This window comes from Flagellimonas sp., assembly GCF_965215805.1.
Taxonomy (GTDB): Bacteria; Bacteroidota; Bacteroidia; order Flavobacteriales; family Flavobacteriaceae; genus Flagellimonas.
This window is the reverse complement of the sequence record NZ_OZ244124.1, coordinates 2,141,219-2,256,561: the sequence shown is the minus strand read 5'-3', so window position 1 is coordinate 2,256,561 and position 115,343 is coordinate 2,141,219. Positions and strand designations below refer to the sequence as shown.

The following is a 115,343-nucleotide window of genomic DNA, read 5'->3' as shown; positions in this document are numbered from 1 at the left end:
CATCTGGGTTACTTATATATTGTGGGTACTCTGCTTTGATAACGCGTTCCAATTCCTCTGCAATACCTGTACTGCTTGAAATTCCAAGGTTACAGGTATCTGTTCCCGGGCAGGCGGTAATGTCCAAGGCCTTGTTGTACCCTGCTTCTACAAATCCCAATTTTTGCAATTCGGTGTAAAAGAATGGCACCAATGCTTCCTTCACATAGGGAATCAATATATTTTGTCGCAGTGAAAGACGAATTTCCCCTGCCGCATAATCTTGGACCAATCGAGCCAGTTTTCTAGCTTTATCCGTATAGAAATCTCCCAATAGTACTTTGATCCCAATGGCTACATAGCCCTTTTGCTTTTGGGGAACCAAGTTGGTGGACTTCCAATTATTGAAAGCTTCCGTATCCTCAATTTGCACCTGAAGCGCCTCCACATTGGCCACTACAGGCCTTGGATAACTTTCAAAGTCAATGGGATAGGTTTTATGTGGAATGGCCAATTGCTCCTCTTCCAAAAGCGCCTTAAATCCATCAAGTCCAATGTCTTTGAGCAAGAACTTCAATCGAGCTTTGGCCCTACTCTTTCTTTCCCCATGGCGGTCAAAGATGCGGATAACCCCTTCCATCAGAGGAATGATTTTATCCGTAGGTAAGAAGCTATACAATTCATCTGCATGACGCGGTTGCGAGCCCAAACCACCAGCAAGCATCACTTTGAATCCTCTTTCCCCATTTTTAATCTTGGCGATAAAGCCCAAGTCGTGCATATACGAAAGCCCGGTATCTGCATCACTGGCAGAGAAGGAGACCTTGAACTTACGTCCCATTTCCTGACCAATGGGGTTTCTCAAAAAATATTGGAATACCGCATGGGCATACGGAGAAACATCAAAGGGCTCATCGACATCTATTCCAGCTGTTTCACTGGCAGTCACGTTTCGAACTGTATTGCCACAAGCTTCACGAAGGGTAACGTCATCCCGCTCCAATTCTGCCCACAGTTCCGGGGTTCGCTCCAAGTCCACATAATGGATTTGGATATCCTGCCTCGTGGTAATGTGCAATCTCCCTCTGGAATATTCATCAGAAACATCACAAATACGAAGTAGTTGTTTGGAGGACACCTTGCCATAAGGCAGCTTGATCCTCACCATTTGAACACCTTGCTGACGCTGGCCATAGACTCCCCGGGCCAGACGTAGGCTTCTGAACTTTTCCTCGTCCACCTCGCCGCCCTTGAACTGTCGGATCTTGCGTTCCAGTTCAATGATGTCCTTTTCTACTACAGGATTTTCTATTTCTGTTCTAAAGCTTTGCATAATCGAATTATTGTAAATGAATTCCGCACTCCCTTGTTTCCAAGGCTTTTACAGGGTCAAAATAGGTGCTGTTCTTTGGTAAATTGTAGGCTTCCAAATAGCTGTCGAGGTCATCATCGGTCCAATAGTAAAAAGGACTCACTTTTAAAACACCATCTTTTGAATAGCTCAAAATGTCTTTCTCACTTCTGAGTGCGGTCTGACGAATCCGAATATTGGTGAACCAAATGTCAGGTTGGTGTTCTTCCAACGCTCTTCGAAAAGGTTCAAGTTTTACGATTTCCGAAAACTCCAAATGCTCAGGTTGGTCAGATGTAGGAAAACCCAAACGATGTTCGATAAATGCGCGAGTTTCCCTCGGCACATATGTATTCAAATTGAGCTTAAAACGCTCGGTCAGCAAACTAGCATGTTCATACGTTTCGGGTAGATTGTATCCGGTATCACACCAAACCACATCGATTTTCGGATCGATTCGTTGAAAAGTACTCAACAAAACTGCAGAGTACTTACCAAAACTTGTGGTTACAATGCGCTTATTGGACAACCGCATAGCCCATTCAATGATTTCTTCAGGCGGTATGCCCCTGAACTGTTTGTTGTAATATTCGGTATCGATATTTAATTTCATATTATCCTATGGATTTAATAGGAATATCAAAGATAGCCCTTCAAACGTAACAAATGGTTAAAAACTTTATAAATTTAGATTTACCCTATCGTTTTTATAGATTTTAATAAAATTGATGCTAAATTTTGAGGATTTCCTACCCACTCCTTATGTAAACCTCATATTTTTTGGCCTTAAGCAAATAGGCGAAGGTGGTATTTCAATTGGGTTGAACAGCGCTTTCCCTAACGCAATGCTTTTGCTTGTGCATGCAAAGCTTGTTAAACAGAGACTAGGTATGTAATCCGCATTCGCGGTTTTCCAACACCTTGGTTGGGTCAAAGTACTTATGCTCGTTGGGAAGTTTGTATTCTGCCAAATAGAAATCCAACTGGGTATCGCTCCAGTAGTAAAACGGGCTTACTTTTAGCACACCGTCATTACTTAGACTTAACACGTCCAACGAATCCCTATGGGCAGTTTGTCCCTTTCTCAGGTTAGTAAACCAAATGTCCGGTTTATGCTCTTTCATGGCCCTTCTAAATGGTTCAAGTTTTACTTGTTCAGTAAAAATTGCATGCATGGGGTCATCAATCTGTGGGATTCCCATGACGGCATCCCTATGGGCCGAGGTTTGCAATGGCACATAATGCTTAACGTTCAATCCCAAACGTGAAATCAGTTCTTCAGCATGCTTGTAGGTTTGGGGCGTATTGTAGCCCGTATCACACCAAATAACAGGTATATCGGCATCCACATCGGAAACCGCATGCAAAATAGCTACCTCATAAGGCCTAAAATTGGTAGTAACCACTGGATTTTTTCCATTATTGATGGCCCAAGAAATTATTTCATGAGGAGGTATTCCCCTAAACTGCTTGTTTAAACTTTCAATATCTTCTGCTGTAAATGCCATAATCAAATATTTTATTTGCCCCAGGAAATCGTGTTCCAAATTCTCTCATGAAAAAAGTATAACACCATTTTAGTGACCAACTCTACTAAACCAATTGAAAAAGCAAGGGTCAAGGTGCCCGTGATAATCCAAGAAATGATAATGGTATCAAGAGTTCCCACAATCCTCCAACTAATGGATTTAACGATGCTGCGCTTAGGGCTTTCAGAATTTTTATCTTTAGAGAAGGAAGCTTTTTGACCTTCTTTGTTTAGTACTAACTGATCTGCTAACATTTGTGCTTCTAATTTCCTATAGATTTAATAGGTTAATCAAAAGTAGTATTATTTTATAATTATAATCGTTAATTCCAACACAAAATTGCCATTACCCCATAGTTTTTATAGATTTTAACAAAACTGAAGCTGGATTTTAAGGAATTTCCACTTGCATCCAATGCAAGCGGCATAACTTTCGCCTTTAAGAAATTAAATCGGCCAAGGTAGTATTTCGGTACACTTCCAATGCACTATCCCTTACTTGAAGCATTAACTTGTGGACTGAACATTTAGTTTCATCGGGACAATCATCGCACTTTTCATAGAAATTGAGACTCACACAAGGAACCATGGCAATAGGACCTTCCAATACCCGAATAACTGAGGTCATTAAAATTTCATGGGGCTCCCTAATGAGATAGTACCCCCCTCCCTTTCCTTTTTTTGAGCCCAAAAATCCATTGCGGCGAAGTGTAAGAAGTATACTTTCCAGAAATTTTTGGGAAATGTTCTCATGCTTTGCAATTTCAGCTATTTGCATGGGTTCCTTTCTATCTATGGAAGCTAAATAAGTAAGTGCTTTTAAGCCGTATTTTGTCTTCTTGGAGAGCATCTCACGAATATAGCCAAAAAAGACTTTCCCCGCCCACTAATTTAAGTGAACTGTGCAGCTCCTAGCCAAGTGCCTGTTCTATATCCTGGACAATATCGTCAATATGCTCCAATCCCACCGAAACACGCACCATTCCATCTGAAATTCCAACCGCCCTTCGCTCCTCCGTAGTCAGTTTACTATGCGTGGTGGATGCCGGATGGGTAACAATACTTCTGGAATCTCCAAGGTTGGCAGATAAGGATAGCATTTTTATCGAATCAAAGAATTTTCTGCCCGCATCCAAACCTCCTTTTACCTCAAAAGCCACAACGCACCCCCCTGCTTTCATTTGTTTTTTGGCAATTTCATATTTGGGATGAGATTTAAGAAAGGGATACTTTACCCATTCCACTTTGGGATGATCTTCCAAAAAGGTGGCCAAGGCCAAAGCATTGGAACAATGTCGGTCTACCCGAAGTGCCAGTGTTTCCAGACTTTTGGACAGCACCCATGCGTTGAAAGGGGATAGCGCAGGGCCTGTGATTCGAGCAAAACGGTAAATTTTGTCCATCAGCTCACGACTCCCAACGGTGATACCTGCCAGTACCCTACCCTGACCATCCATTAACTTGGTTCCGGAATGAATGATTAAATCTGCTCCAAACTTTATGGGTTGTTGCAAGTAAGGCGAGGCAAAGCAGTTATCAATAATAAAGATTAACCCATGCTTTTTGGCTATGTTTCCAAGGATTTCCAAATCCAGGACATCAACACCGGGATTGGTAGGTGTTTCCGCATAAATAATCTTGGTCTTGGAGGTAATGAGACCCTCCACAGCATCCAGGTCATTCACATCAAAATAGCTGGTGGAAATGTCCCACTTTGGAAAAAACTGGGTAAACAAGGTATGTGTGGATCCAAAGACGCTCTTACAGGACACAATATGATCTCCGCATTCAAGTAAGGCAACAAAGGTGGAATACACCGCAGCCATCCCTGATGCAAATGCAAAACCGGCTTCCGCCCCTTCCATTTTACAAACCTTGTCGATGAACTCTGTGGAAGTGGGATTGGAATACCGAGAATAGATATTCCTGTCCTTTTCTTCCGCAAAAGAAGCCCTCATGTCCTCAGCATCCTCAAACACAAAGCTAGATGTGAGGTACATTGGTGTGGAATGCTCCAAAAATTGTGATCGCTCTGTTTGCGTTCTAACCGCTTCCGTTTCAAATCTTCTCGTCTTTCCCATTATATCTTTTCTGCTATTCTAAGTATATCGCCAAATACGCCTCTGGCCGTTACCGCTGAACCAGCCCCAGCACCTTGAATCACCAAAGGATTCTCACCATAAGACTCCGTATAAATCTCTATAATTGAATCTGAACCACTCACCTGTCCCAATGCACTTCCTTTGGGAACGGAAACCAGTTTTACGTCCAAAACCCCCTTGTCCTTTTGCAGGTCACCATGCAAATCTCCAATATATCTGAGCACATGCCCATCTTCCTGTTGTCCCTTAATGGCCTCATAGATATCATCCATTTTTTCAATTTGGGAAATGAAGGTGTCAAAATCCAATGATCGTAATTCCTCTGGAATAAGATTTTCAACCGAGATATCCGAAAATTCATTTTGAAGATCCAACTCCCGAGCCAGAATCAACAATTTTCTACCCACATCATTCCCTGATAAGTCCTCCCTGGGGTCAGGTTCCGTAAATCCCTGTGCCATGGCCTCTTTCACTATGGATGAAAATGGAGCCTTCTTTTCGGAAAATGTATTGAAGATATAGCTCAACGAGCCAGAAAAAACACCCTTGATTCTAGTGATATTCTCCCCGGAAAGATGGAGCAATTTAATGGTATCTATCAAGGGAAGTCCCGCTCCAACATTGGTCTCGTAGAGGTACTGCTTTTGGTTCCTTTCCAAGTTCCTTCTTACAGATTTATAGTAATCAAAACCTAGGGTGTTGGCTATTTTGTTGGAGGATACCAAATCAAAACCACCCTCTATCAACAAATCATAATTGACAACAAAAGCCTCGCTAGCCGTATTGTCCACAGCTATCAGGTTTTCCAAATGGTGTTCCTTGGCATAATCTATAACGTCTTGCACCTTATAAGACTTACCCTTGGAATCCAATTCATCCCTCCATTTTGTTGAAATACCTCTGTTGTTCAACAAAACTTTCTTGGAATTGGAGACGGAAAAAATCCTTAAATCCAATCCCTTTCGGTTTTCTATGCTCTTTTGGGAATCCAAAATCTGGTCAATCAAGGTTGCTCCCACATTACCGTGTCCAAAAATGGCAAGATTTACCTTTTTGGCTATACCAAAAATCTGCCCGTGAACTACATTGATGGCCTTATGCAAATCGGATTTATTGACTACTAAACTCACATTTTTACCTGTGACAGTATTGTTAAAAAGCAAAGGCACCACTTGGTTCTTAACCAAGGCATTAAAAGGTTTGTGGAAGGTACTTAAGTCCATTCCAACAATCGAGATAACCGAGACATCGCGCACTACGGTAATCTGGTTCACATCCTGTGCCGAATAGTCGGTTTCAAATTCTTGGTCCAACACTTTTTTGGCCTTTTGCGCTTTTTTGGCATCAACCACCAGTCCTATTCCCCTTTCTGACGACCCCTGCGAAATAATTCCAACATTAATATTGTTTTGCCCTAGTGTCTTAAAAATCCTGGCGTCTATACCCACTTTTCCCAACAGCCCCCGCCCTGACAAATTTACCAGAGCCACGTCTTCCAAAACCGACAGGGATTTAATCCCACCATTGTCCGTTTTTGGACCAATCAAGGTTCCATCACTTTCTGCATTGAAGGTGTTTTTTATGCGAAGCGGAATATTCTTCTCTATTAGGGGAATTATGGTCTTTGCATGCAGGATATTGGCCCCAAAATTGGCCAATTCATTGGCTTCTGCGTATGAAATGGAGTCAATCAGCTTGGCTTCTGCAACCAAATCTGGGTTAGCGGTGAAAATTCCGTCAACATGGGTATAATTTACCAGAACTTGGGCATCCAAAAAGTTGGCCAAAAGCGCAGCGGAATAGTTACTCCCATTCCGTCCCAAGGTAGTCGTCTCCCCATCATGGGTGGACGCAATGAATCCAGTAGTAATGGCAACTGCTCCAGCCTCCAACTCCCGAAAACATCGTATTACATTTTCTTTGGAAATAGCTTCATCCACCTCAGCATTATTAAAGGTGTGGTCCGTTTTGATTAGGGATCGCGAATCGACAAATTTTGCATTCACGCCCCGTTCCAGCAACAAAGCGGTAACAACCTTCGCCGATATCAGTTCGCCATAAGCCAGTAGTTCATCCTTGGTTTTTAGACTATAATCACCTGTTAGGGAAACCCCTTTCAACAATTTTTCAATGGTGTGGAGTTCCTCCGCTAAATCCACTTTTGGCAAGGCCGCTTTCTGGTAGGTGGAAAACTCCTTAAACGAAGTTGAAAAATCCTCTCCTCCAGCTGCCTTTTTGAGCAGAGCCTCCAGTTGGTCTGTTGCCTTACCACGGGCAGACAATACTACTCCAAAATGCTCATTTTCTTGGGCTCGCTTGGTAATTATGGACAGTACATTTTCAAGCCCATCCCCATTGGCCAGCGATTTACCTCCAAACTTTAGGATTTTAATTCGCTCCTTAACGGTTTGTTCATGGAAAATTGGTTTTAACAGGTTTTCCAGTTGTTGGAACTCAATTAAAAAGGCATCATGGCCATGGAGCGATTGCACTTCACCATAGGTGACATTGGCATTGGCCTGGGCCAAATGCCTAAAGGTTTCCTTGTTTTCTTCAGCCGTAAAAAACAAATCCGAATTAACCCCGATAATATGAATCCTGGTTTCACTAATCTGTAATTCTTGAAAGGCTTTATCGCCATTTCTGGTAATATCAATGGTTTTTAGGAGCTGGTTCATCAATTTGTATGCTGAGAGCTGAAAACGCTCTTGAAGCTTCTTGCCATGGTGCATAAGCCAGCTTTCCACATTGAACACCTGAAGTTCTTCGTTTGTACTTCTCTTGAACCTTTCCTTAAAGGATTCCGGGGTTCTGTAACAGAGCATCGCGTGCATACGTGCATCATGCACTGGTTGCTTGGAATTGACCAAAAATTGCTCTTGGATCTGGCAATTGGCAATCAACCAATCCGTGGACTTCCAATCCGAAGCAACGGGAATAAGATGCTTGGTGATTTTTGGATTCAATGCTGCCATTTCCCAGGCAACCCCTCCTCCCAAGGATCCACCTATGATAGCAAAAAGTTGTTCTACCTTAAGCTTCTTCAGACCTTGCAAAAAGATTCTAGCAATGTCACCGGCCACAAAATCCTTATAGTTGTCAATCACAAAACCATCATATCCGTTTCCAGGAACATTAAAAGCCAGGATGGTGTAGGTTTCCGTATCGATGCACTTGTCCTTCCCAATGATGTCTGACCACCAACCATTTTTACCCGTAACATTGGAGTTGCCAGTTAACGCATGATTGACCAAAACAATGGGAGCGGTGTGCAATTTCTGACCAAAAACCTGATAGGACAATTGCAAGTCCTGGGAAATTCCATTTAGGGTCTTGTATTCCTTTATGTCAATTTTATGGAGCATTCCAAGAAAATCAGTTGAGAATTATAAAGTTGAGAAAGCGCTTTCCAAATCGGCCTTCAAATCATCAAGATTCTCCAAGCCCACGGACAATCGGATTAAATCCTTGGTCACCCCTGTGGATTCCTGTGCGGCTTCATCCAATTGTTGGTGCGTGGTACTAGCTGGGTGAATGATCAAGGATTTGGTGTCCCCAATATTCGCCAGTAGCGAGAAAATCTTCGTTTCATCGGCGATTTTTTTGGAGGATTCAAATCCACCTTTAACCCCGAAGGTTAAAATACTGCTCTGTCCTTTTGGCAAATACTCATCCGATAGCTTTTTGTATTTGCTGGATTCCAAGCCAGGATAATTTACCCAAGTAACTTCTTCTTTGGATTCCAACCATTTGGCCAGCGCCAAAGCATTTTCGCTATGTTTTTTCATTCGCACTTCCAAGGTTTCTAGTCCTTGAATTATTTGGAATGCATTGAACGGACTCAAACATGCCCCGTGGTCCCGAAGGCCTTCTATCCTAACCTTCGCAATAAACGCAGCTGGCCCCAAGGCATCATGGTATACCAATCCATGGTAGCCCGGGGAAGGTTCTGTAAACTCAGGGAATTTCCCGTTGGCCCAATCAAAGGTTCCTGCATCGATTATGGCTCCACCCAATGCGGTACCATTTCCGTTAATGTATTTGGTCAAGGAATGGATTACAATATTTGCTCCGTGCTCTATTGGATTTAATAGTGCGGGGGATGCCACAGTATTGTCCACAATAAATGGAACTTTCGCTGCTTTGGCTTCTTTTGAAATAGCTTTTAAATCCAATACGTCGAGTTTCGGATTCCCTAAGGACTCCACAAAAAAGGCTCGAGTGTTCTCCTGTACTGCCTTTCCAAAATTGGCAGGGTCGGATGGATCCACAAAGGTTGTGGTGATTCCCAACCTAGGAAGGGTAACACTAAAAAGATTATAGGTTCCTCCATACAAACTGTTGGATGCCACAATGTGATCTCCTGCCTTTAACAACACCAAAAGAGCAGTATTGATGGCTCCCGTTCCGGAAGAGCAAACCACGGACGCAATTCCACCTTCCAAGGCCGCCAAACGTTGCTCCAAAATATCGTTGGTAGGGTTGTTTATACGCGTATAAATATTTCCGAATTCCGCTAGGGAAAATAGATTGGCCGCATGATCCGAATTGTTGAACACATAGGCGGTACTTTGGTAAATGGGCACAGCCCTCGTTCCGCCGTTGGTGGTAACATCGTGCCCAGCATGTAGGGCGTTGGTTGCAAAGTTTTGATCACTCATGATTTCCAGTTTTTTAAATTTTCGTTCAAATAATTAATTTAAAAAGCCAAACCCCTATAGGAAATACACAGCCTACGGGTAAAATCAAAAAGTTATAAGAAAGAGAAATCGAAGATTTTCGATTGTTGTTATCTATTCCTGTCTCAATTATGGTTTTATCCAGTTTGAGGTCCTGAAACGAGTCCAGGACGAGGATAGAATTTAGCACCTTCTTGGACTAGGGCCAAGGGTTGCTAAGGCTTCATAGGGTCTATTCCCTCCACCTTTCTTGATAACTATTCAATACGTGTTTGAACTTACAGGACAAAGATAAGGGTAGATTATTTTAATATCCTAATCTTTTTTAAAATTTCAGAATTCAATACGGATTAAAATTCCCTAAAAGCGCTTATGAGACCATATTGAAGTTAAAAATCAGGTATTTCCTTTCATTTTCTTTGCTTGTCCAAAGAAAACGAAACAAAAGAAACGACACTTTCTTCGCAAGAATTTTCAGTTGTTTCCAACAGAAACCGATTTTGAAACCTCGCCATCCAGCTTAAGCCGGATGTGTACCATCGAGGATTTCCAAATCTATTCTCGAAGAAAGAATGTTACCTCAAAACAGAAAACTCAATTTGTGAGTCTGTGAAAACGGTATGTGTTTGGGTTTTGAAATCGCTTTCTTCTGCCTTAAAGATATTGTCCACATAGGTTTGTGGATTTAAATCGATGAGCGGAAACCAGGTGCTTTGTACCTGAACTTGAAGCTTATGTCCTTTTTTGATGGTATGGAATACATCCTGCAATTTGATGTTCACCTCCGTTTTTTGATTGGGCACAAAGGGCTCTGGCTTGGAGAAACTGTTTCTGAACCTGCCCCGTAAAACCTCACTCCTTACCATTAAATGGTAGTTGGTCAATTTTAAATGGTCCTGCATTTCTTCATTGGTCTCCACATTGGTGGGATGCACATCAATGATCTTGACTATCCAATCCGCAGCGGTTCCTGTTGTGGCCACTTTCAATTTGGCCATGATATCCCCAGCTAAGGTGAGGTCTTCTTCCAAAACTTCGGTTTCAAACACTAGCACATCTGACCTCCTTGCGGCAAAGCGTTGGTCATCTGTCATATATTTTCTAGGCGTAAAAACCGATTTGATGTCTTCGGAATAGGGAACCGGCTTCTTGACATCACTAATAAATTTAAGCGGGACGGTACTTTCAGCCACTTGGGTCAATTCTTGGTCTTCCGAAAGAAAAAATGTCTGTTTTTCAGCTTGTTTTGGAGGCCAGGCATCCAAAGTACTCCACTCTTTTTTCCCAGAATCGAACACATAGGCTTCAGGAAGGCCGCTATTTTGGTCACCCTCTCCTTTTAAGAAATGATTGAAAAACTTGGTTTCAATATTCTTCTGATAAAACAGGGAAATGGAATCGCCGAAATAGTAGTTCCCAACTGCATTTCTGGCTTTTTTTCTAGCCCATCCCCCATGGTCCCATGGTCCAAATACCATGGTATTGTAGTTTCCAGTATTATGTTTTTCAATGTTTTTATAGGTTTCCAATGGCCCATAAAGGTCTTCTGCATCAAACCATCCACCCACAATCATGGTGGCCACATGGGATTTTACATTTTTCAAATGTTGGATAATACCCCTACTTTGCCAGAGTTCGTCATAGTTGGGATGTTCCTTCAGCTCATTCCAGAAGTAATCATCTGTCACTCCATCGGGTCTTAAGGTTGGGGTATCCACCGTTTCATACTCAAAAAAGGAATTTAGGTTTTTAAGGGGGCCATTGTCCAAAAAGAACTGGTACTGGTCTTCCGTCTGAATATCTGGTAAAACATACCAAGCGGTGTCAATGGGTTGATCATTATTGGGTCTTGGCGTACCAAAAAGAGAAGTTGCCCTGAAATAGCTCAATAAATAGGCCCCGTTATGGTGAAAATCGTCAAAAAAGAAATCCCCAATACAGGCTTGTGGTGAGGCCGCCTTTAATGCTGGATGGGCATCTACCGTGGCATAAGTTGCGTAAAATCCTGGGTAGGAAATCCCCCAAACACCAACTTTTCCATTGTTATGTTCCAGATTGTTCACCAGCCATTCAATGGTGTCATAGGTATCCGAACTTTCGTCCACTTGTTCATTGGAAGTCTTGTTGGGTATATAGGCCCGCATATTTTCATAATGCCCTTCGCTCAACCATCTCCCGCGGACATCTTGGTAGACTATGATGTTACCCTCTTTCATCAAATGTTCGTTGGGGCCAATTTGAGACCGATAGTTCCCTGCTCCATACGGTCTGGAACTATAGGGCGTGCGTTGCATCAAAATGGGATATTCTTTTGATCTGTCCTTTGGTGTATAGATTGTGGTGTGCAATTTTACCCCATCCCGCATTTCAATATCCACCTCTTGCTTGGTATAATTCTCTTGAACAAAATTGACCTCCGCCGCTGTTTCAGTTTTGGCTGCTTTTTTACAGCTTGAAATGGTTAAGAATAGACCAATAATTGCTACCAAAGTTCGGATGGGAAATCTCATGTGGAAAATTTTAGTTGCTAAAGCTACTAAAGTTCAAAGGAGTATGCCAATAAAAAAGGGAACCAAAAGGTTCCCTTTTCCTGTCTATGATGAACACGGGGGATTTTAAATTCCAAATTCTCTTTTTACATCATCCAGCATGTTCAATTTCTCCCAAGTAAAAAGTTCCACTTCTTTTTCTACACGACCATTGTATGGCGACTCAAACACCTTGGTCAAAGTCTGGGGTTGTTTGCCCATATGGCCATAGGCTGCTGTTTCCAAATAAATGGGGTTTCGCAATTTAAGTCGGTCTTCAATGGCCGAAGGTCGCATATCGAACAATTCTGCTGTCTTTTCCGCTATTTCCCCATCTGAAAAATCAACGTTGGAAGTGCCGTAGGTATCCACAAAAATGGAGGTAGGCTCCACCACACCAATGGCATAGCTCACCTGTACCAAAATCTCATCGGCCACTCCTGCAGCCACCAAATTTTTCGCAGCATGTCTGGCCGCGTAGGCGGCACTGCGATCAACCTTGCTTGGATCCTTACCGCTAAAGGCTCCACCACCATGGGCTCCCTTGCCCCCATAGGTATCTACAATAATTTTTCGTCCAGTTAGTCCCGCATCCCCATGTGGGCCTCCAATCACAAATTTTCCTGTTGGGTTGATATGGTATTTGATATCATCGTTGAACAAGGCTTGGATATTACTCGGCAATAACTCCTTCACCTTGGGAATCAAAATAGCTATGATGTCCTCTTTAATCTTGTCCAACATCTTTTGATCTGAGTCAAACTCATCATGCTGGGTAGAGACCACAATGGTATCAATCCGTTGCGGAACGTTCTCATCCGAATATTCTATAGTTACCTGAGCCTTGGCATCTGGGCGCAAATACCCAATTTGGGATCCCTCTCGTCTTAACTCTGCCAAAACCTGAAGGATTTTATGGGAAATATCCAGGGCCAAGGGCATATAGTTTTCGGTTTCCTTGGTGGCATAGCCAAACATCATTCCCTGATCTCCCGCTCCTTGCTCTTCCTTGCTACCTCTATCAACACCTTGATTGATATCTTGGGACTGTTCATGAATCAAAGAAATCACGCCGCAGGAATCCCCACTGAATTGATATTCCCCTTTGGTATATCCAATTTTGTTGATGACCTCTCGGGCAATGTTTTGTACATCCAAATAGGTGTTGCTCTTTACCTCTCCTGCCAACACCACTTGACCGGTAGTGACCAAAGTTTCGCATGCCACTTTGCTTTCGGGGTCAAAGGCCAGAAAATTATCCAATAGGGCATCACTGATTTGATCCGCAATTTTATCTGGGTGTCCTTCACTTACCGATTCTGAAGTAAACAAATATGCCATAGTCCATTTTTAGTTGGATAGGATTTGACGGAAAAGTACAAAGGAGTTTACAAATCTCTTGTGAGAAGCCCGAAAGCCTGTCCGGGTAAACTGCTTTAGCATTTTTTGCTGCTGAATTTGAATCAGTTTATGAGGTTGCAATCAGTCAAATCTATCCTCATTTTGAAGCGCTAAAATACATCTTTGGAAGTAATTTTTAAAACTTTGTTGAAATCATCTTTTAGCCCCATTTATATCTGTTTTTTTTCTTCAACTGGATATACTTTGTATATTGCGCTAAGGGTTTCCCCATAGTACAAACACCAATCTAAAAAACACTACTACCCCATGCACATTGCTGTAGCCGGAAACATTGGCGCTGGAAAGACTACACTAACCAATTTACTAGCAAAACATTACAAATGGGAGGCCCATTTTGAGGACGTGGTGGACAACCCCTATCTGGACGATTTTTACACCCAGATGGAACGGTGGAGTTTTAATCTTCAAATTTACTTTCTGAACAGTCGTTACAGACAGATTCTCAAGATCAGGGAAAGCGGAAAGAACGTGATACAGGATCGGACCATATATGAGGATGCCCATATTTTTGCGCCCAACCTGCATGCCATGGGACTGATGACAAACAGGGATTTTGAGAATTATTCCAGCCTGTTCGAGCTTATGGAAAGTTTGGTGCAGCCCCCAGACCTTCTTATTTATCTAAGAAGCTCCATTCCCAATTTGGTGAACCAAATCCATAAACGCGGTCGGGATTATGAAAACAGTATTTCCATTGACTATCTAAGTCGATTGAACGAACGGTACGAAGCCTGGGTGAACACTTACGAAAAAGGCAAATTGCTTGTTTTTGATGTGGACAACATCAACTTTGTTGATGACCCTGAGGATTTGGGCAAGGTCATTAACCGTATTGATGCAGAACTGCACGGGTTGTTCTGATGATTCACCCTGCGAACATTTCTAAATTATACCAATCCACTTCCGGTATTGCCGGAACATAAAAGCAAAACCATGAGAAGCATTATTCCCATTCTGCTTGCCTTTTTTGTGGCCTCTTGCACCCAAAAGGAGGTTAAAAAGGAATACACTATCGTTTCAGGAAAATTATCCAACTCCGATATTGAGACGGTTAGATTGATTTCAATTAATGGCGACTTCAATATGGAAATTCCCGTGAGCAAGGAAGGTCAATTTTTGGACACCCTTTTTTTAACTGCCGACATGCCACATAGATTGACTGACGGTATCAACCACATTGTACTTTATCTTGAAAAAGGATATACTGTCCATCTTGATTACAACCTTAGGGATTTTGCCAATACAATTCAATTTGAGGGGGATGGGGCGGACCTGAACCGTTATTATCTCCAAAAACAGGATAAAAACCGGGAAATAGAAGGAATGGATTTTGAAACTTTTTATGGCCTTGAAGAACCTGCTTTCATCAAAAAAGTTGAAGAATTGAACTTAGCTATCAATGGTTTGCTCGATTCAACAGTTAACATTCCAGAATATGTTCGGGAAAAAGAGCAAAGGGCCATTGACCATTATAGTATAATTCAACTTGCGCAGTATAAGGATTTTGCTCATGCCGATGTTACGGCTAATCCAAATTTCACGGTTTCAGAGAACTTTCAGGACGAAAGATCCGGCATGTCTTTTTTGAACGAGGAGGATTTTGATTATTCAGTATTTTACAATTCCCTGGTACATCTGCATTACAAGGAACAAATAAAACAACGTGCGCAAAAAGACAGTTTGGCGGATCCCAATGAAGTCTTTTTTCAAGTGGTAGGGGAAATTCCGGTGGAAAATATCAAAAATTCAGTTCTTTATAGAACCGTTTGGGGCAGCATGCCCTATATCCAAAATGTGGATTCTTACTATGAAAAGTTTATGTCCCTTTCCACCAATGAGACCCACAAACAGGAAATCACTGATGCGTACAACCGAATCAAAAAAATAAAACCCGGTGCTAATTCCCCAACTTTTGAAGCTTATGAAAACCATGCTGGCGGGCATTCATCATTGGAAGATTTTCAAGGCAAGTACGTGTATATTGATGTATGGGCATCCTGGTGCGCTCCCTGCATCAAGGAGATTCCGGACTTAAAGGAAGTGGAAAAGAAATACCGAGGTAAAAACATAGAATTTCTAAGTATTTCCGTTGATACCGACCGTAGCTATGACGATTGGAAAAAAATGGTGGTTGACAAAGAGTTGACAGGGGTTCAATTGATTGCGGACAAGGCTTGGGATTCGGAATTTATTAAAGATTACCAAATCAAGGGCATTCCTCGATATATTTTAATTGACCCAGAGGGCAAAATTGTAAATGCCATGGCCCCAAGCCCCTCGGTAGATAAGCTGGATACTACTCTCGAAGCACTAGATCTATAAATAAGGTCCCGCTCCCTCAACAAAAGGGTGCATTCCCTCATTCTTGGTTTTTTAAGGTTGATTTTCAAGCTAGCTTGGTTCTAGTTAATAACTCCCTTTTACCTATAAAAGGAAAAAAATTGAAAATTATGGAACCCAAAAAGAATCAAGAATTGGAATTGAAACGAAATAGTCTGCTCTATTTTAGCATTGGATTGGCCGCTGTTCTCCTGCTGACATATGTTGCTTTGGAATGGAAATCCTATCAGAAATCACCTTACGTTGATATTGCCAAAGCCGATGTGCTATCAGAATTGGATGAATTACCCCCTGTTACTATTCAAGAACCTGAACTTCCAAAACCCAAAATTCAAGTACCGGCAATTATAGAAATTGCGCCAGACGATTTGGATATTCCAGAGACCCCTATTGAAGCCAATGAGCCAGATCAGGACACGGCAGTTATAGCCATTGATGATGTATCTGTGGTTGAAGAGGAAGAACCCGAATCCGTGTCATTTATTATTGTTGAGGACGCTCCTATTTTTCCAGGTTGTGAAAATGCTGAGGACCAAAAGGCTTGTTTTCAAGAAATGATGATAAAACACGTTAAACGGAATTTCCGCTATCCTGATATTGCCCAAGAAATGAGACTGCAGGGTCGGGTGAATGTAGTTTTTACCATTCAAAAGGATGGAAGCATTGGCGATGTAAGAATGCGTGGACCGCATGAGGTATTAAAAACTGAAGCCTCAAGGATTATATCCAAACTTCCTCAAATGACCCCTGGAAAGCAAAGGGGAACGCCAGTTAAAGTTCCTTTTTCCATTCCCATAACATTTAGATTGAATTAGCCCAATCTCAAATTTTCGGGAACAAAAAACCACGCCTTTGGCGTGGTTTTTATATGTTATGCAACCATAAGTTTATCCTTTGCTTGCCGTTTTGTAGTCGTCTACTAATTTTTGAACTTCTTCCTTGGTAGCTGCAACGAACTCCTCTACTTCTTCTTTTTGCTCTCCGGCAACTTCATAAGTGGAAGTAACCACAGCCTTAAATTCTCCCTCAGCAGTGTTGCTCATTTCCACTTTGATCTGCTTTTCTACAGGAATGGTTTCTTGGATTCCATCCTCGGTAATGGAAATAGTTGTTCCATCCTCCTTAAGCATGCTCACCTCATCAGAAGACAAGCTAACCAAGCTAGGAGCAATAACCAAGGCCACAACGGACATCAACTTCAACAAGATGTTCAAGGAAGGTCCTGAAGTATCCTTGAATGGATCTCCAACCGTATCACCAACAACTGCAGCTTTATGGGCATCGGAACCTTTGCGTCCTTCACTCTCAATAGTTTTCTTGGCGTTATCCCAAGCACCACCTGCATTGGACTGGAAAATAGCCATCAACACACCTGCAGTGGTCACACCAGCTAACAAGCCACCCAACATATTGGCACCACCCAAGAATCCTACAGCAACAGGTACAGCAATGGCCAAAAGACCTGGCAATACCATCTCCTTAATGGAGGCTGTGGTGGAAATTTCAACACACTTGTCGTATTCCGCTACACCATCTGCAGCATCAAATATCTTTCTATCTTCTTCGGAAGCTTTGGAAATATCAGAATCGTATTTCACCATTACTTCCAAAGCAGCTTTCAATTGAGGGATATCCCTAAACTGACGTCTAACTTCCTCAATCATAGCCATAGCAGCTCTACCTACCGCATTCATGGACAGGGCAGAGAAAACGAATGGAAGCATTCCCCCGATCAATAAACCAGCCATAATCTTTGGTTGGGAAACATCGATGGATTGGATACCCGCAGTTTGCATAAAGGCCGCAAAAAGTGCCAATGCCGTTAAGGCAGCAGAAGCAATGGCAAATCCTTTACCAATAGCAGCGGTAGTGTTTCCTACAGCATCCAACTTATCTGTTCTTTCACGCACTTCACTTGGCAATTCTGCCATCTCTGCAATACCACCGGCATTATCGGAAATAGGTCCGTAAGCATCAACCGCCAATTGGATACCCGTATTGGCCAGCATCCCTACTGCAGCAATAGCAATTCCATAAAGTCCAGCAAAGTGGTGGGATACAATGATAGCTGCTGCAATCAAGATAATAGGGATCATAGTAGACATCATTCCAACACCCAATCCTGCAATAATGTTGGTAGCAGAACCTGTTTCGGATTGACGTACAATGGAATTCACAGGTTTAGTACCTGTACCGGTATAATATTCGGTAACCTTACCTACCAACAAACCGGCAACCAAACCAGAAATTGTGGCCCAGAAAACACCCATGGCTCCAAATGGAAGTCCTTCTATGGATTCCGGAATAAAGGCATTGATCAAAAAGTATGAAGCTACCAACATCAGGGCAGCAGAACCAAATTCACCAATGTTCAAAGCGGTCTGTGGGTTACCTCCGTCCTTAACTCGAACAAAGAAAGTACCAATGATAGACATCACAATACCAACCGCGGCCAAGGCCAACGGTAAATAAACGGCACCAAGTCCATCAAAACCCGGAGTAACAATGATAGCTCCCAAAACCATGGTACCGATTATGGAACCTACATAAGATTCAAAAAGGTCAGCACCCATACCGGCAACATCTCCTACGTTGTCACCAACGTTATCCGCAATGGTTGCAGGGTTCAATGGGTGATCTTCAGGAATTCCAGCCTCTACCTTTCCTACAAGGTCAGCACCAACATCCGCAGCTTTGGTGTAAATACCACCACCCACACGGGCAAAAAGTGCAATGGAAGAAGCACCCAAGGAGAAACCGGAAAGTACATTTAACACTTCACTAAGCGCCCATCCCTGTCCGCTATATACCATAAAAAGGCCACTTAATCCAAGTACCCCCAAGCCAACAACACCAAGACCCATTACGGCTCCACCGGCAAAGGCCACTTCCAAGGCTTTACCCAAAGAGTTTCTGGCCGCATTCGTTGTTCTAACATTGGCTTTGGTAGCAACCTTCATCCCGATAAAACCAGCCAAAGCTGAACAAACAGCACCTACAATGAAAGATACAGCTACCATTCCGTTAGAACCTTCTTCGCTACTTCCTTTAAAGTAAAGAAGGATAGCCACGGCTATTACGAATATGCTGAGTATTTTGTATTCTGCCTTCAAAAATGACATTGCCCCATCGGCAATATTTTTGGCGATTCTCGCCATTTTATCATCTCCTACTTCTTGTTTTGAGACCCATACGTTTTTAATCAATACGTACAACAAGCCCAAAACACCGAATGCGGGCAGAAATTTTACGATTAGTTCCATAATTATGTAGTTATTTATGAGTTTTTAAGTGGCAGCAAAAGTAGTAAAATACAGACTAATAAAAAAAATGCGCTCCTGTGGTTCAAAAGCGCATTAATCGTGGGCAAAAATTGTCTAAATGGTAAAGGTGCGTTTCTTTTTATGCTCGCTCTCGTTATAGCGATCCACACACTTTCGATAGATCTCAATGGCTTCATTGACATCACCCCATCCCCCTGTATCTACTTTCTTTTCTTCCAAGTCCTTATAGACCTTAAAAAAGTGCTCTATTTCCTTTTGTCTGTGTGGATTGATATCGGTAATGTCGTCTTTTTTGCTCCAAACGGGATCATTTACGGGAACACAGATAATTTTCTCGTCAGGACCTTTTTCATCGGTCATGTGGAAAACCCCAATGGGCTTCACCTCCATTACCACCATGGGGTAGGTTGGTTCGGTTCCCAATACCAGAACATCCAGGGGGTCTTTATCCAAAGCCAGGGTTTCAGGAACAAATCCATAATCACCAGGATACATCATGGAAGAGAAAAGGGTTCTATCAAATCGGATTTTATGTAGGGCAAAATCGTATTCGTATTTGTTACGACTTCCTTTTGGGATTTCTATCAGTACATCGAAAGTAACTTCTGCTTTTTTCGCCATGAGCGTGCTATTTAATTTTTTGCAAAAATAGCCACAAACCAAGGATTTGCGTCAACAAATTGCACACATTATGTTGATTAAAAGTTAAATCCGAAGGTTCCTGTCACCCCAAAACGCCGTGCATCGGGATTATCGAGATAATTGCCACGGAAATTGAAGTCAATCCTGAAGATTTTAAAGATGTTTCCAATCCCAAAGGAGTATTCCCAATAAATCTGATCTTCAGGTGCCATTAAAGGAATATTGGCTGGTGCACTCAAGGCCCGGTTTTCGTCTGAAAGTTGTCCCCAAGCTCCCCGAAGCCCCACAATTTCGCGGAGATTCCAATTTCTAAGTACCGGAATTCTTGAGAACAAACGCCCATTGAAGTTGTGCTCCAAATGAAGGGTGGCATAGGTATCCGTCACGAATTCATAAAAATCAAGGTTGGGAAAGGTATTGTACAAAGAAAACAAGGTCTGGTTTCCAGGTACTACGCTCAGCAAACTCAAAGGCACCTCTCCAAATGTCTTCCCTAGTTCCACACTACTGGTCAATCTACCAAAACCTCCTATTTGCCAGGGTTGGCGGTAGGAGAATTGGATCCGTTCGTAGTCGAAATCACTTTCCAAAAACCCACTGATCCCTTTGGTATAGTTGAGAAGAATGGTACTGTAATCATCGTTCACCGAAACAGGCTCCACCCCATATCCAATGATCCTCCTTCCAGGGGTATAAATTAAGGTGGTATTGATGTCAAATTGTTTGACCTCTGATGAAACTCCACCAGGCACTTCAGGGTCTATATAATCCAAGTTGAAATCATCTGGCAAGGCCGAGCTTAGGGTACGCATGGAACTCCCAAACCGAACCCTAAAGTTCTTCACAGGCTCCAGTTCCACATTGACCGTGGAGAGGTCAATATTGGTCAATCGGTTGTTGTTCCCGACTGTTACAAGGGAGGACGAAGCTATGCTTCTGCCCAAAACATCATTGGTACTGGTTAGACTCAATCCCAACTGTTCAATATCCCTACGATGACCCCCGGACAAAATCAATCGTGATTTCCTATCCAACAAGAACTTGGCAGAAAGTCCATGTTTGAACTTCTTATCCGTAAAGCCATAGGCCATATACCCTTCCAACCGCCAGGTATCATTTTGACCAAAATAAGTCCTTGCACCAGCCCTTAATCGGGTTCCCTCGGCGTCGTTGAACCCGAAGGTGCTGTATATGTCGCCGATGTCAATATTCCATTTGTCAATCTCCACATAGCCAGAGCCGAGAATACTGACAATGTCATAATAGGTGCGGAACTTGGGCACTGTTTTTAAGGTATCCAGAAGTTTGAAAATCCCTGATTCATCCTCATTCAACGTCTCCAAACGGGCATTGCTCCAAAACGTGCTATCCCTTGCAAAAACCCGAGGATCATACGGGTCTGAAACAGCTTTATAAAAGTCCTCAGGTCTACTGGTATCAAACTGGTAGTTATCATAGACGGATGTCCGCTTTCCATAAATTCCCCGGGATTTCTCCTTTTTGGAAAAACTGAAATCGCTCAACATATAATCCCGTTTCAACAAAAAGACAGAATCGTTGACCACATCAAACTCCTGTTCAATATAAATTTCCTTGACCCAGTTGATGTTGGCACTCTTGGTAACCTGAAGGTTTATTTTTTTGATGGCATAGGTAGTATCCGCAACCCAAAAATCCCCTTTAAAGGTCAACTCGTTCTTTCGTCTTGGGTAATAGATAATGTTATAACACCACTTATCATCTATATAGGTACTATCCGAGAGTACATAATTATAGGTATCCACTCCAGTTTTTGAGAGCGGGCTAGTAAAACTCTTATCGAAAAACTTCAGATAGTTCTCGTATACATCATAATCGGAGTACAGGTCTTCCACAAAAGCAGTAATGGATTGATGCCCATCAAAACCTGAACTTTTATTCCCCAATACATCCTCTTTTTCTTCACCCAAAAGGTTATCACCATAAACTTTGGAAAAGGTTTCGTTCAAAAACATGGGGAGATAGGTCTTTCCTGTAACCCTAGAGGTATCCAGGTTTTCGAACATAAACTCCAATCCTTTAAAGAGCTTACTTTTAATCAGGGCGCTATCAATCGTGTTTAGGTCAAACTCTACTTTTTCATACTTATCGTATTGGTATTGCTTGAACTTGCGCACTCCATTTTCCCGTTTCTTGGCCCATATTTTCTTGAGGATATCAATGGCGGGATTATTTTTTTTGGATTGCTTACCTGTATATACAATGACTTCCTTCAACTGCTCCGTGGATTCCTCCAATACCACCTCCATGTTGTAGTTGACCCTTTGAGTGAGCTCAATCACCATGGATTCATAGCCAATGAAAGATACTTCCACTGACGAATAAGTGTTATCCGATTCCAGATAAAAACGACCATTGTCGTTGGTAATGGTACCCTCTGTAGAATTGGGAAACACAATATTGGCAAAGGCTATGGGAGAGCCATCAGCATCTACCACAATACCACTGACTTTGGTTTGCGAGAAAAGGGAACAAAAGGATAACAGAAAAATAGGGACAAGGAATCTTCTCATGTTCTGATACATACGCACCGCGAAACCGAGATGGTTTTTCAAAAGTGCTTGGTCATTTTTGTTTAAAAGTAATTTTCTATCAAAAACTATTCCTTAAAAAAAGCCTCATCAACTTTTTGTTGACGAGGCTAATATACCGTACAAATATATGTAACTTATTTATATAACACTTTCTTAACAGCCTTGATCACGTCGTTATGATTGGGCAACCATTCGGCCAACAATACGGGAGAGTACGGTGCCGGGGTATCAGCTGTGTTAATTTTTACAATTGGGGCATCCAGGTAATCAAAAGCTTTATCCTGAACATGATACGTAATTTCAGTGGCCACGTTGCCAAAAGGCCAGGCTTCTTCCAAAATTACCAAGCGGTTGGTCTTCATTACCGAATTTAGAATGGCGTCGTGATCCATTGGTCTTACTGTACGCAAGTCGATAATCTCACAACTTATGCCTTCCTTCTCCAGTTCATCCGCTGCCTTATAAGCCTCCTTGATGATCTTTCCGAAGGAAACAATGGTTACATCGGTTCCTTCCCTTTTGATATCAGCAACACCCAAAGGAATGGTATACTCCCCCTCCGGCACTTCACCCTTATCGCCATACATTTGCTCTGACTCCATAAAAATAACGGGGTCATCATCGCGGATAGCGGATTTCAACAAACCTTTGGCATCAGCTGGGTTGGATGGCACCACCACTTTCAATCCCGGGCAATTGGCATACCAGCTTTCAAAAGCTTGTGAATGCGTGGCCGCCAACTGACCTGCGGAAGCAGTAGGCCCTCTAAAAACGATAGGACATGGAAATTGACCGGCAGACATCTGTCTGATCTTGGCCGCATTGTTTATGATTTGATCTATTCCCACCAAGGAGAAATTGAAAGTCATGAATTCTATGATAGGACGATTCCCGATCATGGCAGAACCTACACCTATACCTGCAAATCCCAATTCAGAAATGGGGGTATCCAGCACGCGCTCCGGGCCAAATTCATCCAACATTCCCTTGGAAGCTTTGTAGGCTCCGTTGTATTCTGCAACCTCTTCACCCATCAAATAAATGGTATCATCCCTACGCATCTCTTCGGTCATGGCCTCGGCTATGGCTTGCCTAAATTGTAATGTTTTCATTAAGTAGTACTACTAAGATTAGTTGTGTGCTTAAAAATGCAAGCAAAAATAGCAAAATCTATACGAACAACGGAAGTAGGAAAAACAAAAAAAAGTACAAAATTTATTATGCATGCATAATAAATTTATCATTTTTATAGCTATCTTTGAAGCGATAAACATATACAAGATATGAAGATTTTAGTTTGCATTAGCAACGTACCGGATACCACTTCCAAAATCAATTTTACGGATGGGGATACCAAGTTTGATACAAACGGGGTTCAATTTGTTATTAATCCCAATGATGAGTTTGGATTGACCCGCGCCATGTGGTTCAAAGAAAAACAAGGAGCTGCGGTACATGTTGCCACTGTAGGAGGCGCACAAACCGAGCCTACCATTAGAAAAGCTTTGGCCATTGGGGCCGATGAGGCCATCAGAATCAATGCGGAACCTACAGACGGTTTCTTTGTGGCCCGTCAGTTGGCCGAAGTAATCAAAAATGGAGGGTATGACCTAATCATAGCCGGACGTGAATCCATCGACTACAACGGAGGCATGGTTCCAGGTATCTTGGCCACCCTGTTGGATATGAACTTTGTAAACACTTGTATAGGATTGGAAGTGGATGGCACTTCAGCCACAGCCATCAGGGAAATAGACGGCGGAAAGGAAACCATTAGTACCTCCTTGCCACTTGTTATTGGTGGTCAAAAAGGGTTGGTAGCCGAAAGTGATCTCCGAATTCCCAATATGCGCGGAATCATGATGGCCCGGAAAAAGGCATTGAATGTGGTGGAACCCGTAGATGCGCCACAGCCTACCCAAGACCAAAAATTTGAAAAACCAGCTGCCAAAGGCCCTGTAAAGTTGGTGGATGCAGGAAATGTAGGCGAATTGGTCAATCTTTTACACACCGAAGCCAAGGTAATCTAAATCACAAAAAACAAATTCCAAATTCCAAACATCGAGCATCCAGCATCAGTTTTGAAATAGGAATATTAAAATCGAATTAAGAACATGTCAATATTAGTATATACAGAATCCGATAAGGGAGCATTTAAAAAGAACGCTTTGGAGGTTGCGTCCTACGCTTACAAAGTGGCCCAAGATATGGGTGAATCCGTTACTGCGGTGGCCATTAACGCTAAAGATGAGGCCTCTTTGGGGAATTATGGTGTTTCCAAGGTGTTAAAGGTCAGTAATGGGGATTTGGATACCTTCAACGCCAAGGCCTACGCCCATGTGTTGGCCCAAGCGGCCGAAGCAGAAGGCGCAAAAGTCATTATTGTAAGTTCCAGCGCCGATGCCAAATTTTTGGCGCCCATTCTTTCCGCAAAACTAAATGCGGGATATGTACCCAATGTGGTAGCCGCTCCAGAAAGCACTTCTCCTTTTGTGGTAAAAAGAACAGCATTCAGTAATAAAGGTTTCGCTCATACAGAAATCAATTCGGACACCAAGCTAATTGGGGTATCCAACAACGCTTACGGCGTACATGAAAACAACGTTTCCGCTACAGTGGAAGATTTTACTCCTTCGCTGGGCGATGGTGATTTCACTGCAAAATCCGTAGAAGTGGACAAAGTGGTTGGAAAAGCGACCATTGCGGACGCGGATATCGTGGTATCTGGCGGAAGAGGGCTTAAAGGGCCAGAGAATTGGGGTATGATCGAGGAATTGGCCGATGTATTGGGTGCAGCTACAGCTTGTTCCAAACCTGTATCCGATTTGGGTTGGAGACCCCATGGCGAACACGTAGGACAAACAGGAAAACCCGTGGCCAGCAACCTGTACATTGCCGTGGGCATTTCAGGAGCCATCCAGCATTTGGCAGGGGTGAGCGCCTCCAAAACCAAAGTAGTGATCAACAACGACCCTGAAGCACCTTTCTTTAAAGCTGCGGATTACGGAATCGTTGGAGATGCCTTTGAAGTGGTACCGGAACTCATCGAAAAATTAAAGGAATTTAAAGCCCAGAACACTTAATTTTTGTTAATTTGCCTTTAGCAAGGGGCTGTTCAGATAATGGTAGTGCCACTTATTTGAACGGCCTTTTTTCGTTTTAGGAAGAATATATGAGCTTAGTACGTTTGAAAATAAAGGGGATATCCTACAGCCAAACCCAAAATGGCGCGTATGCCCTTATTTTGAATGAAGTTGAAGGGGATAGAAAGCTCCCCATTGTCATTGGTGCCTTTGAAGCCCAGTCCATAGCCATTGCGTTGGAAAAGGAAATAAAACCTCCAAGACCCCTTACCCACGATTTGTTCAAGAATTTTGCGGACAGATTTGAGATTGTGGTCAAACAGGTCATTATCCATAAATTGGTGGATGGGGTGTTCTATTCCAGTATTATATGCGAGCGCGATAAAGTGGAGGAAATTGTGGATGCGCGTACCAGTGATGCCATAGCGTTGGCCCTTCGGTTTGACGCTCCCATTTTTACGTACAAGACCATTTTGGACAAGGCTGGAATCTATTTGAAGTTCTCCTCCAAGGAAAGTGAGGAAAACGAGGAGGACGACAGCATTGTGGTAGACGAGATATTGCAGGAGGGCGAAACCGTGGAAATCGAATCCGGTGCATCTTCCCAAGGCTATCGTGAAATGACCTTGGAAGAACTCCATAAAGAACTGGACAAGGCAGTGGCCAATGAAGACTACGAAAAGGCTGCCAAACTTCGGGACGAAATCTCCAAACGTAAATAAAATACTGCATGCCAAAATCCATCAAGATTTTCCTTGCCCTATTATGTTTTACAAGTACCGTTGCTTTGGGCCAGGATTTGCTTCCTGCGGATTCCATCAATGCGGCCATTGATACCACCATAATTGATGACATTAGCCCCAAGGAAACGCCCCAATTGGTGCCCAACCAAGGGTTCACCATAAACTCGTTGTGGCGCGGCGCCTTGGGTATGGTGGTTTTGATCTTGATTTCGTTTCTTTTCAGCGCTAACCGGCGTGCTATCAATTGGAGAACGGTCGGGATTGGATTGGGATTGCAATTACTCATTGCCATTGGAGTACTCAAAGTGCCATTTATCCAGCTAATTTTTGAAAAAATTGGGGAAGTATTTGTCAGTATTTTGGATTTCACCAGAGTTGGCAGTAAGTTTCTGTTTGAAGGATTGGTAGTAGATATGGATACCTTTGGGTTCATATTTGCATTTCAGGTATTGCCGACTATTATTTTCTTTTCGGCCTTAACATCAGTTCTATTTTATTTGGGAATCATCCAAAAAGTAGTTCGGGCATTGGCATGGTTGTTATCCAAATCCTTGGGAATATCAGGAGCGGAAAGTCTTTCCATCGCCGGAAACATCTTTTTAGGTCAGACCGAAGCACCCTTGCTGATCAAAGCCTATTTGGAAAAAATGAACAAGTCTGAGATTCTGCTGGTCATGATTGGGGGAATGGCAACTGTAGCTGGTGCGGTATTGGCAGCTTACATTGGATTCTTAGGTGGAGATGACCCAGCCTTACGCTTGATTTTTGCCAAACACCTTTTGGCCGCATCCGTAATGGCAGCTCCAGGGGCTATTGTGGTTTCTAAAATTTTATATCCGCAAACGGAGAAAGTCAATACCGATGTTCATGTTTCCTCGGAAAAAATTGGCGCCAATATTTTAGATGCCATTTCAAATGGAACTACCGAAGGATTAAAGCTTGCCATGAATGTTGGGGCCATGCTTTTGGTCTTTGTGGCCTTTATTGCCATGATCAATGGTATTTTGGGCTGGGTTGGCGACTTGACCACTTTCAACAATTGGATCGCAGCGAACTCGCCTTATGACAGCTTCTCTTTGGAAGCCATTCTCGGGACCATCTTCGCTCCGCTAATGTGGTTGATTGGCGTAGCCAACGAGGACATTATGCTCATGGGACAACTTTTGGGTATCAAATTGGCAGCCAGTGAATTTGTGGGCTATATCCAACTTGCCGAATTGAAGACCATGACCAACAATCTTCATTTCACTTACAACAAATCCGTGATCATGGCTACTTACATGCTCTGCGGATTTGCCAATTTTGCTTCCATCGGCATCCAAATTGGAGGTATCGGTTCCTTGGCTCCTGGTCAACGCAAAACCCTTTCCGAATTTGGAATGCGTGCCGTGTTGGGTGGGTCTTTGGCCTCACTGCTTTCAGCTACGATTGCTGGGATGATTTTGGGCTAATTGGCATTCATTTTTCGCATTGCCACATTTACATATTAATTAATTCCTCCTAACTCTATCAATAAATACAGATGTCAGAGGTCAGTCTTTAGAAATGAGATTTCCCACAACTGACAATTGTTAATTGTTAATTGTTAATTGAATTACGGTTAATAAAATTGCTCAAAACTCCCGCCCTTTACCTTTTACCCTTTCCCCTTTACCCCTTAACTTTAACCCCACTATGAAACAATACCACGACTTACTCAAACACGTACTTACCGAAGGAAATGCCAAAGGAGACCGCACAGGAACAGGAACCGTTAGTGTTTTTGGCTATCAAATGCGGTTTGACCTTTCCGAAGGCTTCCCTATGGTGACTACCAAAAAATTGCACCTAAAATCCATAATCCATGAGTTGTTGTGGTTTTTAAAGGGCGATACCAATGTGGGCTACTTACAAGAAAATGGAGTACGCATCTGGAACGAGTGGGCGGATGATAATGGCGATTTAGGCCCAGTCTACGGACACCAATGGCGGAACTGGAACAGTGAGGAAATCGATCAGATAAAAGAGGTGATCGAAACCCTAAAAACCAACCCAAACAGTCGTAGGATGTTGGTATCTGCTTGGAACCCCAGCGTGTTGCCGGACACATCCGTGTCGTTTGGTGAGAATGTGGCCAACGGTAAGGCCGCCCTTCCCCCCTGCCATGCTTTTTTCCAGTTTTACGTAGCAGATGGAAAATTGTCCTGCCAATTGTACCAGCGTAGTGCAGATGTCTTTTTAGGAGTTCCCTTTAATATCGCTTCCTATGCTTTGTTTACCATGATGATGGCCCAGGTATGTGGTTATGAGCCCGGCGATTTTATTCACACCTTTGGGGACACCCATATTTACAATAACCACCGAGAGCAAGTGGAGCTGCAACTAAGCCGTGAACCACGGCCTTTGCCCACCATGAAATTGAACCCAGCGGTTAAAAACATCTTCGATTTTACATTTGACGATTTTGAACTGCTGAACTACGACCCACATCCCCACATCAAAGGTGTTGTGGCGGTGTAGTAAAAGCTAGGACATCACATAAAAGCAAGTACCATCCAAACCAACCTTTAAAATGAAAATCAACTTTAAAAAAGCACTTGGACTGGCACTCTGCTGCTTGTCCCCGTTCGTCGTACCACTATTTGCCCAAGGACAAGAACGTCCCAATGTGATTGTGATCATTACGGATGATCAAGGTTATGGCGATTTGGGCATTACCGGAAACCCGCATGTACAGACCCCGGTCATTGACCAATTGGCTACCGAAAGTATCCGATTCAACAACTTTTATGTGTCCCCGGTATGTGCCCCTACCCGCTCCAGCCTTATGACAGGCCGATACTCATTACGTACGGGCGTGCGCGATACCTATAACGGTGGCGCCATCATGGCCTCCAATGAGGTGACCATTGCCGAAATGCTCAAACAGGGTGGTTACACCACAGGCGTATTTGGTAAATGGCATTTGGGCGACAACTACCCCAGCCGACCCAGCGACCAAGGATTTGACGAATCCGTGATCCACCTTTCTGGCGGTATGGGACAGGTGGGCGATATCACCACCTATTTTAAAGGGGATACCAGCTATTTTGATCCCGTGCTTTGGCACAACAACCAACAAGAGGTCTATGAGGGCTATTGCTCGGATATTTTTACGGATCAGGCCATTCAATTTATTGAGAACAATAAGACATCGCCCTTCTTTTGTTACCTCTCCTTTAATGCACCGCATACCCCGCTTCAGGTACCCGATGAATATTACCAAAAGTACAAGGACATAGACCCGGCCTCGGGATTTGACGGAGACGACCGCCCTTTCCCGGAAATGAGTGAAAAGGACAAGGAAGATGCCCGAAAAATCTATGCCATGGTCACCAATATTGACGATAATCTGGGCAAGCTCTTTAAAAAATTGGACGAGCTAAAGATCTCCAAAAACACCCTTGTGGTTTTTATGACGGACAATGGCCCGCAGCAGCGTCGCTATGTGGCGGGGATGCGAGGCCGAAAGGGCAATGTGTACCAAGGCGGGGTGCGGGTACCCTTTTATGTAAAGTATCCAGCGGCATTTGCCCAAAACAAGGACATTGAGACCATGAGCGCCCATATTGATGTGCTGCCCACTCTAGCTGAACTGTGTAAAGTGGAATTGCCCCAAGACCGAAAAATTGATGGTAAAAGCCTGTTGCCCCTGATTCAGGGCAAAACGGTGGATTGGGAAGACCGTTCCCTGTTTTTTTACTGGACGCGCCGCTATCCCGAACTCTACTACAATATGGCGTTGCAAAAAGATGGCTACAAATTGGTGGGAAAGACCAATTACAACGCCGCCCTTGAGGATTTTGAACTGTTTAATCTTAAAACCGACCCCTACGAGCAAAACAACTTGGTTTTGGAAGACAAAGCGAAGGCCACAGCCCTTAAAGTGGAGCTAGACGGTTTGTATAATGAACTGATCAACTCCGAAAATTTGGTAAATCAACCCCGAATTGTTGTGGGGAGCAAAGCTGAAAATCCCATTTTCCTAAACCGCAACGATGCTGGAGGAGAACGTGGTATCTGGGATCAAGAAGAAATCTATGGCACATGGAAGGTGAGTGTTGAAGAAGGACGTTATGATATTCGCATGAAGTTTGTAAAGCCCTTAAAAGCAGGTGGCCGACTCTATTTGGAAACCAACACCATGGTAAAACAGCAAGTGAATACCCAAGACAATGTGGATGTATTGGAATTAAAAAACGTATACCTCCCAAACATGGACTGTGAATTATTGGCTCACTACGCGGTGGATCGCAAACACATTATGCCTTTTTGGGTAGAGTTGGAGAAGCTGGACTAATCCATTTACTGATACCTGAACACAAAACGGTCTTCCTTGGTGAGAACAAAAGATGGCTTAACTTTACAAGTGATGTCATACCTCAAATGCACTTTTGTTGGTCTATGTCTTTTATTGGCTTCCTGTCAAATAGAGACTTCCGTAGATGCCATAATCCTTTCCAATTGCCACATCATCAACGTAGGGACAGGATCTATCAAAGAACATAGCGACATTTGGATCAAAGAAGATCGAATTTTCAGAATAACCCCTCATGACCAAAATTTAAAATCAAAAAATGGGTATATCGATGCTTCAGACAAATTTGTGATACCAGGGCTTTGGGATATGCATGCCCACATTGTGGATTATGATTGGGTTCCGAACATGTACACCGCTTTGGGTGTAACAGGGCTTCGTATTATGCATGGTGGACCTGAACGCATGGAGGACATCAACAAGAACCGAATTGATGGATTTTACAAAGGTTTCGAATTTTTATATTCCAGCCCCATTACGGATGGCCCAGGTGAAACCTGGCCAGGTGCACGAGTAGCTAAAAATCCAGAAGAAGGTCGCCAATTGGTACGGGAATATCATAAAAAAGGTTATGATTTTGTGAAGGTGTATAATTTCCTGGATCTTAAAACCTTCAATGCCATTGCAGCAGAGTGTAATCGCTTGGGCCTGCCCTTTGCAGGTCATGTCCCATTACATGTAACCACCGAAGAAGCCATTCAAGCAGGCCAAAAGAGCATTGAGCATAGTTTGGGATTGGAACACGCTCTTCCCGACCCAAAGATGTTCCAAAGTGGTTTTATGGACATGGATTACAATGCCTATGTAAAGGCTTTTTTAAAAGCATACGATAGTACCTTAAAAGATAATGTGCTTCAAATCACTAAGACGAAAAACACCTGGTTTTGCCCAACCTTGGTCAATCTAAAATCTTTTATTCTTACCAAGGAACAGGATTCCCTAAATAAAAATGACTCGAGATTAAAATACATCCCCAAAAAAGAGCAAGATTATTGGTTTGGCGATGTTACGGAAGAAGGAACACCCAGCTATTTGGCCGCCAATGAATCTTGGGCGGAGGCAGAAATAGCCTCCTTCAACCTCAACCTATCCTATGTTAAACCCATGCTGGACAACGGGTCTAAATTTCTAGCGGGTACGGACACCAGCAATCCACATATTTATCCAGGTTTCTCATTACACGATGAGTTACAACTTTTTGTGGAGGGTGGTTTTACCGAACTCGAGGCCTTGCAAACGGCCACCTTGAATCCTGCGATATTTATCGGTCGAGAAACAGATTTGGGAACTATAGAGGAAGGAAAGCTCGCCAACATCTTGGTGTTGGACAAGAACCCACTTGAAAATATTGAAAATACCCTTGCCATATACGGATTGGTGCGAAGAGGTCAGTATCTAAACAAAGAAGAGCTGAACCAATTGATGGATTATTCAAAACATTAGCACAAACTTTCCATTTTCTGTCCCAAATAGCCATATAAAACTGTAATTTACAGCAGCATCTCAATTGATTGGCTTCTTAAAATGGAAACTGCCTATCCCAAAATATACTTGTACAAGCGAATTGTTCAGGCCAAATTGTTCATCGACAACAATTTTCAGGATAAAATCGATTTGGACAATATCTCAGACGAGTCCCATTTTTCCAAGTTCCATTTTATTAGGCTATTCACGAAAATTTACGGGAAGACCCCACATAAATACCTCACTTCGGTACGGGTGCAAGAAGCCAAAGAGCACTTAAAAAAGGGAACTCCCATCACGGAAACCTGCTTTGCCGTTGGGTTCGATAGTCCAAGCTCGTTCACAGGGCTTTTTAAAAGAGCGGTTGGCTTAACGCCTAAAGCATACCAAACACAGCAGCTACAGCGAAAGGAGGAGATTGCCGAAAAACCCCTAAAATTTATTCCAAACTGCTTTGCCCAGGCCAAAGGTTGGTCAGAGAATAGCAATTTTCAAGAAGTCCGTTAGATTATTGTTGAGGAGCTTTGATGCTCACCATTTAAAAATCTAAACAATGATCACAAGATTAAATCACGTTAGTGTATTTGTCCTTAACCAGGACAGCGCCTTGGACTTTTATGTAAACAAGCTGGGATGCAAAGTACATACCGATGCGCCCATGGGGCCAGGCATGCGCTGGTTAACGGTTTGCCCATCCGAACAACCCGATCTGGAAATTTCATTAATGCCCATTGAGGATGGCATGATGTTCAAAGACGGGGCAGCGGAACAAATGAAAGCCTTGGTAAAAAAGGGAACCTTTGGTTTTGGGGTTTTTGAGTGCGATAATCTCCGCGCCACCTATGAGGAACTAATGGCCAAAGGGGTTGTTTTTAAGAAAGAGCCCACCAAGGAATTTTATGCCTACGAAGCCCTTTTTGTGGACGACTCGGGAAATTGGTTTTCTCTGGTCGAAAAAAAGGATGAATAGAAAATAGTTTTACAGGTATTATTTTATTTACAAGGGAATTTCCATAGCGGGAATTCTCTTCTTTGCTTAAATTGCCTATTAGAACTTGAAAGGTGTTCCCTCCACGTGATGGTTCCAAAGACAAAACCCGTTTAACCGATCATAAAATCCAACAATAACCCTGTGAAACCCACCAAAGCCCTACTCGTCATCGATATGCAAAAAGGCTCTTTTACGCCCAAAACGCCGCGTTTTGATACCGAGGGCGTGGTAGCCCGTATCAACACGTTGGCAGCGCTGTTTCGCGAGAACGGTTGGCCCGTGGTGATCATACAGCACGACGGCACCGGAACGGGCGAGTTTGAAAAAAACAACTGGGATTGGGAATTGTTGGATGAAATCCAAACCGAACCCCAAGACACCTTGCTGGACAAATACGCCAACGATGTCTTCTATAGATCCAAACTGCAAGAGTTATTGACGGCTTGGGGAACCCAGGAACTGCTGATCACAGGTTGCGCTACCGACTTTTGTGTGGAGGCCACCGTACAATCTGCCTTGGCCAAGGATTACAAAATTACCGTGATGTCCGATGGGCATACCACGGGAGACCGACCCCATTTACCAGCCCAAAAGGTGATTGAACACTACAATTGGGTATGGCAAAACATGATTCCCACTCAAGGGAATATTCGGGTAGAAGATTTTGAAAAAATCAGCGAATCTATCTTTGGGAATAGTCAAAACCCTTAACAAGGCGACTGTTTAGATATGGATAAAAGAACTGAAGAAATAATTAAACGTTTCGAAAATTCGTGGAACAACACCGAGACTTTCTACCGCAATTTATTGAAGAACCATACAGGGTTTAAATTTGTTGTGCCTATTCTGGAATTCATTCAAGAATTGAAAAATTCAGGTGAATCAAAAAACTTTAGACTTGGAACGTCCATGCATACTTTGATAATTTCAAGATCTGTTGAACATGGACTAAGGGATGATCAAAAGGAAATCAGAATTGAAAAGGTAAACAATCTTACTGATGGATTTGAGTATGAGGTTATCATGAGACAGGGAAAAAATGTATTTCGGGAATACAGAGTTCATAATTTAAACGATGAAAAGGTTTTGAACCTCTTGGCGACCTTGCGGGAAACATTAATAGACTAAATTCAAAAACCCAACACTCCCAGTAAAACCAAAACCTATGGGTTTATCTTTAGGTTTATTATTGCAACAATGTTTATTTTCTTTGTTTAACCCTAATTGGGTTTATAAAGCTGTATTTTCAATCTTATAAACTAGCCTAAAAATATTTAAAATCGCTTATGGGAACTTGGGGAACAGGTATTTCTTCTAACGATGTATACGAAGACATTAACTACGAATTCTTTGAACTATACAATCAAGGAATGAAGGTGTCAGAAATCACCGAAAAATTGATCAATGAAAACAAGGATTTGATTGACTCTTATGAGGATCAGAATAATTTCTGGATTACAATTGCCAAATCTCAATGGGAATGCAAAGCGCTCGACCCTAAAATCTACAATCGGATAAAGCATATGGTTGAATCGGGAAATGACATCGAATTATGGAAGGAACTTGAAGCATCTAAATCCGATTTAACAAAAAGGCAAAAAGTATTAAATAATTTCCTTGAAAAAATATCTACCGAAAAGAAAACCGCAAGGAAACCAAAATCTAAGAAATTAAGAGGCGCCATCTTCGAAAAAGGTGATTGTCTAGTCTTTAAATTGAGTGATGCCGATTACTGTGGCGCATTTGTTCTTGAATCAGAAAAAGAAACAGAATTTGGGTTGAATTTAATCGCAGTCACCAATATTAAAAAAACAGAGAAACCCAATAAAGAGGACTTTGAAAATGCGCAGGTTTTATTTGGTTTGGAACAGTTCGGCAAAACTGACTTCAGGCCGAAAGAAAAAATAAGCTGGTATTTTGCCCAATATTTTAAAAAAGCAGAAACGAAATTTGAAAAGGTCGGACAATTAGAAGTTGACAGAAGATACTTTTCATCAAAAGATTATCAAGGTTTCTCTAACTGGGACAACCTAAAATTATATCAAGACAGCTATTATTCCGACTTGGAAAAAAATAAGTGTAACGTGAATGTTCCGCTAACAAATTTAAGAATGAAAAATGGTCGCAAAAGCGATAGCAATTCATTGTGGCAAAAGGTAAAAACAAAGTTTAATTTATAAATAAAACGGCGCGATTAGTCCAAATAAGACCATTCTGAAATCAGGTACTCCATGACCCACACCTTTTCATTTGATTCCAAAGCCTATGATTTCTGGCACTTGTACCAGACCATTCAAAAATACTATCCTATTGGTATCCCAAAAAATTATGGCGAAGGGATTCACAGGGAGTACTCAGGTTTTAAGAAGTTAGAGCGTTTGCTCGTGGAAAACATTCACGATGAAAAGACCTGGAAAAGCAATTGGGTCTCCTTTACCAAAAAGTTGGGTGCAGAACTTGGAAAAAAGGCTTTTGGAACCACCTTCGGGCAAGCACCCAGTTACAGCGCATATCTGATACTGGATTGGAAAAATGAAGGCAATCGTTCCAATTCCAAGGAACTCCATTTTTCGGTGAGCCTGTTGGGGAACTATTTTCAGATCTATGGGGTTGAAAAGACCCAACTGTCGTATGAGGACGAGACCATGCCCTATCAAGTGGAGAATGTTAAGGAGATTATTGTATCTCCCGTGGATGATTTTAAAACCCATTTTGAGGCGGTTGAAGAAAAAATAAAGGAGCAGTTCAAAGGGTATCGCTTGGTGCCTTTTTCTATAGGGCAAAGCATAATTAATGGACTGGAGGTATACCATTTGGACAAAGAAAACTGCACCGTGAACATGGCCTTGTTCAACGATTTTGTGGGCTATGGAGACCAAATTGTGGATGTAGAACTACGGGGCGATATGGATTATGGGATGGATCAATGGAAAAAATAATTCTGGTCAGATTGCCTAAAGCTTTGTAATAATGTTATTTAAAAAGAGGATACCAAAAACCAAAAAATCAGACCTTTTTCCTATGGAAAAAAAGGTACTTGATTTTGTCATAGAACAATTGGAAGCACCCAAAGCGTCTGCTCTTGTTGAGCAAATCAAGCTCCTACCCCTCAAAAAAAGAATTACCTACCCCAAAAGCCATGTTACCGAATTTTATCCGCAGAATTTTGGTGATGTCCCGGAGAAATTCCGATTTGGGAGAACCGAAGAGTTTAAATTGGCCTCTGTAAAAATCACACAGGGTAACAAGGAATATTACTGCCAGTGCAATTTTGTACTTGGTCAGCTATTTGACCTTTCCATAAGACCAGTTCCCGAAAAGCTTGATTTTAAAAGTAAAAATTGGGAGTTAAAGGACATAACAATTGAATCCAACGTCAACAAAAATTGAGAGGCAGTGTATTGCACTAGTCCGTAACAGCGTCTCTCAAAACCCCAACACCTCCTCTTAAAACCAAAATCTGTAGCAGAACAGCCACAAAAACTAGTGCTTTTATTTACTTTTAGTATCATTCTCCATATATTTCAGTTCTGCAGAAACAATATTCATGCAAAACTGAAAAACATATTTTCTAAATGAGGTTAAATCAAATTGAAATCAAAAACTTCAAAAGCGTTGAGCATGTTGTTTTGGATTTAAAAAAAATCGGTAACAATTACACTTATTGTCTATTTGGAATAAACGAGTCTGGAAAAAGTAGTATCCTCAGGGCAATTTCTTTGTTTGATGAAGAAGGTTTGAGCTATCCTGAAGACTATTTTGACGAAACTAAGAATGTAGAAATAATCTTTCATTATTCAATTGATGAAAGTGTCATAAAGGCGCTACGAGAACAATTGGTCAAAGAAAACAAATGTCCCAAAGAAATTTCCAAAAAAATAATTGCAACAGAAGTAAAGATTAATGTAGTCCACTCCAATGATACCGAAACTGAGAGAGAAATAATCGAACATATAAGTTTCAAAACAGAAATTTTCCAAGGATTTACGAATGATGATTCAACTATTATCAAAAAAGGAAAAGATAGCACCGAAGATGATCTCAACATTACCACTTTTTTAAGAAAGTATCATTCTTCATTTTTTTATGGTTATTCACACGCAGTAGTCTTTTGGGAGTCAACTTCTAAGTATTTGATTTTAGACGAAATTAGTCTAACAGAATTTTCTACAAATCCTAGTAGCGCGTCAATTCCTTTGCTAAACTGTTTTAAACTTGCTGGAATACGGGCAACAAAAGATATTGCCAAAGCTATTGCTAGTTTGACAAGTCATGCCCGAATAAGAAATTTAGAATCCTTACTTAGCAGAAAAGTAACGGAACACATTAATACAATTTGGGAAAATCATCCGATTTCGATTCTTTTTGAAATAGATAGTGACAAAATATCGCTGTTGATAGAAGATACGGACGTTCATTACAAGGCTAAAACGACGTCCCAAAGATCGGATGGTTTCAAGCAGTTTATAAGCTTCCTCTTAACAATTTCAGCAGATGATAAAACGGAATCTCTTAATAGTAAGATTCTATTAATTGATGAACCAGAAACTCATTTACATCCTCAAGCACAATTAAATTTGATAAAAGAACTAAACAAAATAACATCTAATCAAAATTCAACAATTGTTCTTTATGCAACACATTCAAATTACTTAATTGATAAAAGTAATCTGAACAGGAACTTCAAAGTTTTCAAAGAAAAAAATGAAAAAACTAAAGTTGAAAAAATTCAAAGAACTTCAAGTTCTTATTCTGAGGTAAATTTTGAAGTATTCGAAATTCCAACGACCGACTACCACAACGAACTATATGGGTATTTAGAAGAAATAGATAGTGCAAAACTTCAAGGACTTGACCAGGACAGACAATGGATTGATTCCAGGAATAATGCAACACATAAGGTATCTCTTCCAAAATATATTAGACATTCAATACATCATCCAGAAAACACATTGAATAGGAAATTCACAGAAGCTCAATTGAAAAAATCAATTAACATCTTAAGGAAGTTGAAATACGACTAACTATAGCATTGAATAGCCATTTCACCCCCTCAAAACCCCAATAATTCCTTTTAGGGCGGAAACCACTTGTTGAACTTCCCGCTGGGTAAAGGCTTCTTGCTCCACATAAAACAGCATTTCAATCCCTAGATCTAGAATTTTGGTGAATTCGGCGGAGCCGCCATAGCCATCTTCAATCAACTCCGTTAATTCTTCGGTTAAGTTTATTTTATCAGTAATCTTCATCGTCATATTATATTATGACCTAAATATATCGTTTTATCATCAAAAGTCATAATTTGTTATGACCCTGTATCGGCTTAATCTATCCAAATTTGTTTTGCTAGGAACTTTTAGATGTTGTCGAAACAGGAATTATCCAAAAAAATAGGTGCTAGAATCAAGCAATTGAGGAAAGAAAAAGGCATTTCTCAAGCTGAATTGGGCAGACTATGCAATAAGGACAAACAACACATCGAACTGATAGAAAATCACAAGGTTTCTGCGAACACCTACACGCTTTATGCGATTGCAACTGCGCTTGAACTTGAGCTTAAAGAGCTTTTCAATTTTTAGACTTTCCTACCTTTAACCCGTCACCATTCCGCACCCACATGCAAAACCTCTTACAGTCCATTTCCACCCGTGCCTATGTAAGTGTGCCCCTTAAAGAGGCCATCCAATCCTGTTTTGAGGTGGTGGAAACCCAAAAAGGCGATAAAATATTGCTGGAAAACAGCCGCGCCAGCCACCTTTGGTTTATAGAAAAAGGCGCCCTCCACACCTATTACCACCACAACGGCAAGCCCATTACCTCATGGTTCTATACCGAAAACCAATTTGTTACTGCCTGGTACAGTTTCTATGCCCAAAAGCCCAGTTTTGAGGAGGTGGAATGTCTGGAGGCCTGCGTGCTGTACCGCATCAGTTACTCCAACTACCAAAAACTTATTGCCGATTTTCCGGCCTTTGGCAACTTTGCCCGTTTGCTGGCCGAGGAAATGCTGGCCTTTTTGGACGAGTTTTCCAAAGGATGGTCTTTCCTATCCGCCAAGGAAAAGTACCAATTGCTAAAGCAGAGCTTCCCACAGTTGGAGCTTCGGGTAAAATTGGGGCTGATCGCCTCCTTTTTGGGCGTTACCCAAGAGACCTTGAGCCGTATTCGCGCCCAAAAGTGATTTTTTTGATCTAGGTCAAAAGAACCCAAAAAAAGCCCCCCTACTTTTGACCAAAATAGTTAAACATGAAAAATTCGACCTTAGTTTTTAGGAGTTTGGGAATCATCATCTTCCTGGCCGGACTGGCCCATTTGTTCTCCTTTGGAATAGATACGAGCGACGACTCCCCTACCCCCACCACCGAAACCAACGCTGCGTCCGAGCAACAGCCCAAAGCTGAAAATCCAACCGAAAAATCGGAAGCCAACACGGCCAATAACCCAGAGACCGACGACCTCATCGGCCAATGGAAGGTGGCCTACAATACCGAGGATTTTAAAGGGGCCATCATCTACAATATCAAAAAAGAGGGCAAGGTGTTCAACGCCTATACCCATCAATACCAGGATGAAAACGGCTATGCCGAAAAGGCCGAGGGCACCAAAACCCTGACCATTACCAAATTTAATGGCTCCAAGGGCAAGGGCATCTACAGTATAGATTATGAAGGGGAGCAATACAAAGTGGACTGCAAGATCGCCCTAGTGGACGAAAACAGCTTTACCCTAAGCTATGACTACTACGGTTATGGCGATGTTGAAACCTGGAAAAGACAATAAGCATGATTAATTTTTTAGCCAAAAAACTGGAATGGTTGGATGTACAATATTGGTTCTACATCTTCAACGACCTGAGTCTGCTCTATATCATCATACCCTTTTTTGTACTGGAGCTGATACGCTACGCCTACCTAAAAAGGCTGGACAAGGATTTGGTGCTGGACAGTATTGCCAACGTAATCACCTTTGGTGCCTTCTTTTTGATCGAGATCATTTTGGGCATCCTGGCCATTACCAAGGTGTACTATTGGGTCTATAATAACATAAGTCTGCCGCATTTGGAGCTCAATTGGGCCACGGTGATCTGCTGCGTACTCCTGGCCGATTTTGCCTATTACTGGGAGCACCGCACCATGCACAGGATCGGCATTGGATGGGCCACCCATACCGTGCACCACAGCTCGCCCCATTTTAATATGTCGGTCGCCTACCGTTTTGGGCCGCTGGATGCCATTATGCCCGTTGTGTTTTCACTTCCGATCGTAATGTTGGGCTTTGATCCCATTCTGGTATTGCTGTCCGAAGTCTTTGTGCAGGTCTTTCAGACCCTGTTGCACACAGAGATCATTGGCAAGCTCACCAAACCCATTGAGTTTATCTTTAATACACCCTCGCACCACCGGGTGCACCACGGCTCTAACCGGCAGTATTGGGATAAGAACTATGCCGGAATATTGATCATTTGGGATCGTATGCTGGGCACTTTTGAGCCTGAAAAGGAAAAGGTGGTCTATGGTATTTCGCAACCCATAAACAGCGTGAACCCCATTGTGGTGTTTTTCCATGGCATTAGTCGCTTTGTGAAAAAATTGGGGCAGATCAAGGGCCTTTCCAACAAATTGCTGGCCTTTGTAAAACCCCCAGATTGGATGCCCAAAGAAGCCAACGTAGATGAACTGCCCAAATAATTTTTAATTTCAAGACAGATGAAACCGAACAATTTTATATTCGCCGACCTTTCTACCTACACGCCCAAAGAGACCATGCCGTTCTATGAAGCTGTTTTTGGGTGGACGTATTACGAGTCCGATGGTTACTACTCGGCCTATAAAGGCGAACAAGAGATCTGTGGCCTGTATGAAACCCCGGAAAAATTCAAACAAATGCGGATGCCCCATTTTTGGATGTCCTACATTCAGGTGAACAGTGTGGAACAGACTGTGGAAAAGGCTCGGGAGCTCGGCGGCATCATCGAAGTGGTGGATGAAAGCGCCTTGGGCAAGGTGGCCTTGATCCGTGACCCTCAAGGGTCAGGCTTTACCGTATACGAAGGCGAAAACCTCACCCACACACGAACCTTGAACGAGCCCGGCACCCTCATTTGGAACGAACTCCATGTGTCCAACGCAGCCAAGGTAATCCCCTTTTATGAGGGCATTTTTGACTGGCGGTTCGAGGAGCAAGGTTATGGGGCCTATCATATCTGGAACAGTGAGGGCGAACACATCGCCGACCTGATGGAAATCTCCAACGATGATAAAGGCAAATATGAATATTGGGTCTGCAGCTTTGGGGTGGAAAATCTAGCTAAAACAAGGGATAAAATTCAAAGTCTGGGTGGAACCCTGGTCTCGGAGGAGGACTTCCGAATTTTGATGACGGACAATTCTGGGGAGGCGTTTTTTTACATTCAGGGAATCTAATGTAGTTTCTTTTTGGTCTTGAAAAATGTACTTTGGTAGGCGGAAACCAAATTCAGCAAGAAACCGAGGATGGAAAGAACCAAAGAACTCGCCAGCAGATTGCAAGAAGTATTGTTGGATGGCCGTTGGGTGGCCAACACCAATTGCAAGACGCAACTGGAAAATCTCAACTGGGAGGAGGCCACGCAGAAGGTGGGAAACCTCAACACGATAGCGGCGCTCACCTTTCATATCAATTATTATTTGGCGGGATTGATAGTAGTGTTCCAAGGCGGTGCACTTGAGATTCGGGATAAATACAGTTTTGATCTTCCGCCCATCAATTCACAGGCCGACTGGGAAAAGTTGGTGAACGAGTTTCTGGCAAATTCCGAAATCTTTGTCCAAGAAGTGGCCAAACTACCAGATAGCATTCTGGATAAGCCTTTTGTAGACGAGAAGTACGGAACTTATCTGCGAAATATAGAAGGCATCATCGAACATACGTATTATCATCTGGGGCAAATATCCATGCTTAAAAAGATGATTGCTGTAACAGATGCCTAAACTTTTCTACTTATAAGCAATAAAAAGTAGCAATAATATGCTCAACCTAAAGGAAGGCAACTATTTTGGCGAATACCTGGATGCTCGGGAAAACGAGCTCTTTAAGCTCAGCTTAACCGCCTATTCCCCGGATAGTGTCTTGGAGGATCATTATCACGACAACAGCTATATCAGCGTGCTCACTTCGGGCAGTTATTTGGAGTGCATCAACGACTCAACCCAATTGGTGCAAGCTTCAGATGTGCTGTTTCGGCCTACTTCGTGGTGTCATCAAAACACCTTTTTGGAGGATTCCGCCACTTGTTTCAATATCGAATTCAAAAAAGGTTGGCAAGAACAGTTGGATTGGGAGGTAGATCTACCCAACACACACATACATTTCAATAAAACCGCCTTCCCTTCCCTCTACAAACTGCTGCTGAACTTTAAAATTGATTACGATGCCGACCTCAGCACGGAATTGATCTTGGATTGGCTGTGTACCATTAGCCCGAATCAAGCTAAAGCTCATTCTAAATCTTGGGTAGAAAAACTAGAGCGCATTTTAAAACATGAACTGACACAATTTCATTCCTTGGCTTCGCTGTCGGAACGCATTCATGTGCATCCCGTATATATGGCCCGCGCCTTTAAGGCCGAAAAAGGTATGACGATAGGAGAGTTCCAATTGAAATCGAAGTTGCACAATGCGGTGTATTTGTTGTCCAGTACCCAGCAGTGCATCTCGGATGTTTCTTTCGCTAATGGTTTTTTTGACGATGCGCATTTTATCCGGTCGTTTAAAATGGCCTATGGGATTTCACCCAATCGCTTCCGGAAAGTCTTAAATAGTTAATCTGGTACAATTTCTTGTTCTGATTGAGGTTGATTTTTGTGTTATCAATCAAATCTCGAAACATGTCTAAAAGAAATAGAACCCTTTGTGCCCTTCTGGCGCTCCTTTTTACCGGAGCCATGGCGCAACAGAAAAAGAACACCCTTCCTTACAATGAAATCTATGCCTATGGTATGGATACTGATGTTACCCCTATTTTCCCTTTGTTGGAAGCAGACGGATTGAATGCCAAAGACCAAAAATTTAAAACCGATTTTGAAGCCCGGTTCAAAGGTGAATCCGATATGGGTGCAACAAACCCCGAATCGGAAATAGAAACCTTGATTTCCCACTTCAAAAACTATTGGCGAAAATCCCTTCTTAATACTAGTGGGAACTTTGAGCGGGAATTGGGAGGAGGTGTTGTACCTTTCCTGATGAAAAACTATCCGCCTGTTCGGGGCAAAAAAGTGACCCGAGACAGTTTGGGCTATTTTCTGCGGGATTATATCCGCTCGAAAGGCCTATTCACAACAGATGAAGTCACCTATCATGGTCGGCTTATAGATTTAATGATCTGGAAAAAACAAACCCCAAAAGTCTACAAGGTGGATTTAGGTAAAGGTGAAATACAAGAAGTAACCGTATATTTTTTGGAAGACTTTGCCACATTGGGCTGGATGGAGTACGCCACCTTGGGTGCCCATCATCCTGGGGGATGGACGGAAGAGGAAGGTATTTATTGTGTGAAAAAAGCCTACGACATAAGCAGCGAAAATTTCAAAATCAGCTACTTGACGCATGAGGCCCGACATTACGCGGACAAGAAATTATGGCCTGATTTAAAGTCCGCCGATTTGGAATATCGAGCAAAACTTACCGAGTTAAATTTGGCTCAAGACACCCTCTTCGAGTTGATTGCCTTTTTTGCCAAAAATGCCAACAAGGAAAGTGAAAACGGTCACCAAGTCGCCAATTATTGTGTTATCCGGGACTTGTCCCAAAAACTGTTTAAATCCAATTTTGAGGCCTCCCAGGAAAAATGGGAAAAGGTAGGCGTTAAGAAAATCAATAATGTCGCTTGGCAACTATTGAAGAAACACTCCAAATTATTGAAAAGACAGGGCGCAACTGCGGAAACTGTTCTAAATCCATAGTAAAACAAGCGAGACAAATAATTTTTCAAATAGATCCACTACCTTAGGTTTTGGCGAAGTGGCAATTGATGGCCTTTGCCCAACACTTTTGGAAATGGAACATCAAATCAGTGAAGACATCCGCCTAACTCCTATCCATCTGGATTATATCCCGCAAATGTTTGATGCATTTGATCATGATGTTATCCAATATCTGCCGTTGGATGAACCCCCAAGTCATCTAGATGAGACCAGGGCCTTTGTGGAACATTCCATTACCCAAATGGATCAAGGCAAAGATTTGGTCTGGGTCATTCTGCAGCAAGGTAAATTTGCAGGTTGCTGCGGCATCCATTCCATTCCTTCCAAGCAGCCCCATTTTGGCTTATGGATCAAAAAAGAGGCCCAAGGTCAAGGAATTGGACGAAAAGTAGTTCAGTTTGTTTTGGATTGGGGCATATCCAATTTGGAGGTAGATTATATAAAATATCCTGTGGACAACCGTAACGCCAAAAGCATTAAACTTATAGAAAACTTAGGCCTACAATTGGCCGACCACTACCCTATGGGAACTGCCAAAAAATTGGAAGTGGACGAATACCGACTTTACAAATCCTCATAACATTCCCTATGCATTTCGATATCCTACAACGACCTTTTCAACTCTCCCAATCGCAAATTGACTTTTACCGTAAAAATGCCTTTATCAAAATCAAGGAAGTACTTACGCCGGAAGTGGTGGCGCATTTTAATAGGGTAATATCTGCTAAAGTGGATAAGCTCAATACCCAAACCAAGAAACTCAAAGACCGAGACACCTATGGCAAGGCCTTTTTGCAGATTTTTAATTTATGGACGCAAGATGTCCAAATTAAAGAATTGATGTTTAGCAAACGACTGGCGCAATTAGCGGCGGATCTTATGGAAGTGGATGGGGTTCGCATGTATCACGATCAGGCATTATTTAAAGAAGGTGGTGGTGGAATTACTCCTTGGCATGCGGATCAATACTATTGGCCGTTATCTACCGACAGGGTCATTACCGTTTGGATTCCACTTCAGGCTGTTCCTTCGGAAATGGGCCCTTTGGAATTTGCAGCGGGAAGTCAGGAAATATTGACGGGAAGGGATTTGTCCATTAGCGACGAAAGCGAAAACTTGATTGGAGAAAAGCTCCGTGTTACGGATTGTCCCAAAATTTCCGAACCTTTTGATGTTGGCGAGGTCAGTTTTCATTCTGGGTGGATTTTCCACCGTGCGGGTCCCAATACCACCAACCAAACAAGAAAAGTGATGACCTCCATTTACATGGATAAGGACATGCTTCTCAAAAAACCGGAAAACGATGGCCAGATCAACGATTGGGAAACCTGGTGTCCAGGGGTGGAAATCGGCAAGGTCATCGACTCCCACTTAAATCCGATATTGTTTGAACGGTAATCGTTTCCTTGATTTAAGTACCTTTAGCTCCTTAAAATTTGGTCATATTCCATGCACAATTTTGAACACCAGGCCATGGCCACCCGCTTTCTTCTTACCATTTCTGGGGAAGAAGCAGATTACGCCCAAAATGTTGCCCAACGTTGTTTCCAACGCTTGGATGAGTTAGAGGAAATCCTTAGCCGGTTTGTGGCCGGTAGTGACATCAGTCGCATCAACAAACTCAAGGCTGATGCACAGTTGGCATTGGAGCACGAGACCTGGGACGTGATCAAACAAGCCATTCAAGTACAGCAATGGACCCAAAGCACTTTTGATATTGGAGTTGCAGAACACATGAATATCTTTCGGGCAGCCAAAGAGGGTATCCTTAACGAGTTTGAAATGGCCAATGCATTGGAAAAAGCCCAGGAAGAAAAATTGAGAGCAAGCCTTTATGTTGATCCCGAAAAACCCTATTTCTATTGCATCCAACCAGGGATGCTTTTTGATCTTGGGGGAATAGGAAAAGGCTACGCCTTAGATCAACTGGCCTTGTTACTTCGGGAAATGGATGTTGAAAATTATTGCATTAGCGCAGGAGACAGCACATTGCTCACCCAGGGTGCTCCACAAGATGCCGAACATTGGAGCCACTCCTTGGCTTCTTCTGAAGAACAAAAAAACTTGTCATTAGGTGATATAGCGGTCAGTGCCTCTGGTACTTTTCATCAAGGCAACCATATTTTTGACCCAAGAACGGGGAAAAACACAGGGGTTTCTGAGTTTGATCGTATCTGGGTGGCTTGCAAAATGGCTGCATATTCCGATGCATTTTCCACTGGACTATATCTACATTCCGTTAACGAAATTGAAAATATTGTTAAAAATGTAGCGGAAATAGCCTGGGTGGTCTATAGCCAAGATGGAAAGCTCTTTTCCATTGATTGAAATAATGTACATTTGGGCAGCTAGCCGCAATCGAACTGAACTAAACTATCTTAATTTGCATGAGTACTTCTAACAAAACGGACAGACGAAATTTTATTAAAACCTCTACCCTATTCGGAACTGGGCTGATGCTCGCCAACCCTTTTAGCATTACCGCCAACCCACTCAAAGTTGGTGATAAGGTAAATGTTGGTGTTGTTGGCTGTGGAGGCCGTGGGGGCGGTGTCATTTTCAGGAATATTCCCAAAATACCGAGTGCCAATTTGGTAGCGGTATGCGATATCGTGGAAAGTCGTCGTGAAAATGCCAAGAATCGGTTCAATGAACAATACGGAACCAAGGTAAAGGCATACGAGAATTTCTATGACATGTTGGAAAAGGAAAAATTGGATGCCGTAGTTTTAACCACCCCTGATTTCTGGCATATGCAACATGCAGTGGACGCCTTGGAAGCGGGAATTCACGTATACTGTGAAAAAGCCATGTCCAACAATATGGAGGATGCCCGAAAAATGGCAGAAGCCATGAAAAGAACGGGAAAGTTGCTTCAAATTGGACGTCAACGTAGAAGTGATGATCGCTACCGCTTTACCCATCAAATTTTGTTGGAAAAGGAGCAAATGTTTGGTAGGTTGACCCATGCGGTTGGTCAATGGAACAGGTCCCAAATTTGGACCCAGCAACCCAATAAAAAAGACAACCTTAATCTCAACAAACTCAAGCAATACGGTTTTGACACCGTAGATCAGGTCTACAATTGGCGTAATTATAAAAAGTTGGGTGGTGGGGTTGTATCTGACTTGGGATCACACCAAATAGATATTTTTAACTGGTTCTTTGGCTCTTATCCGCATACGGTATATGCCACTGGGAACAACTCCTATTTCAATTTTGAACAGGCAGATACCATGGCCACTATTTTGGAATACGATACCCCAAAAGGACCTGCCATTGGTATTTATGAGAACATCTCCAACTCCAGGGCGATTGGAGTTTATGAACGGTTTATAGGGGACGATGGAGCCTTTATTATTTCCCAAGGGAAGGACAATAAGATTTTCCGTGAATCAAGAGTGGAAGCCAAACAGTGGCAGGAATATATTGATGCTGGGTATATCTCCAACCTAGCGGATATGCAGAAATACAAGGAAAAGGAATCTGGTGATTCCGGTATCAAGGAAACTGCACCACAAATCAGTTACGACATCCATGAAATGAAAGATATGGACAAAGTGTACAATTTAGCAAGTCATACGGCCCACTTGTACAACTTCATCGAATCCGTGAGGGAAGAGGAAAAATTGAACTACGATGCCATCACCTCATACAAATCCGAGGTATGTATCTACAAGATCCATGAAGCCATTAACGCTGGAGGGAATCGTATTAAGATTGAAGTGGAGGAATACGAAGTATAACAGTATTCCATGGACTTTTCTAGCAAAGGAAAAACGCCCAGACTTTCGTCTGGGCGCCTTTTTGGAAACAAGTAAAGCAAATAATTTTCTTTTTCAAAAATCAGTTTCTTGTCACCGAAATACCGTTGGATAGGGCATAAAACCCGTCCAGGTCAGCAACATTTTTTCCTGCTTCCAACCCTACAAGTCCATCTTCATAGGTTGCATGCCAGATGTAGCAAACTCCAGTTCCTGCGGCATCAAAGTCAACACCTTCAACTGCTTCCAAGGTTGGTGGAAGTCCCAAAATGTTGTTGGCATCATCCGTGATCACATAGGTTTGATTTGTTCCCGTGAGTTCTGAGTCATCCAAGGTAATTCCACTTACCATATCAGGAGTACCATCCACATCAAAAGTGAAGGGGCCGCCAGAAAGGGTTCCTGCATTGAGTCCGTTTCTGGTTACCGTAATGGAATTGGACAGAGCATAGAAACCTTCCAAGTCAGAAACATTATAGCCCGTTGTAAGGTTCATCAATCCTTCTTCATAGGTTATATGCCAGATTAGGCAAGTTCCAACACCGGCACCGTCAAAGTCCACTCCTTCAACAGCCTCCAAGGTAGGTGGCAGACCTAGAATATTGTTGGCATCATCCGTGATAACCCATCCTTGTTTGGAGCCCGTCAATTCTGAATCATCCAAGGTAATTCCGCCAACCATATCAGGAGTTCCATCCACCAAAATGGTAAAAGGACCACCAGCAATGGAACCGGCATTCAGTCCATTCCTGTTTACGGTTATGGAGTTGGACAAGGCATAGAATCCTTCCAAATCAGAAACATTGTAACCAGCTTCCAAGTTCACCAGGCCTTCTTCATAGGTAATGTGCCAGATCAAGCAAGTCCCAACACCTGCGGCATCAAAATCAACACCTTCCACCGCTTCCAAGGTTGGAGGTAAACCAAGGATGTTGTTTTCATTATCGGTAATCACCCAGCCTTGCATGGAACCTGTCAATTCTGAATCATCCAAGGTAATTCCGCTCACCATATCCGGGGTTCCATCCACCAAAATGGTATAAGGACCGCCGTCAATGGAACCTGCATTCAGACCGTTTCGGGTTACCATAATGGAATTGGAAAGGGCATATGTTCCGCTAAAATCGTCAAGGTTCATTCCAGCTTCCAATCCTGTAAGCCCATCTTCATAAGTTATATGGTAGATAAAGCAAACACCTGTACCTGCGCCATCAAAATCCACGCCTTCCACGGCTTCAATTGTAGGAGGTAATCCCAGGATATTTCTTTGATCATCGGTAATTACGTAGCCCTGGTTTGTGCCGGTCAATTCCGAGTCATCCAAACTAATCCCTGAAATCATGTCCGGTGTACCATCCACCAAAATGGTAAAAGGTCCTCCCGAAAGCGTCCCCGCATTAAGGCCGTTGCGCGTCACGGTAATGGCATTGGATAAATCGTGATCCCCAGAAAGACCGTCCAAATTCATCCCTGGCTCCAATCCAGTAAGTCCCGCCTCATACACCAAATGGTAAACAAAGCAAGTACCTACTCCAGCTGCGTCGAAATCCACACCTCCAAGGGCTGCCAAGTCTGGTGGTAGGCCCAAAATATTTCTTGAGTCGTCCGTAATGACATAGGTGCGGTTACTACCAACCACATTGCTGTCATCCAAAGTAATTCCGGAAATCATATCCGGAGTACCATCAACAGTGATGGTAAAAGGTCCGCCTGAAAGTGTTCCCGCTTCCAGTACAATAGGTTCATCGTCGGAATCATTGCTACATCCTGCGGCTAGAACCAGGATGGCCACAAGAGTCCAAATAGATTTTAAGTTGCTCATTTTACGTGTTTTTTTTATTTGCAACACAAATGACGGGGGAAGATGTTGCAGAAGTATCACATAAAAATCAAAATTGCTTAAAGCTTGATTACGAGACATTTACATTAAAAAATCGTATTTTTTGTAAAGAATTGGGCTTAAAAAGGACTTTTTAGAAGGTAATCCATCAAAATTTTAATGGAAAGGTGAACTTTCCGTGATACTTTACCCTTTAATTCGCCATATCATGAAAAAAGTGTTGATCGTAGAGGATGATATCGAAATCGTTCGTTTGCTGGAAATACATCTTAAGGATTTAGGTTGTCAGGTGCTTTCCGCCATTCGGGGAGATATTGGATTGCAAAAAGCGCTCAAAGAAAATCCAGACCTTATAATTTTGGATGTGATGCTACCCGGCATGGATGGCGTTGAAATCTGTCAAAAAATCCGAGCCCACAACGTCACCACACCCATAATGATGCTAACCGCGCGTTCCGAGGAAATTGATAAGGTATTGGGATTGGAAGTCGGAGCAGATGATTACCTCACCAAACCCTTCAGTGTTCGGGAGTTCATTGCTCGGGTTAAGGCCATTTTCAGAAGACAAAAAATGGATGTGGTGGAAACCGCGGGGGAAAAGAACCCCAAATTGATGCAATTTGATGTGCTTTCCATTGACATTGATATGCGAAAAGTGCTTCTGGATGGTAAAAAAGTAGAGCTTTCGCCCAAAGAATTTGAGCTTTTGGTTTTGCTTTCCTCCAACCCAGGGAAAAGCTATGATCGAGGGAAGCTTCTTAATATGATATGGGGTTACGATTTTAAAGGCTACGAGCATACGGTGAACTCTCATATAAACAGACTCCGTTCCAAAATTGAACCGGATATGAGCAATCCCAAGTTCATCCTTACCACTTGGGGTGTGGGCTATAAATTCAACGAAGAACTTTTGGAAACCCAAGCCAACCACTGACCATGAAAAACAATATTCTTTCCGTTCGATTTATTTTAAAACTGACGCTGTCCTTTTTGGCTATTTTGCTTTTAGCTGGAATCGGGTATACCATTACCTCCATTTACCTCTCCAATAAATATTTTTACGAGACAACGCAGCGTTTGCACGCCAATTTGGCCCAAGACCTTATCGAGGAGAAATTTAGGGACACCCAACCCTTTGATTCCAAGGGTAATGTGAACAAGGCCCTGTTTGGGGATATTATGCACGATATGATGGCCGTAAACCGGGCCATTGAGGTCTATCTATTGGATCTGGATGGAAAAGTGAAATATTCTGTAGTGCTGGATCACGATGCTCCTGAAACCAAGGAGAAAAGGGTAAATCTGGCTCCCATAAAACAATTTATTACGGAAAGTGGCAGCAATTATGTATTGGGTGATGACCCCAAGGATTTGACCAAGCAGACTATTTTTTCGGCGGCCCAGTTCAATAAAGATGGGCACGAAGGATATATCTATATTATCTTGGCAGGGGAGGATTTTTTGGCCACTCGTAGCGACCTCTTCAACAGTTATTTTATGCGACTTGGACTAGGTGGTTCCGTACTTACCCTCATTTTTGCCACCCTTTTGGGAATTTTGGCCATTTGGTACCTGACCCGGAGTCTTCGCAAGATTATTTATGCGGCTAAACGTTTTCAACAGGGAGATTTGGAATATCGCATTGAAAACGCCGAAAAAACCGACCTATCCAACGTAGCTACCACTTATAACAATATGGCAGATACCATTCTGTCCGATATTGAAAAAATAAAATCTGTGGAACAATTGCGGCAAGAGTTGATTGCCAATATTTCCCATGATCTTAGAACACCACTATCCATTATACAAGGCTATATTGAAACGCTTCACATGAAAGATTCCGAGCTTTCATCCGAAGAACGGGCCGAATATTTGAGCATGGTCTCAAAAAGTAGCGAGAGACTCTCCAAATTGGTCTCGCAGCTCTTTGAATACTCCAAATTGGAGGCCAATCAGATCCAGCCAGAAAAAGAACCGTTCTTGATCAGTGAACTGGCCAATGACATTCACCGAAATTATTCCTTGCTTGCGCAGCAAAAAAACATCGATTTAAAATTGTCCATGGCTGACAATGTTCCCCTAGTTTTTGCGGATATCTCACTGGTAGAACGTGCCATTCAAAACTTGATGGACAATGCCTTGAAATTCACTCCTGAAGGCGGGGAGGTTACCGTAAAACTGGAATCGGAAGAAGACCATGTGGAGGTCACCATCAAAGATTCGGGGCCTGGAATTAAAAAGGACAACCAAGCATTGATCTTTGAACGCTACCGACAAACCAAGGCTGGACAGCAAAAGGAAGGCGCGGGTCTTGGCCTTGCCATTGTTAAGAAAATCATGGAAATCCATGACAGCAGCATCAAGGTCTTCAGCAAACCCAACGAGGGGACTTCCTTTAGTTTTAGCCTACCTGTTTACGCTGTTGGCTAAGCCATTATTCCCTATCTTTAAGTAGAAAAAATCATTTATGATTCTTACCGATTCCCTCTTGGATTTCTTCCTGGAGACCAGAAAAGCTTCCGAAGCCATTTGTGAGCCTTTGGAAATTGAGGATTATGTGGTGCAACCCGTGGTGGATGTGAGTCCCCCAAAATGGCATTTGGGCCATACTACCTGGTTTTTTGAGGAATTTATCCTAAAACCCCATGCCAAAGGCTACCAAGAATTTGATCCTGATTTTTCCTTTGTTTTCAATAGTTATTACGAAACCGTTGGGAAGCGGGTGGTGCGTTCCGATAGGGGCAATTTGTCCCGTCCCTCGGTAAAAAAGGTTTATGCTTACCGTGCATATGTGACCGAGGGAATCAAGGAGTTTTTTGGCCATGCACAAACCCAAGAACTGAACGATTTACTAGAAATAGGAATACACCACGAGAAACAACATCAAGAATTATTGCTGACCGATATTAAATTTATTCTTGGGAACAACCCGCTGCTACCCGTATATTCCAATACGTTTGTAGATCATCCCGTTGAAACCCATGAGCCGGATTGGATTTCCATGGAGGAAGGTATTTACGAAATTGGTCATGATTCCGACGCCTTTTGTTATGACAATGAGTTGGGAAGGCATAAGGTTTACCTGCAGCCCTATGAAATTTCCAATAAGTTGGTCACCAACAGGGAATTCATGGCATTTATTGAAGCAGGGGCATATCAACGCTTTGACCATTGGCATGCCGAAGGCTGGGACTGGGTGAACCAACAAGATGTAAAATCTCCCCTGTATTGGCATAAAATTGAGGGCTCATGGTGGCACTATACGGCCACAGGGCTTCAAAAAGTGAATGAGGATGCGCCTGTAACCCATATTTCGTATTTCGAGGCTTTTGCCTTTGCCCAGTGGAAAGGGATGCGGCTCCCCACCGAATTTGAATGGGAGGCGGCCCAGGCCTTTTTCCCTTGGGGCAAAAGATGGGAATGGACAGAAAGTGCCTATCTCCCCTACCCCAATTATCAAAAAGCCGATGGTGCGCTAGGGGAATACAATGGTAAGTTCATGGTAAACCAAAAAGTGCTGAGAGGTGGTTCCGTTGCTACCCCTTCCAAACACACCAGACATACGTATCGCAACTTTTTCCATCCGCAATTGCGATGGCAATTTACTGGATTAAGGTTGGTCAAATAATTTCGACAAAGCTCCCATGCAAAATAACCAAACTAGGACTTTCACCTCAGCTTTTGAACAAGAGGTCTACGAGGGATTGACAAGTTTTCCCAAACATTTATCGTCCAAATATTTCTACGATGAGATAGGCGATAAGCTTTTTCAGGATATAATGGCAATGCCTGAATATTATCTTACCAACTGTGAGTTTGATATTCTGGAAGCCAATAAAGCCGAGATTTCAGCGCTTTTCTCCCAAGATGGGGAAACCTTCAGTCTTTTTGAATTGGGTGCGGGTGACGGGAAAAAGACCAAAATATTGCTGCAATATCTTGTAGACAATGAGATTCCTTTTGATTACCGTCCCATTGACATAAGCCAAAATGCCCTTGACCAACTGGAAACTGCATTGAAGCAGGAAATCCCGGAAGTGGAGATCAATACCCTTCAAGGCACCTATTTTGATACCTTAAGGGATATTGACAAAGTGAATGGCCGCAAGAAGGTTATTCTATTTTTAGGATCCAATATTGGCAATCTGCTCCATGAACCGGCTATTGAGTTTTTAAAAAACCTACGGGATTCTGTCAACGATGGAGATCTGATCTTGATGGGGTTTGACCAAAAAAAGAATCCGCAGACCATTTTGGATGCCTACAATGACAAGACAGGAATTACGGAAGCCTTCAACAAAAACATTTTAGCCCGAATCAATAGGGAATTGGGTGGGGATTTTGTTCTGGACAACTTCTTGCACTGGGAGGTTTATGACCCAGAGACGGGAACGGCAAAGAGTTATTTGGTATCCAAAGAGGCCCAAACCATCAACATTGAAAGTTTACAGCTTCAAATACGTCTTAAAAAATGGGAAACCATTCATACGGAGATTTCCCAAAAATATGATGACGCTACTGTGGAATGGTTGGCAGAGCAATCCGGTTTACAAATTGTAACCGAGTTTGCCGACAGCCAGAATCAGTACAAAAACTATGTATTTAAAAAATAAGACCATGAAAGCTATTTGGAACGATACCATTATTGCAGAAAGCGACGATACCGTTGTGATTGAGAACAATCATTACTTTCCTGCTGAAAGCATTAAGAAAGAATACTTTAAATCCAGTGAAACGCATAGCACCTGTCCTTGGAAAGGGGTTGCCTCCTATTATACCTTGGAGGTAGATGGAAAAGAAAATGTGGATGCCGCCTGGTACTACCCTGAAGTGAGTGAGCTGGCCAGGACCATTAAGGGAAGAGTGGCCTTTTGGAAAGGAGTTTCAGTAGTGGAATAGCACTCCTAAACGAATAAGAATGTGGAGCCAAGAAACAAGACGAAGTCTTGCTTCTTGGTTCTTTTTTTGACTAAAGCTCTAGAACAGCATTTTCCGTCCCAGCGTAATCGTTCCATTGGTAACGATCAGCCTCTGCATCATTAATGTAGGTTCCGTCCACTAAATATCTAAACTCGAAGGTGTTCTCTTGTGGAAGGTCAAAGGTTCCTTTGAAAGTTCCATTTTTCAACTTTTTCAAAGTACTTTCTTTTGGGTTCCAGTTGTTGAAATCTCCAACAACAGCTACTTTTTTAGCTTCTTCCGCAGGCACAGTAAATGTAACTTTACATACTGGCTTGCTTTTTAGGTATTGTTTCTTTATTGCCATGGTATTTTAATTTTCGTATTAAAATCTCCGCAAAACAAAAGATAAAACCGTTTACGTACAATAAGTTATAACCGATTTATCATATTGATAAAATGCTCCTAACAATAGGATTACCTTTACAAAATTAGGGTGTGAATTTTCACAAAATATGATATGCGTCAGCTAAGATTTTAAGATATCGACAATCGCATCAATCTCATTTTCCGTGTTATAGAAGTGAAAACTTAGGCGAATTCCGTTTCCGCGGAGCACACAGACCACATCTTCCTGGCTTAGTTTTTCAAAAAGAGCCTGATCTCCCTTTACATTAAAAATAGTACTATGGATGTCCCTTTTGGCCACACTATCCTCCAATAAACCCAGGGAAGTGAATTCCTGCTTTACTTTTTGGGATAGTAGTTTGAGTTGATTTTGAATATTTTCCATGCCTACAGATTCCAAGAAGTTCAAGGAAAACTGAAGACTCCCAAAGCTCATGGATGATAAATGCCCGGGTTCCAATCGCTTGCAAAAAGGGCTGTTTTGAAAATCGTCTCCCATTCTATCCACAGACCAATTGCCCACAGCATTTAAATTGAATCTTTCCTTGGCTTTCTCCTTCACCAAAAAGAATCCATTGCCATAACCGGCCAGCAACCATTTGTAGGCGCTTGCTCCCAAGACATCAATTCCTGATTCCTCAAAATTGAACTCTTGCGTGCCACAAAATTGGGTAGCATCCGCGATAATCAAAAGTTCGGGAAACTCTTGCTTTAGTTTCTTTAGAAACGCCAAATCGATTTTGATACCGTTGATCCATTGTACCAAACTAAGTGCCAATACATCAAAGTTTCCAGCACTAAGCTTCTCATGAATCCGCTCCTCCAAATTTGCCTCAATTGCTACATATTCCTTTTCAAATTCCCTAGTTTCGAAAGGCCAATTGAGGGATGGATAATCGTTATGGACAAGGAGCACCCTAGAATCCGTAGGTAATCCTTCCAGTAGGAGGTTAAGCCCCAGAGTGAAATTGGGCACCAAGGCAACGTTGGAAGCCTTACAACCAAAAAATTGGCCCACAGTGCTTCTTACCTCGTTCATTTTGCCATACCATTTTTGCTTCATTTGGCTACCTCCAATCAGATAGTCCAAATCATGCTCCTGGCGCCATTCCATCAAATCTTCGTACAACAGGCCAGTTGCCGCCGTGTTGGCATAGATGCAGTGTTGTAGGACAGGGAACTTCTTTCTGAGGTTTTGCATAAGGCTACTTTGGTCGTAATTCAATTATATTTGTTGTTAAAGATAGCCATTCCATGTTCTCAAAAAAGAAACAAGAAAAATCTGTGGATATAGAACAACACGAGCTGCTGGAACATGCCCAAAAACGGATAAAGCAGAAGAAAAGGTTGTTTTCCCACTTTGTGATTTTTTTGATCGGAAGTATTTTTTTGGTCTTGATCAACAAAATACTCAAATACGGAGAAGCCTACGATTGGTTTGTTTGGGGTATTCTTTTATGGGCATTTTTATTCGTTTTTCATGCCTTCAATGTTTTTGTTACCCACAAATTCATGGGACAGGATTGGGAACGCAAACAGCGTGAAAAATTAGTGAACCAGCAAAAGCAACGCATTTCAGAAATTCAGAAGGAGATCGAAACCGAATTTCCGTTATCCAGCATAAATAAAAAAAAAGATCAATGAAGCAATTGATCATGATTGCCGCGGCAGCGGAGAACAATGCCCTTGGTATCAACAACGACCTTCCCTGGCATTTACCGGATGATTTTAAACGATTCAAGCAGCTTACCTCTGGACATAAAATAATTATGGGTCGCAAAACCTTGGAGAGTTTTCCCAAGGCCTTGCCCAATAGGGAACATATTGCCATAACCCGGGACAAAAATTACCAACCCAAGTTTCCCTGCCAAATTGTACATTCTTTAGAAGATGCTTTGGATCTTGTTGGCCCGGAAGAAACCGCATTTATAATTGGTGGGGGAGAAATCTACCGCCAGGGGATGGATTTTGCCACGGACATTGAATTGACTCGTGTGCATGCTGAAGTGGAAGCCGATACCTTTTTCCCAGAAATTGATCAACGAGTTTGGGAATTGGTGCAAGAAGATTTTCACCCTGTAGATGAAAAGCACAAACACAGTTTTACCTACTTGACTTACCGTAGAAAATAGTTGCTAAAAGTCCAGATGTTCTATATAGATATCTGGGCCAGACACCAAAGAAGATAAAGCACTTGTATTTGCATTGATGTAAAACCTATGGCTAGCCTTATTTTTTGTCGGAGCCGCCAGTTGGTTCTTCTCCAATACCGCCTTTGTTTGTCGGGCAACAGCCTCACCAGAATCAATAATGGTTAGTCCAGGAGGCACCAATTCCTGAATCAAAGGGATCAAATACGGATAGTGGGTACAACCCAGCACTAGACAGTCAATGTGTTCCTCCAACATGGGGTCCAGATACTTTTTTAGAAGCGTCCTGGTCTCCTCTGAATGGGTTTTGCCATCCTCTATCAGTTCTACCAATCCAGTTCCCTCCTGTTCCAATACGGTAATCCCTTGTGCAAACATTTTGGAAGTACTATGGAACAATGTACTGGACAAGGTGCCCTTGGTGGCCAACACCCCCACTTTTTTGGTTTTGGTGTGTAATGCAGCGGGCTTAATTGCCGGCTCAATACCTATAAATGGAACGTCATAGTTAGCGCGAAGAAAATCGATTGCGTTGGTGGTTGCCGTGTTACAGGCCACCACAATAAGTTTGCAGCTCTTCTGAAGTAAAAGCTCCGTATTCTTGATGCTCAGTTCAAGGATTTGTTCTTTGGATTTAGCACCATATGGCGCATTTGCACTATCGGCGAGATATATAGTATCCTCATAGGGAAGCAGTTTTTCAATCTCTTTCCAAATGGAAGTGCCCCCGATACCGGAATCAAAAATACCAATGGGTTTAACCATGTTTAAAAGTAAGTACTATTGTTAAGTTTGGACATAAAAAAACCGCTTTTCAGAAGAAAAAGCGGTTTCAAATATCATAAAGTAAAACTTAGAAGCCCAATTCCTGTTTTACAGATGGAAGCAGGTCCTTTCCTTTGGCAACGATCAAGCTCAATCCTGGGCTGGCATCAATTACGTAATCAAAGCCTTCGGCTGCGGCAACTTTTTCAATGGCTGCTTTGGCTTTATCAGAAATAGGAGCAAACAATTCTTGTTGTTTTTTCTGCATTTCCTGAATAGCGGCCTGCTCAGCTGCTTGGATATTTTTTTCGTACCCTTGAAGTTCCAATGCTCTTTTTTCATTCTCTTCTCGAGATTTGGCACTGGACTCATTTTGATATTGGGTGGCCTTATTTCTAAATTCTGTCATGGAGCTTTCTATATCCGCTCTATAGGTTTCCTGCAATTTCTTAAGCTCCGCTTGGGCAGCTTTCATCTCCGGCATATCAGATAGCAATTGCTGTACATTGATGTGGGCAACCTTACTCTGTGCGTTTACAAAACCCGTAGCTGCAACAAATAAGACTAGGGCTACAGCAATCTTCTTTACATTTCTCATGATTCTCTAAGTTATACTATTTTGAATGTTACTATTTAGTGTTTCAATATTATTGTTGTATTGAATCCTGTTGTTGTTCCTGCGCTTTTTTCCGTTCCTCCAATTTGGCTTTCCGCTTGGCATCGCGCTCTTCCAATAATTTTTTTCTTCGTGCTTCGTAAGCCTTCTTGCGTTCTTCCCGAAGCCTTAACTGCTCAGCTCTTCTGTCCTCAGCTGCCTTGGCTTTGGCTGCCTGTGCTTCCTCTGCCTTTGCCTGACGGTCCTTGAGGGCTTCACTAATCTCTTTTTCCTCTTCGGCCTGCTCCTCCCTAAACTGATCCAGCCTATTTTTTTCCTTGGCCTTTTTATTGGATTTGCTCACCTTTCTTGTTCGCCCTATCTCCCTTAAAACCAAGTCACTGATATCGTGTCTTTTTTCGGAGTACAACATTACAACATCTGCGGATTTATCAAAAATAAAATCGTATCTTTTATTACCGCCTATTTTTTGTACTTCATTGAACACTTGGTCCTGAATGGGCTGAATCAACAGCTTTTTTTGTAACACCAAATCTCCTTGCGGTCCAAACCGATCCTGCTGATAATCCAACATTTCGGTTTCCAAAATCTGGATTTCCTCCTCACGTTCAGCTATCAATTCATCCGTCAGCAAGACTTTTTCTGCCATAAGGTCCTTCTTCATCTGCTCAATTACACTTTGTTTGAGCTCAATTTCCTGTTTCCACTTTACGGCCTTGGCATCCAATTGTTCCGTGGCATCCCGGTATTCCTCCACATTTTCAAGGATGTATTCCATATCTACATATCCGATACGCACACCCCGTTGTGAGAAGCCATTAATGGACACCAATACAACAGCTAATGTCAAAAGAACTTTGGTCTTCATTTTTTGATTCCGCTTTTTAAAAAGAAAATATCGTGCCAAAATAACTAATTAATTTAAAATGAGTTATTTACATCTATTTTAAGACCCGATTATTCTTTGGTTAAAACTGCTGCCCGATAATGAAGTGCGTTTGCCAGCCGCTTGGTCCGCTAGAGGATGGATTGGCATCTGTGTCAAATCCATATCCAAAATCGATACCCAATAGACCGAATGCCGGCATAAAAATACGTAGCCCCACTCCGGCAGATCTTTTTAATTCAAACGGATTATACTCACTAAAATTGTTAAAGGCGTTACCTGCTTCCAAAAATGATAGGGCATAAATGGATGCTGAGGGTTTCAAGGTAAGTGGATAACGCAATTCCATAGAGAATTTATTGTAGATGGTACCACCATCACGCTCTTGGTTTCCGGTCACTGGATTTGTACTAAACGGCGTAAGTGAACTATTCTCATATCCCCTCAACTGAATTACGTCCCTACCATCCAAGGTAAAGTTTCCAAGACCATCTCCCCCAACAAAGAAACGCTCAAAGGGCACGGCTCCAATATCGTTATTATAGCTTCCCAAGAATCCAAACTCAGCATTGGTCCTAAGCACCAATTTATCCACTAGGTTGGTGTACCAATCCCCCTTGAACTTGATCTTGTAAAATTCCAATAGTTTAAAGCGTTCTTCCTCCAACAGTTCCAACTGATTGCTCAAATCGGCAAATTCGATTTGTTCTTCCGCGCTTGCTGGATTGGGACCAATCTCGAACAGCCTTGCGGTAATGTCATCAATATCGGTACGAATTTGCTTGAAGTCCTTGCCACCAAATAAGGAATATGGAGGTGTAAACTTGGCTGTTAACTCAAAATTGGAACCTGTAAGCGGGAAAATTCTACTTGGACCTTGTGAGCTCCTGGAAATTCCCAAGGTATAGCTCAAGGAATTGGAACTTCCATTTCCAAAGTTGAAAAGCCCATTGTTAAAGTCGTTGAAATCATACAATTGATAACTCAAGGAGTGCGAAATCGTAAAGAAATCATCTGGCCATTGCACCCTTTTTGCCAATCCTGCGGAAATTCCCGTAATGGCAAACCCACGATCTTTGTCTACATCAATTCTACCTCTATTGGTAAAACTGGTAGCAAATTGCTGTGTTCTGGAAAGGGATAAATTAAATCGAACTGGCTTTTTACCACCCAACCAAGGTTCTGCGAAGTTTAGACTGTATACCCTAAAAGTTCTACTTGCTTGTAGGCGTAAGGCAAAGGTTTGCCCATCTCCCATTGGCACCGGCTTATAGGCCTCCCCATTGAATATGTTCTTTAACGAGAAGTTACTGAAAGAAAGCCCCAGAGTTCCAATGAAACCTCCACCACCAAATCCACCTTGCAGCTCAATTTGGCTGGAGCCGGACTCCACCAAGCTATATTGAATATCCACAGTTCCCGCGTTGGGATCAGGGTTTTGGATGTCTGGAGTAATCTGTTCTGCATCAAAAAATCCTAATTGACCCAATTCCCGAATACTACGTACAATATTGTCCTTGCTGTATTTTTGACCTGGACGGGTACGCAATTCCCTAAAGATTACGTGGTCATTGGTTTTATCGTTACCCACAACGGTCACGTGATCCAAAAAGGTCTCTTTCCCCTCAATAATCCTGATTTCAAAATCGATGGTGTCATTTACGGCTGAAACTTCAACAGGATTGATACTGGAAAAAAGGTAACCGTTGTTTTGGTATAGGTTCGTAAGATCTTGGCCATCCGGTTTTGAATCGTCTGCAACTCGTTTTTTGAGCAATACTCCATTGTAGGTGGACCCTTTTCGGATTCCCAAGACCTGGCTCAACTGTCTGTCGGTATACACAGAGTTTCCAACAAAGTTGATGTCTCCAAAGTAATACTTGTCCCCTTCCTCGACCTTGATTTTTAAGTCGATGTTATTTTCATCCACCTTCACGAAAGTATCTGAAAGTATACGGGCGTCCCTATATCCTCTCTCCGCATAGGCATCCACCATGTTGGAAAGGTCTTCCTGGTAATCAGCCTCTATATATTTTGATTTTTTCCAGAAACGGTAAATTTTCTTCTTCTTGGTCTTTTTCAAAGACTTCCGAAGACGCTTGTCCGTCAGTTTTTCATTGCCTTCAAAAACAATGTTCCTGATCTTTACCTTGTCACCTTTCTTTACATTGATGACCATGTTTTCCGTATTGGTCCCCGTGGTATCCGAAGCGGTTACAATATGTACCTGAGCGTTCAGGAATCCTTGTTTTTTGTACTTGTTTTGAAGGTAATTTTTGGTATTGGCAATAAGGCTCTCCGTAATTTTCTTGCCTTTTTTGAGGTCGGTATCGTTGATGATATCCTCAACCTTACGTTTTTTGACCCCGTAAACTGTTACATTGGAAAGTGTTGGACGTTCCAGAATGTTCAATTCCAAGAAAATCTGGTTGCCCTCAATTTTGGTGTAATAAAAATTGACATCGCTAAACAACTCCAAACTCCAGAGTTTTTTAATGACAGCACTGATTTGGTCCCCAGGAACGGTTATGGGCTGCCCTACTCTAAGTCCAGTATACGTTTTAACCGTCTGCTCGTTATAGCTTTGGAGCCCTGTAACGGTCAACCCACCTAAAATGTATTCCTTCCCATCCTCAAAGGAGGTTTCTTGTGCAAAGCTCTGGGCGGTAAAAAGGAGTAGAAGGAGTAGTTTAAGGTATACTTGGGTGCTATTTTTTATTAGTTCAATTGAGTTGTTCGCTAGTTTTTCCAAATCGTCGTTCTCTATTTTGGTAACTTAATATTGCCTCTACCAAATGATGCTCACTAAAATCGGGCCAAAATACGTCAATAAAATATAATTCGGCGTATGCAATTTGCCAAAGTAAAAAATTACTGATTCTTTGTTCGCCACTTGTCCGAATTAGTAAGTCCACATCTGGCAAAAAATGCGTGTAAAGATGTGTATTTATAACGGCTTCGTCAATATTTTCGGGTGAAATTATATTATTTTTAACTTTGAACGCTATGTCCTTTACGGCGGATTTTATCTCCTCCCGCGACCCATAACTCAAAGCTAAAGTGAGCGTCATTCCAGAGTTGTTTGCTGTTTTGGTTATGACCTCGGTGAGTTCTTTTTGCGCCTTTGCAGGCAAGGATTCAATATTACCAATGGTATTTAGGCGTATGTTGTTTTTGTTCAAGGTTTTAAGTTCCTTGCGAAGTGAAGCTACCAGTAGTTTCATTAAGGTCTCCACTTCCACTTTAGGGCGATTCCAGTTTTCGGTGGAGAAGGCATACAGAGTTAGATAGGATATCTGCAGTTTAGCGCAGTTCTCCACTGTTCTTCTCACGGCTTCCACGCCATTCTCATGTCCAAAAACCCTTAATTTTCCGCGTTGTTTGGCCCAGCGGCCGTTGCCATCCATTATAACGGCAACATGTTGGGGAAGTTTATGCTTGTCTACGTCCTCTAAAGTGTGCATTTCTATTCAAAACAATCCTGGCAAGGTTTACGTCCAAAGGTATACGTCAAAGTAAAACCTGTAAAGACATACCAGTCATCGCTTAAAATGTTTCCAAACCTAAAGGGTTCAAAATTGGAACCTGCGGGATTGCTGGCATCCAGATTGTCCGTAAAGGTATATCTGGCCCCAATCTCCGCACCAAGAATCAAAAACTGATTTAAGCGATACTTAGCCCCCACCGTCATTGGAATTGCAAAACTACCTTCTTTTTGGTTAATATCCTGCACCACAAGGGCATCAAAATAATTAAAATCGTACCTAAAGTAGGTGAAACCCGTGTAAAGATAAGGTGTGAAGGCTGGACCAAGCTTGTGAAGATTATACTCAACAAAGTTGAATTCCAAGCCAACAGACGCTTCCAGCACCGAATTGTCCATGGAATAGCCCCGTTGTACCCGTGAACTTTTGCTGGATTTGGAATCATCAAAAGACATAGACCCGTACAATACACTTGCCCGCCAAGCATATCTTTTACTTTTGTTCCATTTGAAGATTCCACCGAAGGCAGGACCGGTAGGTGAAATGTAATTGGTGCGCCCCACATCCCCAATGCCATTGGCTCCGCCTGCAAATACACCTATTTCATAGGTCTGTGCATTGACCATGAACATACCGCTCAAAAAAATAGCAAACAAAACTATTCGCATACTATCCAGAAAATTATACATATTAGAGGTAGAGGAAGGTCAATAGAATACTGGGTTATAAACGTTCTCCTTTGTTAAACAGTTTTTGGCTTCTTTTATTGTTTTGAACGGGTTAATTGCGCTTATCTTGGCCCCAAAGCAATTTGTTGCGAAGTGTCTTCAAGAAGCTTTCCGATTTATATTCTATCATTTTTACAGTAAAATCCGATTTTTTTATTCGGATTTCCTTGCCGTTGGCGATGCTCGCAATCCTAGAGTCGAGGGAAACTAAATGGTTTTCCTCTCGACCTGAAACTTTTAACCTAATTTGGGTGTCATCCGAAATAACCAATGGCCTTGCGTTAAGGTTATGCGGCGCAATGGGCGTGAGCACCAAGGATTTTGCCGAGGGTGCGATTACAGGTCCACCACAACTCAAGGAATATCCAGTAGATCCTGTGGGCGTAGACACAATCAAGCCATCCGCCCAATACGAAGTGAGATACTCTTCATTCAAATACGTTTCCACCGTAATCATAGAGGTCGTGTCCTTTCTGCTTACGGTGATTTCGTTTAAAGCAAAGTTCAAATCCCCAAATTCTTCCAAATCTGGACCCAGGGCCACTTCAACCAAGCTTCGCTCAACGATACTATACTGCCCGGCCACAAATTCGGTGACCACTTTTCGCACATCTTCTTTTTTAAAGGTGGAAAGAAAACCCAATCTTCCCGTATTCACCCCAACGATGGGAATCCCCAAATCCTTTATATAGGTAACAGCCCTGAGCATGGTTCCATCCCCACCAAAACTCACGAACATATCAAAGGAACTATCCAAGCCGGATGCTTGCGAAAATTTTCCATGGGGATATTGGGACAGACAGCCATCAATCTTTCTGCAAAAATCTTCCTCGATAAAAACGGATGCTTTTATCCCCTGAAGTTCCTCCAACAGCTCCAAAACAAAAGCCTTGTCTTGCTCTTGGAAAGTCTGACCGTAAATTGCGACCTTCATGCTAAACGTTAAGGTATTTTTCCAAGTAATCGGATCGTTGCTTTAAATCCTCCAAGAATTGATCATCACTGTTGCCAAAAACGATCGTGTAGTTGTACCTTCTAAAGGTTTGGGCGACTTCGTTCAGGTTTAGGGTCCCAATTTTTAGGGTGATTTGGACCACATCGTTCTGGGAGTCCGTGATAAAAGCCCCAAGTAAACGGGCGTTGTTACCCTCCACGATCTGTGCAATCTCGCTAAACGAATAATCCTTGATTCCTGTGGCCACTACCAATATGCCTCCAGGCTCCTTAAAGAAGGGAGTGTCAATAAAATCCGCTACCACATCTTCCAAATCGTAATACCCGATGATCACTTGATTATCATCCAAAACGGGAAGAATATTGGCTTGGTTCCGTGAAAACATCTCCAGAACATCCAGCCACAAGGTCTCCTTGGTCACGGAAAAGAGCTCCAAATCTATTCTGAAGTCTTCAATGGACTTATCCGCTTCAAAACAGGCCAGATCGTTCTCGGAAAGGGAACCAATATAAATTCCATTCTCCGAAACCGCCACATGCGAAAAGGTCGTTTCCTCAAAAAAACGAATCACATCTGCCAGCGTTTCCGAAACCTCAAAAACTGGAACCGAGTTTATTATTCTATTTTGGATTTGCATAACAATTCTATTAGGCGCAAAATACTAATTTTAAATCGCAAAAGGCGTGCCTAATTCTTATTTTTGGCTTTCTAAACCAAGGAAGTTCATGACAAAACTCAGTGTCAATATCAATAAGCTGGCAACCTTAAGAAATTCAAGAGGTGGCAATGTTCCAAACCTTATCCAATCCGCCAAGGACATAGAATCTTTTGGCGCGCAGGGCATCACGGTGCATCCAAGACCCGATGAGCGGCATATCCGCTATCAAGATGCGCGTGATCTTAAAGATGTAGTAAGCACAGAATTCAACATCGAGGGAAATCCGATTCCCAAATTCGTGGATCTGGTGATGGAGGTAAAGCCTACCCAGGTAACCCTTGTGCCCGATGCTGAAGATGCCATCACTTCCAATGCCGGATGGGACACCATAAAGCACAAGGACTTTCTTGTGGATGTCATTAAAACTTTTAAAGATCACGGAATCCGAACCTCCATTTTTGTTGACCCAGATGACAAGATGGTGCAAGGTGCTGCGGAAACAGGTACGGATAGAATAGAATTGTACACCGAAAGTTTTGCGCATACCTTTTCACAAGGTAAAAAGGAAGAAAGCATTGCTGCATTTGCCAAAGCAGCGCATGTTGCGAACGACTTGGGGCTTGGAATAAATGCAGGCCACGATTTAAGTTTGGACAACGTCCAATTTTTCAAGGAACATATTCCCAACCTTTTGGAGGTGTCCATTGGCCATGCACTGATTTGTGAATCCATCTACCTTGGACTTGAAAACGTGGTCAACATGTATTTACACCGATTGAAATAATGGAAATACTTCATTCAAAAATTATTGGAGAGGGAAGACCGTTGGTCATACTGCATGGCTTTTTGGGTATGTCCGACAATTGGAAAACATTGGGAAACCAGTATGCCCAGAATGGATTTCAAGTGCATTTGGTTGATCAAAGGAACCATGGCCGAAGTTTTCATTCGGAGGAATTTGATTATGAGGTAATGAGTCGGGATGTTCTTCGCTACTTGGACCAGCATCAAATTGAAAAAACCAGCATCATAGGTCACTCTATGGGAGGCAAAACCGCTATGCAAATAGCTACTGAGCAACCCCAACAGGTTGAAAAATTGCTGGTAGCCGATATTTCCCCAAAATACTACCCCCCGCACCACCAACCCATAATAAACGCCTTGGTGCAGTTGGACTTTGATCACATCAGCTCACGTAAAGAGGCGGATGAATCATTGGCGCAACACTTGAACGAAGTAGGTATTCGTCAATTTTTGCTGAAAAATCTGTACTGGGTGGAACCAAGCAAACTCGGCCTTCGATTCAATCTGGACATCCTCAAGAATAAAATGGACGAAATAGGGGAAAACATATCTTCCACCGCCACTTTTGATGGCCCTACCCTTTTTCTTAGGGGTGATCGTTCGGAATATATACTTCCCAATGACTTTCCAGGCATACATAGACATTTTCCCAATGCCGATATACAAACTGTTGAAAAAGCGGGGCATTGGCTCCACGCCGAAAATCCAAGACAGTTTTTTGAAAAGTCGTTCCATTTTTTGAATTCATAAAATTTGCTGCATTTTATTATGCATGCATAATTTTTTTGCCCATTTTATTGTCTGGATAACAATTTTGATCTAGATTTGGTACCATTGGATTAACCCCTTGTTAACATAAACTAACTCTAACAGATAATAAGATGAAAAAGTTTTATGCCCTGCTTCTCCCCGTACTAGGGTTGATGGTAGCTTGTGAAAATGATGATGAAGCGGCCATAGTGACGCCAGATCCAGATCCGATAGAATATACCTCCGGTTCTGCAAACTTTGCCAACTATGTCGCCGTGGGGAATTCCCTAACCGCTGGTTTTTCGGATAATGCACTCTTTGAATCAGGGCAGGCAGCCTCTTTCCCCAATATGTTGGCCACGCAATTTGCCTTGGCCGGAGGAGGAAGCTTCAATATTCCTTTTATGGCTGATGATTTAGGCGGAGCTACTTTAGGCGGAAATCCTATACTAGGAAACCGATTGATTCTTCTGTTCACTCCAGATGGTCCTGCACCTACACCTAAGAGTGGAACCGGTACCACCGAGATTTCCACTAAACTCTCTGGTTCATTCAACAATATGGGAGTGCCCGGTTCCAAGAGTTATGAACTGTTAGCCCCAGGATATGGAAGTGTAACAGGTGTTGCCCTAGGAACTGCGAATCCTTATTTCGCACGTTTTTCCTCTGCTGAGGATGCCACTGTTGTAGGAGATGCTGCGGCCCAAGGTGCTACCTTTTTCTCCCTTTGGACAGGCGCCAACGATATCCTATTGTATGCCACCAATGGTGGATCGGGAACAGATCAAACCGGTAATTTTGACCCTACTAGTTATGAAAGAAATGATATCACGGACCCCAATGTATTTGCAAATGCCTTAAATGGTATTTTAACTGCCATGACCGCTGGCGGTGCTGATGGTGTAATTGCCAATATTCCAGATGTTAGGGATTTGCCTTTCTTCACGACGGTTCCACATAATCCAGTACCCTTGGATGAAGCTACAGCGACACTCCTAAATGGGTCGTACGCAGCCTACAACGCGGGGGTAGCAGGAGCCTTGAATTTTCTTGTGACACAAATGGCCATTTCCCAAGAAGATGCCGATGCAGAAATCGCAAAGAGAACAATTTCTTTCGCTCCTGGAGATACCAATGCGGTAGTTTTACTTGATGAAGGCCTAACCGACTTAACGGGTATAAATCCTGCCCTGATCAACATGAGGCAGGCAACCACTGAGGATTTGTTGATCTTACCCTCAAGTTCTTTTATTGGGACCTTAGCAAACGAAGCAGACCCAACTTCCATCAATGGGGTTGCTGTTCCTTTGGCAGACAATTGGGTACTAACCCCAGAAGAACAAGCCTCTGTTGAAACCGCATTGACCGCGTACAATGCAACAATTGAAGCATTGGCCACCCAGTATGATCTTGGATTTGTTGACATGAACGCCAAATTGACGGAATTAAGGGAAACCGGGTTTCCACAGACCGATGGTAGTGTAGTTACCAATGTTTTTGCAACCGGTGGTGGTTTCTCCCTGGATGGGGTACATCCAGCCCCTCGAGGTTACGCCATTGTTGCCAACGCCTTTTTGGAAGTCATAAACGCGAAATTTGGCTCAAACCTTCCCCCTGTAGAGCCTCTTAATTTTACAGGACTCTATATTGACTAATTGAACAACACTTAATTTCATTATATTAAGGGCACCGTTTTTTACGGTGCTTTTTTATGTTCAAAATCCAAACCTCATGAAACTGATTATTAGACTCCTTTTGAATGCCTTGGCGGTAATTATTCTAAGTTATGTCCTTCCCGGAGTGGACGTGGACACCTATCAAACTGCCATTATTGTAGCTCTTGTGATCAGTGTTCTCAACATATTGGTCAAACCTATTTTGATCATTCTTACCTTGCCCATTACCATATTGACCCTAGGGCTTTTCCTATTGATCATCAATGCCATCATCATTTTAACAGCGGCGCATTTTATCTCAGGTTTTCAAGTTTCCGGTGTTTTATGGGCCATAATTTTTAGCCTTTTGCTCTCATTTTTGCAATCTATTTTGCATTCGTTACTGAAAGAAGACAAATAGAAAAGATTTCGTTTGAAATTCAACACTTTAAAAAGTTGCCCCACTGATTAAAATGCCTTACTTTTGCCACCCATTTTTGAATAGCAAACAAGGTAGGAGATGAATATCACAAAAGAGCAAATTGATGAGCTAAATGCGGTGGTGAAAGTTGCCATTAGCAAGGATGATTATCAAGAAAAGGTTGATCAAATTCTTAAGGATTATAGAAAACAGGCCAACATCCCTGGTTTTCGTAAGGGACAGGTTCCCATGGGCCTTATCAAAAAACAATACGGTAAAGCCGTCTTGGTGGACGAAGTAAACAAATTGCTTCAGGACAACCTCAACAAATATCTTACAGAAGAAAAATTGGACGTATTGGGGAATCCCCTACCCAAGCAGCAAGATGATTTTGACTGGGACAATGAAAACCTTGATTTCGAATTTGAATTAGGTCTTGCTCCAAGTTTTGAGGTTAAAGTAAAAACCAAAAAAGCCATTACCCAATACAAGATTGTTGCCGACAAGAAAATGATCGATGAGCAAGTGGATCGTATTCAAAAGCAGTATGGCAAACTCGTTTCCAAAACGGAAATTGGCAAACAAGATGAAATCACCGGTACGTTTGTAAACGAAGCCGAGGAAATTGAGCACAAGACTACCATTGAGCTCGATAAAATAAAAAGCAAAAAGGCTATTGACGCCTTAGTTGGACAAAAGGTTGGTGAAAGTGTTGCGCTTAAGACCAAAGGATTGTTCAAGGAAGACTACCTGCTTTCAAGTGCCTTGGGTATTGACCGTGAAAAAGCCGAAAAATTGAACATCGAGGTTACTTTTATTATTGATGAAATCAATGAGCGTGAGCCTGCGGTACTTGATCAAGAGTTGTTTGACAAACTGTTTGGTAAGGACAATGTAAAATCTGAAAAAGAACTTCGTGAGCGAATCAAAGAAGATTCTGAAAAGCAGTTTGAGCAACAATCCGACCAAAAATTATTGAACGACGTTACAGAAAAACTGATCGAGGACACCAAATTTGAACTTCCTTCGGAATTCCTTAAAAAATGGATTCAGGTAAGTGGCGAAAACCCATTGACGGATGATGAAGCCAGTGAAGAATTTGAAAAGTCTGAAAAAGGCCTTCGTTATCAATTGATCGAAGGAAAGATCATTAAGGAAAATGATCTTCAAGTACAGTTTGACGAGTTGAAGGAATTTGCCAAAGGATTTATCAAATCCCAAATGGCACAATATGGTCATTTGGATCCCCAAGAAGAGGAATTGGAAAATGTGGCCAGCAGGGTTATGAGCAACCAGGATGAAGTAAAAAGGCTATCTGAGCAGTTGATGAGCCAGAAACTTCTGGATCTCTTCAAGGAAAAAGCGAACCTTAAGGTCAAGGAAGTGACCTATGAGGACTTTGTAAAGGAAGCCTATAGCTAGGATTCGGCTAAAAGAAAATTAAGTATCTTTACGGTGCCGGAAAGCTATTTTTTCGGCACCTTTTTTTTAAGCAAAATCGAAAGAAATCCTATGGATTACGGAAAAGAATTCAAAAAATACGCCACCCAACACCACGGGATAAACAGCATGTACTATGAAAAGATCATGAGCAGCATGTATCCTGTGAACATGACCCCAAATATCATCGAGGAAAGACAATTGAATGCCATTGCAATGGACGTTTTCTCTCGTTTGATGATGGATCGTATCATCTTTTTGGGTACAGGGATCAATGACCAGGTGGCCAATATTGTCCAAGCACAGCTGCTCTTTTTGGAGAGTGCCGACGCCTCCAAGGACATTCAGATTTATATCAACTCTCCCGGCGGCAGTGTTTATGCTGGACTGGGCATCTACGATACCATGCAGTTCATCAAACCGGATGTGGCCACTATCTGTACAGGAATTGCCGCTTCCATGGCTGCTGTATTGCTTTGTGCCGGGCACGAAGGCAAGCGTAGTGGATTGACCCACTCACGTGTTATGATCCACCAACCTATGGGTGGAGCCCAAGGACAGGCCAGCGATATAGAAATTACTGCAAGGGAAATATTAAAGCTAAAAGAGGAGCTATATCATGTTATTGCCAAACACTCCGGTCAAAAATTTGAGAAAGTAAGCGAAGACAGTGATCGGGATTACTGGATGAAGGCAGATGAGGCCAAAAAATATGGTATGATAGATGAAATTTTAGTAAGGGATAAGTCCTAAAACCGAACAAAACGATTAAAAACAGGCGTTTGGCACAAACCAAATCGAGTTTTTTTCCGTTATTGTGGTTGAACTTTATGAGTTAGTCTTATATGGCAAAGGAAAATTTGGAATGTTCATTTTGTGGGAGAAAGAAGCCGGAGACCAATCTTTTGATCGCCGGACTGGATGCACATATATGTGATAGATGTATTGAACAGGCCCATAGTATTGTAGCGGAAGAGTCCAAACAATCCAAGAATCAAGACCTTTCTTCAGAATTGGTTTTGAAGAAACCCATGGAAATCCGTGATTTTCTAGACACTTTTGTAATTGGGCAGGAACGCACCAAAAAAGTAATGTCCGTTGCCGTTTACAACCACTATAAAAGATTGCTTCAGCCCAAAAACAAGGAGGACGAAGTAGAAATCCAAAAGAGTAACATTGTAATGGTGGGGCAAACTGGTACCGGTAAAACATTGATTGCCAAAACCATAGCTCGCATGTTAAATGTTCCTTTGGCCATTGTTGATGCAACGGTTCTCACCGAGGCCGGATATGTTGGGGAAGATGTGGAAAGCATTCTAACCCGCTTGCTTCAAGCAGCTGACTATAATCTGGAAAAAGCGGAGCGAGGGATAGTCTTCATTGATGAAATTGACAAAATTGCCCGTAAAAGCGATAATCCATCCATTACCCGTGATGTATCTGGGGAAGGAGTGCAACAAGGACTATTGAAATTATTGGAAGGTACTGTGGTCAACGTACCACCGAAGGGAGGGCGTAAGCATCCGGACCAAAAGTTCATTGAAGTAAATACTGAAAATATCCTATTCGTGGCCGGTGGGGCCTTTGACGGCATCGAAAGAATCATTACCAAACGTTTGAATATGCAGGCTGTTGGGTATAGTGCTTCCAAGGCTGAAGATCGATTGGATAATGAAAACATATTGCAATACATCATTCCAAAGGACTTAAAAGAATTTGGCTTGATTCCGGAAATCATTGGTAGACTTCCTGTATTGACTCACATGAATCCATTGGATTCCAAAACCTTACGAGCAATTCTTACCGAACCCAAAAATGCTATCATTAAACAGTATGAGAAGCTTTTTTCCATGGATGGAATCACATTCAGTATCACGGAACAAGCGCTTTCTTATATAGTGGATAAGGCGGTGGAATACAAATTGGGCGCCCGTGGACTTCGTTCCTTATGCGAGGCCGTGTTTACCGATGCCATGTTTGAAATGCCAAGTACTGAAGAAAAGGAATTCAAGGTCACCAAGGCTTATGCCGAGGAAAAATTGTCCCACGAGACGATCAAAAAGTTAAAGGCAGTTTCTTAGATTGCTTTTTTGGTCACTTTTTCCAAAAGATCCAAACAAACTTCAGAAATAATTTTTTCGTCAGAATAGAGCTGATGCCCAAAACTTGGGACTACGTTCAAATCAACCTCTACTTGCTTGGCCCATTTCATACCAGGTTTAAATTTGTCACATTCCCCAAAAATAAGATTCATGGGCACATTGGGGCTTTGCTCTTCGTATCGGATACGAGTTGGCGAAATGGCCGTCAAAGATTTCATGGGAAGTCCTTTAAGGGCCGCTTTCCATGCAATGGTCCCTCCTGTGCTAAACGCAAGGTAATGACTGGGTTCTGATTCCTTTTTCAACAAATGCGCAACAGCGGTTTCAATACCGCCATCAACAAAGGCCTTATGGATGTTCTCCTCCGTAGAAACCTGAACGTCTATATCAGCCAACTGCTGACAGTCATAAAATTTAATATTGTAGTATTGCTGCAGGTACCCGAAGTACGAAGTTATCCAGAGTCCTTTTTTTACCCCCCACATATCGGAGATAACAACTAGTTTTTCAGCCATGCCAGTTATAATTTAGTTTAGTTTTAAGATGAGGGAACTTTGTTTGCTCATCCAAACTTCAAGCTTAAACGCTAAAAAACCGCATTTATTTGTCCAAAAGGAAAGATTGTTCGACGAATGGGGAAGTTTTACGAAAACGTTTTCGTAAATCCATTATTCCCTAAATTAATCACTCTTTAGGTTCATTTCCAATAATTCGTCCACATAACAACGTTCATTGGATAATCTGGGAATCTTATGTTGCCCTCCAAGTTTGTTCTTGGATTTCAGCCAATCATGAAAGAGATTTTGACGGGCCATATGCACCTTGGGCATTTTAAGGGTGATATTGTTATACCGTTTCGCTTCGTAATCCGAATTCAACGATTTTAGGGCATTATCCAAAAATTCGGTGAAGTAATCCACATCTTTTGGTGGCTTTCGAAACTCAATGATCCATTCATGGGCTCCTTTCTCCTGCCCATTCATAAAAATAGGTGCGGCGGTGTAATCCATGATTTCCGCATCCGTCTTTTGACAGATTTGCTTTAGGGCTTCCTCTGCATTTTCAATAATCAACTCTTCTCCAAAGGCATTGATATGGTGCTTGGTCCGACCAGTTATACGGATACGATAAGGGTCTACGGAAGTAAAACGTACCGTATCCCCAATTTTGTAACGCCACAATCCTGCATTGGTGGAGATAACCATGGCATAGTTCACTCCTATTTTCACATCCCAAAGCGGAACTGCTTTATCTTCTTTGCCATAGGTGTCCATGGGAATAAACTCGTAAAAAATGCCATAATCCAACATCAACAGCAAATCATCTGCATTGTTTCTATCCTGAATCCCAAAAATCCTTCTGAAGCATTATAGGTTTCATAGAAATTAAAGCTCTTTCTAGGCAACAACTTTTTATATTGATCACGATAGGGAGCAAAGCTCACCCCACCATGGAAGTACACCTCAAGATTTTCCCAAATTTCAAATAGGTGCCTTTTACCCGTTTTTTGCAGGACATTATTTAACAGCACCAGCATCCACGAGGGAACTCCGGCCAAACTGGTTACATTTTCCTGGATACTCTCTTCAATGATGGCCTCCAACTTGGATTCCCACTCACTCATCAGGGAAACTTTGCTACTTGGCGTACTGCTATATTCCGCCCAAAGCGGCATATTATCAATTAAAATGGCAGAGAGATCCCCAAAAAAGGTTCCGTTGTCCTCATAAAGTTCCTTGCTCCCCCCCAGCCTCAGACTTTTCCCTGTAAAAAGTTGCGAGTTCTCGTTGTTGTTCAAATAAAGGCATAAGAGATCCTTACTGGATTTATAATGGCAATCCTCCAATGCCTCCGTGCTCACCGGAATAAATTTGCTCTTGGCATTGGTTGTGCCACTGCTTTTGGCAAACCACTTGATCGTCGTGGGCCAAAAAAGGTTTTGTTCCCCCCTCCTTGAACGCTCAATCATCTCAGCAACCCCCTCATAATTTCGAATGGGCACCCTTTCCGCAAATTCCTCATATTGGCTAATGTCTCCAAACCCATGCTTTTTACCCATTTGGGTATCCTTGGAAAAGTCCACTAAATGGAACAAAACCTCCTTTTGTACATCCAAAGGATACTTCAAAAAAAGCTCTATTTGATGATAGCGCTTTTTAAGCAACCAGGATGCTATGGAATTAAATAAAGGTATTGGCATTTTTGGGTATCTTTAACCAAGTTTGGGGTTAGGTCTTATAGCTAAAATAGGGCATCTACCCCTTATTTTCAAATACGCTTAAAAACAGCCATTTTAACATGCTTTATCAAGGAGTGCTCAGAAAAATGAGAACCGAAAATGGGAATCCCATTCAGTATTTTCTGGTTTTTGAGAACGATTTTATCAATATCAACCAGCTTTTGGACAAGGAAATCCAAATTGATTTTATTAAATATCAGTGTCTTAACTGTGGCAGGGAACGCCCGATATACAGACAAGGATTTTGCAAATCTTGTTTTTATGAAAGTCCAGCCGCTGGGGATTGGATTATGAAACCTGAACTGAGTACCGCCCATTTGGACAAGGAAGATCGGGATTTGGAATACGAAAAAAAGGCCCAATTGCAACCCCATATTGTGTACTTGGCCAATTCAAGCAATGTAAAAGTCGGCGTCACCCGAAAAAATCAGGTGCCCACTCGATGGATAGACCAGGGTGCCCATGAGGCCATAGAAATTGTGGAAGTCCCAAACCGCTATTTGGCAGGGATTACGGAAGTGGCCCTAAAAGCCCATGTCAGTGATAAGACCAGTTGGCAAAAAATGCTCAAAAATGATATTGAGGATGTGAATTTGGTAGAATGGCGGGATAAACTTAAAACCCACGTTCCAGAAGAAGTCGTGGACTACTTTATTGAAGCTAACGCTGAAACGCACTTGGAATTTCCTGTATTGCAATACCCTGAAAAGGTGAAAAGCCTGAATTTAGATAAAACACCAAGTTATTCTGGCATTTTAAAAGGAGTAAAAGGACAATACCTCATATTTGAAGACCAGACTGTTTTTAATGTCCGCGCCAATGAGGGCTATTATGTGGGTATTGGAATTAAGTAAATGCGCTAATTAACTAATTGTTTAATGAAACAGATTACGCTTGTTTGTCTTTGTTTGGTATTTGCTTTGGGCGCAACCGCCCAACAATCCATTATGACCTTTAATATCAGGTACAACAATCCCAAGGATGGTGAAAATTGGTGGGAAAAAAGAAAAGCCGATGTTGGTGCCTTGGTCAACTTTTACCAGCCAGAAATAATGGGCATCCAGGAAGGTTTACATGAGCAGGTGACTTATTTGGATGATTTTCTTACCCAATACGACTACGTTGGGGTTGGCAGGGATGATGGCAAAGAGAAAGGTGAATTTGCGGCTATCTTCTATAATCGGGAGAATCTTGAACTGATGGATACCCGAACCTATTGGCTCTCCGAAACCCCAGACAAGGTTTCCGTTGGGTGGGATGCCTCCATGGAACGCATAGTCACTTATGCAAAATTCAAGGATAAAGACAACCAAAAGATATTGCATGTTTTCAATTGCCATTATGATCATATAGGCCCTTTGGCCCGAGAAAATTCCTCCAAATTGGTTCTAGGTTTAATCAAAAAAATGGGAATAAGCAATGAAAGGGTAGCCGTGATTGGCGACTTGAACAGCCGGCCCGAGAGTAAGCCCATCCAGGTGCTAACACAGGAACTCAATGATGCTTTTGAGACAAGTGAAAAATCACCTTATGGCCCTGTCGGCACCTTCAACAGCTTTAAATCCATGGACAATCTTGAGGGTAGAATAGATTATATCCTGGTCAAGAACTTGACGGTGAAAAGTTATATTACCATTGATGACAAAAGAAAAAATGGCTTTTTTGTTTCAGACCACTTACCTGTTATGGTTACGGTGGACTAATTGTTCACAGTATCCTTTTTCTTTTTGCCCAAAATACCTCCCAAAATCGATTTAGCGGCGTTCTCCACCGGGTCTTCCTTGGTTTCCGTGGAATCCGTGGTTTCCTCTTTGTCCCCTAGTAAATCCCCCAAAGTTTCCGTAACCCCTTTGGATTCCGTAGTCGTGGAGTCTTTTTCATCGGATTTAAACACATCGGCAATCAAGTCTTTGGCCTTGTCCTTGCCCTGATTGACCAACTTTTGCTTTTGTATTTCCACCAACTGATTGGTCAATTTGGTCACTCCGGAACTTAAATCAGTACTGACAGATGGGCTGTTATAATTGCCCCCTATGCTTGCCACCACAGGAATGGTCAAGTTTTCCAAGTCCGAATCGTCAATTTTAGCGATCAAATTGTTCACCTCAGACCCCAAATACTTGGCGGGCACATCCAAGGTGGCGTTGTAGTTCAACTGTTGGTCAAAAGTATGGCTACCATCCACATTCACCGCTATGTCCTTGTATTTTAGACTAAAGGGCTTCACCTTAACGGAGCCATTGTCAAAGCTCAAAGCGGTTTTTAAATCGCTCAAATCCAAATCCTCGGTATTTAAAAAATTGAGCTGCCCGTTTAAGGACGAAAGCAAAGGTGCCTTTTGGGCATCCACTTTCGTAGACAACAACTCGGCCAACGCATTCCCGGAAATGGTTGCCAAGTTAGGTGTAAAATCTTCTTTCAGATTTCCTGAAATCTTCACGTCAGAATTCAGTTTACCTTGTAGTGCATTGGCCAAAGGTGCCAACACCTTAAACAGTTCCAGGGAAGCAAAGGAATCACCAATATTGAAATTGTCCATCCCCAAATCCATATCAAAAGTGGAAACTTCCTCCTTAGTGGACACTGAACCATTAAGCCCCAACGTACCCCCGAACAAATCGGATTGCAAGCCTTGAACGGTAGCTGTTTCATCCTTGATGATCAATTTCCCCTTTACGTTTTTCAAACTGAGATTATCATACAATACCGTCTTGGCCGCGGCATCAATGGTACAATCCAAAAAGGATGGAATCTTGATTCGCTCCTCAACAGTTCCCGTACGTTCTCCTGCTTCCTCCCCAGATTCCTCCACCATAAAATCGGTAAGGGCGAATGTATTGGAAGTCAAGGTGAAGTTCCCTTCCACATTCTCCTTATTGAACATAAAGCCCAATAAATTGTTGAGGGTTCCCTGCGCATTAAAATCCGTGCTTCCCGTTTTTCCCCTAAAATTGCTCAGTGTAACTTTTTCTGGTGTGAAGTTGACCGCGGCGGAATTGATCTGTACCGGATTTTTAAGCTCATCAGAGGCATATTCAAAACCTTCTAAGGCCAAATCCCCCTGGGTTTGGGTGTTGGCGTACTGCTTATTATCCAAGGAAGCCATATCAAATACCGTGGTCACATCCGCGGTTAAAATGCCCTTAAGCCCGTAATCCTCGGACACTGGGTAGGCCTGGGAAATATTCGCTAGGTTAATTTTACCGTCCATTTGGGCATTCACCTTGGTATTACCCATCAAATCCCGAATCTTGGCGTTTAGGTCAAACTTATCCTGATCAATGGTAAAAGATAGCTTGTTGATGTCCACATAGGTGTCTTCCGTAATTCCTGTTTTGTTATGGATTTCTGTATCAATATGGACGTTGCGTACCGATTTGGGCAAATCTGGATATTTGAAAGATGCATTTTCTGAATTAACGCTGATATGAAATGTTGGGATGTGTTCCTCATCCACAATTCCCTTAAACTGACCAGCTACCTCAAAATTCCCCGTGGTACTAACATCTTCAATGTTTTTTGAATACGCCTCCGGAATCACCGCCAAGAAATTCTTGAAATCCGAAGAAGGGGTCTTAAAACTAATATCCACTTCCTGGTTTTCTTCATTCACCTGTACAAAGCCATCAAACACCAGGGACAATTGGTTCACCATAGCCTTGTTTTCCAAAAAGGAATACTTGTTTTCCTTTAGGTCGATGCCAATCAAGGCGTCCAGATAAATCTTATTGTTGTTCAGGTATTTGGTGCTGTCCATTTCAAATGACACCAAGGCATCGGTCAAGGTCTTCAATTGGGATTGCTCCAGGGAAAGGTCTCCAGTTCCTGAATGATTCATTTCGGATATGGCCAAGCGCATCCCACTGGATAAATCGTGATAAATGATTTCAGAATTGGTTATGGCATAGGAATCCATGGAAAGGGTAAAGCTGTCTGAAGTTGCCTCGGAGCTTGCGGCTTCTCCCCCCTCTTCCTTACCAATATCATAATTGGCATTTTCATTTTCATCCACCACAATGTGCAGCTGGGCTGCCTCTATATCCAAACTTTTGATGCCAATAGGTTCCTCGGCCGATTTAAAAAGCTCCGAAATTCCCATTTTAAGAGCTATACTCTCAGATGCAAACAAGGTATCCCCTTCAAATGGGGGCTTATTGATCAAGGAAATATTGCGAAGTTCTACATGGGCGTTGGGAAAACTCTTGAGCAAGCTTAGGTTGGCCTCCTCAAAATCCAAGGTGGCATTTATATTTTGGTTTACCTTGTTTTTAATGATTTCGGCAACCTTCCCCTCCAAAAGTAAGGGCAAGGAAATGACCAAGGCGATAAGTACAAGCAGGCCAATACCTACAATTTTTAGCAGCTTTCGTTTCATAATTTGGGATTTAATTACCACAAAATAAGGAAGAACTGCTCAATCCAGACTAATCTCTTCCCCTATTTTTAAGTTAAATCTTTTTCTAAAGAGATATACGAAAAGATAGAGCAAAGGGGTGTCCAACAGGGCAATAAAAACTTTAAAAAGGAATCCACTGATGACCAAACCGTAGAAAAGTTCCCATGGAATCTCCCCAAAAACACAGAGTAGAAGCACCACCGTAAAGGTGTCTATGAACTGGGATGAAAAGGTGGAAAAGTTGTTTCGCAGCCAAAGGTACTTGCCCTTGGTCATCCTTTTCCAAAAGTGGTAGAGTTGGATATCAATAAATTGGGCCAACAGGTATGCCATCATGGAGGCAAAAACGGCCACAATGGTATTTCCAAATACGGATTTGAACATTTCATTGTTTACGGGTGACCAATCGGTTGCAGGTGCAATATTGGCCACGGTGACAATCAATAAGGAAAAAAATGAAGCGAAAATCCCAGCTATAACCACTTGATTGGCCTTTTTCTTGCCGAAAATTTCTGAAATCAAATCTGTAATCAAAAAAGTAATGGGATAAGGTAAAATCCCCACGGAAATTTCAAATAAGGGAGCCCCAAAAACTTCAATTTTCCCAAAGGGATTCCAATAAAAGAACTTTTGAAAAATCAGATTTGAGACCACCAAGGAGGTGATAAACAAAGCCCCAAGATAGAGGTAGATGGAAAAGGCAGCTTTCTTGTCCCCTTGGGTCATTCTTATTTGATATTTAGGCTAAATGGCATTCTGGCCTGAATTCCTTTTTGTTCGGTAATATTTTTAAACTCCTTTAAAATACGGTAGGCCTCTCCCCCAATTTCCTCTTGGATTAGAACCTCTCCCATTTTGGACTTTGCTCCAGCCATATCATCCATAAACCGCTGGAAATCGGATTTATACTTGGGGTACTTCCGAATGCCAAAGTCCCCCAAATCGGCCATTTCTGCAGCGGCTTCAATGGCATCGTCCAAACTTCCCAATTCATCCACCAATCCGTTTTCCACGGCATCCACGCCACTCCAAACCCGACCTTGGGCCAAGGCATCCACAGCATCCAAACTCATATTTCTCCCTGCTGCCACCCGGGCCAAAAAAGTTTCATAGGTGTCTTCTATGCCCTCTTGAACCACATCCCGGAATTCCTTGCTCATAGGCTCGAACAAAGAATAATCCACCGAGTTTTTGTTGGTACCCACCTGCTCCGCATTTATTCCAATATTCCCAGCCAGTTCGTGTGCATTGGGAATAGTTCCAAAAACCCCAATGGAACCTGTAATGGTCGTGGGTTCCGCAAAAATTTTATCCGCGGCAACCCCAATATAATAACCTCCAGAGGCCGCCACGTTTCCAAAGGAAACGACCACTGGTTTTTCTTTCTTGGCCAATTCCACCTGGCGCCAAATGATATCGGATACCAAGGCACTACCCCCAGGAGAGTTCACACGCAACACAATAGCCTTTATATCCTCGTTTTCCACCGCTTTCCGCAAGGCTCGGGTAATCAAACCTTGACCGATGAATTCCTTACCGCCTTCTCCGTAATAGATTTCCCCCTCTGCATAGATGACCGCAATTTTATCCCTTCCGCTTCTTAACCTTTTGGATCCGGATACTTGCAAATAATCTTCAAACTTTACATAATTAAGGGATTCCGTTGCTTCCAGACCCAACTGAGCTTTCAGCAAGGTTTCGTATTCATCAAAATGGATTTCTCCATCAATCAACCCGGATTGTACCGCAAATTCCGGGGTTCTTCCACCCAAGGTGTCTGCGATAATATTCAGACGGTCGGTACCCATATCACGGGATGCTCCTATATCTTCCAACATTTGTCCCCAGATAGAACCGATCAATTCTCCAATCTGTTCCCTATTTTCCTCGCTCATGGTATTGGACAAATAAGGTTCCACCGCACTTTTGTACTTGCCATGGCGAATTACTTCCATCTTAACACCAGCTTTTTCCTGTAGATCCTTGAAATAGAGCACTTCGGTAGCCAAACCTTTAAAATCCATGGCCCCCACCGGATTTAGGTAGAGTTCATCCGCCACACTGGCCAAGTAATAGTCCTTTTGGGTAAAGAAATCGGAATGGGCATAAATGAATTTGCCAGTCGATTTAAAATCAGATAGTGCTTTGCGTATTTCTTGGGCTTGGGCCAAACCAGCCTGCAAGAAACTGGTGGTCAAACTTATTCCTTTGATGTTATCGTCGGTAGCGGCCACGTTAATTCCGTGAATAATATCGTCCAATCCTACCTCATTACTCCAAAGCCCAGCAAAAGGGTCAGTATCATCCCGGCCCACATAATCACGGATAGGTTCGGTAAAACTCAATTCCAAAATCGAGTTTTGTTTCACTACAACGCCCTGATCGGCGCTTCCAATCAAGGTTAGGAATATAAAGAACATGGCCATTAGGATTCCAAACGCCATCAAACACCCCAAAATAGCGGCCAACAGATTTCTCAAAAACTTCATGCAACAAATTTTATTCAAGGCCAAAGATAACCATTGTGGATTGTTTTGTTATTTTGCCCTTCTGATTATGGCAATAAGACAGCAGGCATATTTATCCTTAGGGAGCAATTTGGGCGAACGCGCACTAAACTTGCAAAAGGCCGTGCTGGAAATTGCCAAAAAAGTAGGTGATGTTACCGCCGTTTCCGCAGTTTATGAAAATGAAGCCGTGGGATTTGAAGGCGGGGATTTTCTCAATGCATGTATTGGTGTTCAAACCGAGCTTTCCCCCTCCCAATTGCTCCAGCAACTTTTGCAGTTGGAAAAAGATTTTGGACGGGAGAGAAAAAGTCAAACGGGATACCAATCCCGTACCTTGGATATCGACATTCTATTGTACGGTACAGAAATAGTTGAAGATGCTACCTTAAACATCCCGCATCCAAGCATGCAGGACCGTAACTTTGTGTTGAAACCTCTCGCTGACATCGCTCCCCAGTTGTATCATCCTGTTTTAAACAAGGACATCCGTAATCTACTGCAGGAATGTAAGGACCGCAATCAACTTGAAAAAACCAAGCATAAACTCTACAAGAGCCGCTTGGATTTATTTTCTCAATTGCAATTCATAGCTATTGAAGGGAATATTGGAGCAGGCAAGACCACGCTTTGTAAAATGATTGCGGAAGAATTCAATGCCAAACTGGTTTTGGAACGCTTTGCGGACAACCCTTTTTTACCGAAATTTTACAAGGACCAAGCGCGATATGCCTTTCCGTTGGAAATGTCCTTTTTGGCAGACCGTTACCAGCAGTTTACGGATGACACTTCCCAATTTGATCTCTTTAAAAGTTTTATGGTCAGTGACTACGATATTTTCAAATCGCTGATTTTTGCCAAGATTACCTTGCAAGCGGAAGAATTTAAGTTATACCGTAAGGTTTTTAACTTCATGTACCGCGAGGTGAAAAAACCGGATATTTATCTATATCTCTACCAAAATACGGAGCGATTATTGTCCAATATCAAAAAAAGAGGGAGGGATTATGAGCAAAGTATACCACCGGATTATCTCGCAAAAATAAACCAAGGGTATCTGGATTTTATCAAGGGGCACCCAGACCAGAACAGTATGATTTTGGATATGAGTGATTTGGATTTTGTAAACGATTCTTCGGATTATCAGAGGATTTTGCAAGCCCTTGAGAACCAGATTTTAAGCCTCAACTTTTAGGAGAATTTTTGCAAAATGTTTGCATATAACGAATGGTTTTATTTTATTAGACCTCTCTAATCGAGAAACTAACTAACTCAAACTATATGTTTAGCCCTGATTTTTCAGGGCTTTTTTGTTTTTTGGGTGTCCAATTTGTTCCACACATCCCAAACCACTATCCCCGCACTTACCGAGATATTTAAAGAATGCTTGGTGCCAAATTGTGGAATCTCCAAAACAGCATCGCAGGCCGAAACCACCTCTTGGGAAACCCCTTTGACTTCGTGTCCAAAAATTAAGGCTATAGGTGCATCCAATTGGGGTTCAAATTCATTCAACACGATGGCCGCCTCGGCTTGCTCCACAGCTATGGTCTTAACTCCTGAAACCTTGAGTTCCTCAACCAATTCCAAGGTTTCCTTTCGGTATTCCCATTCCACACTCTCGGTGGCCCCAAGAGCCGTCTTTCGGATGTCCTTATGGGGCGGGGTCGCCGTAATTCCACACAAATAGATTTTTTGCACCAAAAAGGCATCTGCAGTCCTAAAGACGGAACCAATATTGTTCAGACTTCGGATGTTGTCCAGAATAAGTATGATTGGGGATTTTTGCGCTGACTTAAATCCCTCTAGATCCAATCTATCCAATTCCCTGTTTTCCAGTTTCCGACTCATATTTTTCAACTATTGTGGCAAAAATATCAACAATTATTTTGGGGAATGCCTGAAAAAGCTACATTCGTTTCAACCTCTTCATTTTTAACCAAAATAACAGCGCTTTGGCAGCTTCTTCAAAATCGAAAAAGGTAACTCCTTTAATGCAACAGTACAATACCATCAAGACCAAACATCCTGATGCGTTGTTGCTTTTTAGGGTTGGTGACTTTTATGAGACCTTCGGGGAGGACGCCATCAAGGCCTCCAAAATTTTGGGCATTATCCTCACCCATAGGAACAACGGTGGGGATAAAACCGAATTGGCGGGTTTCCCACATCATTCCTTAAACACCTATTTGCCCAAACTGGTAAAGGCTGGACAGCGTGTTGCCATTTGTGATCAGCTGGAGGATCCCAAAATGACGAAGAGCATTGTAAAGCGTGGAGTCACCGAATTGGTTACGCCTGGGGTGGCTCTTAACGACGATATTCTATCTGCCAAAAACAATAACTTTCTTTGTGCCGTGCATTTTGGAAGGCAAAAACTTGGTGTGTCTTTCTTGGATATTTCAACAGGCGAATTTCTCACTTCCGAGGGTTCCGCCGAGCAGGTGGACAAGCTCCTGCAAAACTTTTCCCCGAACGAGGTATTGGTCTCAAAAAACCACAAAAAGGAGTTTTTGGAGGTATTTGGTAACCAACTGCACAGTTTTTTTCTGGAAGATTGGATTTTTCAAGACGACTATGCCCTAGAGAGTCTCAACTCCCATTTTAAAACCAAAACTCTTCAAGGGTTTGGTATAGATCATTTGGCCCATGGGATTGTGGCATCGGGGGCAGTGCTCCATTATTTATCCGAAACCCAACACAAGCAACTACAACACATCAACAGAATCCAGCGCATTGCGGAAGAGGAATACGTTTGGATGGATCGCTTTACCATTCGAAATCTGGAACTTTACCATTCCACCAATCTGAATGCAGTAACGCTGTTGGACATCATTGACAAAACCCTTTCACCCATGGGGGGACGATTGTTGAAAAGATGGCTTGCCCTTCCCCTTAAAAATCAGGATAAAATCCAAAGGAGACATCAGGTGGTGGCCCATCTGAAAGCGGAGGAGCCCCAACTGGAAAAGCTGCAGCATTGGATCAAGCAAATGGGAGATTTGGAACGCTTGATTTCCAAATTGGCCACGGGGAAAATCAACCCAAAAGAGGTGATCCAGTTAAAGAATTCTTTGGAAGCCTTGGTTCCCATAAAACAATTGGCCCAAGAAAGTTCCAACCCCTCATTGAAACAAATTGGGGAGGATATGGATGCTTGCGAGGCGCTTCGGACCAAAATAAAAGAAGTGGTGCACGAAGAGGCCCCAGTAAATCTTGCCAAAGGGAACACCATCGCTGAAGGCTATTCCACAGAGTTGGATGAACTGCGCAATCTTGCATTTTCCAGTAAGGATTATCTGGATAAAATGCTGGAACGGGAGACCGAACAAACGGGCATTACTTCCCTTAAAATTGCCTCCAACAACGTCTTCGGATATTATATTGAAGTTAGAAACACCCATAAGGACAAGGTTCCTGAAAATTGGATCCGCAAGCAAACCCTGGTCAATGCGGAGCGCTACATTACCGAAGAACTTAAGGAATATGAGGCCAAAATCCTTGGGGCCGAAGAACGAATCTACCATTTGGAGCAACAATTGTTTGAGCAGTTGTTGGTCTGGATGCAGGAATACATCGCACCCGTACAGCAAAATGCGTACTTGGTGGCCCAACTGGATTGCCTTTGCGGTTTTGCGCAATTGGCCCGTGAAAACGATTATGTGGAGCCAACAATTTCCGATTCCACCACTTTGGAAATTAAAGACGGCAGGCACCCGGTAATTGAAAAGCAATTGCCGTTAGGTGAAAGTTATGTCACCAATGACGTGCTATTAAATCGCGAAGAGCAGCAAATTATTATGATCACGGGGCCCAATATGAGTGGTAAATCCGCTATTTTGAGACAGACCGCGCTGATTGTACTCTTGGCCCAAATGGGCAGCTTTGTTCCCGCTTCTGAAGCCCATATAGGTTTGGTGGACAAGATTTTTACACGGGTGGGAGCAAGTGACAATATTTCCATGGGCGAGTCCACTTTTATGGTGGAAATGAACGAAACGGCCTCCATCCTGAACAATTTATCGGAAAGAAGTTTGGTGCTCCTGGATGAGATTGGGCGTGGCACCAGTACCTATGATGGTATCTCCATTGCTTGGGCCATTTCTGAGTATTTGCACGAACATCCGGCCAAGGCCAAGACGCTCTTCGCCACGCATTACCACGAACTCAATGAAATGACCACCACCTTTGAGCGCATCAAGAATTTCAACGTTTCGGTAAAGGAGTTAAAAGACAATGTGCTTTTTCTACGAAAACTGGTTCCTGGGGGTAGTGAGCACAGCTTTGGAATCCATGTCGCCAAAATGGCGGGCATGCCGCAACAGGTCATCCAAAAGGCCAATAAAATTCTGAAAAAACTGGAAAAATCCCATTCCAGTGAGGAAATTACGGATAAGTTACAGGCAACACAAAACGAAATGCAATTGAGTTTCTTCAATCTGGATGATCCCCTTTTGGAGGAAATCAAGGAAGAAATCCTGCATTTGGACATTGACACCTTGACCCCTGTGGAGGCTTTAATGAAGTTAAATGAAATTAAACGCCTGTTAAGTAAAAAGAAGACGGCCAGTTCGTAAACCGTTTTCCTTTAGTTGCAATGGATTTCAGTTGAGTACAATTTTCAGGTTCTTGAACTTATTAGTTCATTTCTTTGCTTGTCCAAAGAAACGAACCAAAGAAAGGGCATTTTCTCCGCAGGAATTTTTGCAATCGCAAAACCGATATTGAAACTTTGCCATCCCGCAAAGACGGGACGAGTCCCATCCAAAGCTTTCAATATCTATTCTCGGAGAAACAGATATTAGCTGGCTCTTTTGCTTAAAAATTCTTTCGGAATTGAAGAAATATATTAAATTTGCATCCGCACCAGCGAAAAGGGGTGCCCAGTTCTTTAAAATGCGAAAATAGCTCAGTTGGTAGAGCATCACCTTGCCAAGGTGGAGGTCGCGGGTTCGAATCCCGTTTTTCGCTCGACTTCAACTCCGCTCAGTGCTTACGGGTGGAGTTTTTTTTTGGAGTCCAATGCCATGCCTTGGCATGCATGCTCGAGTGGTGGAATTGGTAGACACGTTGGACTTAAAATCCAATGGCCATTGTGGCCGTGCGGGTTCAAGTCCCGCCTCGAGTACTTTTAACCCTGTTAATCTTTTGATTTTCAGGGTTTTTTGCTTGTTTACAGTTTACAATAAGTTTACCCAAGTCTATTCTTGAAACAATTGCTCCCTAGATTCATAATCTACATTTGGATAATAAGTATCATATTTTATTCCATAGATATGTTCCCCTGGCAAGTTTTTTATAAGATTATAGAAGGTGATTAAATCAGTTCTAACACGCTCATTAACAGTTTCCTCGGGAAAGTATTCCCACCGCATCCCAATCGTTGAAAGACTATTAACGAAAATTAATGCCTGCTCATAAGTAGATAATTGAGCCCTAAAAGTCTTACCATACGCATATTTTTCATGGTCACAAATATCAACACGATTGTTTAGATACTTATAACTTTGATATAGATGTCTAAAATAATGTCCAAGTCTAAACTGATGGCCGCCATAATATTTTTCGTAGAACAAATGAAGTTTTAAACCTCCAGCATAAGTTTTTGGGTCAACTTTCTTGAGATTGTTTCTATCGGGATATAAAACGTCAATTAAAACACTTAATTCTGGTAATGGCATTTCTCTCACTTCCTTCCACTTTTGGTACCTATCATGGTTAGATTTTTTTGGTTTCATTTTTAAGAAGAATAGCAACCTAAAATAGTACTCAGGCTTATATTTTTTTTTGAAGTTTTCTCTTAAAACCACTTCTCCTTCTTCACCAAGCCCATAAAACATTACCAAATAAGCAATGTCTATTCTCGCCATTTCAACTAATGAAATGGAAGGGTTAATTCTTGCAACAATTCCCATTAATTTACCTTGATAATCAGGATTGCAATAATCCTTTATATCCTCTGATGAGGAAAACTTAGTTACCTCTCGATAACAATCAGTAAACTCATCAAATATTACCTTTATTACTTGCCTTTTTTCATAGGTGTTTTCCTTACCCTTCCTATGCTTTTTGTAAGTTAGTTCACCAACATTTGCTCTGTGAATATTGAGCATCTGAAAAAAATTACGTTCAAAAGAATTCCTTCTATTCTCAATCTCATTTCTTGAATTTTGGTTTGCCTGTTCCCTAAAAGTCAGAAAAATTAATAATGTCCCGGCAAGTGCAAATAACGTACCAACGACGCCTCCAATGAAATCCCCAAATTGGCCAGACACCGTATAATTTGTGGCTTCATTTAAGGCTGCCGAAAAACCTTCATGAGATGATTTAAAAAGAAAAAAGACAATGGTTATACATCCAATGATTATAAAAGCCCATGCCAAAAAGGTAATTGTTCTACGAATCATACTTTTCGATACCTCAAATAATTATGTTACCCTAGAAGTCTGCCAAATGAACCAATTCTTCAAACACCAAACGCAATTCAGTTTTAACCGCATCTATATCAGGTTTTTTTGCGACAAATCTCCTATTATGAGCACTTCTGTCACCTAATGCCTTAATTTTTGGCAATGCTTTCTTTACTTCCCTCCCCAAGTTCCATTCCGTCCTTGACTGGAACCTATCTATTAAAGTACCAAGCATGAAGAAATTCCCATCCGCATCTTTAATATCATCGGAAATACCGTATTTTTCAAATACCTCAATAATCAAGGTCTCCAGAGCTTTCCTAATCATAACTAAGGATGCATCATAAACACCACTATCATAACAGATTATAGCCTGTTCTGCAACCTTTTCTAGATACCCTCGTGTATTCTCAAATAGCGTAAGGGGGAAAAGGTTATTTGAAGGTTTGGGAGTTCTGACTTTCCCAACTAATTCATCAAGTTCCTTCTTCTTTCTTTTCTCTAAATAGTAAAACCCATCCCGCTTTAAAAAAATTTGCTTTTTCTGATGAGTCTTATAGTTGTCAAGAAGATATTTTGGGATATTCGAATAGGGAGACAAATTCAACTCCTTAAAGCAATTGGACACATCAATTGGTTTAAATCCATTGTTCTTCTCGATAATCAAAAGGTAGTAAGCGAATATCTCTATTTGATTAGAGCTTGTTAATTCATAAAAACCTTCTATGTTTTCAACAAAAGTTTCCAGATCCATTTATTCCGTTTTTGGAATTAGTTCAAATTCAGCAGCATTTTCTCCTCGGGTAGTAACTGTAATATCATTAATGCCATTACTCTTTATCCAACCTTTTTTACTCTCCGTATTTCGCAGACTCCTGTATAAATTACCAGGTAATTTCTCACCAACCTCCTTGTATGCAGTATAAATATGATTTATGCCGATTGAACCGATTTTCAAAATCTTTTCAAAATAATAAACGAACAATAAATTTTTTTCTAATGACGAATTTGAGGCATGTTCATCCCAAAAATCCTTTAAGCTTTTTCTCCCCTTTGGCTTAAAGTCTATATCATTCAAAAGACTGCCCGCTGGATCAGAAGTACTAGACCTACCCCTACTGGTTGAAGGTTTGCTTTTATCCTCAGTATTCCCAGAACTTTTGCTGGATTTCCTCCTTGTAGAGTCTCCAAGAGACCATTTACAACCTAGAGAAGGGTTATTTATTTCTATCAAATACTTTTTTGCCTTTTCTCTGCTTGGAATTGTGAATTCAAGTCCTTCTTCATTTTTGGTAATATCCTTACATCTACTAAACCAGCTTCGATAATTACCATCATATAATCCCGCGCTCTTCAATAAATCTACCAACACAGATTTTGGCATTGCCCCCCTCTCGTTTTCATCATAAAACAAAATGGCCAAATATGTCAACCTGGAAGCGTAATCAGATTTACTGTTAGCCTTTAATCGTAATTCATTCAATTTTAATTTGCCATCGGAGTACTTGAAAATAACATTAATCCCTGATTCATTGGATTTATAACTGCTTTTTTTTCCATTGTTAGCACCAACATCTTCATAGCCCGTATCTTCTGTGAATTCATCTCCTTCTGCACCGTCATTATTTTGACTATTGGAATGAACTGATTTACCTCCTATTTGTTTATTTTCAAATTTACTTGACACTACCTGAGATAAAGTTTCAGTTAGCTTTTCACCAATTTCGTTTGAAAACTCGGCCTTAATAGTCCTGCTTTCTCTTGTTTCATTAAACTCAAAAGTGTTTTTTGATTGACTATTACTGCTGTTGCTTCCAATCTTAACACCGCACTCTATACAAAACAAAGCTCCCAACACAATTTCACTTGAACACGACAAACATCTTAACTGAGCACCACATTCTTGACAAAACTTATTTTCCTTATGTTGCTTTTTCTCGCAACTCTTACAAACTATTATTTCCATTTAAAAATGATTTTTGCAGGAAAGTTAAGTACAGAGGCGGTAATTTTTTGAGGACAAACAAATTAAGATTATTCTTCCATATTTTCATCTATCTAGTTTTCAGTTATCAACAACTATTTCAACAAAAAAACACCTCATCTCTGAGGTGCTTAAACAAAATAATCCATAAATTTAGTTATGTGATAGTTGAAACCTTGTCAACAAATTACCTTCCTGAAACAAGAATCAAGGAAGTTTTGAATCACAGTTTATCCATAATTGCCTCATAACAGCGTGTGAAAACTCCTCCTTTTTCCTCCTGAATTTCATAATCCCTGTACCCCTTGTTGGCGTAGACCCTAATTTTGGATATTACAGATTTGGAAATCTCTTCTAACTTTTCTTCACTTTGTAAGAATCCTTGTTCTATGCTTTTGACACCCTTTTCGTAAAACACATAACTCGCTGAAGGAGAATCGGAGCAATCAGTTTCGGAGTTTTGTGTACATTCTATGGTTTTACCATTATCCAATAACAAAATTATTTTACCGTCATATTTTGAAAGGCACCCCATATCAGAATACCGAGGGTAAAAACTAAAGTGTACAACAAGCAATCTACCTTCCTTATTTGAGACATAAGACATTGAAAACTCAACTTCCTTCAGTTTATCTATCCTGTCCTTAATTCGCTGGTACCTACCTTTCCCCTCAAAAGCATAAAGCGATTGAATCCCTGTGAATTCGTCTATGCTCTTAGAAACATTAACCTGTGCCTTCACATAATAAGACTGAGACACCAATGCCATAACCAAAAAAATTATTCTTTTCATTTCTATAATTGTTTGTCACCCTTATAGCCCCAAAAAGAGAAGATTGAAAAAAAAGAAGCGTGGGACTGAAACCGCACCTTCTAAAGGCATCGCCAAACGCCCAAATACAGTACAGCCAGCCCACGCCCATATTGGCGCGACTAATACTGTATCCTCTGTATTTGTTCTGAAATTGGCGATTTCTTAGAAAAAGAATACGATTACGCTATGTCTATTATTTTAGCAATTATATATTATACTTGTTAAAGCGCAAAATTTTTTTATCTCTCAGGTCATGCCCTCCATAACGGCCTTTAGTCACTTAATGAGAAAAAGAGAATGGAGAATATCCTACTTCTAAGTAAGGTTTAAGCTGTTGATAACGATGCTAATAACTTTTCTCTTATAGTCAGAAAGTTTCTTATGGATCTTCTAAATTTATTTTACCAAGTTCTTTTCAAATTGAAAAGCCTGACTACCAATCAGGTTGGTTTCAAGCAATGACCCTCTTGAGGGAGTAAGGACTACTCAAAATAAGCCGTCGCCCAGACACTTATTTTAATTTTGATTCAGGTAATTTTCAAAATTGGAGGTAGCGAGTTTGAAAGGAATACAGGCAACCTCACTGCCAATGAGGCTGGGCCTAGGGATTCCAAATTTAGCGATTTGGAATATTTTTGCGGGGTAAGAGACTGCCTCGTTATGCGAAACACAAATGTGTTTCCAAGAAATTAGCATATGCAATTAAGTGCCGTGGAACAAGATCATAACTTGGGCTTCGGCACTTTTTTTGAAAAGATTATAAGATTTCGCTCTACTATTTTTTAATTTGAATTTGGTTTAGTCGCCGTATAAAACACCCATAACCAAAGCCCTAAAACATTCAATATTTTTATGATTAGGCTTTATTTGGTTCTTCATTCAGCTTTTGCAAGGTTTGTTCATACAATTTTACTTTGTTTAATCTTCCAACTCTTCCAAAATATGCAATCGCATTCTTCAAAATTGACTTTCTCAGACCCACATTAAGACTATCATCTTCCAATTGGTCAATCAGGAAGTTTACGCTTTGACCGGCCACCTCTAAGTTTGACATTATGAAATTTAAGTAAAAGTTGGCTAAGCTAAAATTTACCTTGTAAGGTTTATCTGTTACTTTTTTTTTATCGATTAGTTCATAGGCTTCCTCAAGGTGCTTCTGTCCTTTTTCAAAAGTTCCATTCATCGCATGAGATCTTGAAGAATGAAGTAAGGTCCAAAACAAAATATTATAATCTTTATCTTCAAAATTTCTAACATATGAGAGAAGCATCTCATAACCCTCTGACATTTCAGCATACCTTTTATTCAATTCACAAAATTGAATGTGTCCCTGCAGGGTACCAGTATATTTATAGTGTTGCTTTCCATATAATTTGCTTGTTAACTCTAATATATCTTTTACATATTTTGATGCGAAATCAAAATCATTTTGCTTCTTATGATATTTATATAGCTCCTCGAAAGCCTGCAAGGAGTATTTGTTAACTTTTCTATTACCATCCGATTGATCCCCAATAACTTCTTTTAACAATGCCAATGCCTTTTCCTCCATATCTGTATGCAGGTAGACTTGTGAAATATTCAATTTGAATTGATCTACTAAACTCTGCGTTAAATCAGTTTTGGAGTTTGAAATTTCCTCCAATTGACCTCTTAGAGCAAACAATGACTGAAGTTGTTGCTTTTTAACTAGAAAAGTTATGTAACATTCCAAAAAGTACTGAGTATAGGTATCATAAAGTCCGTCATATTCTAGGCTTTCCTCAAAAATGTTTTTGTACGTTTTTTTTGAATTCTCAATTTCATTATTATTTTCATTGAGCATTGTAATGTTTGCACGTGCTTGAAGCTCCAAAGTTCTAAATTTGGAACCGAATGATTGAACCAGATCAATACTCTCCTGAAAGCACTTTTCCGCCTTGTCATTTTGTCCTCTGTCCCAATAGTAAAGCCCTAAATTATTGATTAAGGGGATTAATTGTGCATGATTCTCTGACTGAGATTTTCGCATATCTATCGCCTCCTTTAATAAGGCCTCGGCTTCCACATTTTTATTAAGATTTCTTTTGACCCTGCTTAGATTGCTCATGCATTCCAAAGTGAGATTATGGTCATTACCATAGTACTCACGCATTCCATACAGTGCCTCACTTAAGTATCTTTCCGAATCAATAAATTTCCCCATTTCAGTAAGCAATTCTCCATAAATCAACTTTACCTTAAGTATTACCGGATGATTGGTTTCCAAAAGCAAGGCATTTTCCTGCAACATATCTACATATAGTTTCTCAACCTGTTCATACTCCTGCTTATTTAACAAATCTCGAGCAATCATATGTGTATAGCTTAAAACCTCTGGATGAAAATCACCATATTCGTCCCTTAACGACGAAAGAATCTCTTTATATAATTCGTCGACACCATCGTCGCTCCCTTTGAACTCGTATACTTCTATAATAACTTTTAGCGTTTTTAAGTAATCAAGGTCATTATCTCCAAGCCTTATTGCCTGAATTTTACTTGTTTCTTCTAATACTTGAAGGGCTTTCTCAAACTCATCATTCAAATAGTAAATTTGGCCCAATACGACTTTAATTTTTAAATACCGGCGACTTTGTTCTCCATCTTTCTCCAATGCGATGTTCAATGCCTCTTGAGCGTAAGCGAAGCACAAACTCTCAACATTTCCAATGCTAGCCATGGCCATATTCTGAGCTAAGTTTATTAGAACCGAAGCCCTTAATCCATCACTTAATTCTAGCTTATCTAATAATTTAAGAGCTTCAGTACCCTTTTGGATCCCTTTCTGATAATCTTCCTTGTTTTGATATACAATTTGGAGTTCATTCTTTATACTACATATTTTCCTTAAAAATTTGTCATCATTTGAGGTTGATATATTTTCTGCCTTTGTCAACAAATCTTCTGATTCTTTTGAATATCCACCTCTCCGTAAAGCCCCTCCCAAATCAAGGTATAAGCCTAATAGAACAATTTCCTGTTTGTCTTCAAATTCTTCATATTTCAAAAGCAGTTCTTTATATCCATCAATAGCCTCTAAGGTCTTTCCGCTGGTTTCAACACAATCTGCAACAATTGAATGCAATTCAACCACTTCGGCACTCAAATCACCAAAATTCTTTGCGAAGTAAGGGATCTGATTTTCACAAATCATTTTGAAAAAATCCCAATTAGAATCATCATAATAGTTTTCAATGCTTTCGGTTAGCCACTTGAACGTCACGGTTGGCTCATTTACTTCCCTAGAATGATAAATAGCCTCCTGAAAAGCCAACCTTTGAATCAAATTAAACTCACCATTGGACTCTTTCGTCAACCTGTCACAATAGTATTTAAACAAAAAACTATGAACTTCATCTCTGGATTCCCTGTCATCCAGTGAAGTAAGAATAGCTCTTACTAGTTCATGGATGCTGAAATAATCATTCTCAAATAATTCAATTGTGGTTAGATTGGCTAAATTTTCATAAGCCGAGGGTATTGTTGGATAGTTAACACCAAACGCCTTGATTAGTTCTCCGAATAGTTTATAATCAAAATAGTTAGGAACTGACAATAAAAATAATACTTGTTTTTGTTCAGTAGTTTTGAAGGAAAGAAACCTTTTGATGATTCCACTGAAATCAACATTATGAAAATCAGTGATGTCCATTGAAATCTTATTCTCATTAAACTCCTTATATAATCTTAAAAATTCTTCAAGATAAATTGGAACTCCATGACTTTTCTGAATTATACTTTTAATTAATAATTCACTCTTAATGCCTTGAGAAGCTAAAAGGCTTTCAATGTAAATAGGTTCAATTCCCGATAGCTGAATATGTTCTATATACCCCTTCCAAGATTTATCCTGCGTTTCCCATAATAACTTTCGCTGACCACAAATCACCAGATGCACCCCTTTTAGGTGACCTGCCAAATCCCTTACCCATTCATCAATTGAAACACCCCTGTCGTCCCATACTTGTTTATCCCATAGGGCCTCATAAGTATCAATAAAGAGCACAATCTTTTTGTTTGTTTTTTTTGACCAACTGGTAATATCACTTGCCCATAAGACTGGTAACCACTCGAAAATCTCATAAACATTTTCTATTCCTATTAGTCTCTGCAATTCCAGATTACCCCTTTTATGCCACCATTCTTTTGCTGTTTCACTTAATGAATTCATAACGCGAGGAATCTTCGCTAAGGTTCCCAAAAAAGGAACATCTTCAAGGATTGAAATGATTTCACCAGTAATTTCTGCCTGTTTTAAAAACTTTATTTCCTTTTTTGAAAGAGGGATGTGGGGGTTTTTTAGCCTCCAATAACTTGTAAAAGCTATATCAAAGGATGGAAAAGGTATACCATACTTATTTCCAAACTTATGCCTAAGCTGAATCAAAAAGTTAAGTCGTTGTCGACTTTCCGGGTATCTAAAATCAATCTTTGCAAAAGCTAGATTATTATCAGAAAAAAGATTTTTCTGAAGCTCCTTTAAGGTTCTGGACTTTCCAATACCCCCTAACCCGTAGATAACATCAACTGAATGATCAAATTTTACTTGTTTTCTAATTTTACCTATCAATTCAAGGAAAATCTTGTCCCTACCTATATAAGGAACTTCCGTTGATTCTAAGGAAATGCTGAGTTTGGTTTTAGGCATAGATATCCTACAATATAAACCTTAAATGATCAACAAATCAAGGTTTTTTTGATTTCCCGTCATTATCAGATTAAATGTAGACGGGTTATAAAAAATAACAGGATTATTAGTTTAGGTTACTGCTAAATGATAAGGGCAAAAAAAATACTTATTTAATCTGACCTCTTATAAAATACTAATTAAACACGAACTATAAACAACTCTAGTTAAACCGCAGCAAACAATATCTTGAATAAATGCAATTCCTGCCCTTTACTGTGCATATTATATTATGCTCAGTTTGATCCAACTTTATATTAACATTATTAAAGCAGATCCGGCTTGGATAGGTATCCTGCGCTATTATAACACCTCACAATTGATAAGTATTTTTAGGCATGCACTTTGACCAAGTTGACAGCAGTGGGTCATTGCTTGGATTTTGGGTCAATTGTTTTCCTTACCTGGAAAAGATGCAGCCTACTACTTCGTTCAGCAAAACTAATCTTATCCATTCCGTTTGAGTTTTTTAATTTTATGCTTTAAGAGGGGTCTAACTGTTGGTAAACACCCCACTTGCAGAACCAAAATGGTTCGATTAATTATGAAACCGCAAACCCTATGAAACTGTTATTCCATAGGGTTTGTTTAATTACTTAATTGGCTTAATAGCAGCTATCAATTCACTTCTTTTGTAGTAAACCTTCCTACCAATGCCATATTTATTGATTTTACCATCCTTTTCCCATTTCCAAAGTGTGGTTTTCGAACAGTTCAAGAACTTCATTGCTTCTGAAGTTGACAGATGTTCTTGAAGTTTATGCTCTTCATTTTTTACCTCATTCACAGCATCCGTTACTAGAGTGCGGATACTATCAAGCAGTTCATTTGGGGTAATTGAGTGAAGTGTTATTTCTTTTGCTTCCATAAAACACGAGTTTATAAAAGCAAAATTGTTCTTTAGTGTTAAGTACCGTTTAGTAGTACCGGTTCTATTTTAGGTTATTTTTTTAGAAGGATTAATTTTGGTAATCCTATTGAGAAAATCCTCGCTTACTTCAATCCCTTTAGATTTACACAAACTAGCAACAAATTCCATTTTAGCTTTGGCTTGTCTACCTGAAAAAATGTCCTTATATCCATGACCAGAAAGGCTATCGTTAACATATGGCCTATGAGCTTCAACAGGAAAATCAGGAAACAGTTGTCTTGTTATTTGTGTCTTACTAACCCCCTTTGAATACAGTTTTTGAATTTTCCCAGCCGCAAACTTCATTGCCACTCTAAAAGGAGCAGTATCTTGCCATTCAACAAACTCTTTGGGATGATTAGAAGCATTTATATTTCCGCCAGCAAGGTTTTTGATTTCCTTCTTTAAATTGACACTAACATTTTTCATTAATTCAGTAAGCCTAATCTTATAGACCTTATTAGCCAAGTAATCCATATCACTATCAAGGCTAACACCTTCTTTAATCAAGTCATTTGAATTCATTTTCTTGTTAAAATGATTCTTTAAACAAATGCTTACATAGCGTTCACGTGTGTAATTTGCAACTCTATCCGGCTCCCAATCTTTTAGGTAATAATATTGTTCGTTAGCCTCTTTGTAAGGATCATTTATTTGTTCATAGGCCAAAGCAGTTTCTATCCAAAGATTATACAGCATTTTCGCTTCCATATCTTCATCCAGTGAAGATTTCTTGATCTTATGTACTTTAAGGGCATACCTATCTTTGTATTCCTTATCGGCTTTCAATTCACCTCTATAAATACTTGATAAAATTTGGTTTTCAGTCAACTTCGCCATAATTCTTAACTATTTTAAATGGAACCAATGGATTTTCATCCTTTTTTAGGGAATTGAAATATTCCATCATTAACTTGGCCTTATCTCTAGGTCTTTTCCCTATATAGTTCAAAAACATTGTTTCTGTCGAATGACCAGTAATCCCAATCAATATCGAAGTTGGTATCTTTCCATAAAAATTAGTCGCAAAACTCCTTCTGCAGACATGAGAACCGATTAACTGATATTTTGGATACGAACCCTTTACAGAAGGCAAGATCTTTCGTTCTGAGTCCTTGAATTGTCCTTCTTCTCGGGAAGGTCGTATTGCGCCAGGAGTGAGTTCATTAATTCCCGCCAATTCGCAAAGCTTTTTAATGTACTGATTAAATTTTTGGATTGAAATCTTATATGGTAATCCTTGCTCAACAATCTCAATAGCCTGTGGCAATAGTGGAATAGAAACCTGTTTGTCTGTCTTTTTTTGAGTAATTTCCAAAAGAGTCATCCCATCAGCAATAACTATGTTATCATGGGTGATATCTAAAAGGTCTCCACCACGTTGTCCAATTACACAACCAAATAGCAACCATTTTCTTGCATTTTCAAGAGCAGGACTAGACAGTTTAAGTTCTTTTATAGTCACTTGTTCCTCTTCGGATAAATAGATGATAGGTTTTTCCTCCTCCCTCTCTATTTTCCTTTGTTGAGGTGGTTTAATATACTTTAGCATCGGGGAAACTTGTAACCCTTCACTTTCTGCATAATTACAAATGGCCTTTAAGTTATCAATGTTTTTTGCTGCATATCCTATTGAATACCCCTCATCGAGCAACCATCTGATGAAAGTCTGGCCAAATGCCTTATCAATGTTTCTTACAACAACCTTTCTGCCATCCAACCCTTCTTTCTCATATCGATTGATTACGGAAAGAAATGTTTTATATCCCTTTATTCTGTTTGTAGATAGCCGTTCTATGCCTATCTCTGCATTTTCAATCCGTTTTTTTATGACATTGGTTAAAAGATCAACTTCCTCTATAGGATTACGATTGTTGATTTTACTTATTGCAGATTCCAACCACCCTCCATTTATAAACTCACCTTGCTCCAGTGCTTTATTTAGAAGTCTTCTCAGATTAACTTTAAACGCTTCCAACTCAGTATGCAGGTTTTTTAATTCGACATTCCTTTGCTTAGGCATACCCGCTCGACCAACAACTTTTTTATCATCGGTTTTTTGTTCCACCTTCCAATTAGAAAGTGAGACCTCCTTTCCAGTAAGCCTTTTGAATTGTTTTCCTCTTCCTAAGGATAATAGAACCACAATATTCGCAGGGTCATTTTTCCCTTGCAAAAGGAACTTAATTGAAGCCATCTGATAAACTTTACTAAATCAAAATTAATAAATCTAAACTTAGAAGTTTACCAAAAGTTTACTTTTTCAAAACCTATGCAAATATTGATAAACCAAAAAACACCTATTTTATAGACATTTAAGTAGTTTTATGTTCCTCCATGTTTTATAAGGTTTATCTAATTACCGAGTTTAAACTTCCGCCTCGAGTACAGCGAGGAAGCCCTTACTTTGTAAGGGCTTTTTTTATGGAACAAAGTGACATAAAAAGGACTTGTGTCCACTGCCGATGAAAATCGGTGCCCACCTCGAGTACAAAACCCCTACTATATAAGGGTTTTTTGTGCAATATGGTTTTCTTTTTATCATACAAAACTTACCGCTTTCTAATATTTCGAAAAAAGAAAGCCGGCCATAAATGGCCGGCGATCCAACTAACATAACTCAAACAATATGCGTTGCGAACTCTGTTTCAATAACTGTTAGTTTTTTAAAACAAAGTAAGCCCGCTATTTCTGATTTAAGGTAAGTACAACTTCCTTTGCAACTTCTCCACCTACATACACAATTTGGGGAGTGTTACCTGTATCCCAAACAACATCACCAACAGTAATGGTAGCACCCACATAATAATTGGCCGCATCCAAGCCCGTAAAGTTGAAGTTACCTTCTGCATCCGTTGTTGTTTGTTGGAGCAAGGCTGTATTCTCGGAATACAACTTTACTGTGATCCCTGATAGTATGTTGCCATTATCTCCACTTGCGTTTCCGAATATAGACCCTTCATCATCTTTGGTACAAGAAACTACCAAAAGCAATGTAAGGATGACATAAAAAACTCTCTTCATTTGTTTGTTTTATTTATTGACCGCGACTAGAAGCCAAAATTTTATTTACAATAGGAACTGTTCCAATCATTTTGGCTTCGTAATGTCTATTCGATCATGTTTAGATTTTATTCAAGTACATTTTTCCATTTGGTATTCCGCCCGGTAAACCAAACTGGAATATCAGGATCGTCTGTTTGGCTAATGATAGCCCAAGCCGCTGGATCTGTCGCCTGAATATTAGGATTGTACAGAAAGCGCTCCTTCCATCGAAATGTTTCATAAGGTGATCCAGGGTTATCTCCTAGATAGCTTATCAACCGTCTGGCAGATGTCCATGGCACCTCAAAATTGAATAGGCCATAATGCAACTGTAATTGATTGAAAATGGCTTGAACCTTCTCTTGATCTGTCATCGTATCGAATTGCTGGGCGGCGTATTCAGCAAAAGCAGCAGCATCATATTCTTTTGAAGGTCTATCCCTTTCAATTCTGGAAGGATCCATATTACTTGGGAATGCAGGTACTGTTTGCTGGCTATAGGTGTTGTCATTATTAATGTCATACCAATAATCACAAGACAATTTAATGGCATTTGCATAATGTTCCCGAGCTGATCCGGCATTACCAAAACCACGTACTGCAGCCTCGGCCAATGAAAGTTCAGTTTCTACGGCATGCAACGTGGGGTATCTAATGTCAAAATTATACAAAGGGCGCACGTTGAATTCTGCAATCATGTTATTGTCAGTACCAATTTGGAAATTAGTATCACTGGAACTTGTAAGGTACCCACGGAAAGCGTCCAGTAAGAAGGCCTCGCGACCTACCAAGGTACCCTCCAATTCTGCACTTAGCGCAATAGTTTGCTCATCCCCATCTTCAGAACCAAAAGAAACTTCAGTAACATTTACATCCGTCATAATGGGATCGTTGATGTAATAGGTCCGAATTATTTTGTTCAAATAACTATTGGGGTCACTACCATTATCCCAGCTGGTTTCGGCACCGATATATCGGCCTAAGATATCCGAAGAGAAAACGTATTTAATTCTGGGATCCACCGTACCGTTCTCAAGTCCTTCAGCAGCATTATCACCACTAAAATAGTACAAGGTTTCTCCTTCCACTACCACACTTTCTTCTGTTGGGATACAAAACATGGTATCTTCCAAATAACGTTTTGGAGCGCGACATTCATCTGCTCTTTCCCGAAAAGCCCGGGTAATTCCCAATTCACGCTGCAAGCGGGAGGGATCAACAATAGCAATATCCGCTAATCCCGCTACGTCATTGGCCTCATCAAAAAGTGGTTTTCCAGCCAATTCATTGATGGTTGACGTAGTGAGGTCGGGAAGTCGTTCACTAACGGTCATGGCCCATCTTAATCGCAAGGAGTTTATATACTTTCTCCATTGCATAATGCTACCATTAAAAATAACATCCTGATTTTGGAAAACACTTAGCTCGCTAGCATCCAATTCCAAAGTGGATAAATATTCCTCAATTTCACCCAGTTCGGCAATTATAATAGGGTACACTTCCTCTTGACCCAACCATTCAGCTCTTTCCCCATCCAAGGCTCCAGCAGATCCAGTCTTAAAATATGGAACATTGTCATAGCCGTCAATTCCTCGTTGGTAGGCATATCCCTTCAAGGCATGCAGTAATCGCATAAAAAGTACATCCAACTTGGTACGATCAGATTCAGCAATGTTATTGAACTCTTTTTGAGCCCAAAGGATACCCTTTACCCAATTACTGTTCAATTGATTAAAAACTGATCGGTTAAACCCATTGGATCCCCAATCGTTTTCAACATCACGTAAGGTGTATGAAACACCAAATGCTTCAGGTGCCATATAGTACAATTGCACCCCGGTTCCCATTACACGGGATCCACTTCGCATCTGATGATATTGGGCACCATAATCACCCCTTAGATAAAATCCTTGGGTCAACTGGGAGGTAAAGTATCCAGCGATAATACTTACGCCAGCCGCATCTGCTTGGCTTTTGGAAAAACCGTCTGGATCTTGGTACAGCTCCTCTAGCTGATCTTGACAACTATAAGATGCGGCCAAAACCAGAACACATAAAGTCAATTTAGTTAATACATTTTTCATAATTAGCAATTTTATAGTTTAACTCTTAAGGACAATCCTAACGATCTCTGCAAGGGTAATGCTGTGGTAGAAAAAGCACCAGCTGACCAACCAGTTCCATTGCTAGCTTCGGGAATAGAGTTGGGAGCAGCTTTATACAGATAGGCAACATTATTGGCGAAAACAGAGATTACGGCTTCAGACAACCCCATTTTCTGCGCAATAACGGGAAGCCTATAATCCAATGACACATTACGTAACGCTATATAATCACTTTTAAAAATTCGATCTTCCGGGAAGAAGCCATTGGAAAAGTAAGATGATCCATAATAATCCTCTGCGGATACCACTTGGGTATTTGGTGTCCCATCGTTAAGTACACCATCCAATATAACTCCGTCGTTAAAGGTTGCCCCTGTTCCTGGGTTTGTTCCCGCTACTCTGGTACCTTCATCATTTATATAATAGGCTTGACCCCCTGTAGCAGCATCCCTAAAGGGCAAACTTTCACGCAAGACTCCTGCGGCCAACATGTATGTTTCAGCTTCACTTACGAAAGTCGCACCAAAAGAATAATCAATATTGGCCACTAAAGTGAAGTTCTTGTAGCTAAATCTATTGAACGCACCCCCTGTAACATCGGGAAGCAATTTTCCTACCTTTCTGTTACTGCTTCTGCTATATGCGTAGCGAGCTCCACCGTTTTCAACAATGCGAGCGCCATTATTGGGATCGTTGTCATCAGATGGGTTTATGTAGTTCCGGAATCCTTGTTGTTGGATGATCGTCCCGTATTCTCCCCCAACTTCAGCAACATAGTTAAGGCCGTTTCTCTCGAACAACAATTGGGAAGTAAGGTCATCCGTTAGACCATTTACCTTGGTCTGGGCCGAAGCAAAGGTCATATCCAATCCCCATTGGAAATTCTTGTTGAAAATCGGCTTGGTCCTAAGTCCCAATTCCCATCCGGTGTTCTGTACATCAGCTGCATTTACCCTAACCGTGTTCACCCCAAGTCCGGGTGGAGCAGTAATCGCCATAATTTGATCGTAGGTATTTGCTCTGTATATGGAGAAGTCAATTCCTATTCTTTGGTTTTCAAATAAGTAGGCTTCAAGACCTGCTTCAAACTCACGTTTTCTTTCCGGCTTCAGGTTTTGCACAAACTGGGCATCGATTGGAGGTAGGGAACTTGGAGGACTTAGAATGAATCCATTCCCGGATTGCGATACTCCCAGGTTTACATTACCAAAGTACAATGGCCCTGGTCTTCCTACATCTGCCCAAGAAGTCCTCAGCTTTAAAAATTTAACAAAAGAAGGAAGATTCAAGGAGTTGGAAGCAATCCAAGTAGTACTTAAACCAGGGTAAAAATAGCTGTTGTTGTTCGGTGGTAGGATAGAGGACCAGTCCTGACGGGCCTGCGCCTCTACAAAAATCTGATCCTTCCAATCTACCTGGACAGATCCCAAAACTCCATAAAGTATATCACGCCCATTGTCGTTAATGTAGTTGGGCTGCTGACCAGAAGGTAGGTTGCTAAAAGAGAAGAAGTTAGGGATTACAAATCCACCAATACGTTCTGCTCCTTTAGTCTGAAAGCGGTTATCTCTATGTATGGCACCTACAAGACCGGAAATGCCCCAGTCATTGAAGGAAGTGTCAAAATTAAGTGTTCCTTGAATATAGGACCTTCTGATCTCACGATTTTGATCCCTAAACACCGAGCCACTATTTGGCCCAATTAAACTTGGGTCTTCCAACTTACCTCTATAAATACTTCTTTCATCCGTATTATCTATCCCAGCAAGGATTTGTGCACTAAAGACTTTGCTCAAGGTTACGTCCAAGGTTAAAGACTGTATACCATGAATACGTCTAAATTCACTTTCATTCTGGGTCCAATCCCAAAGGGAGCCTACTACAGTTTGTCTCCCTGTGGAGATAAATTCCCTTTGCTGATCTTCGCCTCGGAAAAAGTTAAATCCATTTTCCGTAACCAGGAAACTCCTCAAAAGATCCACGTCAACATCGCGGGTATACCCCCCCAAATTAGAGGTGGAACCTTGTGCGTCGGCAGATCCCTCAAAAGAGGCGTTTAAGTTGTCGGTCACAAAATAGTTACCTACATATTTAAGCGAAATGGCATCATTAAGCTTATACGAAGCATTTACGCTAAAGGTGTTTCGATCATAATCTCCACCTCTTGTAATTGGCTTGTAATCCATGTTGGTGTATGCAAAACGAACAGAACCCTTTTCTCCACCTGAACTTACAGCAACATTAAGAAGTCTTTGACTACCTGTTCTAAAAAGTTGTTCAAAAACATCCTTTCTTGTGGGTTGCCAAGGACGAAGAGAACCGTCCCACCAGCGAAGTTGTACACTGGGATCATACCTAGGGCCAAAGCCAGGGCCATTAACATCAAGTGCCCTTTCTCCCGCTTCATTGATATAAAAGCCTTGGTCGTCGTTTGCATCTATACTTGCGCTACGACCTGTTCCGTACTGATCTTGAAGGACTGGTGTGAATGCACTTTGTTCTATGGTAGTGGTCATGGAAGCGCTAATACCAAGTCCCCTACTTCTGGATCCGGATTTAGTAGTAATCAATATTACCCCATTGGCTCCTTCACTACCGTAAAGGACCGAGGCTTTTGCCCCTTTTAGGATTTCCATGGACTCAATGTCCTCCGCGTTAATATCATTTATTCCCGTTCCATTGTCCCTTCCCGTTCTTGCATTTCGAGTAATCCCGGTATCTTGATCATAAATTGGGATCCCATCCACAACAATCAAAGGCCGTGTGGTAGAATTCTGGTCAAAGGATACGGCATTACGGATGTTGATTTTAAAACCTCCCGTAGGTCCGCTAGCCGTACTGGCTACTTGCACACCGGAAGCGGTTCCATAAAGTGATTGCAAAGCATTAACAGGAGATCCACTGGCAAGAACTCGCTCGGAATCCACCTTGGAAACCGCATAACCCAGTGCTTTAGCGTCTTTTCTAATACCCAATGCGGTGACCACTACTTCATCCAACTGACTTGCGTCTTCTTTCATGGTCACATTGATTGTGGTCTGATCCGCAACAGGAACTTCTACAGTGACAAAACCTACATAGGAAAATACCAAGGTGGCGGATTCACTGGACACATTAAGGGTATAATTACCATCAAAATCAGTAGACGTACCATTGCCTGTTCCTTTTTCAATAACATTTACACCCGGAAGTGGTTGCCCGTCTGCATCTACCGTGATTCCGGATATGGATCTCTGGACAACCGCATTGTTGTCATCAGTTTGGATCTGTGTGTTCCTTTTGAGCACGATCTGTTTGCCCAATATCGAATAAACGACATTGCCATCAGTGAAAATTCTATCCAAGATTGTTTTAATCCTTTCATTTTTTGCTTTGATGGAAACAATTCTTCCCAGATTGACTTCCTGGGTATCTGCCAAGAACTTAAAATCGGTATTTCGTTCTATCTCATCCAACACCTTCTCCACCCTCACCTGTGTTAGGTCCAACGAAATTTTTGTGGTCTGAGAGTATGTACTGGCCTGAATTTGGAAAAACGAAACAATTAACAAAATTGTTGTCAGTTTCATTTTGAGGTCAAATTTCGAGATGCCCTGTAACGGCACACCCGAATTAGTTGTTTTTTTCATACTTTTAATAGCGTTATTGTGGTTTAACATTAGGTTGAATCACGTTTGACCATCGGAGGATGTTGGCCCATCCTCCGATTTTGTGATTGTTGGTTCGTTAGTTTTTGGTCATGCAAGTTTGTTTTAGTTAATAATTATCTGATTGTTAGATATGGTGTAATCAATAGCGTAATTTTCCTTGAACGCTTCCATGACCTCCTCAATGGTCTCAATGTCAAAAGAGGCGTTGTAAAATTTCTCATCCAAAGCGGTATTATTGTTGATTATGGAAACGTTATATCTCCTTTCCAGTTTTTTTCGGATGTTCTTAAACGGACAGTTTTTAAAGACAATTCTTCCGTTGATCCATGAGGTATAGATATCCGTCTCCACTTCAGTTACCGTCATTTCTGCGGTAATTTTGTTCCAAGATGCTTTTTGGTTAGGTGTTATAACCAAGGATCCCCGAACTTCATCGGTATTTCTGGCCGATAACTTCACGGATCCCTCAACCAGAACTGTACTGATATCATCATCTTCGGGATAGGAGGATACATTGAACTTGGTTCCCAATACTTCCACCTGAATATTGTTGGCATTGACTAAAAATGGATGGTTTACATCCTTAGTAACATCAAAATAAGCCTCGCCCCATACTTCAACTTCCCTAGGGATGCCTTCAATAAATTGAACCGGGTATTTTATCGTACTTCCCGCATTGACTTTTACCGTGGTGCCATCTGACAATACCAAATCAAATCTTTTCCCTAAAGGAACCGTCAGTTCATTGTAAACCAATCCTTTAGGATTCAGTTTTTGCTCGTAGGCAATGGTATTTCCTTTTTGATAACCCACCACATTGCCCTTGGAATCGGTAATTTTCTTTTGATCGTTTTCAGAAATCACGTCCACATTGCCATTATCCAATTTTAGCACTATGGCGTCGGAATTGTCTTTATTTAAAGTGTTGGACAATCCCGTTTGCTTGTAATACTGGAAAACGTAGAGCACCCCAAAAACTACCGCTACAGTGGCGGCATATTTAAGCAACCTTTTTGACCCTAAGGGTTTTACCTTAAGGTTTCTTGAGGACTTCTCTGCCACCCCCTTGGTCAAACGGGCAAACATTTTGTCCTTTAACTCTTGCCGATTTCCCAATTCTTCGGGCCAGCCATCAGAATCGTCTTCCTGAAAACTATTAAAATAGTTAAGCAAAAATCTTTCTTCTTCCTTAGTGGTTTTTCCCTCCAGGTGTTTTTCCAATAAGGCTAAAAAGCTCTTTTTATCCATACGAATCAATTAGCCCTTGTTGGGCCTTTAATGTATAGTGTCAACAATGGAAGGTATCCCCTATTTAAAAATGATTTTTTTTCATTTTTTTTATCAAAGGGCTAAATCAAAAGGGAAAGCTTAGATGCAGAAAAAGAAATTAGAAGAGATGAAAACTGGTGAGAACCAGAAAATTACCCACAGTATTTCTCAGTATTTTAAGAGCTTTGGTCATGTGGTTTTCTACGGTTTTGGTTGAAATATCCAAGCGACTCGAAATTTCCGCATGCGTTAATTGCTCATGACGGCTGAGCTTGTACACTTCTCGGCACTTCTTTGGCAATTGTTCCACGCTACTGTTCACTTGGGCTACCAACTCTCGATATAAATATTCGGATTCGGGGCAACCATAATGCACCCGCGGTGCAAGGTTTTCGAATACCTCAACCCGAACATTTTTGCTCTTTCTACGTATCTGGGCAAAAACCTGATAGCGAACACAGGAGAAGAAATAACTTTTGAAGGTGGTAGTAATATTTATTTTTTGCCGACGATTCCATATATCCAGAAAAACGTCCTGAACCACATCTTCGCAAAGTTTCCTATCCTTCAAGATGTTATAAGCAGCCAAAAACGCTGCATCCCAATACCTATCATAAAAGGCCGTAAGGGCACTTTCATCGTTGTTTTTTAAACGATTTAAAAGGGCCTCATCAGTGTGGAGGAGGAACGTTTTTGTTTGTTTGGTCATGTCGGAAATGCTACATAAAAAAATATCAGCAATAAAATCCTAAAGCCAAAGTAATAGAAAAAACCAAACACGCGCTTTACCATTTTTTAGCATTTTTATATACTTTTTTTGCATTTAGCACATCTTGTTTACCAAAATTTAAAAATTTAACATTACTAAGATTACATAGACCTCGGCAAATTTTTTAAAGCCATGTTGAAGGTGTACTGGACCAATCCAGCTTCAATTTTACCCTAAATCATCTCATTTTATTCCATTTTATGCAAGGAATTTTTCCTATTTCCAAATCCAGTTGGCTTGCTATGTGTTCTAAAAAGCAAAAATTGGCTCAATCCTTTGATATCAAAGGGAATTTCCCTGTTTTCACAACAAAATCCTGTTGTATTTGTAGGCTATGAAACGTATATTTATATAAACAGTATTACATGGTAAATATTGGAATTATCGGGGTAGGTAGAATGGGAAAAATCCACCTCGAAAATCTCTCCAGAAAAATTGAAGGCGTGCATTTGATGGCCGCCGTCAACCCCGGGAAAGAAGGGCAAAAATTCGCACATGACTTGGGAATCCCCAATGTATCAGATGACATTGGCATCATACTAAACAATCCCGAAATTGATGCTGTGCTTATCAGTTCCCCAAGTGATACGCACTCAGCGTATGCAGTTCAGGCGGCGGAAGCTGGAAAAGCTGTTTTCTGCGAAAAGCCCATTGACAAATCCTTGGGCAAGGCAAAGGAAACCGTTGCCACAATCTCCGCATTGAATGTTCCCTTGATGATTGGTTTCAACCAAAGGTTTGATATCAACTTTGCAAAAGTGAGGGAAGCAATTTCAGATGGAAAAATTGGGGATTTACGTAATCTGCATATCATAAGTAGAGATCCCCAACCACCTCCCATTTCCTATATTAAAAAATCCGGGGGCTTGTTCAAGGATATGACCATCCACGATTTTGATATGGCCCGATTTATCATGGGGTGCGAAGTGGTCGAAGTGTATGCTTCGGGCAACTGCCTGGTAGATCCCGCCATTGACGAGGCAGGCGATATTGATTCTGCCACAGTGCTGCTTAAGTTTGAAAATGGAGCGATGGCTACCATAGAAAACAGTCGGGAAACCAAATACGGGTACGACCAACGTTTGGAAGTTTTTGGATCCAAAGGGGTAATAAAAGTCGACAATCCACTAAAAAGCAATGTTAGCTTTGCCACAGAAACCGGTTCCAGCTTTGATCGTCATTTGAACTTTTTCATGGATCGTTATGAAAGCTCTTATCTCGAGGAGATTCGGGTTTTTGTTGATGCCCTTATTAATAAACGACCTATGCCCGTTACTGGTGAAGATGGGCTTAGAGCCATGGAAATTGCCGAGGCAGCGAACCAATCCTTAAAAGAAAATAGACCTGTGCGTTTGGGTAAGGTATAATTTGACTATGGCAATTCAATCAAATTCTATCCTTAAATCTTTATGCTGCTGTAATTGATTAACCACGGAGCTATCGGCCATGGTTTCCGAAATATATAGCCGTTTCAGATTAGTGAGTTTTGGGATTACTTCCAGCAATCCAACAGAAATACTCGTTTTATACAGATTTAGCGATTCCAAATTTGACAAATTGGAGAGATGGGTCAGGCCCTCATCAGAAATGTCATTTTTGCTCAAATTCAATTTGATTAGATTTTCCAATTGCCCAATTTTTTGCAAGTGCCCATCTTCAATCCCAGAATTGCTCAAATTCAGCCAAATGATCTGGTCTTTGAGCAGAAGTAAGGTTTCGGAGGATTTATCAGTGAACTCCTGCTCGCTCAAGCTAAAGTTGGCCTCCAAAAAATGATTGTCTATCATCAATGGATTCAGGATAAAACCAAGGTTGGTCAAAGAATCCACAACATTCGTATTGGGAGCTTCAACTTGTTGATTTAGTAGTTTGTTCTGATCCAATCCCAAATACTTTTCAACCAAATCTTTCATTTCCTGTTCTGGGTTCAGTGCTGTAAAATAACCTTCTGCTGGTGCTTGGGCGCTGATCCACCATCCTATCAGGGCAACCTCTTCTTCAGATAGTGGCGGTTTGCCCTCTGAGGGCATGAAATCGTCATGGGATTCTGGCAGGGTTATTCGTCTGTACAGATCGCTGGAATTGAGATCTCCTGGAATCAGGATTTCACCATTTTCCCCACCTGCCATGAGATGAGCAAAAGTGGTCAAATCCAAATCGCCTTTCTTTTTATCCTTGTTATGACAGCTTACACAACGGCTATCCATTATTGGTGATATCAGGTCCAGATAAACATCCGCGGAATCCAGGACGGTCACTTTTTTTCGCGGAACCGCTTTGTCAGGCATTCCTGCAAGATTTCGGACAACGTTTGGGGCATATTCCAACAAGTACGTGGAGCCATGGGTTAAATTTCCTCCCAAATGGCCCGTATAAAATACAGCAAACACGACCAGTGCGATTAGCAAAGATTTGCCATAAAACGGAAGCTTCACTTGTTTTTTGGATATATAATAGCACCCAAGGGAAAATGCAAAAACCGCAACGCCTACCCACTTATGCCAGAATAAGGTATTTTCATTGTAATCCCCAGATAAGGAAAGAAAATATCCCAAGACCACGGCCACCAAAGCACTTAGACTTCCCAAGGCCCATAGATAATGGGTGAAATTTCCCAAAGGCTGGAATTGTGGTTTTTTTGCAACTACTTCCACCAATGCTGCCAATAACAAAAATCCAATAGGTAAATGAACAACCAAGGGGTGTATCCTACCAAAAAAAATGAGAATGTCAGCGGGTGCTTCCCCAGCGCTGTTGAGTAAAATAGTTAGCAATCCTGTTTCTTATTTGAGTGGTGTTCCCTTTATAGGTTTACCATTGGTGGTTAATATTTGAAAATGATGGGCACGATGGGCTTCGTAAGTCCATACGATGTTCTTGTCCGAATCCACTTCAAACATTTTAATTCCTTTTTGCGCCCCATAACTTGCAATTACCGTGTTTCCATTGGGCAATCTTTGCGCACCACAGGGATCTACCAAAGGCTTTTCAGCAAACAGGGAATTATCAATTTCCCAGACAATATTTCCATTGGCGTCCAACTCAACCACCCTGTTTCCATGTGTCAGAGTGACCAAGGTATTGCCATTCTTCATCCGAATTGCGGTGAACGGCCAGGTCTCTGCCGAGCGTCCTCCAAATTGTTCGTAATCCGTACTGAATGTGTTCACCACTGTTCCGTCAGGTTGATACTCTTTTACTGCAAAGGCGAGCAAGTGTGGCACCAAATAATTTCCATTTTTGAGCTTTCTGGCCATCCGGGTCTGCATATGAACATTGTCGGTTTCCGGTTGCAACGGAACACTTTTTACCACTACTCCCTTCTTGTCGATTTCCACAATTCTAGGTTGTGTCCCTGATTCCGTTATCAAAGTATGTCCATTGGAAAGGCGCACAGCAGTTCCCAATTCCATATGATCTTCTGCCCGTTTATAGCTAAGAATCACTTCCTTTTTTTTATTGAATTCCTTTACCTCATCTGCCCAACAAACCAGGATATTTCCATTTTTTAGCACATAACCATCTCTCGCGCCAGCTTTTTGGGAATCCCAAACTACCTCACCTGCTTCATCAATGATTCCTGTAAACTGAGGGCCTGCAATAAAAAAAGAATGGCTGATTCCTGATGCGGATTTTTGCCCGATGACCATTACGGGTATCAAGCAAAATAGGGTTATAACAATCTTTAGAATTGAATTTGTTTTCATCTGGTGTTTGTTTATGCTAAAATATCTTTGATTACGTGTCCATGCACGTCGGTCAACCGCATATCACGGCCACCAAAACGGAAGGTGAGGCGCTCATGGTCTATTCCCATCAAATGCATTATGGTGGCGTGCATGTCATGAATGGTAACTTCGTTTTCAACAACACGGTAGCCGTATTCGTCTGTTTTCCCAAAAATGGTTCCGCCCTTAATTCCGGCCCCGGCCATCCACATGCTAAATGCCGATGGATTGTGATCCCGTCCATTCAAGCCTTGGGCAAAGGGGGTTCTTCCAAATTCACCTGTCCAAACCACCAAGGTTTCCTCAAGCATACCCCTGGATTTCAAGTCTTTTAGCAATCCGGCAATAGGTTGATCTACCGCATGTGCATTTTTCTCATGTCCGTCTTTTAAATCCCCATGTTGATCCCAACGATCCGCACTTACCTTGGGACAGGTAAGTTCTATAAAGCGTACGCCTCTTTCCACCAATCTTCTAGCCAATAAACATTGAGCCGCATATCCGCGGGTATGGGGGTCATCGGAATCAAATCCGTAGAGCTTTTTGGTTGCATCGGTTTCTTCTTTGAATTCCGTTAATTCCGGGATCGAGGACTGCATCTTATAGGCCAATTCATAGTTGGAAATAGCTGATTCTATGGCATCGGCTTCCCCAATGGCATTCAGTTGTTTTTCATCCAGCTCTTTGATGAAATCCAATTTCTGTTCTTGAAGATTGGGAATTTGTTCTTTGGGTATGATATTGGCCACGGGTTGCGGCCCAGCCCTAAGAATAGAGGCTTGGTATGAAGCAGGTAAGAATCCATTCTTAAAGTTGTCAAGCCCCCCTGGGGGAATCAACCCTCCGTCCAAAACCACGTAGCCTGGAATATTTTTGTTTTCACTCCCCAACCCGTAGGTCATCCAAGAGCCCATGCTAGGCCTCCCTTGCAGACCACTTCCCGTATGCAGGAAATAATTGGCATTGGTATGTTCCGGAAATTGCGAGGTCATGGATCTGATCAAGGCAATATCGTCCACACAAGTGGCTATATGCGGAAACAGGTCACTAACTGGCATACCACACTCCCCGTATTGTTTAAACTCCCAAGGACTCTTTAGAATCTTGCCCACGTTGTCAAACTGGGTGGCATCCACTTTGAATTTTTTCCGGGGATCCTGACCATTTTCTTTGGCAAGACGAGGTTTGGGATCAAAGGAATCTACCTGGGAAACCCCTCCGTCCATATATAGAAAAATAACATTCTTGGCTTTGGGCAGATAATGTGGCCCCAGCAGGATATCGGAACCTGAACCTAGGGCACCATACTTGGACCGATTGCAGGAAATGGTGGAAACCCCAAACAGGCTCATAAAAGCCAAAGAGCCAAATCCGCCCTTGCATATGGACAACATTTCACGGCGTGAAAGTGGCTTTCGCATAAAATTGTGGTACTTGCTCATCAGATCAGGTATATAAATTCTTTTAGGTTAAAAATGCTATGACAATACTCCTTCCAAACTTCTAAATCCAAATTAGTTTTATCCAATTCCGATTTTTTCATTGCTGCTATTTTATCCATGAATCGGGATGCATTGCCCACTTCCTTTTCAGTTGGTTTTCTAGAGAAGGTGCGCATATAAATCCATGCTACTTTCCGGTCAAAGGACAAGTCTTTTTGGGCCAATACGTTTTGGGCCAAAATTACCGATTGCTGAATCACAAAGGGATCATTCATTAGAATAAGGGACTGGGCAGGAACATTGGTCACATCCCGCCTTCCAAAGGTTGTGAACGGAATGGGCCTGTCAAAGGTGGTCATCATAGGTTCCAAAAAGTTCCGTCTTACTTCTTGATAGATACTTCTACGGCCAGCGCCATCCAATGGCCCCGATTCCTCAGGTCTACCCCTACCGCCCATAAATTCCGTGAGGTAGGTTGGGATGGGAGGTCCAAAAAGGGTGGAATCCAAACTTTGGGATACTACCAAAATACCATCGCGAATTGCCTCTGACTCCAACCGCCTTATTGGAAAGGAGGCTAAATAGAGATTGTTGGGGTCTTTGTCGGACATTTCCTCCTCCGTAATTGCACTTCTTTTAAAAGCCTCGGAAGTAACAATGTACCGAATCATTTTTTTAATGGACCAATCCTCTTTTTGAAAGGTAATGGCAAGATGATCCAACAGTTCGGGATGGGTGGGTAGTTTTCCCTGAAGTCCAAAGTTGTCAACCGTCTCCACAATACCCTTTCCAAACAGATGATGCCATATACGATTTACCATCACCCTGGCCGTAAGTGGGTTATCAGCCTGCAACATGGCTTCTGCTAGTTCCAGTCTCCCACTCCCCTTCGATTGGAATGGTTCATTGCCATGTGGGAGTGCGGACAAAAATCTGCGCGGCACATTTTCCTCTGAGGGTTCTTGATACCTTCCGCGAATAAATACGGGACTATCGGTGGCAGATCCATCTGAAACTCCATAAATAAACGCGGTGTTCTCGATAGTTTTTGACAAGTTCTTGGTACTGTCCAAAGCGGTAATCAACTCCGGGAAATGCAGGTTTATTTGACCCTTTTTTAGCATGCTATTGTACCTCTTCACTTGCTTTTCCGAGAATGCGGTAGAAGATTCGTTCTGATTTGATGCGACTTTTGAAGGCCAATCCCCATTAAATGTAATAGCATATTGAGCCTCTACAAAGGCCTCTGGTGGGAGCTTATAATTGTGTTGCTGGTACTCTCCCGGAAGGATTTCTATATAAGCCTTATGTCCCTTCCACGGCTCCACGTTAAACGTATAATTTTCCCATTTTGAATTGTTGACTTCATGGGTAAGTCCTCCATAAATAGGCCATTGTATCAGCTGAAAATTATCGACTATGATACGAATTGTGCTCTGCCTTCCCCTAGCTCTAACCCCAATAAAATCTGTATCCAGAATGAAATCAGGAGATCTTAGGGTTCCCATTTTGCCCGAACCAAAGATTCTGCTGGACGCCTTTCCATCATCTAGAGCTATTAGCCTTCCTGTTGTTGGATGTATGGTGGGATTACCTAGCGTTGTTCTACTTCCAAAGGCCAAGCCTGTGGTGTTCCAACCATCCAAATCAGTGCCCCTGAAATCTCCTATGGCTTTATAATCAGGAGTGTCCAAAGGTGTCTTTACGTTGTTGAAGGCTATTTCAGAGTACTTTTCAGTTATTTTATCAACCACTGTTTTTTGCACATAGGCCTCAATACCCAGGACTTCTTTTGCCGTAATTTCCTTGGCAAGGGTTTGATCGGCATCCAAAGGGGTAAATCGAGTACTTTCCATAACCCCATAGAGGGCATAATAATCCGCGGCAGTAATCGGGTCAAACTTGTGATCATGGCATTTTGCACAGGAAACCGTCAAGCCTTGGAAGGTTTTGGTAGTCACATCAATCATATTATCAATCCGATTGGCCTCGTCTTGTTTAATGTCAACCGGGCTATGGGTTCCCTCCCCCATGGCGTAGAAAGCGGTTGCAATTTGCGATTCCAAAAGTCCGCTTTCAGAGTCATATCGCTTCTCTTCCAAAAGATCGCCTGCCAAATGTTCTTTTAAAAATTGATCATAGGGCAAATCATTGTTGAATGCCCTTATCAGATAGTCGCGGTACTTCCAAGCCCCTGTAATAGGATAGTCAAATTCATGGCCCTTGGTCTCGGCATATCTCACCAAATCCATCCAATGCCTTGCCCATCGCTCGCCGTAGGCTGGCGCATTCAAATAACGATCCACCATTTTTTCATAGGCCTGTTCTGATGAATCCAAAACAAATGCTTCAACATCCTCTGGAGCTGGAGGTAACCCGGTCAATAGGTAAGCGACCCTTCTAATCAAGGTATACTTGTTAGCTATTGGAGCTTTTTGCAGCCCTTTCTGTTCTATGGCCTCATCAATAAACTGATCAATCTTGGCATCGCCGTATTCCTCTGCAACTTTAGGTTGAATAAACGACCAGTGCGGTTTCCATTCCGCCCCCTGCTTAATCCATTTTTCCAGAAGATCCTTTTCACGTTGGGTCAATATACTATTGGTCTCTGGTGGTGGCATGATTTTGTCTTCATGCTCATGGTTGATGCGAAACATCAGTTCGCTTCTAGCTGGTTTTCCCGGAACAATGGCAAAACCTCCCTCCTTCAATGCAGCAGTGGCTCCTTCATAGGTATCCAATCTTAAATCCGCTTTTCTACTGCTTGGGTCTGGACCATGGCATAGGTAACAATTCTGAACCAGTATGGGACGAATATGAAAATTGAAATCTACATGTTTGGGTAAGGGCTCATAGGAAGTGTCAGACGTGTTACAAGAAAAAAGCAGAATACCGAAAAAACATAGTCCTCCCAATTTTCTAATTGCACCTATCGTATGTATACATCCAAACATCCTAATCAAGTTAAAAAATTCTTTTGATCGCGAAATTTTCTTTGTCATTATCAATTGCACTTTTATACCTTATGCTCACGT

Annotated in this window: 97 protein-coding genes, 2 tRNA genes, 1 pseudogene and 1 riboswitch (1 of these 101 cut by a window edge); of the genes and pseudogenes, 51 read left to right on the top strand and 49 right to left on the bottom strand. The window is 41.6% G+C overall.

Annotated elements, in window-relative coordinates:
• The 10 genes from ACOOE0_RS09880 to metK form a co-directional block, all read right to left on the bottom strand.
• Positions 1-1,312, bottom strand: partial view of a HEPN domain-containing protein gene (locus tag ACOOE0_RS09880; protein ID WP_420398764.1) — the 5' portion only. It extends 779 nt beyond the left edge of the window; only the first 1,312 of its 2,091 coding nucleotides appear in the window; the start codon lies at positions 1,310-1,312; its stop codon lies off the left edge, out of view.
• Positions 1,313-1,319: 7 nt separating this feature from the next.
• A complete protein-coding gene (locus ACOOE0_RS09875) occupies positions 1,320-1,943 on the bottom strand; it encodes a phosphoadenosine phosphosulfate reductase family protein (protein ID WP_420398763.1) in 624 nt (207 codons plus the stop codon).
• Positions 1,944-2,214: 271 nt separating this feature from the next.
• Entirely contained in the window at positions 2,215-2,838 is a 624-nt protein-coding gene (locus ACOOE0_RS09870) for a phosphoadenosine phosphosulfate reductase family protein (protein WP_420398762.1), read from the bottom strand.
• Between the two features lie 11 nt (positions 2,839-2,849).
• Positions 2,850-3,113 carry a DUF2061 domain-containing protein gene (locus ACOOE0_RS09865; protein WP_420398761.1) on the bottom strand — a complete coding sequence of 88 codons (264 nt, stop codon included), beginning with the start codon at positions 3,111-3,113 and terminating at the stop codon, positions 2,850-2,852.
• A 184-nt stretch (positions 3,114-3,297) separates the two neighbouring features.
• Positions 3,298-3,708: an RrF2 family transcriptional regulator gene (locus ACOOE0_RS09860; protein ID WP_420398760.1), complete on the bottom strand. Its 411-nt coding sequence runs from the start codon at positions 3,706-3,708 to the stop codon at positions 3,298-3,300.
• A gap of 61 nt (positions 3,709-3,769) precedes the next feature.
• On the bottom strand, positions 3,770-4,939 hold the full coding sequence (locus tag ACOOE0_RS09855) for a trans-sulfuration enzyme family protein (RefSeq protein ID WP_420398759.1): 1,170 nt from the start codon (positions 4,937-4,939) through the stop codon (positions 3,770-3,772).
• Complete coding sequence (thrA, locus tag ACOOE0_RS09850) at positions 4,939-8,325, bottom strand: bifunctional aspartate kinase/homoserine dehydrogenase I (protein WP_420398758.1); 3,387 nt, start codon at positions 8,323-8,325, stop codon at positions 4,939-4,941. Before thrA ends, ACOOE0_RS09855 begins: the two co-directional genes overlap by 1 nt.
• Positions 8,326-8,346: 21 nt before the next feature.
• On the bottom strand, positions 8,347-9,621 hold the full coding sequence (locus ACOOE0_RS09845) for an O-acetylhomoserine aminocarboxypropyltransferase/cysteine synthase family protein (protein ID WP_420398757.1): 1,275 nt from the start codon (positions 9,619-9,621) through the stop codon (positions 8,347-8,349).
• A gap of 152 nt (positions 9,622-9,773) precedes the next feature.
• Positions 9,774-9,899, bottom strand: a riboswitch (SAM riboswitch).
• Positions 9,900-10,214: 315 nt separating this feature from the next.
• The gene (locus ACOOE0_RS09840) at positions 10,215-12,149 is read right to left on the bottom strand and encodes a CocE/NonD family hydrolase (RefSeq protein WP_420398756.1); all 1,935 of its coding nucleotides are present in this window, start codon (positions 12,147-12,149) and stop codon (positions 10,215-10,217) included.
• Between the two features lie 105 nt (positions 12,150-12,254).
• Complete coding sequence (gene metK / locus ACOOE0_RS09835; RefSeq protein ID WP_420398755.1) at positions 12,255-13,508, bottom strand: methionine adenosyltransferase; 1,254 nt, start codon at positions 13,506-13,508, stop codon at positions 12,255-12,257.
• Positions 13,509-13,835: 327 nt separating this feature from the next.
• Between metK and ACOOE0_RS09830 the strand changes: the two genes are divergently transcribed.
• From ACOOE0_RS09830 to ACOOE0_RS09820, 3 genes are all read left to right on the top strand, one after another.
• Positions 13,836-14,450: a deoxynucleoside kinase gene (locus ACOOE0_RS09830; RefSeq protein WP_420398754.1), complete on the top strand. Its 615-nt coding sequence runs from the start codon at positions 13,836-13,838 to the stop codon at positions 14,448-14,450.
• Positions 14,451-14,522: 72 nt separating this feature from the next.
• A complete protein-coding gene (locus ACOOE0_RS09825) occupies positions 14,523-15,911 on the top strand; it encodes a TlpA family protein disulfide reductase (protein ID WP_420398753.1) in 1,389 nt (462 codons plus the stop codon).
• 128 nt (positions 15,912-16,039) lie between these two features.
• Entirely contained in the window at positions 16,040-16,744 is a 705-nt protein-coding gene (locus tag ACOOE0_RS09820) for an energy transducer TonB (protein WP_420398752.1), read from the top strand.
• 72 nt (positions 16,745-16,816) lie between these two features.
• Here the strand turns inward: ACOOE0_RS09820 and ACOOE0_RS09815 are convergent, their stop codons facing one another.
• From ACOOE0_RS09815 to ACOOE0_RS09800, 4 genes are all read right to left on the bottom strand, one after another.
• Positions 16,817-19,192 carry a sodium-translocating pyrophosphatase gene (locus ACOOE0_RS09815; protein WP_420398751.1) on the bottom strand — a complete coding sequence of 792 codons (2,376 nt, stop codon included), beginning with the start codon at positions 19,190-19,192 and terminating at the stop codon, positions 16,817-16,819.
• Between the two features lie 114 nt (positions 19,193-19,306).
• Positions 19,307-19,834, bottom strand: a complete 528-nt coding sequence (locus ACOOE0_RS09810; protein WP_420398750.1) for an inorganic diphosphatase — start codon at positions 19,832-19,834, stop codon at positions 19,307-19,309.
• A gap of 77 nt (positions 19,835-19,911) precedes the next feature.
• Positions 19,912-22,407 (bottom strand): DUF5686 family protein, encoded by a 2,496-nt coding sequence (locus ACOOE0_RS09805; RefSeq protein WP_420398749.1) that lies wholly within the window; start codon positions 22,405-22,407, stop codon positions 19,912-19,914.
• A gap of 155 nt (positions 22,408-22,562) precedes the next feature.
• Positions 22,563-23,540: a pyruvate dehydrogenase complex E1 component subunit beta gene (locus ACOOE0_RS09800; protein ID WP_420398748.1), complete on the bottom strand. Its 978-nt coding sequence runs from the start codon at positions 23,538-23,540 to the stop codon at positions 22,563-22,565.
• A gap of 171 nt (positions 23,541-23,711) precedes the next feature.
• Here ACOOE0_RS09800 and ACOOE0_RS09795 point away from each other — a divergent pair, with 171 nt between their 5' ends.
• The 15 genes from ACOOE0_RS09795 (at position 23,712) to ACOOE0_RS09725 (ending at position 38,069) form a co-directional block, all read left to right on the top strand.
• Complete coding sequence (locus ACOOE0_RS09795; RefSeq protein ID WP_420398747.1) at positions 23,712-24,458, top strand: electron transfer flavoprotein subunit beta/FixA family protein; 747 nt, start codon at positions 23,712-23,714, stop codon at positions 24,456-24,458.
• Between the two features lie 84 nt (positions 24,459-24,542).
• Positions 24,543-25,511: an electron transfer flavoprotein subunit alpha/FixB family protein gene (locus ACOOE0_RS09790; protein ID WP_420398746.1), complete on the top strand. Its 969-nt coding sequence runs from the start codon at positions 24,543-24,545 to the stop codon at positions 25,509-25,511.
• An 89-nt stretch (positions 25,512-25,600) separates the two neighbouring features.
• Positions 25,601-26,233: a bifunctional nuclease domain-containing protein gene (locus tag ACOOE0_RS09785; protein WP_420398745.1), complete on the top strand. Its 633-nt coding sequence runs from the start codon at positions 25,601-25,603 to the stop codon at positions 26,231-26,233.
• A gap of 8 nt (positions 26,234-26,241) precedes the next feature.
• A complete protein-coding gene (locus ACOOE0_RS09780; protein WP_420398744.1) occupies positions 26,242-27,705 on the top strand; it encodes a NupC/NupG family nucleoside CNT transporter in 1,464 nt (487 codons plus the stop codon).
• A gap of 223 nt (positions 27,706-27,928) precedes the next feature.
• The gene (locus ACOOE0_RS09775) at positions 27,929-28,753 is read left to right on the top strand and encodes a thymidylate synthase (protein WP_420398743.1); all 825 of its coding nucleotides are present in this window, start codon (positions 27,929-27,931) and stop codon (positions 28,751-28,753) included.
• A 52-nt stretch (positions 28,754-28,805) separates the two neighbouring features.
• Complete coding sequence (locus ACOOE0_RS09770) at positions 28,806-30,572, top strand: arylsulfatase (RefSeq protein ID WP_420398742.1); 1,767 nt, start codon at positions 28,806-28,808, stop codon at positions 30,570-30,572.
• 72 nt (positions 30,573-30,644) lie between these two features.
• A complete protein-coding gene (locus ACOOE0_RS09765) occupies positions 30,645-32,033 on the top strand; it encodes an amidohydrolase family protein (protein WP_420398741.1) in 1,389 nt (462 codons plus the stop codon).
• Positions 32,034-32,114: 81 nt separating this feature from the next.
• Positions 32,115-32,561: an AraC family transcriptional regulator gene (locus ACOOE0_RS09760; protein ID WP_420398740.1), complete on the top strand. Its 447-nt coding sequence runs from the start codon at positions 32,115-32,117 to the stop codon at positions 32,559-32,561.
• A gap of 46 nt (positions 32,562-32,607) precedes the next feature.
• On the top strand, positions 32,608-33,024 hold the full coding sequence (locus tag ACOOE0_RS09755; protein WP_420398739.1) for a VOC family protein: 417 nt from the start codon (positions 32,608-32,610) through the stop codon (positions 33,022-33,024).
• Positions 33,025-33,186: 162 nt separating this feature from the next.
• Positions 33,187-33,756, top strand: a complete 570-nt coding sequence (locus ACOOE0_RS09750; protein WP_420398738.1) for a cysteine hydrolase family protein — start codon at positions 33,187-33,189, stop codon at positions 33,754-33,756.
• An 18-nt stretch (positions 33,757-33,774) separates the two neighbouring features.
• Positions 33,775-34,173 carry a hypothetical protein gene (locus ACOOE0_RS09745; RefSeq protein WP_420398737.1) on the top strand — a complete coding sequence of 133 codons (399 nt, stop codon included), beginning with the start codon at positions 33,775-33,777 and terminating at the stop codon, positions 34,171-34,173.
• A 158-nt stretch (positions 34,174-34,331) separates the two neighbouring features.
• Positions 34,332-35,225 carry a hypothetical protein gene (locus ACOOE0_RS09740; RefSeq protein ID WP_420398736.1) on the top strand — a complete coding sequence of 298 codons (894 nt, stop codon included), beginning with the start codon at positions 34,332-34,334 and terminating at the stop codon, positions 35,223-35,225.
• A gap of 51 nt (positions 35,226-35,276) precedes the next feature.
• Positions 35,277-35,984, top strand: coding sequence for a hypothetical protein (locus ACOOE0_RS09735; protein ID WP_420398735.1), 708 nt, complete (start codon positions 35,277-35,279; stop codon positions 35,982-35,984).
• Positions 35,985-36,066: 82 nt separating this feature from the next.
• Positions 36,067-36,435, top strand: a complete 369-nt coding sequence (locus ACOOE0_RS09730) for a hypothetical protein (RefSeq protein ID WP_420398734.1) — start codon at positions 36,067-36,069, stop codon at positions 36,433-36,435.
• A 185-nt stretch (positions 36,436-36,620) separates the two neighbouring features.
• On the top strand, positions 36,621-38,069 hold the full coding sequence (locus ACOOE0_RS09725; RefSeq protein WP_420398733.1) for an ATP-dependent nuclease: 1,449 nt from the start codon (positions 36,621-36,623) through the stop codon (positions 38,067-38,069).
• Between the two features lie 21 nt (positions 38,070-38,090).
• Here the strand turns inward: ACOOE0_RS09725 and ACOOE0_RS09720 are convergent, their stop codons facing one another.
• Positions 38,091-38,294 (bottom strand): hypothetical protein, encoded by a 204-nt coding sequence (locus ACOOE0_RS09720; protein WP_420398732.1) that lies wholly within the window; start codon positions 38,292-38,294, stop codon positions 38,091-38,093.
• Between the two features lie 111 nt (positions 38,295-38,405).
• On the opposite strand from ACOOE0_RS09720, the gene ACOOE0_RS09715 reads away from it, so the two are divergent.
• The 12 genes from ACOOE0_RS09715 (at position 38,406) to ACOOE0_RS09660 (ending at position 47,752) form a co-directional block, all read left to right on the top strand.
• Positions 38,406-38,624: a helix-turn-helix domain-containing protein gene (locus ACOOE0_RS09715; protein ID WP_420398731.1), complete on the top strand. Its 219-nt coding sequence runs from the start codon at positions 38,406-38,408 to the stop codon at positions 38,622-38,624.
• A gap of 38 nt (positions 38,625-38,662) precedes the next feature.
• On the top strand, positions 38,663-39,226 hold the full coding sequence (locus ACOOE0_RS09710) for a Crp/Fnr family transcriptional regulator (protein WP_420398730.1): 564 nt from the start codon (positions 38,663-38,665) through the stop codon (positions 39,224-39,226).
• 65 nt (positions 39,227-39,291) lie between these two features.
• Positions 39,292-39,825 (top strand): hypothetical protein, encoded by a 534-nt coding sequence (locus ACOOE0_RS09705; protein ID WP_420398729.1) that lies wholly within the window; start codon positions 39,292-39,294, stop codon positions 39,823-39,825.
• Positions 39,826-39,827: 2 nt separating this feature from the next.
• Positions 39,828-40,733 carry a sterol desaturase family protein gene (locus ACOOE0_RS09700; protein ID WP_420398728.1) on the top strand — a complete coding sequence of 302 codons (906 nt, stop codon included), beginning with the start codon at positions 39,828-39,830 and terminating at the stop codon, positions 40,731-40,733.
• Between the two features lie 18 nt (positions 40,734-40,751).
• Positions 40,752-41,468, top strand: coding sequence for a VOC family protein (locus ACOOE0_RS09695; RefSeq protein ID WP_420398727.1), 717 nt, complete (start codon positions 40,752-40,754; stop codon positions 41,466-41,468).
• A 69-nt stretch (positions 41,469-41,537) separates the two neighbouring features.
• Positions 41,538-42,014 carry a DinB family protein gene (locus ACOOE0_RS09690; RefSeq protein ID WP_420398726.1) on the top strand — a complete coding sequence of 159 codons (477 nt, stop codon included), beginning with the start codon at positions 41,538-41,540 and terminating at the stop codon, positions 42,012-42,014.
• A 37-nt stretch (positions 42,015-42,051) separates the two neighbouring features.
• Positions 42,052-42,849: a helix-turn-helix domain-containing protein gene (locus tag ACOOE0_RS09685; protein ID WP_420398725.1), complete on the top strand. Its 798-nt coding sequence runs from the start codon at positions 42,052-42,054 to the stop codon at positions 42,847-42,849.
• A 62-nt stretch (positions 42,850-42,911) separates the two neighbouring features.
• Entirely contained in the window at positions 42,912-43,985 is a 1,074-nt protein-coding gene (locus tag ACOOE0_RS09680) for a hypothetical protein (protein ID WP_420398724.1), read from the top strand.
• Between the two features lie 94 nt (positions 43,986-44,079).
• Positions 44,080-44,586, top strand: coding sequence for a GNAT family N-acetyltransferase (locus tag ACOOE0_RS09675; protein WP_420398723.1), 507 nt, complete (start codon positions 44,080-44,082; stop codon positions 44,584-44,586).
• 8 nt (positions 44,587-44,594) lie between these two features.
• Positions 44,595-45,404, top strand: a complete 810-nt coding sequence (locus tag ACOOE0_RS09670; protein WP_420398722.1) for a phytanoyl-CoA dioxygenase family protein — start codon at positions 44,595-44,597, stop codon at positions 45,402-45,404.
• Between the two features lie 51 nt (positions 45,405-45,455).
• Entirely contained in the window at positions 45,456-46,334 is an 879-nt protein-coding gene (locus ACOOE0_RS09665) for an FAD:protein FMN transferase (RefSeq protein ID WP_420398721.1), read from the top strand.
• 59 nt (positions 46,335-46,393) lie between these two features.
• The gene (locus tag ACOOE0_RS09660) at positions 46,394-47,752 is read left to right on the top strand and encodes a Gfo/Idh/MocA family protein (protein ID WP_420398720.1); all 1,359 of its coding nucleotides are present in this window, start codon (positions 46,394-46,396) and stop codon (positions 47,750-47,752) included.
• A gap of 100 nt (positions 47,753-47,852) precedes the next feature.
• Here the strand turns inward: ACOOE0_RS09660 and ACOOE0_RS09655 are convergent, their stop codons facing one another.
• A complete protein-coding gene (locus ACOOE0_RS09655) occupies positions 47,853-49,592 on the bottom strand; it encodes a hypothetical protein (RefSeq protein WP_420398719.1) in 1,740 nt (579 codons plus the stop codon).
• A 226-nt stretch (positions 49,593-49,818) separates the two neighbouring features.
• Between ACOOE0_RS09655 and ACOOE0_RS09650 the strand changes: the two genes are divergently transcribed.
• From ACOOE0_RS09650 to ACOOE0_RS09630, 5 genes are read left to right on the top strand one after another with little or no spacing between them, the layout of a single operon-like run.
• Entirely contained in the window at positions 49,819-50,544 is a 726-nt protein-coding gene (locus ACOOE0_RS09650) for a response regulator transcription factor (RefSeq protein WP_420398718.1), read from the top strand.
• Positions 50,545-50,546: 2 nt separating this feature from the next.
• Complete coding sequence (locus ACOOE0_RS09645) at positions 50,547-52,040, top strand: sensor histidine kinase (protein WP_420398717.1); 1,494 nt, start codon at positions 50,547-50,549, stop codon at positions 52,038-52,040.
• A 37-nt stretch (positions 52,041-52,077) separates the two neighbouring features.
• Positions 52,078-53,238 carry an ergothioneine biosynthesis protein EgtB gene (gene egtB, locus ACOOE0_RS09640; protein WP_420398716.1) on the top strand — a complete coding sequence of 387 codons (1,161 nt, stop codon included), beginning with the start codon at positions 52,078-52,080 and terminating at the stop codon, positions 53,236-53,238.
• A gap of 16 nt (positions 53,239-53,254) precedes the next feature.
• Positions 53,255-54,223 (top strand): L-histidine N(alpha)-methyltransferase, encoded by a 969-nt coding sequence (locus tag ACOOE0_RS09635; protein ID WP_420398715.1) that lies wholly within the window; start codon positions 53,255-53,257, stop codon positions 54,221-54,223.
• 4 nt (positions 54,224-54,227) lie between these two features.
• Positions 54,228-54,509 carry a DUF427 domain-containing protein gene (locus ACOOE0_RS09630; protein WP_420398714.1) on the top strand — a complete coding sequence of 94 codons (282 nt, stop codon included), beginning with the start codon at positions 54,228-54,230 and terminating at the stop codon, positions 54,507-54,509.
• Between the two features lie 70 nt (positions 54,510-54,579).
• On the opposite strand, the gene ACOOE0_RS09625 is transcribed toward ACOOE0_RS09630, so the two are convergent.
• Positions 54,580-54,876 (bottom strand): isoamylase early set domain-containing protein, encoded by a 297-nt coding sequence (locus tag ACOOE0_RS09625; RefSeq protein WP_420398713.1) that lies wholly within the window; start codon positions 54,874-54,876, stop codon positions 54,580-54,582.
• Positions 54,877-55,038: 162 nt separating this feature from the next.
• Positions 55,039-56,118 carry an aminotransferase class V-fold PLP-dependent enzyme gene (locus ACOOE0_RS09620; protein ID WP_420398712.1) on the bottom strand — a complete coding sequence of 360 codons (1,080 nt, stop codon included), beginning with the start codon at positions 56,116-56,118 and terminating at the stop codon, positions 55,039-55,041.
• Between the two features lie 53 nt (positions 56,119-56,171).
• Here ACOOE0_RS09620 and ACOOE0_RS09615 point away from each other — a divergent pair, with 53 nt between their 5' ends.
• Both ACOOE0_RS09615 and ACOOE0_RS09610 read left to right on the top strand, forming a co-directional pair.
• Positions 56,172-56,561: a 2TM domain-containing protein gene (locus ACOOE0_RS09615; protein WP_420398711.1), complete on the top strand. Its 390-nt coding sequence runs from the start codon at positions 56,172-56,174 to the stop codon at positions 56,559-56,561.
• Positions 56,558-57,049: a dihydrofolate reductase gene (locus tag ACOOE0_RS09610; RefSeq protein ID WP_420398710.1), complete on the top strand. Its 492-nt coding sequence runs from the start codon at positions 56,558-56,560 to the stop codon at positions 57,047-57,049. Before ACOOE0_RS09615 ends, ACOOE0_RS09610 begins: the two co-directional genes overlap by 4 nt.
• Positions 57,050-57,052: 3 nt before the next feature.
• On the opposite strand, the gene murI is transcribed toward ACOOE0_RS09610, so the two are convergent.
• From murI to ACOOE0_RS09570, 8 genes are all read right to left on the bottom strand, one after another.
• Complete coding sequence (gene murI, locus ACOOE0_RS09605) at positions 57,053-57,832, bottom strand: glutamate racemase (RefSeq protein WP_420398709.1); 780 nt, start codon at positions 57,830-57,832, stop codon at positions 57,053-57,055.
• 88 nt (positions 57,833-57,920) lie between these two features.
• On the bottom strand, positions 57,921-58,430 hold the full coding sequence (locus tag ACOOE0_RS09600; RefSeq protein WP_420398708.1) for an OmpH family outer membrane protein: 510 nt from the start codon (positions 58,428-58,430) through the stop codon (positions 57,921-57,923).
• 49 nt (positions 58,431-58,479) lie between these two features.
• A complete protein-coding gene (locus ACOOE0_RS09595) occupies positions 58,480-59,316 on the bottom strand; it encodes an OmpH family outer membrane protein (RefSeq protein WP_420398707.1) in 837 nt (278 codons plus the stop codon).
• Between the two features lie 100 nt (positions 59,317-59,416).
• On the bottom strand, positions 59,417-62,086 hold the full coding sequence (locus ACOOE0_RS09590) for a BamA/OMP85 family outer membrane protein (RefSeq protein ID WP_420398706.1): 2,670 nt from the start codon (positions 62,084-62,086) through the stop codon (positions 59,417-59,419).
• Positions 62,058-62,798: an isoprenyl transferase gene (locus ACOOE0_RS09585; RefSeq protein WP_420398705.1), complete on the bottom strand. Its 741-nt coding sequence runs from the start codon at positions 62,796-62,798 to the stop codon at positions 62,058-62,060. The genes ACOOE0_RS09590 and ACOOE0_RS09585 overlap by 29 nt, the downstream gene beginning before the upstream one ends.
• Positions 62,799-62,800: 2 nt before the next feature.
• Entirely contained in the window at positions 62,801-63,487 is a 687-nt protein-coding gene (locus ACOOE0_RS09580; RefSeq protein WP_420398704.1) for a DUF6089 family protein, read from the bottom strand.
• 112 nt (positions 63,488-63,599) lie between these two features.
• Positions 63,600-64,481, bottom strand: a complete 882-nt coding sequence (locus tag ACOOE0_RS09575; RefSeq protein ID WP_420398703.1) for an NAD kinase — start codon at positions 64,479-64,481, stop codon at positions 63,600-63,602.
• A gap of 1 nt (position 64,482) precedes the next feature.
• The gene (locus tag ACOOE0_RS09570; RefSeq protein WP_420398702.1) at positions 64,483-65,139 is read right to left on the bottom strand and encodes a CBS domain-containing protein; all 657 of its coding nucleotides are present in this window, start codon (positions 65,137-65,139) and stop codon (positions 64,483-64,485) included.
• Positions 65,140-65,227: 88 nt separating this feature from the next.
• On the opposite strand from ACOOE0_RS09570, the gene ACOOE0_RS09565 reads away from it, so the two are divergent.
• The 7 genes from ACOOE0_RS09565 to clpX all read left to right on the top strand — a co-directional run bounded on the left by ACOOE0_RS09565 (position 65,228) and on the right by clpX (position 72,311).
• Positions 65,228-65,944, top strand: coding sequence for a pyridoxine 5'-phosphate synthase (locus tag ACOOE0_RS09565; RefSeq protein ID WP_420398701.1), 717 nt, complete (start codon positions 65,228-65,230; stop codon positions 65,942-65,944).
• Positions 65,944-66,714 (top strand): alpha/beta fold hydrolase, encoded by a 771-nt coding sequence (locus ACOOE0_RS09560; RefSeq protein ID WP_420398700.1) that lies wholly within the window; start codon positions 65,944-65,946, stop codon positions 66,712-66,714. The genes ACOOE0_RS09565 and ACOOE0_RS09560 overlap by 1 nt, the downstream gene beginning before the upstream one ends.
• Positions 66,715-66,845: 131 nt before the next feature.
• The gene (locus ACOOE0_RS09555) at positions 66,846-68,369 is read left to right on the top strand and encodes a G-D-S-L family lipolytic protein (RefSeq protein WP_420398699.1); all 1,524 of its coding nucleotides are present in this window, start codon (positions 66,846-66,848) and stop codon (positions 68,367-68,369) included.
• 76 nt (positions 68,370-68,445) lie between these two features.
• Complete coding sequence (locus tag ACOOE0_RS09550; RefSeq protein WP_420398698.1) at positions 68,446-68,790, top strand: phage holin family protein; 345 nt, start codon at positions 68,446-68,448, stop codon at positions 68,788-68,790.
• A gap of 99 nt (positions 68,791-68,889) precedes the next feature.
• A complete protein-coding gene (tig, locus tag ACOOE0_RS09545) occupies positions 68,890-70,212 on the top strand; it encodes a trigger factor (protein ID WP_420398697.1) in 1,323 nt (440 codons plus the stop codon).
• 90 nt (positions 70,213-70,302) lie between these two features.
• Positions 70,303-70,983: an ATP-dependent Clp endopeptidase proteolytic subunit ClpP gene (clpP, locus tag ACOOE0_RS09540; RefSeq protein ID WP_420398696.1), complete on the top strand. Its 681-nt coding sequence runs from the start codon at positions 70,303-70,305 to the stop codon at positions 70,981-70,983.
• 92 nt (positions 70,984-71,075) lie between these two features.
• On the top strand, positions 71,076-72,311 hold the full coding sequence (gene clpX, locus ACOOE0_RS09535) for an ATP-dependent Clp protease ATP-binding subunit ClpX (protein ID WP_420398695.1): 1,236 nt from the start codon (positions 71,076-71,078) through the stop codon (positions 72,309-72,311).
• On the opposite strand, the gene ACOOE0_RS09530 is transcribed toward clpX, so the two are convergent.
• Both ACOOE0_RS09530 and ACOOE0_RS09525 read right to left on the bottom strand, forming a co-directional pair.
• Positions 72,308-72,847 carry a hypothetical protein gene (locus ACOOE0_RS09530; RefSeq protein ID WP_420398694.1) on the bottom strand — a complete coding sequence of 180 codons (540 nt, stop codon included), beginning with the start codon at positions 72,845-72,847 and terminating at the stop codon, positions 72,308-72,310. The two genes, clpX and ACOOE0_RS09530, sit on opposite strands and share 4 nt — an antisense overlap.
• 165 nt (positions 72,848-73,012) lie before the next feature.
• Positions 73,013-74,532, bottom strand: a pseudogene (locus ACOOE0_RS09525) (GH3 auxin-responsive promoter family protein).
• A gap of 98 nt (positions 74,533-74,630) precedes the next feature.
• On the opposite strand from ACOOE0_RS09525, the gene ACOOE0_RS09520 reads away from it, so the two are divergent.
• Together ACOOE0_RS09520 and ACOOE0_RS09515 are read left to right on the top strand one after the other, a co-directional pair.
• On the top strand, positions 74,631-75,425 hold the full coding sequence (locus ACOOE0_RS09520) for a DUF2797 domain-containing protein (RefSeq protein WP_420398693.1): 795 nt from the start codon (positions 74,631-74,633) through the stop codon (positions 75,423-75,425).
• A gap of 24 nt (positions 75,426-75,449) precedes the next feature.
• Positions 75,450-76,274, top strand: coding sequence for an endonuclease/exonuclease/phosphatase family protein (locus tag ACOOE0_RS09515; protein WP_420398692.1), 825 nt, complete (start codon positions 75,450-75,452; stop codon positions 76,272-76,274).
• On the opposite strand, the gene ACOOE0_RS09510 is transcribed toward ACOOE0_RS09515, so the two are convergent.
• From ACOOE0_RS09510 to sppA, 3 genes are read right to left on the bottom strand one after another with little or no spacing between them, the layout of a single operon-like run.
• Positions 76,271-78,946 (bottom strand): AsmA-like C-terminal region-containing protein, encoded by a 2,676-nt coding sequence (locus tag ACOOE0_RS09510; RefSeq protein ID WP_420398691.1) that lies wholly within the window; start codon positions 78,944-78,946, stop codon positions 76,271-76,273. The two genes, ACOOE0_RS09515 and ACOOE0_RS09510, sit on opposite strands and share 4 nt — an antisense overlap.
• 39 nt (positions 78,947-78,985) lie before the next feature.
• Positions 78,986-79,693 (bottom strand): queuosine precursor transporter, encoded by a 708-nt coding sequence (locus ACOOE0_RS09505; protein WP_420398690.1) that lies wholly within the window; start codon positions 79,691-79,693, stop codon positions 78,986-78,988.
• Positions 79,694-79,695: 2 nt separating this feature from the next.
• A complete protein-coding gene (sppA, locus tag ACOOE0_RS09500; protein ID WP_420398689.1) occupies positions 79,696-81,456 on the bottom strand; it encodes a signal peptide peptidase SppA in 1,761 nt (586 codons plus the stop codon).
• A 67-nt stretch (positions 81,457-81,523) separates the two neighbouring features.
• Between sppA and folK the strand changes: the two genes are divergently transcribed.
• Positions 81,524-82,669: a 2-amino-4-hydroxy-6-hydroxymethyldihydropteridine diphosphokinase gene (gene folK, locus ACOOE0_RS09495; RefSeq protein WP_420402210.1), complete on the top strand. Its 1,146-nt coding sequence runs from the start codon at positions 81,524-81,526 to the stop codon at positions 82,667-82,669.
• Positions 82,670-82,773: 104 nt separating this feature from the next.
• Here folK and ACOOE0_RS09490 read toward each other — a convergent pair whose 3' ends face one another.
• Positions 82,774-83,325: an RNA methyltransferase gene (locus ACOOE0_RS09490; protein ID WP_420398688.1), complete on the bottom strand. Its 552-nt coding sequence runs from the start codon at positions 83,323-83,325 to the stop codon at positions 82,774-82,776.
• 143 nt (positions 83,326-83,468) lie between these two features.
• Here ACOOE0_RS09490 and mutS point away from each other — a divergent pair, with 143 nt between their 5' ends.
• The 3 genes from mutS to ACOOE0_RS09475 all read left to right on the top strand — a co-directional run bounded on the left by mutS (position 83,469) and on the right by ACOOE0_RS09475 (position 86,602).
• A complete protein-coding gene (gene mutS / locus ACOOE0_RS09485; protein WP_420402209.1) occupies positions 83,469-86,051 on the top strand; it encodes a DNA mismatch repair protein MutS in 2,583 nt (860 codons plus the stop codon).
• A 321-nt stretch (positions 86,052-86,372) separates the two neighbouring features.
• A tRNA-Gly gene (locus tag ACOOE0_RS09480) sits at positions 86,373-86,445 on the top strand.
• Between the two features lie 72 nt (positions 86,446-86,517).
• Positions 86,518-86,602: transfer RNA gene (locus tag ACOOE0_RS09475), tRNA-Leu, on the top strand.
• 73 nt (positions 86,603-86,675) lie between these two features.
• Here ACOOE0_RS09475 and ACOOE0_RS09470 read toward each other — a convergent pair.
• The 13 genes from ACOOE0_RS09470 to ACOOE0_RS09410 form a co-directional block, all read right to left on the bottom strand.
• Positions 86,676-87,881, bottom strand: coding sequence for a putative phage abortive infection protein (locus tag ACOOE0_RS09470; RefSeq protein ID WP_420398687.1), 1,206 nt, complete (start codon positions 87,879-87,881; stop codon positions 86,676-86,678).
• 31 nt (positions 87,882-87,912) lie between these two features.
• Positions 87,913-88,638, bottom strand: a complete 726-nt coding sequence (locus ACOOE0_RS09465) for a hypothetical protein (protein ID WP_420398686.1) — start codon at positions 88,636-88,638, stop codon at positions 87,913-87,915.
• The gene (locus tag ACOOE0_RS09460) at positions 88,639-89,850 is read right to left on the bottom strand and encodes a zinc ribbon domain-containing protein (protein ID WP_420398685.1); all 1,212 of its coding nucleotides are present in this window, start codon (positions 89,848-89,850) and stop codon (positions 88,639-88,641) included. It lies immediately after the preceding gene.
• 241 nt (positions 89,851-90,091) lie between these two features.
• A complete protein-coding gene (locus tag ACOOE0_RS09455) occupies positions 90,092-90,661 on the bottom strand; it encodes a hypothetical protein (protein ID WP_420398684.1) in 570 nt (189 codons plus the stop codon).
• 877 nt (positions 90,662-91,538) lie between these two features.
• Complete coding sequence (locus tag ACOOE0_RS09450) at positions 91,539-95,351, bottom strand: tetratricopeptide repeat protein (protein WP_420398683.1); 3,813 nt, start codon at positions 95,349-95,351, stop codon at positions 91,539-91,541.
• Positions 95,352-95,982: 631 nt separating this feature from the next.
• Positions 95,983-96,258, bottom strand: coding sequence for a helix-turn-helix domain-containing protein (locus ACOOE0_RS09445; RefSeq protein WP_420398682.1), 276 nt, complete (start codon positions 96,256-96,258; stop codon positions 95,983-95,985).
• A 69-nt stretch (positions 96,259-96,327) separates the two neighbouring features.
• Positions 96,328-97,140: a hypothetical protein gene (locus ACOOE0_RS09440; RefSeq protein ID WP_420398681.1), complete on the bottom strand. Its 813-nt coding sequence runs from the start codon at positions 97,138-97,140 to the stop codon at positions 96,328-96,330.
• A complete protein-coding gene (locus ACOOE0_RS09435) occupies positions 97,124-98,497 on the bottom strand; it encodes a phage integrase SAM-like domain-containing protein (RefSeq protein ID WP_420398680.1) in 1,374 nt (457 codons plus the stop codon). The genes ACOOE0_RS09440 and ACOOE0_RS09435 overlap by 17 nt, the downstream gene beginning before the upstream one ends.
• A 488-nt stretch (positions 98,498-98,985) precedes the next feature.
• The gene (locus ACOOE0_RS09430) at positions 98,986-99,324 is read right to left on the bottom strand and encodes an SdrD B-like domain-containing protein (protein WP_420398679.1); all 339 of its coding nucleotides are present in this window, start codon (positions 99,322-99,324) and stop codon (positions 98,986-98,988) included.
• Between the two features lie 107 nt (positions 99,325-99,431).
• Complete coding sequence (locus ACOOE0_RS09425; RefSeq protein WP_420398678.1) at positions 99,432-101,429, bottom strand: SusD/RagB family nutrient-binding outer membrane lipoprotein; 1,998 nt, start codon at positions 101,427-101,429, stop codon at positions 99,432-99,434.
• An 11-nt stretch (positions 101,430-101,440) separates the two neighbouring features.
• Positions 101,441-105,019: a SusC/RagA family TonB-linked outer membrane protein gene (locus tag ACOOE0_RS09420; RefSeq protein WP_420398677.1), complete on the bottom strand. Its 3,579-nt coding sequence runs from the start codon at positions 105,017-105,019 to the stop codon at positions 101,441-101,443.
• 183 nt (positions 105,020-105,202) lie between these two features.
• The gene (locus tag ACOOE0_RS09415; RefSeq protein WP_420398676.1) at positions 105,203-106,348 is read right to left on the bottom strand and encodes a FecR family protein; all 1,146 of its coding nucleotides are present in this window, start codon (positions 106,346-106,348) and stop codon (positions 105,203-105,205) included.
• A 139-nt stretch (positions 106,349-106,487) separates the two neighbouring features.
• Complete coding sequence (locus tag ACOOE0_RS09410; RefSeq protein WP_420398675.1) at positions 106,488-107,078, bottom strand: RNA polymerase sigma-70 factor; 591 nt, start codon at positions 107,076-107,078, stop codon at positions 106,488-106,490.
• 425 nt (positions 107,079-107,503) lie between these two features.
• Here ACOOE0_RS09410 and iolG point away from each other — a divergent pair, with 425 nt between their 5' ends.
• Positions 107,504-108,505, top strand: coding sequence for an inositol 2-dehydrogenase (gene iolG, locus ACOOE0_RS09405; RefSeq protein ID WP_420398674.1), 1,002 nt, complete (start codon positions 107,504-107,506; stop codon positions 108,503-108,505).
• 15 nt (positions 108,506-108,520) lie between these two features.
• On the opposite strand, the gene ACOOE0_RS09400 is transcribed toward iolG, so the two are convergent.
• Genes ACOOE0_RS09400 through ACOOE0_RS09385 form a run of 4 tightly spaced genes read right to left on the bottom strand, consistent with a single transcriptional unit; the run spans position 108,521 to position 115,262 of the window.
• Complete coding sequence (locus ACOOE0_RS09400) at positions 108,521-109,912, bottom strand: c-type cytochrome domain-containing protein (protein ID WP_420398673.1); 1,392 nt, start codon at positions 109,910-109,912, stop codon at positions 108,521-108,523.
• 9 nt (positions 109,913-109,921) lie between these two features.
• Positions 109,922-110,845 (bottom strand): hypothetical protein, encoded by a 924-nt coding sequence (locus ACOOE0_RS09395; protein ID WP_420398672.1) that lies wholly within the window; start codon positions 110,843-110,845, stop codon positions 109,922-109,924.
• A gap of 11 nt (positions 110,846-110,856) precedes the next feature.
• Positions 110,857-112,308, bottom strand: coding sequence for a DUF1501 domain-containing protein (locus tag ACOOE0_RS09390; protein WP_420398671.1), 1,452 nt, complete (start codon positions 112,306-112,308; stop codon positions 110,857-110,859).
• Positions 112,308-115,262 (bottom strand): PSD1 and planctomycete cytochrome C domain-containing protein, encoded by a 2,955-nt coding sequence (locus ACOOE0_RS09385; RefSeq protein WP_420398670.1) that lies wholly within the window; start codon positions 115,260-115,262, stop codon positions 112,308-112,310. Before ACOOE0_RS09385 ends, ACOOE0_RS09390 begins: the two co-directional genes overlap by 1 nt.
• Positions 115,263-115,343 lie beyond the last annotated feature (81 nt).

Excerpts from the sequence above, each read along its gene's own strand:
- ACOOE0_RS09875 (WP_420398763.1), bottom strand. The coding sequence starts at position 1,943 with ATGAAATTAAATATCGATACCGAATATTACAACAAACAGTTCAGGGGC.
- ACOOE0_RS09870 (WP_420398762.1), bottom strand. The coding sequence starts at position 2,838 with ATGGCATTTACAGCAGAAGATATTGAAAGTTTAAACAAGCAGTTTAGG.
- ACOOE0_RS09865 (WP_420398761.1), bottom strand. The coding sequence starts at position 3,113 with ATGTTAGCAGATCAGTTAGTACTAAACAAAGAAGGTCAAAAAGCTTCC.
- ACOOE0_RS09860 (WP_420398760.1), bottom strand. The coding sequence starts at position 3,708 with ATGCTCTCCAAGAAGACAAAATACGGCTTAAAAGCACTTACTTATTTA.
- ACOOE0_RS09855 (WP_420398759.1), bottom strand. The coding sequence starts at position 4,939 with ATGGGAAAGACGAGAAGATTTGAAACGGAAGCGGTTAGAACGCAAACA.
- thrA (WP_420398758.1), bottom strand. The coding sequence starts at position 8,325 with ATGCTCCATAAAATTGACATAAAGGAATACAAGACCCTAAATGGAATT.
- ACOOE0_RS09845 (WP_420398757.1), bottom strand. The coding sequence starts at position 9,621 with ATGAGTGATCAAAACTTTGCAACCAACGCCCTACATGCTGGGCACGAT.
- ACOOE0_RS09840 (WP_420398756.1), bottom strand. The coding sequence starts at position 12,149 with ATGAGATTTCCCATCCGAACTTTGGTAGCAATTATTGGTCTATTCTTA.
- metK (WP_420398755.1), bottom strand. The coding sequence starts at position 13,508 with ATGGCATATTTGTTTACTTCAGAATCGGTAAGTGAAGGACACCCAGAT.
- ACOOE0_RS09830 (WP_420398754.1), top strand. The coding sequence starts at position 13,836 with ATGCACATTGCTGTAGCCGGAAACATTGGCGCTGGAAAGACTACACTA.
- ACOOE0_RS09825 (WP_420398753.1), top strand. The coding sequence starts at position 14,523 with ATGAGAAGCATTATTCCCATTCTGCTTGCCTTTTTTGTGGCCTCTTGC.
- ACOOE0_RS09820 (WP_420398752.1), top strand. The coding sequence starts at position 16,040 with ATGGAACCCAAAAAGAATCAAGAATTGGAATTGAAACGAAATAGTCTG.
- ACOOE0_RS09815 (WP_420398751.1), bottom strand. The coding sequence starts at position 19,192 with ATGGAACTAATCGTAAAATTTCTGCCCGCATTCGGTGTTTTGGGCTTG.
- ACOOE0_RS09810 (WP_420398750.1), bottom strand. The coding sequence starts at position 19,834 with ATGGCGAAAAAAGCAGAAGTTACTTTCGATGTACTGATAGAAATCCCA.
- ACOOE0_RS09805 (WP_420398749.1), bottom strand. The coding sequence starts at position 22,407 with ATGAGAAGATTCCTTGTCCCTATTTTTCTGTTATCCTTTTGTTCCCTT.
- ACOOE0_RS09800 (WP_420398748.1), bottom strand. The coding sequence starts at position 23,540 with ATGAAAACATTACAATTTAGGCAAGCCATAGCCGAGGCCATGACCGAA.
- ACOOE0_RS09795 (WP_420398747.1), top strand. The coding sequence starts at position 23,712 with ATGAAGATTTTAGTTTGCATTAGCAACGTACCGGATACCACTTCCAAA.
- ACOOE0_RS09790 (WP_420398746.1), top strand. The coding sequence starts at position 24,543 with ATGTCAATATTAGTATATACAGAATCCGATAAGGGAGCATTTAAAAAG.
- ACOOE0_RS09785 (WP_420398745.1), top strand. The coding sequence starts at position 25,601 with ATGAGCTTAGTACGTTTGAAAATAAAGGGGATATCCTACAGCCAAACC.
- ACOOE0_RS09780 (WP_420398744.1), top strand. The coding sequence starts at position 26,242 with ATGCCAAAATCCATCAAGATTTTCCTTGCCCTATTATGTTTTACAAGT.
- ACOOE0_RS09775 (WP_420398743.1), top strand. The coding sequence starts at position 27,929 with ATGAAACAATACCACGACTTACTCAAACACGTACTTACCGAAGGAAAT.
- ACOOE0_RS09770 (WP_420398742.1), top strand. The coding sequence starts at position 28,806 with ATGAAAATCAACTTTAAAAAAGCACTTGGACTGGCACTCTGCTGCTTG.
- ACOOE0_RS09765 (WP_420398741.1), top strand. The coding sequence starts at position 30,645 with ATGTCATACCTCAAATGCACTTTTGTTGGTCTATGTCTTTTATTGGCT.
- ACOOE0_RS09760 (WP_420398740.1), top strand. The coding sequence starts at position 32,115 with ATGGAAACTGCCTATCCCAAAATATACTTGTACAAGCGAATTGTTCAG.
- ACOOE0_RS09755 (WP_420398739.1), top strand. The coding sequence starts at position 32,608 with ATGATCACAAGATTAAATCACGTTAGTGTATTTGTCCTTAACCAGGAC.
- ACOOE0_RS09745 (WP_420398737.1), top strand. The coding sequence starts at position 33,775 with ATGGATAAAAGAACTGAAGAAATAATTAAACGTTTCGAAAATTCGTGG.
- ACOOE0_RS09740 (WP_420398736.1), top strand. The coding sequence starts at position 34,332 with ATGGGAACTTGGGGAACAGGTATTTCTTCTAACGATGTATACGAAGAC.
- ACOOE0_RS09735 (WP_420398735.1), top strand. The coding sequence starts at position 35,277 with ATGACCCACACCTTTTCATTTGATTCCAAAGCCTATGATTTCTGGCAC.
- ACOOE0_RS09730 (WP_420398734.1), top strand. The coding sequence starts at position 36,067 with ATGGAAAAAAAGGTACTTGATTTTGTCATAGAACAATTGGAAGCACCC.
- ACOOE0_RS09725 (WP_420398733.1), top strand. The coding sequence starts at position 36,621 with ATGAGGTTAAATCAAATTGAAATCAAAAACTTCAAAAGCGTTGAGCAT.
- ACOOE0_RS09720 (WP_420398732.1), bottom strand. The coding sequence starts at position 38,294 with ATGAAGATTACTGATAAAATAAACTTAACCGAAGAATTAACGGAGTTG.
- ACOOE0_RS09715 (WP_420398731.1), top strand. The coding sequence starts at position 38,406 with ATGTTGTCGAAACAGGAATTATCCAAAAAAATAGGTGCTAGAATCAAG.
- ACOOE0_RS09710 (WP_420398730.1), top strand. The coding sequence starts at position 38,663 with ATGCAAAACCTCTTACAGTCCATTTCCACCCGTGCCTATGTAAGTGTG.
- ACOOE0_RS09705 (WP_420398729.1), top strand. The coding sequence starts at position 39,292 with ATGAAAAATTCGACCTTAGTTTTTAGGAGTTTGGGAATCATCATCTTC.
- ACOOE0_RS09700 (WP_420398728.1), top strand. The coding sequence starts at position 39,828 with ATGATTAATTTTTTAGCCAAAAAACTGGAATGGTTGGATGTACAATAT.
- ACOOE0_RS09695 (WP_420398727.1), top strand. The coding sequence starts at position 40,752 with ATGAAACCGAACAATTTTATATTCGCCGACCTTTCTACCTACACGCCC.
- ACOOE0_RS09690 (WP_420398726.1), top strand. The coding sequence starts at position 41,538 with ATGGAAAGAACCAAAGAACTCGCCAGCAGATTGCAAGAAGTATTGTTG.
- ACOOE0_RS09685 (WP_420398725.1), top strand. The coding sequence starts at position 42,052 with ATGCTCAACCTAAAGGAAGGCAACTATTTTGGCGAATACCTGGATGCT.
- ACOOE0_RS09680 (WP_420398724.1), top strand. The coding sequence starts at position 42,912 with ATGTCTAAAAGAAATAGAACCCTTTGTGCCCTTCTGGCGCTCCTTTTT.
- ACOOE0_RS09675 (WP_420398723.1), top strand. The coding sequence starts at position 44,080 with ATGGAACATCAAATCAGTGAAGACATCCGCCTAACTCCTATCCATCTG.
- ACOOE0_RS09670 (WP_420398722.1), top strand. The coding sequence starts at position 44,595 with ATGCATTTCGATATCCTACAACGACCTTTTCAACTCTCCCAATCGCAA.
- ACOOE0_RS09665 (WP_420398721.1), top strand. The coding sequence starts at position 45,456 with ATGCACAATTTTGAACACCAGGCCATGGCCACCCGCTTTCTTCTTACC.
- ACOOE0_RS09660 (WP_420398720.1), top strand. The coding sequence starts at position 46,394 with ATGAGTACTTCTAACAAAACGGACAGACGAAATTTTATTAAAACCTCT.
- ACOOE0_RS09655 (WP_420398719.1), bottom strand. The coding sequence starts at position 49,592 with ATGAGCAACTTAAAATCTATTTGGACTCTTGTGGCCATCCTGGTTCTA.
- ACOOE0_RS09650 (WP_420398718.1), top strand. The coding sequence starts at position 49,819 with ATGAAAAAAGTGTTGATCGTAGAGGATGATATCGAAATCGTTCGTTTG.
- ACOOE0_RS09645 (WP_420398717.1), top strand. The coding sequence starts at position 50,547 with ATGAAAAACAATATTCTTTCCGTTCGATTTATTTTAAAACTGACGCTG.
- egtB (WP_420398716.1), top strand. The coding sequence starts at position 52,078 with ATGATTCTTACCGATTCCCTCTTGGATTTCTTCCTGGAGACCAGAAAA.
- ACOOE0_RS09635 (WP_420398715.1), top strand. The coding sequence starts at position 53,255 with ATGCAAAATAACCAAACTAGGACTTTCACCTCAGCTTTTGAACAAGAG.
- ACOOE0_RS09630 (WP_420398714.1), top strand. The coding sequence starts at position 54,228 with ATGAAAGCTATTTGGAACGATACCATTATTGCAGAAAGCGACGATACC.
- ACOOE0_RS09625 (WP_420398713.1), bottom strand. The coding sequence starts at position 54,876 with ATGGCAATAAAGAAACAATACCTAAAAAGCAAGCCAGTATGTAAAGTT.
- ACOOE0_RS09620 (WP_420398712.1), bottom strand. The coding sequence starts at position 56,118 with ATGCAAAACCTCAGAAAGAAGTTCCCTGTCCTACAACACTGCATCTAT.
- ACOOE0_RS09615 (WP_420398711.1), top strand. The coding sequence starts at position 56,172 with ATGTTCTCAAAAAAGAAACAAGAAAAATCTGTGGATATAGAACAACAC.
- ACOOE0_RS09610 (WP_420398710.1), top strand. The coding sequence starts at position 56,558 with ATGAAGCAATTGATCATGATTGCCGCGGCAGCGGAGAACAATGCCCTT.
- murI (WP_420398709.1), bottom strand. The coding sequence starts at position 57,832 with ATGGTTAAACCCATTGGTATTTTTGATTCCGGTATCGGGGGCACTTCC.
- ACOOE0_RS09600 (WP_420398708.1), bottom strand. The coding sequence starts at position 58,430 with ATGAGAAATGTAAAGAAGATTGCTGTAGCCCTAGTCTTATTTGTTGCA.
- ACOOE0_RS09595 (WP_420398707.1), bottom strand. The coding sequence starts at position 59,316 with ATGAAGACCAAAGTTCTTTTGACATTAGCTGTTGTATTGGTGTCCATT.
- ACOOE0_RS09585 (WP_420398705.1), bottom strand. The coding sequence starts at position 62,798 with ATGCACACTTTAGAGGACGTAGACAAGCATAAACTTCCCCAACATGTT.
- ACOOE0_RS09580 (WP_420398704.1), bottom strand. The coding sequence starts at position 63,487 with ATGCGAATAGTTTTGTTTGCTATTTTTTTGAGCGGTATGTTCATGGTC.
- ACOOE0_RS09575 (WP_420398703.1), bottom strand. The coding sequence starts at position 64,481 with ATGAAGGTCGCAATTTACGGTCAGACTTTCCAAGAGCAAGACAAGGCT.
- ACOOE0_RS09570 (WP_420398702.1), bottom strand. The coding sequence starts at position 65,139 with ATGCAAATCCAAAATAGAATAATAAACTCGGTTCCAGTTTTTGAGGTT.
- ACOOE0_RS09565 (WP_420398701.1), top strand. The coding sequence starts at position 65,228 with ATGACAAAACTCAGTGTCAATATCAATAAGCTGGCAACCTTAAGAAAT.
- ACOOE0_RS09560 (WP_420398700.1), top strand. The coding sequence starts at position 65,944 with ATGGAAATACTTCATTCAAAAATTATTGGAGAGGGAAGACCGTTGGTC.
- ACOOE0_RS09555 (WP_420398699.1), top strand. The coding sequence starts at position 66,846 with ATGAAAAAGTTTTATGCCCTGCTTCTCCCCGTACTAGGGTTGATGGTA.
- ACOOE0_RS09550 (WP_420398698.1), top strand. The coding sequence starts at position 68,446 with ATGAAACTGATTATTAGACTCCTTTTGAATGCCTTGGCGGTAATTATT.
- tig (WP_420398697.1), top strand. The coding sequence starts at position 68,890 with ATGAATATCACAAAAGAGCAAATTGATGAGCTAAATGCGGTGGTGAAA.
- clpP (WP_420398696.1), top strand. The coding sequence starts at position 70,303 with ATGGATTACGGAAAAGAATTCAAAAAATACGCCACCCAACACCACGGG.
- clpX (WP_420398695.1), top strand. The coding sequence starts at position 71,076 with ATGGCAAAGGAAAATTTGGAATGTTCATTTTGTGGGAGAAAGAAGCCG.
- ACOOE0_RS09530 (WP_420398694.1), bottom strand. The coding sequence starts at position 72,847 with ATGGCTGAAAAACTAGTTGTTATCTCCGATATGTGGGGGGTAAAAAAA.
- ACOOE0_RS09520 (WP_420398693.1), top strand. The coding sequence starts at position 74,631 with ATGCTTTATCAAGGAGTGCTCAGAAAAATGAGAACCGAAAATGGGAAT.
- ACOOE0_RS09515 (WP_420398692.1), top strand. The coding sequence starts at position 75,450 with ATGAAACAGATTACGCTTGTTTGTCTTTGTTTGGTATTTGCTTTGGGC.
- ACOOE0_RS09510 (WP_420398691.1), bottom strand. The coding sequence starts at position 78,946 with ATGAAACGAAAGCTGCTAAAAATTGTAGGTATTGGCCTGCTTGTACTT.
- ACOOE0_RS09505 (WP_420398690.1), bottom strand. The coding sequence starts at position 79,693 with ATGACCCAAGGGGACAAGAAAGCTGCCTTTTCCATCTACCTCTATCTT.
- sppA (WP_420398689.1), bottom strand. The coding sequence starts at position 81,456 with ATGAAGTTTTTGAGAAATCTGTTGGCCGCTATTTTGGGGTGTTTGATG.
- folK (WP_420402210.1), top strand. The coding sequence starts at position 81,524 with ATGGCAATAAGACAGCAGGCATATTTATCCTTAGGGAGCAATTTGGGC.
- ACOOE0_RS09490 (WP_420398688.1), bottom strand. The coding sequence starts at position 83,325 with ATGAGTCGGAAACTGGAAAACAGGGAATTGGATAGATTGGATCTAGAG.
- mutS (WP_420402209.1), top strand. The coding sequence starts at position 83,469 with ATGCAACAGTACAATACCATCAAGACCAAACATCCTGATGCGTTGTTG.
- ACOOE0_RS09470 (WP_420398687.1), bottom strand. The coding sequence starts at position 87,881 with ATGATTCGTAGAACAATTACCTTTTTGGCATGGGCTTTTATAATCATT.
- ACOOE0_RS09465 (WP_420398686.1), bottom strand. The coding sequence starts at position 88,638 with ATGGATCTGGAAACTTTTGTTGAAAACATAGAAGGTTTTTATGAATTA.
- ACOOE0_RS09460 (WP_420398685.1), bottom strand. The coding sequence starts at position 89,850 with ATGGAAATAATAGTTTGTAAGAGTTGCGAGAAAAAGCAACATAAGGAA.
- ACOOE0_RS09455 (WP_420398684.1), bottom strand. The coding sequence starts at position 90,661 with ATGAAAAGAATAATTTTTTTGGTTATGGCATTGGTGTCTCAGTCTTAT.
- ACOOE0_RS09450 (WP_420398683.1), bottom strand. The coding sequence starts at position 95,351 with ATGCCTAAAACCAAACTCAGCATTTCCTTAGAATCAACGGAAGTTCCT.
- ACOOE0_RS09445 (WP_420398682.1), bottom strand. The coding sequence starts at position 96,258 with ATGGAAGCAAAAGAAATAACACTTCACTCAATTACCCCAAATGAACTG.
- ACOOE0_RS09440 (WP_420398681.1), bottom strand. The coding sequence starts at position 97,140 with ATGGCGAAGTTGACTGAAAACCAAATTTTATCAAGTATTTATAGAGGT.
- ACOOE0_RS09435 (WP_420398680.1), bottom strand. The coding sequence starts at position 98,497 with ATGGCTTCAATTAAGTTCCTTTTGCAAGGGAAAAATGACCCTGCGAAT.
- ACOOE0_RS09430 (WP_420398679.1), bottom strand. The coding sequence starts at position 99,324 with ATGAAGAGAGTTTTTTATGTCATCCTTACATTGCTTTTGGTAGTTTCT.
- ACOOE0_RS09425 (WP_420398678.1), bottom strand. The coding sequence starts at position 101,429 with ATGAAAAATGTATTAACTAAATTGACTTTATGTGTTCTGGTTTTGGCC.
- ACOOE0_RS09420 (WP_420398677.1), bottom strand. The coding sequence starts at position 105,019 with ATGAAACTGACAACAATTTTGTTAATTGTTTCGTTTTTCCAAATTCAG.
- ACOOE0_RS09415 (WP_420398676.1), bottom strand. The coding sequence starts at position 106,348 with ATGGATAAAAAGAGCTTTTTAGCCTTATTGGAAAAACACCTGGAGGGA.
- ACOOE0_RS09410 (WP_420398675.1), bottom strand. The coding sequence starts at position 107,078 with ATGACCAAACAAACAAAAACGTTCCTCCTCCACACTGATGAGGCCCTT.
- iolG (WP_420398674.1), top strand. The coding sequence starts at position 107,504 with ATGGTAAATATTGGAATTATCGGGGTAGGTAGAATGGGAAAAATCCAC.
- ACOOE0_RS09395 (WP_420398672.1), bottom strand. The coding sequence starts at position 110,845 with ATGAAAACAAATTCAATTCTAAAGATTGTTATAACCCTATTTTGCTTG.
- ACOOE0_RS09390 (WP_420398671.1), bottom strand. The coding sequence starts at position 112,308 with ATGAGCAAGTACCACAATTTTATGCGAAAGCCACTTTCACGCCGTGAA.
- ACOOE0_RS09385 (WP_420398670.1), bottom strand. The coding sequence starts at position 115,262 with ATGTTTGGATGTATACATACGATAGGTGCAATTAGAAAATTGGGAGGA.